This window comes from Psychrobacter sp. W2-37-MNA-CIBAN-0211 (genome assembly GCF_040309405.1).
Taxonomy (GTDB): Bacteria; Pseudomonadota; Gammaproteobacteria; order Pseudomonadales; family Moraxellaceae; genus Psychrobacter; species Psychrobacter glaciei.
Window position 1 is genome coordinate 115,344 of the sequence record NZ_JBEOOU010000004.1, and the last position, 115,343, is coordinate 230,686.

Annotated in this window: 84 protein-coding genes (2 of these 84 cut by a window edge); 35 read left to right on the forward strand and 49 right to left on the reverse strand. The window is 43.6% G+C overall.

What is annotated here, in order from left to right:
- The 3 genes from AAEY72_RS06445 to aspS form a co-directional block, all read right to left on the reverse strand.
- A protein-coding gene (locus tag AAEY72_RS06445; protein ID WP_194620402.1) for a glycosyltransferase crosses the window boundary here: on the reverse strand, positions 1–546 show its 5' portion. 201 nt of this gene lie to the left of the window's left edge; the window shows 546 of its 747 coding nt (coding positions 1–546); its start codon is at positions 544–546; its stop codon lies off the left edge, out of view.
- Between the two features lie 180 nt (positions 547–726).
- The gene (locus AAEY72_RS06450) at positions 727–1,731 is read right to left on the reverse strand and encodes a lysophospholipid acyltransferase family protein (RefSeq protein WP_227669932.1); all 1,005 of its coding nucleotides are present in this window, start codon (positions 1,729–1,731) and stop codon (positions 727–729) included.
- Positions 1,732–1,810: 79 nt separating this feature from the next.
- Complete coding sequence (aspS, locus tag AAEY72_RS06455; protein WP_194619804.1) at positions 1,811–3,625, reverse strand: aspartate--tRNA ligase; 1,815 nt, start codon at positions 3,623–3,625, stop codon at positions 1,811–1,813.
- 377 nt (positions 3,626–4,002) lie between these two features.
- Between aspS and sohB the strand changes: the two genes are divergently transcribed.
- The 5 genes from sohB (at position 4,003) to AAEY72_RS06480 (ending at position 9,730) form a co-directional block, all read left to right on the forward strand.
- Complete coding sequence (gene sohB / locus AAEY72_RS06460) at positions 4,003–4,983, forward strand: protease SohB (protein ID WP_194619802.1); 981 nt, start codon at positions 4,003–4,005, stop codon at positions 4,981–4,983.
- A 260-nt stretch (positions 4,984–5,243) separates the two neighbouring features.
- Positions 5,244–6,494 carry an acyl-CoA dehydrogenase family protein gene (locus tag AAEY72_RS06465; protein ID WP_227669952.1) on the forward strand — a complete coding sequence of 417 codons (1,251 nt, stop codon included), beginning with the start codon at positions 5,244–5,246 and terminating at the stop codon, positions 6,492–6,494.
- 163 nt (positions 6,495–6,657) lie between these two features.
- The gene (locus AAEY72_RS06470) at positions 6,658–7,944 is read left to right on the forward strand and encodes a phosphotransferase family protein (RefSeq protein ID WP_352309910.1); all 1,287 of its coding nucleotides are present in this window, start codon (positions 6,658–6,660) and stop codon (positions 7,942–7,944) included.
- A 48-nt stretch (positions 7,945–7,992) separates the two neighbouring features.
- Positions 7,993–8,751: a histidine phosphatase family protein gene (locus tag AAEY72_RS06475; RefSeq protein WP_352309913.1), complete on the forward strand. Its 759-nt coding sequence runs from the start codon at positions 7,993–7,995 to the stop codon at positions 8,749–8,751.
- 109 nt (positions 8,752–8,860) lie between these two features.
- Positions 8,861–9,730: an SDR family oxidoreductase gene (locus AAEY72_RS06480; RefSeq protein WP_352309914.1), complete on the forward strand. Its 870-nt coding sequence runs from the start codon at positions 8,861–8,863 to the stop codon at positions 9,728–9,730.
- 142 nt (positions 9,731–9,872) lie between these two features.
- Here the strand turns inward: AAEY72_RS06480 and AAEY72_RS06485 are convergent, their stop codons facing one another.
- From AAEY72_RS06485 to AAEY72_RS06505, 5 genes are all read right to left on the reverse strand, one after another.
- Positions 9,873–11,576 (reverse strand): AMP-binding protein, encoded by a 1,704-nt coding sequence (locus AAEY72_RS06485; protein WP_194619794.1) that lies wholly within the window; start codon positions 11,574–11,576, stop codon positions 9,873–9,875.
- A 770-nt stretch (positions 11,577–12,346) separates the two neighbouring features.
- The gene (locus AAEY72_RS06490; protein ID WP_352309915.1) at positions 12,347–14,044 is read right to left on the reverse strand and encodes an AMP-binding protein; all 1,698 of its coding nucleotides are present in this window, start codon (positions 14,042–14,044) and stop codon (positions 12,347–12,349) included.
- 557 nt (positions 14,045–14,601) lie between these two features.
- Entirely contained in the window at positions 14,602–15,393 is a 792-nt protein-coding gene (locus AAEY72_RS06495) for an ABC transporter permease (RefSeq protein ID WP_352309916.1), read from the reverse strand.
- Positions 15,394–15,505: 112 nt separating this feature from the next.
- Positions 15,506–16,348 carry an ABC transporter ATP-binding protein gene (locus tag AAEY72_RS06500; protein ID WP_352309917.1) on the reverse strand — a complete coding sequence of 281 codons (843 nt, stop codon included), beginning with the start codon at positions 16,346–16,348 and terminating at the stop codon, positions 15,506–15,508.
- A gap of 9 nt (positions 16,349–16,357) precedes the next feature.
- A complete protein-coding gene (locus AAEY72_RS06505) occupies positions 16,358–16,954 on the reverse strand; it encodes a hotdog family protein (RefSeq protein ID WP_352309918.1) in 597 nt (198 codons plus the stop codon).
- A gap of 221 nt (positions 16,955–17,175) precedes the next feature.
- Here AAEY72_RS06505 and xthA point away from each other — a divergent pair, with 221 nt between their 5' ends.
- The 3 genes from xthA (at position 17,176) to AAEY72_RS06520 (ending at position 20,050) form a co-directional block, all read left to right on the forward strand.
- Positions 17,176–18,000 carry an exodeoxyribonuclease III gene (gene xthA / locus AAEY72_RS06510; protein ID WP_352309920.1) on the forward strand — a complete coding sequence of 275 codons (825 nt, stop codon included), beginning with the start codon at positions 17,176–17,178 and terminating at the stop codon, positions 17,998–18,000.
- 47 nt (positions 18,001–18,047) lie between these two features.
- Positions 18,048–19,271, forward strand: a complete 1,224-nt coding sequence (gene argJ, locus AAEY72_RS06515; RefSeq protein WP_352309921.1) for a bifunctional glutamate N-acetyltransferase/amino-acid acetyltransferase ArgJ — start codon at positions 18,048–18,050, stop codon at positions 19,269–19,271.
- A gap of 380 nt (positions 19,272–19,651) precedes the next feature.
- Positions 19,652–20,050 (forward strand): DUF4377 domain-containing protein, encoded by a 399-nt coding sequence (locus AAEY72_RS06520; RefSeq protein ID WP_010202007.1) that lies wholly within the window; start codon positions 19,652–19,654, stop codon positions 20,048–20,050.
- A gap of 114 nt (positions 20,051–20,164) precedes the next feature.
- Here the strand turns inward: AAEY72_RS06520 and AAEY72_RS06525 are convergent, their stop codons facing one another.
- Positions 20,165–21,598 carry an L-serine ammonia-lyase gene (locus AAEY72_RS06525; RefSeq protein ID WP_352309922.1) on the reverse strand — a complete coding sequence of 478 codons (1,434 nt, stop codon included), beginning with the start codon at positions 21,596–21,598 and terminating at the stop codon, positions 20,165–20,167.
- A 541-nt stretch (positions 21,599–22,139) separates the two neighbouring features.
- Between AAEY72_RS06525 and AAEY72_RS06530 the strand changes: the two genes are divergently transcribed.
- Positions 22,140–23,558 carry a solute carrier family 23 protein gene (locus tag AAEY72_RS06530; protein WP_352309924.1) on the forward strand — a complete coding sequence of 473 codons (1,419 nt, stop codon included), beginning with the start codon at positions 22,140–22,142 and terminating at the stop codon, positions 23,556–23,558.
- A gap of 135 nt (positions 23,559–23,693) precedes the next feature.
- On the opposite strand, the gene AAEY72_RS06535 is transcribed toward AAEY72_RS06530, so the two are convergent.
- Complete coding sequence (locus tag AAEY72_RS06535; RefSeq protein WP_352309925.1) at positions 23,694–24,626, reverse strand: DMT family transporter; 933 nt, start codon at positions 24,624–24,626, stop codon at positions 23,694–23,696.
- Positions 24,627–25,117: 491 nt separating this feature from the next.
- Between AAEY72_RS06535 and AAEY72_RS06540 the strand changes: the two genes are divergently transcribed.
- The gene (locus AAEY72_RS06540; RefSeq protein ID WP_352309926.1) at positions 25,118–26,158 is read left to right on the forward strand and encodes a WG repeat-containing protein; all 1,041 of its coding nucleotides are present in this window, start codon (positions 25,118–25,120) and stop codon (positions 26,156–26,158) included.
- 105 nt (positions 26,159–26,263) lie between these two features.
- Here the strand turns inward: AAEY72_RS06540 and AAEY72_RS06545 are convergent, their stop codons facing one another.
- Both AAEY72_RS06545 and AAEY72_RS06550 read right to left on the reverse strand, forming a co-directional pair.
- Entirely contained in the window at positions 26,264–27,295 is a 1,032-nt protein-coding gene (locus AAEY72_RS06545; RefSeq protein WP_352309928.1) for an alpha/beta fold hydrolase, read from the reverse strand.
- Positions 27,296–27,322: 27 nt separating this feature from the next.
- Complete coding sequence (locus tag AAEY72_RS06550) at positions 27,323–27,487, reverse strand: rubredoxin (protein WP_010201990.1); 165 nt, start codon at positions 27,485–27,487, stop codon at positions 27,323–27,325.
- 329 nt (positions 27,488–27,816) lie between these two features.
- Here AAEY72_RS06550 and AAEY72_RS06555 point away from each other — a divergent pair, with 329 nt between their 5' ends.
- Complete coding sequence (locus AAEY72_RS06555) at positions 27,817–28,386, forward strand: adenine phosphoribosyltransferase (protein WP_352309929.1); 570 nt, start codon at positions 27,817–27,819, stop codon at positions 28,384–28,386.
- 83 nt (positions 28,387–28,469) lie between these two features.
- Here AAEY72_RS06555 and AAEY72_RS06560 read toward each other — a convergent pair whose 3' ends face one another.
- On the reverse strand, positions 28,470–28,937 hold the full coding sequence (locus AAEY72_RS06560; protein ID WP_352309930.1) for a hypothetical protein: 468 nt from the start codon (positions 28,935–28,937) through the stop codon (positions 28,470–28,472).
- Positions 28,938–29,045: 108 nt separating this feature from the next.
- The gene (locus AAEY72_RS06565) at positions 29,046–29,987 is read right to left on the reverse strand and encodes a transaldolase (RefSeq protein WP_352309932.1); all 942 of its coding nucleotides are present in this window, start codon (positions 29,985–29,987) and stop codon (positions 29,046–29,048) included.
- A gap of 492 nt (positions 29,988–30,479) precedes the next feature.
- On the opposite strand from AAEY72_RS06565, the gene pheA reads away from it, so the two are divergent.
- From pheA to AAEY72_RS06600, 7 genes are all read left to right on the forward strand, one after another.
- Entirely contained in the window at positions 30,480–31,655 is a 1,176-nt protein-coding gene (pheA, locus tag AAEY72_RS06570) for a prephenate dehydratase (RefSeq protein WP_201588433.1), read from the forward strand.
- A gap of 93 nt (positions 31,656–31,748) precedes the next feature.
- Entirely contained in the window at positions 31,749–32,879 is a 1,131-nt protein-coding gene (hisC, locus tag AAEY72_RS06575; protein WP_210540599.1) for a histidinol-phosphate transaminase, read from the forward strand.
- A gap of 157 nt (positions 32,880–33,036) precedes the next feature.
- Positions 33,037–35,328 (forward strand): bifunctional prephenate dehydrogenase/3-phosphoshikimate 1-carboxyvinyltransferase, encoded by a 2,292-nt coding sequence (locus AAEY72_RS06580; RefSeq protein ID WP_352309996.1) that lies wholly within the window; start codon positions 33,037–33,039, stop codon positions 35,326–35,328.
- 261 nt (positions 35,329–35,589) lie between these two features.
- Entirely contained in the window at positions 35,590–36,552 is a 963-nt protein-coding gene (rarD, locus tag AAEY72_RS06585; protein ID WP_210540598.1) for an EamA family transporter RarD, read from the forward strand.
- A 50-nt stretch (positions 36,553–36,602) separates the two neighbouring features.
- Positions 36,603–37,028, forward strand: a complete 426-nt coding sequence (gene folB / locus AAEY72_RS06590; protein WP_352309933.1) for a dihydroneopterin aldolase — start codon at positions 36,603–36,605, stop codon at positions 37,026–37,028.
- Positions 37,029–37,053: 25 nt separating this feature from the next.
- Complete coding sequence (locus AAEY72_RS06595) at positions 37,054–37,551, forward strand: 2-amino-4-hydroxy-6-hydroxymethyldihydropteridine diphosphokinase (RefSeq protein ID WP_352309935.1); 498 nt, start codon at positions 37,054–37,056, stop codon at positions 37,549–37,551.
- 441 nt (positions 37,552–37,992) lie between these two features.
- Positions 37,993–38,523, forward strand: a complete 531-nt coding sequence (locus tag AAEY72_RS06600) for a hypothetical protein (RefSeq protein WP_352309936.1) — start codon at positions 37,993–37,995, stop codon at positions 38,521–38,523.
- 183 nt (positions 38,524–38,706) lie between these two features.
- Here the strand turns inward: AAEY72_RS06600 and AAEY72_RS06605 are convergent, their stop codons facing one another.
- The 12 genes from AAEY72_RS06605 to AAEY72_RS06660 all read right to left on the reverse strand — a co-directional run bounded on the left by AAEY72_RS06605 (position 38,707) and on the right by AAEY72_RS06660 (position 61,470).
- A complete protein-coding gene (locus AAEY72_RS06605) occupies positions 38,707–38,928 on the reverse strand; it encodes a DUF4926 domain-containing protein (protein ID WP_352309937.1) in 222 nt (73 codons plus the stop codon).
- A gap of 11 nt (positions 38,929–38,939) precedes the next feature.
- Positions 38,940–46,019: a two-partner secretion domain-containing protein gene (locus AAEY72_RS06610; protein WP_352309938.1), complete on the reverse strand. Its 7,080-nt coding sequence runs from the start codon at positions 46,017–46,019 to the stop codon at positions 38,940–38,942.
- 356 nt (positions 46,020–46,375) lie between these two features.
- Positions 46,376–48,136 (reverse strand): ShlB/FhaC/HecB family hemolysin secretion/activation protein, encoded by a 1,761-nt coding sequence (locus AAEY72_RS06615; RefSeq protein WP_352309940.1) that lies wholly within the window; start codon positions 48,134–48,136, stop codon positions 46,376–46,378.
- A gap of 380 nt (positions 48,137–48,516) precedes the next feature.
- Positions 48,517–49,419, reverse strand: coding sequence for a serine O-acetyltransferase (cysE, locus tag AAEY72_RS06620; protein WP_210540596.1), 903 nt, complete (start codon positions 49,417–49,419; stop codon positions 48,517–48,519).
- A gap of 189 nt (positions 49,420–49,608) precedes the next feature.
- Positions 49,609–50,493 (reverse strand): RNA methyltransferase, encoded by an 885-nt coding sequence (locus tag AAEY72_RS06625; RefSeq protein ID WP_352309942.1) that lies wholly within the window; start codon positions 50,491–50,493, stop codon positions 49,609–49,611.
- The gene (locus tag AAEY72_RS06630) at positions 50,493–50,873 is read right to left on the reverse strand and encodes an Hpt domain-containing protein (protein ID WP_352309943.1); all 381 of its coding nucleotides are present in this window, start codon (positions 50,871–50,873) and stop codon (positions 50,493–50,495) included. Before AAEY72_RS06630 ends, AAEY72_RS06625 begins: the two co-directional genes overlap by 1 nt.
- 72 nt (positions 50,874–50,945) lie before the next feature.
- Positions 50,946–54,683 carry a DNA polymerase III subunit alpha gene (dnaE, locus tag AAEY72_RS06635; protein ID WP_352309945.1) on the reverse strand — a complete coding sequence of 1,246 codons (3,738 nt, stop codon included), beginning with the start codon at positions 54,681–54,683 and terminating at the stop codon, positions 50,946–50,948.
- Between the two features lie 289 nt (positions 54,684–54,972).
- Positions 54,973–56,421 (reverse strand): alanine/glycine:cation symporter family protein, encoded by a 1,449-nt coding sequence (locus tag AAEY72_RS06640; RefSeq protein ID WP_352309947.1) that lies wholly within the window; start codon positions 56,419–56,421, stop codon positions 54,973–54,975.
- Positions 56,422–56,510: 89 nt separating this feature from the next.
- Positions 56,511–58,007, reverse strand: coding sequence for an aldehyde dehydrogenase (locus tag AAEY72_RS06645; protein WP_352309948.1), 1,497 nt, complete (start codon positions 58,005–58,007; stop codon positions 56,511–56,513).
- 111 nt (positions 58,008–58,118) lie between these two features.
- Entirely contained in the window at positions 58,119–59,000 is an 882-nt protein-coding gene (gene dapA / locus AAEY72_RS06650) for a 4-hydroxy-tetrahydrodipicolinate synthase (RefSeq protein ID WP_352309950.1), read from the reverse strand.
- A gap of 104 nt (positions 59,001–59,104) precedes the next feature.
- Positions 59,105–60,352: an NAD(P)/FAD-dependent oxidoreductase gene (locus AAEY72_RS06655; RefSeq protein ID WP_352309951.1), complete on the reverse strand. Its 1,248-nt coding sequence runs from the start codon at positions 60,350–60,352 to the stop codon at positions 59,105–59,107.
- A 131-nt stretch (positions 60,353–60,483) separates the two neighbouring features.
- Positions 60,484–61,470 (reverse strand): proline racemase family protein, encoded by a 987-nt coding sequence (locus tag AAEY72_RS06660; protein ID WP_352309952.1) that lies wholly within the window; start codon positions 61,468–61,470, stop codon positions 60,484–60,486.
- 302 nt (positions 61,471–61,772) lie between these two features.
- Between AAEY72_RS06660 and AAEY72_RS06665 the strand changes: the two genes are divergently transcribed.
- Entirely contained in the window at positions 61,773–62,588 is an 816-nt protein-coding gene (locus AAEY72_RS06665; protein ID WP_352309953.1) for an AraC family transcriptional regulator, read from the forward strand.
- 10 nt (positions 62,589–62,598) lie between these two features.
- Here AAEY72_RS06665 and ggt read toward each other — a convergent pair whose 3' ends face one another.
- Positions 62,599–64,545: a gamma-glutamyltransferase gene (gene ggt / locus AAEY72_RS06670; RefSeq protein ID WP_352309954.1), complete on the reverse strand. Its 1,947-nt coding sequence runs from the start codon at positions 64,543–64,545 to the stop codon at positions 62,599–62,601.
- Positions 64,546–64,806: 261 nt separating this feature from the next.
- Between ggt and AAEY72_RS06675 the strand changes: the two genes are divergently transcribed.
- The 3 genes from AAEY72_RS06675 to AAEY72_RS06685 are packed head-to-tail and all read left to right on the forward strand — an operon-like array spanning position 64,807 to position 69,481.
- Positions 64,807–66,870: a hypothetical protein gene (locus AAEY72_RS06675; protein WP_352309956.1), complete on the forward strand. Its 2,064-nt coding sequence runs from the start codon at positions 64,807–64,809 to the stop codon at positions 66,868–66,870.
- Positions 66,871–66,914: 44 nt separating this feature from the next.
- Positions 66,915–68,552: a hypothetical protein gene (locus AAEY72_RS06680; RefSeq protein WP_352309957.1), complete on the forward strand. Its 1,638-nt coding sequence runs from the start codon at positions 66,915–66,917 to the stop codon at positions 68,550–68,552.
- A gap of 44 nt (positions 68,553–68,596) precedes the next feature.
- On the forward strand, positions 68,597–69,481 hold the full coding sequence (locus tag AAEY72_RS06685; protein WP_240216012.1) for an exonuclease domain-containing protein: 885 nt from the start codon (positions 68,597–68,599) through the stop codon (positions 69,479–69,481).
- Positions 69,482–69,602: 121 nt separating this feature from the next.
- Here AAEY72_RS06685 and AAEY72_RS06690 read toward each other — a convergent pair whose 3' ends face one another.
- Entirely contained in the window at positions 69,603–70,124 is a 522-nt protein-coding gene (locus AAEY72_RS06690; RefSeq protein WP_352309958.1) for a Spy/CpxP family protein refolding chaperone, read from the reverse strand.
- Between the two features lie 267 nt (positions 70,125–70,391).
- On the opposite strand from AAEY72_RS06690, the gene AAEY72_RS06695 reads away from it, so the two are divergent.
- From AAEY72_RS06695 to AAEY72_RS06720, 6 genes are all read left to right on the forward strand, one after another.
- Positions 70,392–71,090, forward strand: a complete 699-nt coding sequence (locus AAEY72_RS06695; RefSeq protein WP_352309959.1) for a response regulator transcription factor — start codon at positions 70,392–70,394, stop codon at positions 71,088–71,090.
- A 14-nt stretch (positions 71,091–71,104) separates the two neighbouring features.
- Complete coding sequence (locus tag AAEY72_RS06700; RefSeq protein WP_352309960.1) at positions 71,105–72,706, forward strand: sensor histidine kinase; 1,602 nt, start codon at positions 71,105–71,107, stop codon at positions 72,704–72,706.
- 429 nt (positions 72,707–73,135) lie between these two features.
- Positions 73,136–79,162 carry an ESPR-type extended signal peptide-containing protein gene (locus AAEY72_RS06705; RefSeq protein ID WP_352309961.1) on the forward strand — a complete coding sequence of 2,009 codons (6,027 nt, stop codon included), beginning with the start codon at positions 73,136–73,138 and terminating at the stop codon, positions 79,160–79,162.
- Positions 79,163–79,426: 264 nt separating this feature from the next.
- Positions 79,427–80,491 (forward strand): energy transducer TonB, encoded by a 1,065-nt coding sequence (locus AAEY72_RS06710; protein WP_352309962.1) that lies wholly within the window; start codon positions 79,427–79,429, stop codon positions 80,489–80,491.
- 281 nt (positions 80,492–80,772) lie between these two features.
- Positions 80,773–81,363, forward strand: a complete 591-nt coding sequence (locus AAEY72_RS06715; protein WP_352309963.1) for a MotA/TolQ/ExbB proton channel family protein — start codon at positions 80,773–80,775, stop codon at positions 81,361–81,363.
- Positions 81,364–81,401: 38 nt separating this feature from the next.
- Positions 81,402–81,803: an ExbD/TolR family protein gene (locus AAEY72_RS06720; RefSeq protein ID WP_189585118.1), complete on the forward strand. Its 402-nt coding sequence runs from the start codon at positions 81,402–81,404 to the stop codon at positions 81,801–81,803.
- A gap of 269 nt (positions 81,804–82,072) precedes the next feature.
- Here the strand turns inward: AAEY72_RS06720 and AAEY72_RS06725 are convergent, their stop codons facing one another.
- The 5 genes from AAEY72_RS06725 to maiA form a co-directional block, all read right to left on the reverse strand.
- A complete protein-coding gene (locus AAEY72_RS06725; RefSeq protein WP_352309964.1) occupies positions 82,073–83,218 on the reverse strand; it encodes a HupE/UreJ family protein in 1,146 nt (381 codons plus the stop codon).
- A complete protein-coding gene (locus tag AAEY72_RS06730; RefSeq protein WP_352309965.1) occupies positions 83,215–84,459 on the reverse strand; it encodes a tetratricopeptide repeat protein in 1,245 nt (414 codons plus the stop codon). The genes AAEY72_RS06725 and AAEY72_RS06730 overlap by 4 nt, the downstream gene beginning before the upstream one ends.
- 76 nt (positions 84,460–84,535) lie before the next feature.
- Positions 84,536–84,817: a hypothetical protein gene (locus AAEY72_RS06735; RefSeq protein ID WP_210540578.1), complete on the reverse strand. Its 282-nt coding sequence runs from the start codon at positions 84,815–84,817 to the stop codon at positions 84,536–84,538.
- Positions 84,818–84,844: 27 nt separating this feature from the next.
- Complete coding sequence (locus AAEY72_RS06740; protein ID WP_352309966.1) at positions 84,845–86,350, reverse strand: DUF4331 domain-containing protein; 1,506 nt, start codon at positions 86,348–86,350, stop codon at positions 84,845–84,847.
- Between the two features lie 503 nt (positions 86,351–86,853).
- Complete coding sequence (maiA, locus tag AAEY72_RS06745) at positions 86,854–87,501, reverse strand: maleylacetoacetate isomerase (protein WP_502945357.1); 648 nt, start codon at positions 87,499–87,501, stop codon at positions 86,854–86,856.
- Positions 87,502–87,631: 130 nt separating this feature from the next.
- Between maiA and AAEY72_RS06750 the strand changes: the two genes are divergently transcribed.
- The gene (locus AAEY72_RS06750) at positions 87,632–88,489 is read left to right on the forward strand and encodes an IclR family transcriptional regulator (protein WP_352309968.1); all 858 of its coding nucleotides are present in this window, start codon (positions 87,632–87,634) and stop codon (positions 88,487–88,489) included.
- A gap of 79 nt (positions 88,490–88,568) precedes the next feature.
- On the opposite strand, the gene AAEY72_RS06755 is transcribed toward AAEY72_RS06750, so the two are convergent.
- The 5 genes from AAEY72_RS06755 to AAEY72_RS06775 form a co-directional block, all read right to left on the reverse strand.
- Complete coding sequence (locus AAEY72_RS06755) at positions 88,569–89,621, reverse strand: TRAP transporter substrate-binding protein (protein WP_352309969.1); 1,053 nt, start codon at positions 89,619–89,621, stop codon at positions 88,569–88,571.
- Between the two features lie 35 nt (positions 89,622–89,656).
- Positions 89,657–90,232 carry a VOC family protein gene (locus AAEY72_RS06760; RefSeq protein ID WP_010197491.1) on the reverse strand — a complete coding sequence of 192 codons (576 nt, stop codon included), beginning with the start codon at positions 90,230–90,232 and terminating at the stop codon, positions 89,657–89,659.
- 124 nt (positions 90,233–90,356) lie between these two features.
- On the reverse strand, positions 90,357–91,658 hold the full coding sequence (gene fahA, locus AAEY72_RS06765) for a fumarylacetoacetase (RefSeq protein ID WP_352309970.1): 1,302 nt from the start codon (positions 91,656–91,658) through the stop codon (positions 90,357–90,359).
- Between the two features lie 273 nt (positions 91,659–91,931).
- Positions 91,932–93,128 carry an amino acid aminotransferase gene (locus tag AAEY72_RS06770; protein WP_240216023.1) on the reverse strand — a complete coding sequence of 399 codons (1,197 nt, stop codon included), beginning with the start codon at positions 93,126–93,128 and terminating at the stop codon, positions 91,932–91,934.
- A gap of 275 nt (positions 93,129–93,403) precedes the next feature.
- Positions 93,404–94,333, reverse strand: a complete 930-nt coding sequence (locus AAEY72_RS06775; protein WP_352309971.1) for a LysR family transcriptional regulator — start codon at positions 94,331–94,333, stop codon at positions 93,404–93,406.
- A gap of 170 nt (positions 94,334–94,503) precedes the next feature.
- Between AAEY72_RS06775 and hppD the strand changes: the two genes are divergently transcribed.
- The 5 genes from hppD (at position 94,504) to ppc (ending at position 102,084) form a co-directional block, all read left to right on the forward strand.
- Positions 94,504–95,604 carry a 4-hydroxyphenylpyruvate dioxygenase gene (hppD, locus tag AAEY72_RS06780; RefSeq protein WP_194619718.1) on the forward strand — a complete coding sequence of 367 codons (1,101 nt, stop codon included), beginning with the start codon at positions 94,504–94,506 and terminating at the stop codon, positions 95,602–95,604.
- A 173-nt stretch (positions 95,605–95,777) separates the two neighbouring features.
- On the forward strand, positions 95,778–96,740 hold the full coding sequence (phhA, locus tag AAEY72_RS06785) for a phenylalanine 4-monooxygenase (protein WP_352309972.1): 963 nt from the start codon (positions 95,778–95,780) through the stop codon (positions 96,738–96,740).
- A gap of 109 nt (positions 96,741–96,849) precedes the next feature.
- Positions 96,850–97,191, forward strand: coding sequence for a 4a-hydroxytetrahydrobiopterin dehydratase (locus tag AAEY72_RS06790; protein WP_194619716.1), 342 nt, complete (start codon positions 96,850–96,852; stop codon positions 97,189–97,191).
- 92 nt (positions 97,192–97,283) lie between these two features.
- Positions 97,284–98,672 carry a Na+/H+ antiporter NhaC family protein gene (locus tag AAEY72_RS06795; RefSeq protein ID WP_352309973.1) on the forward strand — a complete coding sequence of 463 codons (1,389 nt, stop codon included), beginning with the start codon at positions 97,284–97,286 and terminating at the stop codon, positions 98,670–98,672.
- A gap of 631 nt (positions 98,673–99,303) precedes the next feature.
- A complete protein-coding gene (ppc, locus tag AAEY72_RS06800) occupies positions 99,304–102,084 on the forward strand; it encodes a phosphoenolpyruvate carboxylase (protein WP_352309974.1) in 2,781 nt (926 codons plus the stop codon).
- Between the two features lie 186 nt (positions 102,085–102,270).
- Here ppc and AAEY72_RS06805 read toward each other — a convergent pair whose 3' ends face one another.
- Entirely contained in the window at positions 102,271–102,804 is a 534-nt protein-coding gene (locus AAEY72_RS06805) for a peroxiredoxin-like family protein (protein ID WP_189585172.1), read from the reverse strand.
- A gap of 296 nt (positions 102,805–103,100) precedes the next feature.
- Between AAEY72_RS06805 and AAEY72_RS06810 the strand changes: the two genes are divergently transcribed.
- Positions 103,101–103,709, forward strand: a complete 609-nt coding sequence (locus AAEY72_RS06810; RefSeq protein WP_194619714.1) for a TetR/AcrR family transcriptional regulator — start codon at positions 103,101–103,103, stop codon at positions 103,707–103,709.
- 174 nt (positions 103,710–103,883) lie between these two features.
- Here AAEY72_RS06810 and AAEY72_RS06815 read toward each other — a convergent pair whose 3' ends face one another.
- The 10 genes from AAEY72_RS06815 to nirB form a co-directional block, all read right to left on the reverse strand.
- The gene (locus tag AAEY72_RS06815; RefSeq protein ID WP_352309975.1) at positions 103,884–104,537 is read right to left on the reverse strand and encodes a DsbA family oxidoreductase; all 654 of its coding nucleotides are present in this window, start codon (positions 104,535–104,537) and stop codon (positions 103,884–103,886) included.
- A gap of 320 nt (positions 104,538–104,857) precedes the next feature.
- Entirely contained in the window at positions 104,858–105,694 is an 837-nt protein-coding gene (locus AAEY72_RS06820) for a sterol desaturase family protein (protein WP_352309976.1), read from the reverse strand.
- A 24-nt stretch (positions 105,695–105,718) separates the two neighbouring features.
- Positions 105,719–106,360, reverse strand: a complete 642-nt coding sequence (locus tag AAEY72_RS06825) for a CDP-alcohol phosphatidyltransferase family protein (protein ID WP_352309977.1) — start codon at positions 106,358–106,360, stop codon at positions 105,719–105,721.
- 36 nt (positions 106,361–106,396) lie between these two features.
- Complete coding sequence (locus tag AAEY72_RS06830; RefSeq protein ID WP_352309978.1) at positions 106,397–107,041, reverse strand: ATP-binding cassette domain-containing protein; 645 nt, start codon at positions 107,039–107,041, stop codon at positions 106,397–106,399.
- Positions 107,042–107,127: 86 nt separating this feature from the next.
- Entirely contained in the window at positions 107,128–108,897 is a 1,770-nt protein-coding gene (locus AAEY72_RS06835; RefSeq protein WP_352309979.1) for an ABC transporter permease, read from the reverse strand.
- Complete coding sequence (locus tag AAEY72_RS06840) at positions 108,894–110,201, reverse strand: ABC transporter substrate-binding protein (RefSeq protein ID WP_352309980.1); 1,308 nt, start codon at positions 110,199–110,201, stop codon at positions 108,894–108,896. Before AAEY72_RS06840 ends, AAEY72_RS06835 begins: the two co-directional genes overlap by 4 nt.
- Before the next feature lie 51 nt (positions 110,202–110,252).
- Positions 110,253–112,439 carry a dihydrolipoyl dehydrogenase family protein gene (locus tag AAEY72_RS06845; RefSeq protein WP_352309981.1) on the reverse strand — a complete coding sequence of 729 codons (2,187 nt, stop codon included), beginning with the start codon at positions 112,437–112,439 and terminating at the stop codon, positions 110,253–110,255.
- 178 nt (positions 112,440–112,617) lie between these two features.
- A complete protein-coding gene (locus tag AAEY72_RS06850; RefSeq protein ID WP_352309982.1) occupies positions 112,618–113,028 on the reverse strand; it encodes a hypothetical protein in 411 nt (136 codons plus the stop codon).
- Positions 113,029–113,934: 906 nt separating this feature from the next.
- Positions 113,935–114,294 (reverse strand): nitrite reductase small subunit NirD, encoded by a 360-nt coding sequence (gene nirD, locus AAEY72_RS06855; protein ID WP_352309983.1) that lies wholly within the window; start codon positions 114,292–114,294, stop codon positions 113,935–113,937.
- Positions 114,295–114,462: 168 nt separating this feature from the next.
- Positions 114,463–115,343 carry the 3' portion of a nitrite reductase large subunit NirB gene (gene nirB / locus AAEY72_RS06860; RefSeq protein WP_352309984.1) on the reverse strand. It continues 1,729 nt past the right edge of the window, so the window shows 881 of its 2,610 coding nt (coding positions 1,730–2,610); its start codon lies off the right edge, out of view; it ends in the stop codon at positions 114,463–114,465.

A 115,343-nucleotide genomic window follows, 5' to 3' on the forward strand; every position in this document is an offset into this window, starting at 1 on the left:
ATCCCAATACTCTAAGTGGTGATATTCATGCAAATAGTTGGATAGATAGGCTTGCTCGTGACGAACTTGGGTACGAATGGTCTCAAAGTTACGTTCAAAGTTTGCCAGCAAGTCGGGATAGGTATTCATACCAATATTAAAGCGATAGACCGAGCTGTTACCAATCATCCGCCATGGTTTTTTCCAGTCACGGATAATGACGACGCTATCATTATATTTGGCTTTGTAAGTAAAAAAACTATCAATATTATCAACGATAACGATATCGATATCTAAAAATAGCGCGACCCCTTTTAGATCATATAAATTTGGCTTAAAGGTCGTCAGTTTTTTCCAGCCACGTTCAGGACCATCTGGTAAATCCATTTCAGGTATAGGGTAACAGGCAATAGCAGTGTCGATACCTGTACTATCATCGGTTAGGCAGATCATCTGAAAATCTAATGTTAAATGGCGATTGACCATGTTATACAGACGATTGACGTATTCAGGGCCGTACTTATCGCCCCATTTCATACAAATAATATACCGTTGTCCAGCACGCATGGTGTCTTTTTGCGGGCGATTTGTCGATAAATTTTCGGCTACGTCAGTTACCATAGTGCACTCGTATTGATGTGAATGAAAAAATGTTACTCTCAAAAGCAAAAGGCATAAAAGTATGAGTCAATGTTAGCACAGCTATCATTGACGATATGTTTAAACGTTCAAAAATTTGTATGGTTATTACTGCTGATTCTCGTTTAGTACGTTTTTGTGATTAGCGTCACTATCAGGAGGTAATGATTTGGTCGCTAACGAGGCAGCAGACAAAGATAAATGATCTCGATTGGCACGAATGAAATCTGCCAATACTGTTTCATTAGCACGGTAGGGATTGCCTAAAGTTGGGATGCGTTTAAAACGTCGATAGCCCCACATATAGTGGCTACAGTTGTCTTTAATCATGTGCTCCATAGACTGATTGAGCGCATGAGCTGCTGTTTCGGTATTACGGTCATATAAGGCCGGACTATCGAGTTTATAACAATAAATATCAAAACCACGACCATCGTCACGGCGAATACAAGATAAGCCGACCAACGCACATTTGGTCTTGCTAGCGAGTTTGGAGGCGAGAGTACTGGTTAACGTTTTAACACCAAAGAACGGTACGACAACACCGCCTGAAGGGTCAGGAACATGATCGGGCAATACAATGCTAAAGCCCCCTTGTTTGAGGGTTTTGAATATGGCTTTGACGCCGCTACCATCAGTGGGTACTAGCGTTGCATTGAGGCGTGATCGACCTTGCAGTATAAAGTCATCAGTCATATTGCCCTTAACGGGCTTGTACATGATGGTTGGTGAGCCAAATTGATTGAGCCAAGCATTCATCATCTCCCACGTACCCAAATGCGGTACGATGGCGAGCATACCATTCGGGCTAGCCAGTCCTTCTAAAAGAATGTCTTTATTATGGACATCCCGAATCTGAGCGATACTCCACTCAGGTGGCATTGCCCAGCTTTTGATAGACTCAATACTGGTCATACATTGGTGGTAAATAATATCTTTGACTAAGGATCGTTTTTCATTGTCTGGTAACTCGTGGCGGGTCAGTGCTATATTAATATTGACGGTACGCATGATACTCAGACTGGGTATTTTTATAATCACCCACGCAACAAAACGTGCCAATATCTGCAACACAGATAATGGCACGAATTTGAAAATATGATACGGATTCATGACCATTCGCATGGTGATGAATCATGTAACAAACAATGTAAAACAGATCTGAGCATCATGAGACCAATTATTGAGCAGGTTATTTGGCATCAGCCTGAGCTTTTTCGCGCACACGAATACCAAGATCACGTAGCTGCTTGCTATCAACTTCAGCAGGGGCTTGGGTTAATGGGCACTCAGCAGTTTTAGTTTTTGGGAAGGCAATCACGTCACGAATAGACTCAGCGCCTACCATAAGCATAATTAAGCGATCCAAACCGAAGGCTAAACCGCCATGTGGTGGCGCACCAAATTTTAATGCATCAAGTAAGAAACCAAACTTGTCTTCAGCTTCTTGCTCGCCGATACCTAAAGCTTCAAGTACGGCTTGCTGCATATCAAAGGTATTGATACGTAAGCTACCACCACCAACTTCAGTACCGTTTAATACCATATCATATGCGATAGATAGGGCCGATTCTGGGTTGTTTTTCAACTCTTCAACTGAGCCTTTAGGCTTGGTGAACGGATGATGCATTGACGTCCAACGACCATCGTCAGTCTCTTCAAACATTGGGAAATCAGTGACCCAAAGTGGTGCCCATTCACAAGTCGTCATTTCAAGGTCTAGACCAATTTTTTGACGTAGAGCGCCGATTGCGTCATTGACGACACTGGCTTTATCCGCACCAAAAAAGATAATATCGCCGTCTTCTGCACCAGTACGCTCAATCAAGCTTACTAATACATCATCGGTCATATTTTTGATGATAGGAGATTGTAGACCAGATTCTTGGTCAACGCCATTGTTGACGCTGCTAGCGTCATTGACTTTGATATAAGCCAAACCGCGTGCACCATAAATACCGACAAATTTGGTATAGGCATCGATTTGCTTACGGCTAATCGAAGCGCCACCAGGGATACGTAGAGCAGCAACACGACCTTTAGGATCGTTAGCAGGACCTGCGAACACTTTGAAGTCAACATCTTTCATCAAATCTGCAACGTCGACCAGTTTTAGTGGAATACGTAAATCAGGTTTGTCTGAAGCATAGTCACGCATTGCTTCTGCGTAAGTCATGCGAGGGAACTGCTCAAACTCAACGTCCATCATAGTTTTGAACAAATGCTTGATCAGACCTTCGTTGATGTTCATGATTTCTTCTTCATTCAAGAAAGAAGTCTCAATATCCACCTGAGTAAATTCAGGCTGACGATCGGCACGTAAATCTTCATCGCGGAAGCATTTAGCGATTTGATAATAACGGTCAAAACCTGACACCATTAACAATTGCTTAAACAGCTGTGGCGACTGCGGTAATGCAAAGAAGTTACCTGGACGGGTACGTGAAGGCACAAGATAATCACGAGCACCTTCTGGCGTCGCACGAGTCAAAATAGGCGTCTCAACATCCAAGAAACCATGATCGTCTAAATAACGACGAATCGCTGAGGTCGCTTTGGCGCGGAAAACCATACGCTCTTGCATTTGCGGACGGCGCATATCAAGATAACGATATTTTAGACGCAAGTCTTCTGAAACTGTGGTTTTTTCATCATTCAATGGGAATGGCGGTGTTTCAGATTTCGCCAATACTTCAATTTCTTTAGCCAATAGCTCAATTTGACCACTGGTCATGCTATTGTTTTCAGTACCTTCATAACGGCGACGTACACGGCCAGTAATTTTTAGCACATATTCAGGACGTACGGCATCAGCAATCGCAAAAGCTTCTGGGGTATCAGGGTCAATGACGACCTGCAAGATGCCCGCGCGGTCACGCATGTCTAAGAAAATTACGCCACCGTGATCGCGACGACGATGTACCCAGCCTACGATATTAATGGTTTGCTCAAGTAAGCTTTCGGTTACGGCTCCGCAATATTCGTCTCGGTATTCGCTATGCGTCATAATATAATTATCCAGTTGTCAGCCCAATTCGAAATAAAATAATGCAGCCATTGTTGCACGATTCAAGCGATGCGCAAAAAAAAGCACAAACAACGCGATTAAGACAAATGGTCATCACGTTGGCTGCAGAAAATATGATATAAACGCATATTATGCCTAATCTGCCCTTGTTATACAACCAGCTGAGTCCAATCAAAACGCAGGAATGCTTCGGTATAGAGGGTATTTATCCCGTAACATCTGCATTGGGTTAAATATTGTCATTTTGCTTGAAAACATGAGCCGCTGTGCACATATCAAGCTCACTTATAAAATCCTATTGATCCTATTAAATTTATCTCAATAAAGTTATCTTAATAATGTAAGGAATACTGCTCATGCTTTTTCATCCTGCTAAAAATCCTGTTGAATTGCGAGTCATTCATCTAAATAAAAACCAAGAACAACGCCGTGAAGACTTAATGGAAGCCACGCAAGGTAAAGCGGCGCTTAAGCAGTTCAGAAAAACGATGGCTAAAACAGCCAAACAGGCATTAAAAGCAAAAACCAAAAATAAGAAAAAGAATGCCGATGATAAGTCACAAGTTTTCGTTCTCGACTTTGATGGTGATATCAAAGCAACCGCAGTTAAGCATCTGCGCGAAGAAATTAGCACGTTAATCAGTGCGGCTAACAAAGGTGATGAGGTAGTCGTTCGTCTTGAGTCAGGCGGTGGTTTGGTGCATGGTTATGGGTTAGCGGCAGCGCAATTGGTTCGCTTAAAAGACGCTGGTCTAAAGCTAACTGTCTGTGTCGATAAAGTCGCAGCGAGCGGTGGCTATATGATGGCGTGCGTCGCGGATAAGGTAGTGGCGGCACCATTTGCCATTATTGGCTCAATCGGTGTGGTATCACAATTGCCAAACTTCCATAAATGGCTAAAAAACCATGACGTCGATTATGAGATGTTTACCGCTGGCGACTACAAGCGCACAGTCACTGTCTTTGGAGAAAACGATGCCGAAGATCGTGCCAAATATCAAGAAGAACTAGAGCAGACGCACGAGCTATTCAAACATTTTGTGAATAACTATCGTCCAACATTGGATGTCGCAAAAGTGGCCACTGGAGAGCATTGGTATGGCGAAGATGCATTAAAACTTAATTTGATCGATAGCTTGCAAACGTCAGACAGCTATATTTTAGAGCGTATGGAAGACAATGAAGTATACGCACTGCATTCACGCCAGAAACCAACCCTCGCTGAAAAATTAGGATTGGCTCAAGCGGCAGAAGCGACCGTAAGCTTGGCAATTAATAAGCTGCCGGATGCGTTAGCACGTTTTGATTTTAACAGTCGTTTAAATATCCTAAAATAGCGTTAGATATCATTGTATTAATGGATATATAGTGTTTTAGGGTTTTGATTCTTATTGATGCATTGTTTGTGTTTTGTAAAAGGCGTGTCCTAGCTGGTCGCGCCTTTTTGCTGTTTAATAATAATTGCTGTGTTATAAATGATGCATACAGAAGACAGTATACGTACGTACACTATAAAGATTCCATCAACTTTTTAATCGAAGCTTGATGAAAATATTCAACAAAGAAAAGGATGTCACCTATGTCTGACAATACATTGATGTTTACGGCAACAGAACATGGTCAAGCCATGCACGCCAAAGTCAAAGCATTTATCGAAACCCAAATCGAGCCGATCGAAGCGCAGTTTTGGCAAGAATGCCATGCGCAAAATCCGGATGGCAATTGGAAAAACTGGCAGTGGCCAGAAAAGTATGAAAGCCTACGTAAACAAGCACGCGAAGCGGGTTTGTGGAATCTATTTTTGCCCGATGATACTTTAGGTGCTGGACTTTCAGTGACCGATTACGCACCCATTGCAGAGTTGACCGGTCGCAGTTTACTTGCGCCTTATGTATTTAACTGTAATGCTCCTGATAGCGGCAATATGGAACTATTGTGGCGCTATGGCTCGCAAGAGCAGCAAGAAAAATGGATGATGCCGATTTTAGAGGGCAAAACCCGTTCGGTTTTTTGTATGACAGAACCTGATGTTGCTTCAAGCGATGCGACCAATATGCAAGCCACAGCCGTAGTTGACGGTGATGAGATCATCATCAATGGCAGCAAATGGTGGTCATCTGGTCTTGGCGATCCTGCGGTCGATGTACTGATTGTGATGGCTTACACCCCTGATGAGAGCAAAGGTCGTCATCAGCAGCATTCTATGGTATTGGTGCCAGCGAAAACAGCGGGTGTCAACATCGAACGTATGCTCAAAGTATTTGGCGATTATGATGCACCGCATGGTCATGGCGAAGTCAGCTTTAATGATGTACGCGTGCCGGTCAGTCACTTTATCGGTGGACCAGGTATGGGCTTTGAGATTGCGCAGGGTCGTCTAGGGCCAGGTCGTATTCATCATTGCATGCGTTGTATTGGCGCTGCTGAAAAATCTCTAGAATTGGCAGTTAAGCGTGGCATGTCACGTACGGCCTTTGGCAAACCATTATTACAGTTGGGTGGCAATTTTGAGCGTATCGCTGAAGCGCGTATCAAGATTGACCAAGCACGTCTGCTGACTTTGTATGCCGCGCAAAAAATGGACGCGCAAGGTACAAAAGCAGCATTGACTGAAATTTCTGCTATTAAAGTGGTTGCGCCGACGGTGTTGCAAGAAGTAGTTGATATGGCGATTCAAATTCATGGTGGAATGGGCGTGTGCCAAGATACGATGCTGCCAAGCTTTTATGCGCAAGCACGTGTATTACGTTTAGCGGATGGTCCTGATGAAGTGCATAAAACCATGATTGCTAAGTTAGAGCTCAAGCGTCAAGGTTTTAGCCGTCCGTCTAAACCTGCTAAAGCATAATTGTGCTTGCTAAACAGCGTAGTCATAGGCTTCAATGGCCATTCGTTTAACAATAGGCCTGACATAAAACCCAATGAAAAATTCACTATCAATATTTGATAGTGAATTTTTCATCACTCATATATGTTATAAAAATAAATGACCACATGATAAGGATTGTCTCATGGCAACTGATAACCATGCCAACGATACTGGCATGACAAACAGCGCAACTAATAATAAAGTACTTGATAAAGGCGGTGATGTCCGCGAGGGCGAAGAGCTCGACGCCCACGCAGTCAGCAACTGGCTACGTGAGCAAGGTGTTGATATAAAAGGCGAGCCAACGGTCACGCAATTTTCAGGCGGCGCGTCAAACTGGACGTATCGTCTGCAATATGAGGGTGAAGGCGAGAGCCAAGATTTAATCTTGCGTCGTCCACCAAAAGGCACCAAAGCCAAGTCAGCGCACGATATGGTACGCGAATATACCGTACAAAAAGCATTAAAAGATGCTTATCCCTATGTACCCAAGATGATTGCCTTATGTACCGATGAAACTGTCATTGGTGCCGACTTTTATGTCATGGAGCGCATGGAAGGCATCATTCCTCGTGCCAATTTGCCAAAAGGCATTGATTTAGACGAAGCGCAGACCCGTACATTATGTACCAATGTCGTCGACGCTTTGGTTGAATTGCATCAAGTGGATTATACCGAACATCCTGATTTGGTCACGCTGGGTCGTGGTGACGGTTATTGTGAGCGTCAAGTCACGGGCTGGGATAAACGTTATGTCAAAGCCAAAACGCCTAACGTACCAAGCTTTGCACTGGTACGACAATGGCTTGGCAAGCACACGCCTGCTGATAGCAAAACTTGCGTTATTCACAACGATTGGCGCTTTGATAATGTGATCTTGGCAGCTGATGACCCGACCAAAGTGATTGGCGTACTCGATTGGGAAATGGCAACCCTTGGCGATCCTTTGATGGATTTGGGCAGCGCCTTGGCTTATTGGATTGAAGCAGATGACAACATCGTCATGCAGCAGTCACGCCGTCAGCCAACACATTTGAAAGGCATGATGACCCGTGATGAAGTGGTCGACTATTATCTTGAAAAAACGGGCTTAGAGATAGCCAACTGGACCTTTTATGAAGTGTTTGGTCTATTCCGTCTGGCGGGCATTGTCCAGCAAATTTACTATCGCTACTATAATAAACAAACGACCAATCCAGCCTTTAAGAATTTTTGGCTTATCGTCCATGTATTGCACGCTAAATGTCTTAAGCTGATAGCGCAGTATGAAGGTGAGATGCTGTTCAATACTCATGTACAGCCGCATCTAAAAGACATGGGTGTCGACGCACAAATGATTGAACAGCTACCAAGCCCAGTACAAAAAGTGGTCAAAGGTATTTTACCAAAAGGCTATTTTGCTAAAAGTACGGATGCCTCTGACAATTAATTTTCTTAAAAGCAGCCATTTAGTGAATACAATCAAAAGGGATTATTTATGACAACCATACTTTTGGCACGTCATGGTCAAGCATCATTTGGACAAGAAAATTATGATCAGCTCTCAGAGCTAGGCAGTATTCAAGCGCAAATGCTCGGTCAGCATTATGCGACGACTCAGCGCAGAATCGACGCTATTTTTAGTGGCAGCTTAGTACGGCAACAAGACTCGGCACGACATTTTTGGGAGAGCTACCAGTCCTCTATGGATAACAGCAACGAGGCACCCATTTTAGCCGCGCTCGATATAAATGAGCCTGACAGCTACATCATTCCACAGTTTGATGAGTTTAATCATAAAGATGTATTGGTCAAATCCAATCCTGCTTTTGCTAGTAAAGCAGCCATTGCGATTGAAATTGCAAAGGCAGATATTCCAGCGACACGTCTAGCTGAGCTGTTCGATCGAGCGATGCAGCGCTGGCATGCGGGTGATGATGACCATGACTATCTTGAGAGTTGGTCACAGTTCAGCAGCCGTGCCCAACAAGCAGTTGAGCAAATACGTATGCAAGTGGCGAGCTTAAGCTTAGATCACCATAGTACAGTATTGGTCTTTACCTCAGGCGGCGTGATCGCTGCTATTACCGCGCAGCTATTGCAGCAAGGTAGCCAGACTGCTTATCAGCTCAATAAAAGCTTGGTCAATACAGGGGTGACGTCTATTACGCTAAAAGATCAGAGCACACGTCTAATGTCTCTTAATGAATATAGTCACTTGTTTGCTGACGGAAAACGCTTTGTCACTTGGCGATAGACGAGAAAACTGTTATTTTGGCGACATACAAGGCGCTGAATACATGACCGCGATTTAGTGGTTAGGGCGTGTGAAAGCTATTTCGTTATCGATATACAAAGGATTGTTTATGAAAAACCAATTAATGAGCTTAGTCACAAAAGGTACTAAGCAAAGTCAGCAACAGGTATTGAGTGCGATTCAACCGTCACGCTATCTTAAAAGCTTAAATAAGCAGCAAGTAGGACGTGATAAAACCATTTTAATCACTGGTGCTAGCTCAGGCTTAGGCGAGGGCATGGCTCGACTGTTTGCCAAGCTTGGCTATAACCTCGCTATCTGTGCCCGTCGTACTGAGCGCTTAGAGAGTTTGAAGTCAGAATTAATGGCAGCTTATCCCAATATTCGCGTTGAATATCGAGTATTAGACGTCAGTGACTACGATGCAGTTTTTGAGATTTTCGATGCTTTTGCCGCTGACTTTGGTGGTATTGACCGTGTTGTGGTCAATGCTGGTGTCGGTGAGAGTCGCCGTATCGGTAAAGGTCGTTTTGAGACCAATCGCCGCACTGCTGAGATTAACTTTATTGCAGCGTTGGCACAGTGTGAAGCCGCCATGGGTATTTTTCGAGCACAGAATAGTGGTCATTTGGTGGTGATATCGAGTATGTCAGCGATGCGCGGTCTACCTAGGCATCTGACCACCTACGGTGCGACTAAAGCGGGGCTGGCGCATTTGGCAGAAGGCATTCGAGCTGATATGCTGTTGACCAAATTGCCGATTAACGTTTCTACTATTTATCCTGGCTATATTCGTACTGAAATCAACGAAAATGCCAAGCCGTTACCGTTTGAAGTAGATGTAGATACGGGTACCAAAGCAATGGTTGCTGCAATCGAAGCGGGTGTTCAAGAAGCTTGCGTGCCTAGCTTGCCTTGGTCTATGGTCAGTCATGCAATGAAACATTTACCATTACAAGTACTCAATAAACTGAGTTAATGGTGTTTAGATTGACATAAATTCAGATAATAAAAAGCCCTTTACAGATGATGTAGAGGGCTTTTTTTACTGCGAATTTATTACTGATGCATCCATTTAGCGATACATCAATAATAAACCTTATGGTACGGCTTTATCTTCATTATGAGAAGGTTTGTGGATTGTCTAGCATATGCTGCTCACGTAGCTTTTGACGCAGTACTTTACCCACATTACTCTTAGGCAGCTCACTCACAAATTCAATATGACGCGGACATTTATAGCCAGTCAAATTGTCTAGCGCAAACTCTTTGATATCGCTTTTGCTAACATTATTGTCTACAGGAACGATATAAATTTTAACCGCTTCCCCTTGGTTTTCATCAGGAATACCAATCACTGCACAATCAATAATGCCATCACAATCGAGCATGACAGATTCAATTTCATTCGGAAAGACATTAAAGCCTGAGACCAAAATCATGTCTTTTTTGCGATCTAATAAGGTAATGTAGCCTTTTTCATCCATGCTAATGATATCACCAGTACGGAAATAACCATCGCTAGTAAAGTCATCGCTGTTGTCTTTGTTGAAGTAACCTGACGTGACATTTGGTCCTTTGATACACATCTCACCTGCTTGATGTAGTCCTAAACGTTCACCATTGTCGTCCACAACGATGATGTCGACGCTAGGGACTGGTATGCCGATCGTACCGTTGAACTTACGATCAGTGATGACGTTGGCAGTACCTGCAGCCACACCTTCAGTCATGCCCCAGCCTTCAACCATTGGACAGCCAGTCACTTCTAACCAGCGTTTAGCCGTTTGCTCGGTAGCAGCCATACCACCAGCTTGCGAAATACGCAACGAGCTAAAATTGAGATCTTTGAAGTTTGGTTGATCGAGCAGGCCTTTAAATAGCGTATTAACCGCAGGAAAAATATGGAAGGGTTGTTTTGACAGTGTTTTGACAAAGCCTGGCATATCACGCGGATTTGGTACTAAAATAAAGGTATATCCTGAACGCATACCCAATAGGCTAAGCATAAAAGCAAAAATATGATAGAGCGGCAGGGCCATAACCATATTGATATAAACTTCATTGATGTCTGAAGTCACAGGGCGATACCACGCCTCTGACTGTAGCGCTGCTGCTACTACGTTACGCTGCGACAGCACAGCACCTTTAGACAGCCCTGTGGTACCACCAGTGTACTGTAAAATAGCCTTTTGCTCTAAAGAGGTCTTTTGTGCTTGAAACGGTAAGTTTCTGCCTTTTTTGAGAACGTCAGGGAATTTGGTTACCTCGTGCTTAGGGTCGTCAAGCTTGTACTTGGGTACAAGGCGTTTTACTTGACGAATAACCGTATTGACCAAGATACCTTTGAGACCCATCATATCGCCCATTTTTGAGAGGACAATACGTTTGATGGCAGTCTCATCAATGACTTGCTCAAGTGCTTGGGCAAAGTTATCGACCACAAATATAATCTGAGCGCCCGAATCATTCAGTTGATGACGCAGCTCACGACCAGTGTAGAGCGGATTGATAGGTGTGCAAATATAACCTGCGCGCAAAATACCAATCATCGTTGGCAAGTACTGCGGCACGTTTGGCATCATGAGGGCGACCACGCTGCCTTTGGGAATACCTTGGGCTTGCAACCATGCAGCAACCGCTAGCGAGGCTTTATCAACGTCTCCATAAGTGTGTGTCACACCCATGCAGATAGACATTGGATGCAGACGGAAGCGATCAAAGCATTCCTCATAGAGTTCTATCAGGTTTTCGTACTGATCAGGATCGATTGTCTTGGGTACGCTTGCAGGATATTGAGCAAGCCAAGGTTTATTCACGGTCATATTTAGTGTCCTTAAATATTAATATAAGTTAAGGTCTTATAAGAAAGTAGTCACATCCCTGTCAACAACATAAATCATTGCATGGTAAGCAATGCAGTGCTGAGTGCTATCCTAACTATTAACTGACTGCTAACATACGGTGGCCTTTATACAATTTTGTCCAATCACAAAGAATGATCTGCCTTGTAGATTAAACGGTAAATAAGTACATTTGATGATTAAAATGTCACTTAAAAAATATCGTCATGCCTCAATAACCCTTGTAAGTCACTTTCAATAAAAACCTTATCAATTAAAACTTTAGAACATTGACTGACATATTTTGGCAACACACTAACACAACTACAACTGAATTCGATATTATGATAAGCGTACTTCACAGTCCATATATAAATTTGATAAATGAAGTCATATGTGTTGTAAATCAAAAAGGATGAGTGGTAGATAAGTTGGGATAAGCTGTTCTATATCGCAGAAAAAATAACTAGGTCTTATTTCTTTATGTCTTGTGCCGTTCTAAACGGCAGCGCTCAAGGAGTATGCTTTGAAGTTACTGTTACAATCCGTTGATGTTTTTTCCGAACAGAATCCTATCTTGGTGGTCAGGATAATTTGCTCATTAGAAAAAAATAAGATGCTCAGCAAACTCTAAGCTTAGGGCGTGTCCTCATTTTGAATAGCTGAGCAAAAAAAAGCGCTTCACAATTTATGTGAAGCGCTTTTCATGTCTAAATTGATGTGACTGCTATATATAAATTTATTAAGCTTGTTTATGACTGAGGATGATCTGCATCATGCCTTTCACGCAATTTTTGACGCAATACTTTACCGACGTTACTCTTTGGTAGTTCGCTGACAAATTCGATATGACGTGGACATTTATAGCCGGTCAAATTATCCAGTGCAAACTCTTTGATGACACTTTTGGTGACGTTATTATCCTCTGGCACGATATAAATTTTCACCGCTTCGCCTTGATGTTCGTCAGGAATACCAATGACTGCACAATCAATAATACCGTCACACTCGAGCATCACAGACTCAATCTCATTCGGATATACGTTAAAGCCTGAGACCAAAATCATATCCTTTTTACGATCTAATAAGGTGATATAGCCTTTTTCATCCATGCTGACGATATCACCAGTACGGAAGTAACCATCACTAGTAAAGTCATCACTACTGTCTCTGTTGAGATAACCTGATGTTGTGTTAGGACCTTTGACACACATCTCGCCAGCTTGGTTCAGACCCACACGATTGCCATCATCATCGATCATAATGACATCGACACTCGGAAGTGGTAAGCCGATAGTGCCGTTAAAATTGCGGTCAGTTACTAAGTTATTAGTACCTACTGCCACACCTTCAGTCATACCCCAGCCTTCAATCATTGGACAACCCGTGACCTCCAACCAGCGTGCGGCTGTTTGCGGAGTGGCTGCCATACCACCTGCCTGTGATAGGTGCAGGGTGCTAAAATCTAAATTTTTAAAGTTTGGATTATCAAGCAATCCTTTAAATAAAGTATTAACGGCAGGGAATATATGGAACGGCTGTTTTGATAAGGTTTTGATAAAACCTGGTATATCTCGCGGGTTAGGTATCAAGATAAAAGTGTGGCCCGAGCGCATGCCTAACATACTAAGCATAGAGGCAAAAATATGATATAGCGGTAAAGCCATAACCAGATTGATGTATACCTCGTTAATTTCTGAGGTAATAGGGCGGAACCACGCTTCAGACTGCATAGCAGCGGCTACGATATTACGCTGAGTTAAAATGGTTCCCTTAGACAGACCCGTTGTACCACCAGTATATTGTAAAAAGGCAGTTTTATCCAAAGACAGTTTTGGTTTTTGGAATGGCAGGTTTCTACCTTTTTTAAGGACGTCAGGAAACTTGGTTATCTCATGCTTAGGATCATCAAGCTTGTATTTGGGTACGAGACGTTTTACCTGACGAATGATGGTATTCACTAAGATACCTTTGAGACCCATCATATCGCCCATTTTTGAGAGGACAATACGCTTAATATTGGTCTCGTCGATGACTTGCTCGAGCGCTTGGGCAAAGTTATCAACCACAAAAATAACCTTAGCGCCTGAGTCATTCAATTGATGGCGTAGCTCACGACCCGTATAAAGAGGATTAACAGGCGTACAGACGTAACCGGCACGCAAGATACCAATCATCGTCGGCAAATATTGCGGGACGTTTGGCATCATAAGCGCAACCACCGTGCCTTGAGGTAAGTCTTGGGCTTGTAGCCATCCTGCAACGGCTAGTGACGCCTTATCAATGTCATCATACGTATGGGTAACGCCCATACAGATACTCATTGGATGCATGCGGAAGCGATCAAAGCATTCTTCGTATAGCTCTACTATGCTGTTATATTTATCTGGGTCGATCGACTTCGGTACGCCTGCCGGATATTGGGCAAGCCAAGGTTTATTTAACGTCATAGTCAGCGTCCTTGCGATTTAATATAGGTTAAAGTTTAGTGAGAAAGCAGTCATATCCGCATCAACAAAATAAATCAGTGCTGACGTGGAATGGTGTCCGCTAAGAGCGATAACATCCTTATTTATCAACTGGTTGGTAAAATTTTCGCTATTATATGGTTCTAATTAACTATTTTTGGGGTAAGTAATTAACTAAGATGAAAAAATGGCTGGGTAACAAAAACAGTATTTATTCCGAATATTTTTAATCTGTTATTTACAACCAAAGTATCAAAAGAACGATATATTTAAACAATACATTAGCATGAATATGGTTTAAAACAATACCAGTATGTGATACTGAGTAGTACATAAAATATACTAAGAGATACAGTTGATATGTGGTGTAGGAGAAACAAGTCTAATTATGACGAGGTTGATAATCTATCAAAGCGCTATCTCAAAACTATAGCCGACTTTCAATAAAATAGATACGTCAATAAACATGTGTCACTAAAATTGAGGCTATGAAAATTTGTCACAGCCCACTGTATCAATTCTAAAGTCAGTCACTTATATTACGGTGAAAGGAACTGCTCATGTTTATTAAAAAAACGCCGATAAATAAGCAACGCGCTAATAGTGCATCCTAAAGTGCTGCTAACACAGATTAAAAACATCGTGACAATTTGATAGCGTACCGCTTGAGTAGGATCTGCACCCGCCAGTATTTGCCCTGTCATCATCCCTGGCAAGCTGACAATACCAACTACCAGCATAGAGTTCAGCGTTGGGGTCATACCATTGATGATGGCCGCTCGTATCTGCTCATGCACGGCTTCAAAGGGCCTGGCAGAGAGGCTGAGCATCATTTCAATACGTCCTTGCTGCTCATGAAAAGCTTCAATCAACTGATTACTGGTCAATGAGATGGCGGTTAAAGAGTTGCCTAGTATTAAGCCCAATATAGGGATGACAAATTGCGGCGTATACCACGGCTGCACTCTTAATATCACAAAGATGGCGATACTGGTGACCAATACGGCTGATAGGCTGACAGCGAGGAGGGTATCGATGAATAAACCTTTGTAGCTGCGCTTGACACGATTTTTGGCTGCACCTCCTGCAATCAAGGTCATGATAGTCAGTATGAGGAGGACTTCATACCATTGCTCACGAGCAAAAATCCATGCCAGAATCAAACCGATAAAGCTCAGTTGGACTATAGTACGAACAGCCGCCGTTAATAGTGTTTTGGTTAATGTTAAGCGTAGTCGCCATGATAGGATAAGGACGATAATAATTAAGCTGCTGGCAAGCGCAATATCACCGTAAGTGAGGAATATTTGCATATCATCCGTACCGCTCATAGCTGCTCATTATTAATGTCGTTAAGGTGAGGGAAATAAGTATTAGGGGCGGTCATGATTAAAAGTCGACTTTCGCGATCAGCAGTCCTAATATTTGAATGTTTAACATACCCTAGCGCATTTTGGTTAATACGCCTGCCTGCATGTGCCAATGCCTGTCGGCTAATGGCATGATATCTTGTGTATCATGAGTCACCCACAATATGGTGCGCTGTGCATCGCCGCGCAACCAGTTAACCAGTAGATTCACTAGCTGGGTTGAGGTATCGATGTCTAAAGCCGCTGTGGGCTCATCTAATAACAATACCTGTGGATTTAGTTGCAAAAGACGTAAGGTATTGACCAGTTGGCGCTCGCCACCAGAGAGATGACTTGCCTCTTGTTGTAAAAAGTCAGCACTGCGCTCTAGCTGAACAAGCTGAGCGATATGCCAGTCGATATCAAAGTCAAGATGTTGATGCGCTTGTAGACGATAGGGCATCTGTAAGTTTTCAAGCACACGGCCTTCTAGCAGCTGTGGGTTTTGAGCCAGTAGGGCGATGCGTGTGCGCCACTGGGTCGGCGGTGTATCATGAATGCTTTTATAACTGCCGCTATTTGATGCATCATGACTGCGCAAACAAATCTCACCGCTGCTCATCGGTAATAGTCCTGCAAGCACACGTAGCAGTAAGGACTTGCCACTGCCAGAAGCGCCTGTTAAAACGGTTATTTGCCCTGCTAATAGTGTACCGCTAACGTCATTTATCAATACCTTTTTATGCGTCGGCAACCTCTGATCGGGGGTCGAGATTTTTTTAAATTTGGTCGTCCATTTATCGCAGATGGCAGACACGCTATGGATTTTCGTTTTAACTGCACGTCGTTGATCACCAGTGTTGATTGGCGTGATACGTTTGCTATGTACCCAGAGGTGTTCAAATTCAACGATAGGCGTGTCAGTATCAAGGCTCATAGGTCAGAATCATTGTGCATTTACAGGCTGATTGATCGCTTCTTGTAAAGCATCACGTAGCTTTTTTGGGACACGAATCGGTCGCATGGGCGAGGCGCTAGCCAAGGCAGTATCCGACTCATCATGAGACACAGGCTCTGTCCTGACTTGATTTTGCACACAAGCGATGACGATTTTGGTGCTACTCAATAAACTGTTTTTAGCGTTGGTATTGTCATTCGTATGATCGGTAGAAGAGCTGTCTGAGCCATGACGATGAATGCTCTGATAAAAAATAATGCTGGCAGGTTTTAATTCGACTTTATCGATACGTACATTGATGATTTCGTCTAAAAGAATGGCTCTTTTGTATTGCAAGTCTGCTTGACTCACGACAAAATGCTGTACTTGACCGTCATCGGTCTGCAAGAAATACCCATTTAAACCCAGTTGACCAAACCAGTCACGGCGGCAGTTTTCAAAAAACACCAAGTGATTGGCATGGTAGACTATACCGCCAGCGTCAGTATGATTAATATAGACATTGTAGTCTTTGGCAAATAATGGCGTAGTTTCATTTGCTGTCGTTGATAAGGTGTTGGTAGTTTTGCTAATAGTGGTTGTCATAACAATGCTCAATAATTATTTTAATAAGTGTTCCGTGATAGCCATGATTCGATACACAAGATTTGATAGCAATCATACGAATAACAACTACTCTAGCGTAAGATATCAGGGCGCGCAACAGCTAGGTCAGTCTGCCTCTGTTATGATAGTGTTTTATGTATGGTCACATCCCAGCTCTGTATATTAGCAGCGTATTTTCATCAATTAGTATAGGATAATTTATGACCCGTTTTGTCAGTTTTAATATCAATGGTATTCGTGCTCGTCAACATCAGCTGGAGGCGGTACGTGAGGTAATCGATCCTGATGTGATGGGTCTACAAGAAACCAAAGTACATGATGAGCAGTTTCCACTAGAAAACATAGAAAGCCTTGGTTACCACGTAGAGTATTTTGGGCAAAAAGCCCATTATGGCGTGGCACTCTTGTCCAAGGTTGCACCAATATTTGTGCAAAAAGGTTTTCCTGGCGAAGATGTCGAGGCGCAGAAGCGTTTTATTCACGCACGATATGAGTTTGACGGTCGTGAAATCGACGTACTCAATGGTTATTTTCCACAAGGAGAAAGCCAAGATCATCCGACCAAATTCCCTATGAAGCGTGCTTATTATGCAGATTTGATGGCTTATATTGATGCTCTAAAGGCGGAAGGACGCTCGCTCATTATCATGGGTGATATGAATATTGCCCCAGAAGATATCGACATTGGGATTGGCGAAGTTAATGCAAAGCGCTGGCTTAAGAATAGAAAAACCTCATTTTTACCAGAAGAGCGCGAATGGTATGCAGCCCTGATGTCACGCGAGCTGACTGACACGTACCGTCTGTACTATCCAGAGAGTACAGATTTATACAGTTGGTTTGATTATCGCAGTCGTGGTTTTAACGACGAGCCTAAGCGCGGTCTACGTATCGACCATATCTTGTGCACCTCAGACCTAGTCGATGACTGCGTCGATGCTGGTATCAGCTATGAGCTACGTGCCATGGAAAAACCGTCTGACCATGCACCGATTTGGTCGGCATTTAACTTAAGCAAACCCTAATAGTATTCTGTTTATAACTATGAAAATTGAAAAATAAGGATGTCTCTATGGCTGTTGGAAATATTGCAGTACCGAATACTATTTACCCAATTGACGGTATCAAGTTAAGTGCTACTGCCGCAGGCGTACGCTACAAAGATCGTGATGATTTGGTCGTGATTGAGATTGCTGAGAACGCAACCAGTGCGGTCGTCACCACTAAAAATACCTTTTGTGCCGCGCCAGTGCGAGTATTACGTGAGCATTTTGCTAAGGCTAGCCCACGTTATTTGGTCACCAATACTGGCAATGCCAATGCAGGGACGGGCGCTGATGGCAAGCGCCGCGCTGTTGATATCTGTACAGCGCTGGCTAGTAAAGCTGGCGTGGCTGTCAATTCTGTATTACCGTTTTCTACTGGAGTGATTGGTGAGCCATTAAACAGCGAGGCGGTCATCGCTGGTTTAGATGAGGCGCTTGCCAGTTTAGCTGCTGATAATTGGCTGGCGGCGGCGAATGGTATTCGCACCACAGACACAATTCCTAAGCTTGCTAGCCAAAAAATCGACGTGGCGGGTAGCAGCTATCATATTACGGGCATGTCAAAAGGCTCAGGTATGATACGACCAAATATGGCGACTATGCTGGGCTATGTGGCAACAGATGCCAACATTGCTGCTGATTTATTACAAGAGATGTTGAGCGCCATCAATGAGCAGTCTTTTAACCGCATCACCGTCGATGGAGATACGTCGACCAATGATTGTTGTGTGTTGATTGCCACAGGCGCTGCTAGCTCAAATATTATCGACAGCCCAGAACATCCACATTATCAGCCTGTTTTTGAGGCATTAACCGAAGTATTTGTTCGTCTGGCACAATTAATCGTGCGTGATGGGGAAGGCGCTACCAAGTTTATGACTGTCAAAGTCACTGGCGGTAAGAGGACGCAAGAATGCTGCGATGTGGCATACGCGGTTGCACATTCACCGCTAGTCAAAACCGCATTCTTCGCCAGTGATGCCAATTGGGGTCGTATCCTCGCCGCAGTAGGTTATGCGGGTATCGAAGATTTAGATACCGAGCAAGTCGATGTCTATCTAGATGAAGTCATGATTTGCCAAAATGGTGGTGTTGCGCCTAGCTATACGGAAGCGGCGGGCAAAACGGTCATGAGCCGTCCTGAAATTACCATTCATATTGATTTGGCACGTGGCGACGCTAGCGATACGGTTTATACCTGCGATTTGTCTTACGATTACGTCAAGATAAATGCCGATTACCGTAGCTAATTATCGAAATGGGCGTTAATTAAGGCGTCATCTCAATCTGAACGAAAGCGATCAAATGGTCGGAGTAATGATTACTTCGACCGTTTTTTTGCAATGTCAAATATATATTGTATTGGTCTGCTTTTTAATACGTTTGACTAACATGAGTTGCAAAAGCTGACGTTACTTTACAAACCAGTCATAGAGGATAAGTCGCTTTGCGACATATACTAGTCTCAGTAAACAATAGACGATACTGCTGAGAAATTATCAGCTTTGTTTGGTTGTCTAAATTGACTTTGCCAGTATGGTCACAAATGCCTTACGTTTTGAGCGTCTATAAATGATTAAAACGAGTTCAAACGGGCAATAATGAATATTACTTAACTGAGGATTGAATAATGAAAAAATTAGCACTTGCCGCATTGATGACTACTTTTGCCCTGTCAGGTTGTTCTACTATGGGTATGGACAATGAGCGTACCATGGTCGTTGAAGGTCAGACTATGAATGTTAAAGTTATTAACATTCCAAGCTTTGAAGTAGAGATTGCACCGCGTAAAGCAGTTTGTGATCTTATGACTGCCAATGGCACCAAAGTTGAATCAGAGTGCTTACAGTATCGCCAAACTTATCAGAAAAACTATACAACTCTAAACGGTAACATCCAAGGCTTCACTTATGAGCCAAATTACCGCTATGTTTTGGACGTACGTCAAGAAGCGATGATGAATGAGACCACCAACATGGTTAAACCAGTTTGGATTTTAAACGAAGTGGTTTCAAAAACTGCTGAGTAAATGATGACACGCCCTAGTCAGAATGAAAAAGACCTCTAACGAATTAGAGGTCTTTTTTTGTCATGAGTGTTTATGAAAATCACATCACGACAGTCTATACTGATGTTAATTATATTAGCATTGACTATATTTTACACTGACACCATGACTCGCAGTGGGTATGCGGTTATCAGCATAAACAGCAAGACCCCCACGTGAGGTTTCTTTATACTTATCTAGCATATCAGCCCCAGTTACTTTCATCGTTTCAATCACCTTATCTAAAGAGACAAAGTGCTGACCATTGCCACGGCAGGCGAGACGTGCCGCGTTGATCGCCTTTACCGCGCCCATCGCATTGCGTTCAATACAAGGGACTTGAACCAAGCCGCCAACAGGGTCACAAGTGAGACCTAAGTTATGCTCGATACCAATTTCAGCAGCATTCAAGCATTTGGCAGGATCGCCGCCCATAATCTCAGCCAATGCAGAGGCGGCCATTGCACATGCAGAGCCAACTTCACCTTGACAGCCAACCTCAGCACCAGAGATTGAAGCATTTTGTTTGATAAGGCTACCGATGGCAGTGGCATTTAACAAAAATTTATAGACGCCGCTTTGGCTGTAGCTTGGTAAAAAATCACGATAGTAATGTAGGACTGCCGGTATGATGCCAGCGGCACCATTGGTAGGAGCGGTCACCACTTTACCGCCATTGGCGTTTTCTTCGTTGACGGCGAGCGCATACAAATCAACCCAATCCATCGCGGCTAATTTATCGGTTTTTGTAATGGGTTGGTTCTTCTCCGCACACAGTTGTGAATATAGATCTTGAGCGCGGCGTTTGACATCTAGGCCGCCAGGCAAAATACCGCCATTTTCACAGCCCTGTTTGACGCAGTCTTGCATCACGTCCCAGATACTATCTAAGTAGGCAAAAACCTCTGTTTTCTCGCGGTAATGACATTCATTCGTGAGGACTAAGTCACTGATACTCAGCCCATGCTGGCGACATTGCTCTAATAACTCGGCGGCGCTATTGAAAGGATAGGGAATACTATCAATGGTGGGGCTAGCATGGTCTTCATCTGGATTGGTGGCATTCTCTTCATTAATTACAAAGCCACCTCCAATTGAGTAGTAGGTCTGCTGATAACGAGTACCATCTACCAATAATGCTCGAAGCGTCAGAGCATTAGGATGATAGGGTAGGACGGTATCGTCGTACCAATAGATATCACGCTCTGTGTCAAAAGCAATCGTATGAGCACCTGATATGTTCAGACTTTTTTCTGAAAATATGGGTGCCAAGTAGTTGCTGGTCAGGCGCGTATCGATGGTGCTGGGCGTATGTCCGAGTAACCCTAGTAAAATGGCGGTATCCGTTGCATGCCCTTTACCGGTCGCAGCCAATGAACCATAAAGCTCAATCTCAATACTGTCTATAGCGGTCAGCTCCGCTTGCTTGAGCAAAGACGCCAAAAACAAGTTCGCCGCTACCATCGGACCGACGGTATGTGAGCTTGAGGGTCCAATACCAATTTTAAATAAATCAAAAACACTAATCATAATAAGCTACCAAAAATTTTAAGTGCATCAGCATAGGTTATCGATTGGCTGCAGCACTGGCATGAAAAATATAATAAACCGCCCCAACCAACAAGCACCGATAAGTGTTTAGTTTGGGGTGTTGTCTATGAAAGTATGTAAACATGGAAGTACATGTGACGAATGAATAATAACTTTTATTTATTATTAAACTCCGCTATGATGCTTGGAGCCAACGTTTATGTAACATCCTGTAAGTTGGTGTCGCTGTGAAATACGTCAGGCAAAAATGATTTAGACGGTCGTTCAAGTAGAACATATCCGACCTTATACATCTAGCAAAACATAGCTATCATACCAAATAATACTTTTGGTTTGCTACCTTACAACATAAATGAATGAATTGGATGACATATTATAAGAGGTATGGTGTTGAGTCTCGGTTTTTTTTCGTTATTTTTAGCCAGCTACTTCTATCTATTGACGTTCGACTTTAGCTCAGTTTTTATTCATCCAGTTATTTTAGCCTATTATTAGCTCCGCCCACATAGGACAAGCATGCATGACATCTCCCACTGATAACGCCTCTCAATCAGACAAAAGTGCTGAAGCATTACCTACTCACAACGCATTAGAAGCGGCTGGTATTCCTTCAGCAGCCATGAGCTATCCAAAAAATCCGGATTTTGAAAATGGTCGTTGGTTTCCGACTTGGCAATCTTATAGTGGCGATTTAGATCGTGATCCGGTCGGTATCAATGAATATTTGCCACCGTCAAAAAGCATATTACTGGGTGTGCAGCATACTTTTGCGATGTTTGGTGCGACGGTGCTTGCGCCACTGTTAATGGGTTTTGATCCTAACCTCGCTATTTTGATGTCAGGTATTTGTACTGTGATGTTCTTTATGATCACGGGTGGGCGCATGCCGAGCTATCTGGGCTCCAGCTTTGCCTTTATTGGCCCCGTCATCGCTGTGACTGCATATGCTGGCGTAGGCTTCAATGACAACTTAAATGTCGCCTTGGGCGGTATTATGGCCTGCGGCATCATTTATGCTTTGATTGGGCTGCTGGTGATGAAAACGGGCACAGGCTGGATTGAGCGTCTGATGCCACCTATCGTCACGGGTGCTATCGTGATGATTATTGGTCTAAATTTGGCGCCAGTGACCATTCAGGGAGTGTCTGCGAATCAGTTTGATGCTTGGATGGCCACCTTAACCGTGTTGCTGATTAGTGGTGTGGCTGTGTTTACGCGTGGTATGTTGCGTCGACTTTTATTGCTGGTTGGCTTGATATTGTCATACGTCGCTTATTTTGTGATGACCAATATAATGGGTTTTGGTACGCCCATTGATTTTAGTGGGGTGTCTGCTGCTTCATGGTTTGGGTTACCAAGCATCCATACGCCTCGTTTTGAGATGAGCGCCATTATCTTGATCGCACCAGTGGCGTTTATTTTGGTTGCCGAAAATCTGGGACATTTTAAAGCCGTAGAAGGCATGACTAAGGCTCGTGTTACCCCTTATATGGGTCGAGCATTTTTAGCGGATGGCTTAGCAACGACTTTTTCAGCAGGATTTGGTGGTACAGGTGTCACCACTTATGCAGAAAACATCGGTGTCATGGCAGTAACTAAGGTGTATAGCACCACGATTTTTGTCGTAGCAGGTTTGGTGGCTATCATATTGGGACTTTCACCAAAATTTGGTGCAATCATTCAGACGATACCAGCGGCCTTATTGGGCGGTGCTTCTATCATAGTATTTGGACTTATCACTGTCGCTGGGATAAAAATTTGGATAGACAGCCACATTGATTTTAGCAAAAACAGCAATCTAATCATCGCCGCTGTCACTGTCATCATGGGAACGGGTAACTTTAGCCTGCACTTAGGTGGCTTTGATTTGGGCGGTATCGGCACGGCTACCTTGGCGGCTATCGTACTCAATGCATTATTCAATCGTCAAAAAGACTGATTGATTGTCGTTTAAGCATCACGTTTCAAATGAGGGCGGGTCATTATTTTAATCTTCACGGTATAAATGATGACACGCCCTCATTAAAGCTATACGCCAAATAAAAAGTAAATATAAATAAGCGTACCCGTATAACTATTTATATTTACGCTTATAAAACCGTGAAAAAAACCGATAGCGACGTAGTGCGCGCGGCTTGGGTTTTAATGAACCTAAGTAAATGGCAAACATCGTCAAGAGCGCGCCGCTCCATTGCAAAGTATTAATCGGTTTGTCCAGCCAAGTATAATCAATGACCAATGCGGCAATTGGTTCAGATAGCAGTAGTAATCCAGTCAGCGCCAAAGATAGCTTAGGGATAGAGTAGGCAATCAGACCCCAAGCCAAGCACTGCATGACCGTACCATAAATAAGTACCCAAACAATCTCAGACCAACTGTTGGGTAAGATATTGCCCATATCAAACAAAAACATCGGTACAATCATCGCCAGCACACCGCCGATACTGATTAATTGCATGAGCATAAATATCGGTGTTGGCTCGGTGTCATGTGTCTTACGGATAAATGTCATTGATGCTGCCAGCATCGCTCCTGAGACGATACCCGTCACAAAGCCCCAAGTTGCGGCACTATTATGTGCAAACTCAGGGCTACCTATCATCGCCACTCCAGCCATCGCTAGAAATAGACTGATAAGCTGTAATATAGATTGCCGTTCATTAAAATATAAAAACCCAATCGCTGCCAAAAAGAAAATCTGTAAGCTATTAAGTAAGGTTGAAATACCAGGCCCGACAGCATAGATACTCTCGTGCCAAAGCGCCAAATCGAACCCCAAAAATGCGCCTGACAATAAACCATAAAAAATGGCACGTCTTGAGCGTGGCAAACGTTGTCCCATGATTTTTGCCAAGACAGCAAAGACTACTCCTGAGATGGCGAGTCGCCAAAACGACATGGCCCAACCGCCGATATCAACGTGTGCAACGATTAAACTGCCCAGACCAAAGATGATGCAACCAATAACCAAGCCAATAGGTGCAGAGCGAGAAGCGGCAATAGCCATAGATTGTCCTTAGATTGATCACGTTTAGTGGGTGGCGTTCTTTTTTTAATCTTACTGTGCTCACGGTACAATGCACATACCCCGTATTGTCGAGGTTTTAGACTTAAAATGAAATGGTTGAAACATAATTTATTCTTATGATGATTATATTTTTGAAAGAACCGAGTATGGTAAGCGTATGGGAAAATAGATGCTGATAGTCAGCTAACGTTAACTATAGTGAGTGAAAAGTAATATCGATACATCACGCACTGCTGATATCAATTTTTCTTGCTTGCTGTGCCTGCGCAGGCAGAGGCTACAAAAAATTAATATCAGCAATACCGTCGCGTTTTTAGGATATTTTGACTATATATAATAGTGCTTATATCATCGAGTCGCATCCTTACAGGAATAGCATTGGCGTGAAGGTCGCGATTTGCTAATCTGTCTTTCATTACTCTCTTAAAGTGTTCAACATAGTTTCTACTACTTTTAGCCTAGGTTTATTTATGCATCGACGTACTCAATCAAAAAAGTCGCTTTCTTTAATATTTGGATCGCAACTAAAAATGGCACGATATGGCATTCCTATGGGCTTATTCGTCAGTGCGCTATTTATGATGCCAACTGCACAAGCTGCCAGCTGTAAAATACCCAAGAGCTATTATAAGAATGTCTCTTGTACCGCGAGTAGCGGTTATTTTTTGGCAACCAAGGACTTCGGTGCGCCAGTGGCGCTACTGAATAGTAAAGGCAAAAAAGTCGTTGATTTATCACGCTATCAAAAAGTCGATGCAGATAAGATAGCTGGTGGCTTATTACCCGTGCTGCGCAATAGTCACGTCGGTTATTTCAACATGCAGGGTCGTGAGGTGATACCGGCGACCTACGACATGCTAAAGGAAAGTCAGGGTTGGGCGCGTCCGGTATCTGATGGACGTATCGTGGTCAAAAGAGACGGCAACTATGGGGTTATCGATACAGCAAATAAGACCATCGTGTCGTTTTCTGCGTCAATCAGTGATATTGATGATTATCGTGGCGGTGTGACGCAAGTACGTAAAAATCAAGCGACCAGTTGGGTGGACAAAAACGGCAAAGCGACTAGCAATCCAAATGGTAGTGACAGTAATAATAATGAGCCGTCATCTGCAAAGCAAACCGCCAATAGTAGGTCTGCTACCGCGTCAGCACAATCTAGGCAAGCAGCGCCCAATCGTTTTACGACGTTACAGCCACGTCAGCAAGATGGTCGATGGGGTTTTGTCGATGAAAACAATGTGACGATGATTACTTATTCATTTGATGATGCTCGTCCTTTTTCAGAAGGACTAGCTGGCGTGCGCATTGATGACAACTGGGGCTTTATCAATTTGGGCGGTGAGCTGGTGATTCCTTTTCGCTTTGATAAGGTGGGTGTGTCGAGTGGTGACAGTTATCAAGGCAAGCCTGCCTTTACATTTGCAAATGGTAAAGCGTGGATTGGTAACTTAAAAAACGGTAATAAAATGTGCATTGATAAAGAAGGAGTGAGTGTTGGTTGTGATTAAAGCGCTGACTCATACTAAGATGCAAAAAAAGCGTGCCATGCTTATGAGTAATACATAGCATGGCACGCTTTTTTATCGCTAATGATTGAAGGTGTTAACTGCGTATTAAGCCAATAGGTGATTGCGAATCAAATCAATCATATAAGGCTGATAGTACTCTGGGATATCGTGTGCCATGCCTTCGATTAAATGAAACTTAGCATTGGGAATGGTCTTAGCGACCACGCGTCCTTGTGAAGGCGGCAATAGCCCATCTGCACTGCCATGTAGCACAATCGTCGGTGCTTTGACTTGCTTGCTAAACCGGCTAATAGAGCCCGAGGCCAAGATCGCATTGAGCTGTTGCACGGTACCAAGCGGATGGAAATTGCGCTGATAACGTAACTTGGCAATTTCACGCACCATACGGACGTTGACGTGTCCTGGCGTACCGACTGTTTTCATAAACCAGACGCTATGGCGCACAATATCGCGCTCAGAATGACTCTCAGGGCGATTGATAAGCGTATACAACTGCTTAGGCTTGGGTGGCTTTAAAAAAGCCCGATTGGTGGTGGTAAACATCAAGGCCATACGTTGTACTAAACTTGGATAGCGTGCCGCCACGATTTGAGCAATCATACCGCCCATAGAAGCACCCAGTAGATGTGTCTTACCCAGCTGCAACGCTTTAATCAAACGTGCGGTATCTTCTGCCATATCGGTCAAATTATAAGCAACCTGCGTACTCTTATTAGACAATCCGGTTTGCAAACGCATCATCATTTTTAACTGACTGATACGCGGTAAGCCGTCAATTTGTACTTTGGAAGACAAGCCAATATCGCGATTGTCAAAACGAATCACAAAAAATCCTGCATCAATAAGGCGCTTGATAAAATTGTTTGGCCAAAATATCATCTGCGAGCCAAGTCCCATAATCATCAGCAGTGGGGGATGATTGGGATTACCGCCTGCCTCAACGCACAATTCAATGCCATCACCGATATTTATCATCGCTTGATGGAGGTGTTCGCTAAGGTCTGATTCGCGCCATTGGTGTTGACCAAATCGTTGCCAGTCAGGAGTAGGGTATACCCCAGCATCTCCAGAGGTTTTAAGCAATGCCGAATTATTGATATTATTGGATTTTGTCATGAAGTGTCCTAATTAGAGAGTCGTCTACTAAATCTCAAGCATCTCAAAATCAAGCTTGCCAACACCGCACTCTGGGCAAATCCAGTCTTCTGGGATGTCTTCCCACTTGGTGCCAGGCGCAATCCCTTCTTCAGGACAGCCAAGCGCTTCATCGTATATCCAGCCACAGACGATACATTCATAACGTTTCATAAATAGTCCTATCGATCATTACCAGTGTTACAGGGTGTTTTTAGAGCGTCTACTGAGCATTACCGCTCATATTTGGACGGTAAAAACGCCCGTAGTTTAGCATATAACCGTTGTTTTGATAGTTAAGTTTACACTTGTATGTTGAGATGACTCAGCTTTTATCAAGTCCATGATTGGCATTTTATTGATTCAGGCGATTGTATGATTGTTCGTCTCGCCGCTATATTACACCAAATTATGTTATAGTAATCGCCACTAATTTCACGGTGATGTCTGTCATTTATCACCGTCACTTATTACCATCTAAGCCATATGAGATAAGGGTTATTATGAGCGTTAATGCTGCCGCTACATCTGCTAATACCGAAATTGATCTGTCTAATATACTCAATACTGACCACCCGTTTTGGCAGGTTATCCGCACAGTACCAGACTTTCCAAAAGTCGGCATTGATTTTTATGATATCACCCCGTTACTGCGCAGTCATATTAATGCGGTCATTGATGCACTGCTTGCAACCTTGCCAGAAGGGCTGATGGATGAAGTGGACTGCTTGGGTGCTGTAGAGGCGCGTGGCTTTGTGTTTGCAAGCTTGCTGGCAGGTCGCTTGGGTAAAGGCATGATTTTGTTGCGTAAGCCGGGTAAGTTGCCACCGCCTGTTGCCAACAAATCCTATGCGCTAGAATATGGTAAAGACACGCTTGAGATGCAAAACAACTTGCCACCTGAACGGGTATTGTTGGTCGATGATATTTTGGCGACGGGCGGTACACTAACCACTGCTTATGAGCTGTGCCAGTCAGCAGATCATACGGTCGTCGGTGCTTTGGTACTGCTGGATTTGGTTGAGTTGCATGGTGAATTCCCCGTGCCTGTTTATACGGTATTAAAAGCTTAGAGAAATGGTTTTTAGCATAATAAAAAAGCACGCTGAATGAATTCGGCGCGCTTTTTTGATATCAATATATTTTATTTGGTATTTTATTGGTTTTGTTGATAACGCTCACAAGTTTGCTCTACTACTTTGCGACCGATTGTTTTTGGCATCGTGACCTTAAAATCCTTGCTGGTCAATATGGGTTTGTCGGATTGCCAAGATTTGATTACCTTGTTGTCAGTGCCATAATTGACGTAGGCTCTTTTATAGTAACTGGCATCTTTGCAAGATATCAATAACTGCTGATCGCTATGATGAATATAGCTTTCTTTTTTGTCCTTTTTGCCTTTTTTATCCGTTTGTTGTAACTGCGGTGGATAGGTTCTGCGAATAGATACCGAAATGTTTTCGACGTTATTCTCATCTATGATATTGATGTCAGAGCTTTCAATAGAGTCTGAGTCTAAGGTGAAAATCGAACCAGAATCAGTCTCAGATATCTCTACCCAGCTGACTGCATGTGCACTAATCGCTAGCGCACTACCTGCTAATACCACTGATAGCCGTCTCATAATCAAGCCTTGCTTCTTGTTATTTGAAGTGGGTTATAATAACGAACTTACTATTAGCAGGCAAATTTCTTTTATTGGACAGTGTTTGACCACCTGCTATCGCAACGATTAATTGCGCATCGCTGCCAATGCCTGAGCAAGCTCATCACGTGCATCGATAAAGCCGTCAATACCCTTAGGTAATAAATCCTGAGTGACGGTGTCTTTTTGATAAGCTTGACTAAATTCTTCATGGTTCAAACTCACTCGGGTCATATCATCTAACGCCATCGACATACTTGGTGACAGCTGACGAGGGACTTCTATATTCATCGCTGCCAACTCATCAATGAGGTTGGGGGCAATGGTCAACAGATCACAGCCTGCTAATGCCAATATCTGCTCAGTAGAGCGGAAGCTTGCGCCCATTACTTGCGTATTGTAGCCATGCTGTTTGAAATATTGATAAATAAGCTTGACCGATTGCACGCCCATGTCATCAGAGACTGGTACGTTCTGACGGTTTTGCTGGCGTTTTTGCCAATCCAAAATGCGTCCAACGAAAGGTGATATCAGGGTCACGCCAGCATCGGCACAGGCAATCGCTTGATGTTGTCCGAAAAGTAGCGTTAGATTACAGTGAATACCTTGGGTTTCCAGATAACGTGCGGCCTCGATACCTTGCCACGTTGCTGCCATCTTAATCAATACCCGCTCTGAGTCGATACCTGCTTGTTGATAAGCTTCCATAAAGCTGAGTGCTTTATCGATAGTCGCTTGGGTGTCATAAGACAAACGCGCATCGACTTCAGTTGAGACGCGACCCTCAATCAAAGATAAAATATCGCAGCCAATTTTTATGGTTAACGCATCAATTACCGCATCGATGTCACCGCGATGTCGACTCATGGTTTCTGATAGCATGGCTTGATTGTCAGAGTGAATGAGCGCCTTAGTAATGAGACTGGGGTTGGTGGTCGCATCGACAGGTTTTAGGCGGGCAATAGCGCTAAGGTCGCCAGTATCAGCGACAATGGTGGTCATGGTGCGAAGCTGTTGTAATGCGCTCATCAGGTATCCTTGTGTGAATCAATTAACATAGTTATGTTCTAAAGACTGGATCTGTTGTTAAACGTGTTTATATTTTTAAACATGCTTATTAAAGGTGCTTTTGACCATTAGTTTTGAACTGTAACATAGTTTTAAGGCGGTGTTCTCTCATAGTTTTGCCGCCTATCGCTGCCATATCAGATAACTGTGCTAATATTTATAGCCGTTAGCCAGTTTACAAGCATTTACGAATGGGCACTGAGCATAGTTTTTGCTATAGTAGAGCCGGTCGTGTCCTTGTCTGCTGTATTGGCTGATGAATCCAAGAATCGTATAGACGAGTAGGACATGATATTTTTGATAAACTGTTCTATTGAACAGTGACTAGCAATATGGTCAGAGCTAATCTCAAATAAACTTAAGTATAGATAGACTTAAGTATAGATAAACTTAAAAAGTCACACCAAATAGTTATAAAACTCAGCAATAATATTAGAAAAAGGATGGGCGGTAATGAGTGAGCAGTCACCAGAGCAAAAAATGGACAATCTAAATCAAACTAGCGTAAGCGACCACTCAAACGAAAAAGAGTTTTTAGATCAGCTGCGCCATAGTATTGATAGCGTAGACTGCGAAATCCAGACATTGATTAATAACCGTGCCAAACTGGCTCAGCAAGTGGCGACGGTCAAAAAAGAACACATCGCAAAAAGTCCTACTGCTGAAAAAACCAATCCTATTTTTTATCGCCCAGAACGTGAAGCGCAAGTTCTAAAAGCGGTCATGGCGCGTAATACTGGTCCAATCGCTGATGAAAAAATGGCGCGACTGTTTCGTGAAATTATGTCGGTATGCTTAGATCTAGAAGCACCGCAACGTATTGCCTTTTTGGGTCCAGTGGGTACTTTTACTCACGCCGCTGCTCTCAAGCATTTTGGTAAAGCCGCTGATACAGTACCGATGACCACTATCACTGATGTGTTCCGTGAAGTCGAAGCGGGTACAGCGATGTACGGCGTTGTACCGGTTGAAAACTCTTCAGAAGGCGTGGTCAATCACACGTTAGACGGTTTCTTGTCTTCTACCTTAAAAATAATTGGGGAAGTTGAGTTACCGATTCATCAGAATTTCTTGGTTGCAGAGCATACCAAGCTTGACGGTCTCAGCCGTATTTATTCGCATCAGCAGTCGCTTGCTCAGTGCCGTCATTGGCTCGATGTTAATTATCCCAATGTGGAGCGCGTTGCCGTATCTAGCAATGGTGAAGCTGCACGTCGACTCAAGAATGAATGGCATTCGGCTGCGATTGCAGGGGATGTCGCTGCCGCAGAGTATGATTTGCATAAACTTTACTCAAATATTGAAGACAATCCAAGCAATACCACACGCTTCCTTATCATCGGTCACGAAGCGATTGCGCCGTCAGGACAAGATAAGACCTCTATCGTCGTCTCAGCACATGACAAAGCGGGCGCGCTTATCGAAATCTTAAAACCATTGTCTTATCATGGCGTGTCGATGACCAGTATCGAGACGCGTCCTGAACGTCCTAATAAGTGGGCATACGTGTTCTTTATTGATATGGATGGTCATGTTAATGATCCAAATGTTAGCGCAGCCATTAATGATATTCGCCCATTGGTAAAAGATTTACGTGTACTGGGCTCATATCCCAAAGCGGTACTGTAAGCGTTTTAAAAGCTAGACCATTTATAGCAGATAGCTGTCATAAGCTCTTGTTATTATTAATAATAGATGGTTCATTACATCTAAGGATACAATATGCAGACAACGCCATTGACCGAATCAAGCTTATTACCACTCGTGCCAGCGTACGACAGTATATTAGAGCTGGCTCCTTATCAAACGGGCAAGCCGATTGAAGAGTTGACTCGCGAGTACGGCATCTCAGATGTGGTAAAGCTTGCTAGCAACGAGAATCCAATGGGCTGCTCACCGCGAGTGACGTTGGCAGTGACAGAGCAGCTCGGTCAGCTGGCGCGTTATCCTGATGGCAATGGTTATTATCTAAAGCAAGCACTGGCTGACTTCAATGATGTCAATATCGATCAGATTACATTGGGCAATGGCTCTGACGACTTGCTCGATATCTTGGCGCGTAGTTTTGTGGGTGCCAATGATGCTATCGTTTATAGTCAGTATGCCTTTGTGGTCTATTCGATGCTGGCAAAAATGCAAGGTGCTACAGATATCGAAGTGCCCGCCCATCGATTCGGTCATGATTTAAAGGCCATGAGTCAAGCGGTTCAAGACAACCCTAATACCAAGATTGTCTTTATTGCCAATCCTAACAACCCAACTGGGACACAGCTTGAGCATAAAGAGCTGCGCCAGTTTGTTGCCAGTGTGCCAAGCTCGGTATTGGTGGTATTGGATGAAGCCTATATCGAGTACAGCCCTGAAAGTAATAATAGGGCACTCATAGATGAATTTGACAATGTGATCATCGTCCGTACTTTCTCTAAGGCTTATGGACTAGCAGGTCTGCGGGTTGGCTATGCGTTAAGCTCGGTAGCAGTGGCGGATTTATTAAACCGTATTCGTCAGCCATTTAACGTCAGTCGTATTGGGTTGGCGGCAGCGGCGGCGGCACTTGCTGATCAAGATTTTATCGAAAAAACTCGTCTGATGAATGATGAGCAAATGCGCTGGCTAGAGAAGCAGTTCGATGCATTAGGGTTGGGTTTTATTAAGTCACATGCCAACTTTATCATGGTAGAGATGGATGATGAAGATGCGCTATTGATTAACCAAGCGTTGCTCGAGCAAGGGGTCATCGTACGGCCACTGGTAGGTTACGGCTTACCTACTTGGTTGCGCATCACGGTAGGCGTCGCAGAAGATAACATGCGCTTGATTGATACCTTGCGCTCTATCTTGACCGATGATTAAACGCATCAATAGATGTTTTTTTAGTCAAGTTAATGATCTTAATTAGCCATTAAATTTTATAACGCTAAGATTGGCTTTACCCAAACTGATCCTAGTGTGTTCAACGAGAAAAGCCGTGAGTAGTCAGAAAAAAAATAAAATTCAACCGTCTCCCAATATTCAGCTACCTATGTTTAGACAAGTTTGTGTGATTGGGCTTGGTCTTATTGGCGCCAGTTTTGCGCAAGCCATTAAAGACAGTGGCTTAAGTGAGCGTCTAGTAGCGGCAGACAGGCATGCCCCAAGCATTGCTGAAGCCATTGAACACGGCTTGCTTGACGCTGGTAGTGCTAACTTACAAGACGTCGTTGGTGGCAGTGATTTAATTATCATTGCAGTCCCAGTACAGGCGGTCCAAGCAGTATTTGTTGATATTAAACAGGCAATGGATGACGGACAGCTTGCCACTGATTGCATCATGACGGATGTCTGTAGTACTAAGGTCAATATCATTGATGCTGCTAAAGCGGTGTTCGGCTCGCTGCCGATAGGACTAGTACCCGCGCATCCGATTGCTGGGGCTGAAAATTCAGGGTATCATGCGCGCCGCGCCAATTTATTTGTCAATCATAGCGTGATTATCTGTGAGCTACCTACCACAAGCAATGTAGCCATCACCAAGCTGCGGCTACTATGGGAAGCGGTGGGCGCAAATGTCATATCGATGGATGCTAGTCACCATGATCGCATATTGGCACACACCAGTCATTTGCCGCATTTGCTCGCCTTTAATTTGGTTGAGCAGTTGGCAAGCCATGATGATAATTTAGATATGTTTCGTTATGCTGCTGGTGGATTTCGTGATTTTACGCGTATCGCCGCCAGCGACCCTAAAATGTGGCATGATATATTTTTTGCCAATCAAAGCGCCATTGTGAGCGCCCTTGATGAGTATGGTGTCTACTTACAGACCATGCGCCAGCTTATCATTGATAAAGATTCAACCGCCCTGATGGGACTTTTGGGCCGCGCGCAAGCCGCACGGCGACATTTTGGCCATATGTTAGCCAGCACCCCTTATACGGATACTTCTGCCATGTCAGCTTCTTATAATATTACGCCTAGCAATACTGTCTCTGGCACCATTGCCATTCCTGGTGACAAATCTATCTCGCATCGCAGCATCATGCTTGGCAGTCTTGCCACAGGCGTGACGAATGTTACAGGATTTTTGGAAGGGGAGGATGCGCTTGCCACATTGCAGGCGTTCCGTGATATGGGTGTGAGCATTGAAGGCCCTGATAAAGGAAGATTAACCATTCATGGTGTTGGTATGAATGGCTTAAAGCCAAGCAAAACACCTTTATATATGGGCAATTCAGGCACCAGCATGCGCCTGCTGTCGGGGATTTTGGCGGCACAATCATTTGATAGTGTGTTGACGGGTGATACTAGCTTAAATAAACGCCCGATGGAGCGTGTGGCTGCACCGCTACGTACGATGGGAGCAGTCATTCAAAGCACAGGTCATAGTGGTACGGCACCGCTTAGCATCACTGGTCGTGATACGGTCGGTAAACCATTACAAGGTACTGAATATGACATGCCAGTCGCGTCTGCACAGGTGAAGTCTTGCTTGCTATTAGCAGGTCTATGGGCAAAGGGTACGACAACGGTGACTCAGCCTGAAGCCAGTCGCGACCATACCGAACGTATGCTATCCGCCTTTGGTTATCCGGTGACCGTTGACGGCAACCGTATCAGTGTAATAGGCGGCGGTACATTGACAGGTGGTGATATCGCTGTGCCTGCTGATATATCCTCTGCGGCCTTCTTTATGGTAGCCGCTGCTATCAGTCAAGGTAGTGAGCTGACCTTGACGCAAGTGGGTATCAACCCGACACGTACGGGTATTATTGATATCTTAAAACTCATGCAAGCAGATATTAGCTTGAGCAATGAGACTCATGTCGGTGGCGAACCAGTCGCTGATATTACAATTCGTGGTTCAAACTTGGTCGGTATTGAGATACCAGAGCATCTCGTACCGCTAGCGATTGATGAATTCCCTGTATTGTTCATTGCTGCCAGCTGTGCGCAAGGTCGCACGGTGTTAACTGGTGCTAAAGAGCTGCGCGTTAAAGAGTCTGATCGTATTGCGGTGATGGCAGAAGGGCTACATACGCTCGGCATTGATTGTACCGTTACGGATGATGGACTAATCATCGAAGGTCAAGGTATTGGAAGTGAGACTGGTGATGTCAATAATAGCCAGCCTGTATTCGGTGGCGGTCACATTACGTCTCACCATGACCATCGTATTGCCATGAGTTTTTCTGTTGCCAGTCTGCGTGCCTCTAAGCAAATCACCATCGAAGGGGTTGAGACGGTCAATACCAGCTTCCCAGGATTTGCTGAACTTGCCAATCAAATTGGTATGTCTATCGAAGTGGATGCTGGCGCTGAATAAATCATTGAGTGCTGATCAATATCCTTCTATGATTTGCACTGTAAAACATAAACAGATGGTGGCTAGCTGATCAAATAGCCACATTAGCCTAAAAACTTAATCTAACATCGTTAGCAATGTACTCATGTCATTATTGGCATGAGTACATTGCTTTTTAATTTATAATCTCACTGTAGTAACCCTGCGTTCTCGCCACTAAATCGATAATAATACTCAGAATTAGGTGAGGGCGCGCTTTGCTCTAAAAAGTTGTCCTATATTATGACTACCCAAAATGTCATCAAAAAACCCGTTGCCCCGATAACCACAACCAGACGCGGCATTATCACTGCGCTTATTGCGTTTTTTATCTGGGGCGGATTTCCGTTATACTTCAAACAATTATCCGATTATGATGCGACTGAGATCATTGGTCATCGCATCATATGGACATTCTTGTGTCTATTGATTGTGCTAGTAGTCACTAAGCGCTGGCAATGGATTGAAACGCTCAAACAAAACCCAAGATGGATAGCGCTGTCATTGATATCTGGTTTGATTATCGCAACCAACTGGCTGACCTATGTATGGGCGGTCAATCATGACCGTATTCTTGAGGCCAGTTTGGGATACTTTATAGGGCCATTGGTAGGTGTTGCGCTATCGATGATTCTATTCAAAGAGCGCTTACGACCTTTGCAATGGGTGGCTATTGGATTTGCACTCTTGTCTGTCGTGATCCAAGTGGTGATGATTGGCAGTCTGCCGTGGATATCATTGATTTTGGCATTTAGCTTTAGTACTTATGGCACTATTCAACGGCAAACCCCGTTGACAGCTGTCGATGCGATGTTTGTCGAAACAGCGATGCTAGTACCTTTATGTCTTTGGTGGTTTTGGCAGTCCGATGTGGTCAGTCATCAGCTGAGCTTTTGGTTTAGCTCAAACATTTGGCTACTTATGATCGCAGGGCCGATTACTTTGATACCGCTATTATTGTTTAATAAATCTACCAAGCTCGTCGCTTATAGTATTCTAAGCTTTATGAATTACCTGACGCCGACCTTTATTTTCTTCTTGGCAGTGTTTTATTATAACGAGCCATTTGATTTAAAACGCTTGGCAGTCTTTGGCTTGATTTGGCTAGGTTTGCTGTTATTCAGCATTGACTTATGGCGTCATCGTCCAAGCAAAGTGTTAAAAGCCGCGCGTCTGCGTGAAGAGGCTTTGAAGCAAGTTAAATAAAGTTTGAATTGAATCTCTGAATTAAAAACGTAGCAAACAAGGATGGAAGCATGTTTCATACTGAATCTGATGTGGTATTTGTAAAAGGTTTAAAAGTCGAAGCCGTCATCGGTGTTTACGCGTGGGAGCGGGCGATCACGCAGCCGCTGCTGATTGATATTGCGCTTGAAACCGACATTAGCCGTGCTGCTGTATCAGATGATGTCAAGGATGCGCTAAATTATAAAGCGGTCTGCGATGATGTCAGCGCGTGGTGCAAAGAGATTCAAGCAAAACTGCTTGAGCATTTGGCTGGGCAAATTTCTGATAAGCTGCTTGCAAAATATGCTTGTCATAAAATAACGTTAAGCGTTGCCAAGCCTACTGCCATTACACAAGCGGATGCAGTTGGCGTTCAAATCACGCGCTATGCGCCAACGTTAACAGATGAGCTAGCTATTAAAGAAGCTAATAATAGCCAATCTGATGATGCATAAAACGTCAATGGACTTGAATTTAGCAATGCTAACACAATGCCCACCTGAGACTTTGCAGGCGCAGCCCGTGGTAGAGATAATAGTAGCGCTGGGTAGTAACTATCAAGCCGAAAAATATCTGCCACTTGCTCTAGAGTGTTTGGCAACGCTAGGTCAGATACGGCTATCTACTGCTTTTCAAAACCCTGATTTCACCGCAACCTTGAAACAACCAAAACCTGATTACACCAATCAATGTGTACATCTCATACTAGCAACACCGATGAGTCTGCAGCAACTACAGCAAACCTTTAAAAATCTTGAAGGAGATTGCGATAGGTGTCGACAGACTGATTCGAACCAAGTACGGCGAGTGACAATGGATATTGATATTTTGCTAATCAAGTTGGCTGAAGAAAAAAATAGCCTAAGCAATAAATCGATATCTAAACCAACGTCTAATTGGATGGTAATGGCAGATCGCTATCCATTTAAAGCACATGAGGCAGCAGGGATTGAGGAGCTGGCAGTGACTGGTGTTTGAAGCGGCTGAGATGCTATTCACGTATGAGACCTGCTTGCCAATGTAAAATGACTGGCGCTTTTAAGATGTGATGCTTCTTTTTTCCACTGTAGTAGTCGCTTTGGTTTTGTGGTTGTTCAATGCCTACTCATGCATCATCAAATATGCCCTAATATAGGTGGTTCCATTATGGCAGTCTATTTTAGGTGGTCTGTTAATAGGCTTAGAGGGGCGAATTAGTTGGTATCACTGGGATATACCCAAAAATTTCAATAACGATAGTGATTAGACAGGCTCAACACCTCGTCACGTCCTAGCTATTGCGATAATCCTTAATAAAAATATCGCTGATTGAAAGATAAAGAGATAAACTATAAACGTTGCAATTTCGCCAACGAATGTTTTTTAACAGTGATAAAAGATGAAGACTATTAATTGAGTTGATTCTATAGAGGATAAGCGATGAAGTGGACTGTATTGGTGTGTGCGTTACCGTTGTTGACCGCTTGTATGAGCATGAAGAATGTAAAGGAGTTACCAAGCGAGCTGATCTATCAGCCACCCATATCAGGGGCGAGCGCAACAATTATGGGTAAAATGGAGCCACGACATACCAAGCTCGTTGGTGATCGTATCGCTTATATCATGGAGATTGATGGTAAGCGCGTCCCTAAAGATAAAAAAGAGACTTACAGTGATACTTGGGATAATGTCTATCCGATTACGACGGGTGAGCATACATTGACAATCACTTATCGTATGGCAGGACACAATACGCAGCCGACTAAGATTACCTTTGATGCCAAAGCCAACACTAACTATCAGCTGGACTTCGCTACTGATATTGGTACGGCATGGTTTAGTAAAGACAGCTATGTCGACTTTTGGATCAAAGACAAAGCGACAGATAAGCCCGTGACCGAGGTATTGCGAACTGCGCCACCGCCTGAACCGAGGGTTATTTCTTATCCGATTATTATTAATAATAGGTGATTGGTATAAGGACATTACTTATTCGAAAGCAGTTTTAGTAGATGGCTAAAACTGCTTTCAAAATGGATGATTTTTCTAGTACAGAATTGTCCTCAGAACTTTAGCTAAATATCGCAAGCTCTACGCAATCTACGTGCTAATTAATCAATCAACCTTTCTTAAATAGATATATTTATATGATTATTAATTATCAACATAGGTTTCAGTACTCGCAATCCAATAAAGACTTATGTCTTCTTCTTTCAAAGAAACCATTTTAGTTGTACGGCCTTCATCATCAATAAACTCAATTAAGTATACAGGAGGGGTCATATCGAAAATATGTACTATAGTTCCTACTTCGCCTACTTCAATGTTATCTTGGACTTTTTTTTTGACTTTAATTACATCGTTTATATCTAACATACTATAAATCCTTATTTAACAAAAACTGTAGTTATTCTAGGAGTAGTTTTACCAGTATCTATAATCCAACCTGTTCTAACAACAGTAGTTTTACCATTGGGTCCTTTGATTGGCATATCAACAGTATAATGCTTTCCATAACTGTCAGTAGCTTTTAACACTGCGGGGTTTTCTTTAAGCCCTTGTCTGATTTTTAAAACTAAATCATCAGCATTAGTTTTATTGTATCCTAAAGCAGATTCAAAAACTTTTGCTTTATGGCCTCCAACAGCGTGAGATGAATTCAAGGCATATCCAGTAATCTTGTCCATATTTATTATTGCAGAACCCAAACTAGGTAAACAAGCATTATGAACCCAAGTTCCAAAATTACCAATATGATATGTATGAAACTCTGCTACTTCAAAGTTATAAACAGTATCAGCTTTATCGAGTTTGGTTTGACTAATTACTGTCAATACGGCTTGATCGTCGCGATTTACAAGCGTCATGCCTGTTTGCAATAGTGATGCTGGTAGCCATCCAGTATCTACTACCCAGAACGGATGCTCTTTAGTCGTTTGATAAGTTTCTAGCTTACCATGATTGTCTCGGACTACTACTTCATAGATTTCTTTGTCATCAAAACTAAAGGTATCAACAACAGGGCGATATCCATATTCTAATGTGTCTTCATGACGTGACCATACCATATCACCTTTTTTAATGGTTTCGATAGCTCTTAGACCATTAATAGTTTCAATAAGGGTTCCAGCTACGAAGCAAGCTCTAACTTTAGTAAATTTACTAGCAAGAGTCTTTGAAACGACCATTGAAAGTCCCGCTTCAACTAGTATCTTTTCCCTTTGAGCATTAGTGGTAGCGCTGTTGTACTTACTATAGAACTCTGCTCCAATGACAGGACGAAGAACGAGACCAGTCAATGCTGCATAAGCCTTTAGAAAACCTTCATCAAGCTCTAGATCTTGCAAAGGTTTACCATTATAGTTATTCTTTACAGCTAAAGTAGCACTACTTGCCGCTGTATCAACATTAATATTTAAAAGAAGAGCTATAGTACCTGCTGTTAGCGTTGCTATATTCTCAATTCTAAGCTCTTCTTTAGGAGATAAAAGCCCATATTTATGAAGTAATTTAGTTTCTTCGTCAGTGATAGCTTCTGCCATTATCTCACCAACAGCCGCACCAATAGCACCCGCATTGCAATCCTGCTTTTTGGCACTAGCGGTAGCACAGCCGACACCAGCAGCGACTAATTTGTGAGCCAAATTGCTCGCAAAGTCATCACCTTCGAAATCTTTTACAAACTTCCCAAACGTTTCAGCGGCAAACACATCAACCAACGCACCACGCAAACTATTTTTTAGAGCTTCTTCGAAGCTTGCACCATTAAGTGCCGCGTCAGCAACGGCTTGAGTAAGTCCAGTACCGACACCATTTGCTAATTTCTGACCAAAGCTATCAGTGACACTACTACCCAAACCTAACTTAGCACCTACACCTGCTGTTAACGCTGCTGTAGCCATGCCACGTATGGTATCGCTACTGGCCATATCTTTTAACGTTTTACTAATATCACCTTTGTTATTAATCAGTGTAATAACCGCTTGCGTCTGTAAAGCAATACCAGCAGCATTAGTAGCTATCATGGATGCGGTAAGGCCGCTACCTGCTGGACCTGCTGCGATAGTGATAGCAATAGCGATTAAAGCTGCAGCCCCTGGCGTTAGTCCTTCTTGGGTATAGTTCCAATTCTTTTGAATTAGTTCTACTTGTGCCCAGTTGATGTCATTGGTTTTATCAAGTGCTGCTAAATACTCATAGCCCGGTTGCTTAGACAGATTAAGGGCGATTTTCCCTAGTTCTTCTTGACTTTTTTGTATGTTTGTCTTGGCTTTATTATTAGCGTCGACAGTAATATCAACGGGCACCGCTACTGTCACACCACCTGGTGAAGTGATGGTTGGTACTTGATTAAATTTAGGTAACGAGGCTGTAGTGACTACGCTGCCTTGGTCTACCGTCTTCATCCAAACGGTGTTTTCTTTTTCTTGGTTATGCGTCGTTATGATTTGATTGGTAATCACACCTAATATGACTTTAGCGTCTGCCTCTGCATACTGACCAATTCTAACTTGAATTTTGGCTGGATTCGCAGTGTTAACGATGGTCCCATCTAGTAAAGTATTGCCCCCTGACTGAGACTTAAAGTTAGAAGCAACTAAATCTGTCGGTAGCTGAGTGATCTCTTGTCTAGTATCGTTGGTATGATCTTTGTTATAACGAACACCTAAAAAGCTGGATTTCTTCTTAATGTCAACTGCATTTTCGTCTATGTTTTTAATAGCATATAGCTTGATCTCTCTACCTGCTTTTAATCTGATATCACCCGTGGTACCCGCATTAAGCTCTGATCCATAAACGGCAATATCGCTTTCTGCATTCAAAATAATATTCTTGGCGACAATGTCGGTCGTTACCGCATTGCTGTTTAGAGAAGTTGTCGTTGTCGTTTTAGTTTTTTTCTTACCATACCATTTACGTGAGGTACTGGTGGTTTGAGAACCATCCATAAAGGCAACTTGCGCAGCTTCAAGATTAATATCACCACGAGCGGCATCAATACGAACGTCACCACTGGTTGATTGAATGTCAGCACTATTTATATTCACGGCATTATTATCAATGAACACTTTCGAAGCCGTATTTACAGGGCGTCCACCTTGTGCAAGTATCTTTATGTCTTTATCTGAAGTAAGTGTAGGCTGATTAATGAGCTGATGATAAGAATAATTGGATCCTGCTACTTTACCTTCTTTATCTATATCACCTTGTTGATAAATGTCTGCAAGTCCTGTAATACGTATACTGTCGTAATTAACACCAACGGTCTTATCATCGCCATCTTTCACGTCTACAGATGCAAGATTCCCTTCTGCTAAAATAATGATCCCACCTGTGCTACTGGTGATATCACCACCTTCAATCAATACGCCTTGCTTGGCAGTGATATTGATGTCTTTGCCACCTGTCAACGAGACAGCTTTATGCTCAAAGCCTGTAGATGCTTTTTTAGAAGTTATTAGTATTTGATTAAGATCCGTTACTAAATTCTCTAAGTCTTTTTTCTGTGATAAATATGACACATACTCTTCATATTTATCACTTTTCTTAATTTCAAAATAATCTGGCCTATATTTCGCTATAACATTCATATCGTTGCCACGAACCTGCACACACTGCCCAATACCACCTGGGAAAGGAGAGTTATCACACGTTGATACTATAAAATCTACCCATTCTTTCGTTGCTTTGTTATAACTTTCAAGCCATTTAGAATCATAAAATGGCTGACTTAGTTCTACTTTAGCGTTACTAATTTCAGCGTTAATGCTGTTAATCTTATAAGGCGACACATAGTTACTAAAACTATTTTTAATAGCCTTTAACTCGACACTGCCATCAGTAGCAGTGATACTGATACCAGCTGTAGGTACTGACTTGCCATCGACTAAAACGACATTACTTCCACTAAATCCTTTCTTCGAAATTAGATCACTACCTTCAATGACTACCTCTTTACCACTCAGATTGATATCACCACTAGCAGTTAACTTAACCACTTTTTCAGAACCGAGTCCTTGCGTACCTTTATAGCCTTTTAGATAAAGCTGACCGCCGCGCGCCGCTAAAGTTGCATCACCTGCAGCAGCTAAAGTTACTTTGTTTGGATCAATAGTTAAGTCACCAGCAGTGCTATTAATAACTAAATCACCGTTCAAAGTATTTGCAATTTTACCATCGCTTAGCTTGGTCGTATTCTTTGCAAGTTTTGTACTGCCTATAGCTTTGACATTTGTATTATTACTAAAAGCTACAGCATTACTTGAATTAATAATAACAGCGCCACCAATAATATCTGTATTCTGGTGTGACTGAGCCAAACGACTGTCTATAGAGACAATCTCATCTGCATGTAGTATTGTATCGCCTGCAGTGTGTCTCCAGCTATTACTCCACTTCGGTGCTTCCGAAGTACCTGAGTTTTTGGCATAGCGTTCGCCATTGGTAATTAATTGATTATTGCTATCAATTGTGAGATGTTGGCCAGAACGGATGTCACTATTATTTAACCGCATCAAATTGCCAGACTTTAGAGTGGTACTGTCTGTAGAATTTGTTTTACTATTAATGATATTGAGATGATTAGCCGACTCAATGATCAGTCGTCCGCTACCAACTTTACCATTTGTCATCAGCTCGGTATTTGATATATTGATATCACCATCACCAAATGCATTATCGATAAGTTTATCGCTCTTATTGGTTTTAGCCGTAACCGTTCTTAGACCAATACTTTGTGCTATGATTTTAGGTGTGCCATTGATGTGAATCCCTCTATCAGCTTGAGCTATAAAGTCTTTGTTAGCATTAATGCTGTGGGTATGATTGAGATAAATGCTATCCTTATTGACTATCTGAATATCGCCGTTCCGTTCTTCTTCGACTTTTTTACTAGCGCCCGTAGCGGTAAAGTTGAGATTAGGTGCTAATGCATGACCCCAGCCATCTAGAGAAATGGCACTACCTGTAAAGTCGGTATTACTCAAGTATTGCGAAGACCGGCTATTTAGAGCCAATATCTCTCCGGCTACAAAGCTATTCTTTTTACTACCGGCATCGTAATTGTAGGATTCTTTACCATTTTTATCTACAGTGGAGGTCGTATTGCTGTAGATGCGTTCATCACTGCTCAGCTTAAGATTTTTTGACGCGTTTACAGTTGTATCTATAATTGAAAAGCGACCCTTACTGTCGATCATCACGTTTCCGCCGCTATTAAGAGTGGCATAGTTCATATCAGTGTTGCCCTGAGAGCTGATGACCATATCACCAGTGCTTGTCGCTTTGAGCTGATTCGACAGTGTAGCATTGTTTATTCTAGTGCTATTACCAGATGAGATATTTACTTGAGCACCTGATAGCCACTGATCAGAGATCTCCACATTATTCGCTGCGGCGACTATGAGAGTCTCTGAATTAGTGCCTCCTATTTTTCCGAAAGTGACGTCACCTTTTTGTGCAATTGCTGCAATGTACCCTTCATTACTAGTTAGTCGACTACCATTGATATCAATATTTCCTCTAAGGCTTTGTGCTGATATCCCTTCACCTGCTTGTAGATTACTGTCTATAATGTCAGTCTTATCAGCCTGAATATCTAATCTTTTAGTAACATAAAAATTGGAGCCTTGATTAGCATCTTTTCTAACATCGCTTACTTTGACTTTACCATTGGAACGTATTAACGCATCTCCGTTGATAGAAATAGCACCTGTTTTCTCTAATTGAGTAGAGGACTTGGAGTCGACAGTCATATTTTTTGCAGTAATAATTGTGCCTGAACTAATATTTGTATAATTATCTGAGTTGATAATTAGGTTGCCAGAAGCTTTTATGTTGCTATTGATAATCGAAGTTGTATGAAACCCCGTATCATTACCTATTTGTTGCTCCTCAATATATATATCCCCTTTACTACTCAAATTACCGCCGTTTATAAAAGTCAAATTGTTGGAATTGATTTTTATTGGAGCGTATCTAGAAAAAATCTGTGCATCTGAACTAATTGAACTTATAATTTTAGAGTCTATTTCTACACCACCATTTGATCCAACTATACTGCCTTCAGTTACTAAGGTAGATTGGTCTGCATTTATAAAAATGTTTGCCTTATCATCAATAGTGAAGTTACGAACATCAGATTTAGCATTGAGTTTTATATCCCCTTTCGCATTTATTCTTAGGACATCAGGCATCAATTGGGTATTCGTACCAGGGTTTTCCTTTCTAATAATTCCGCCATTTAGCAGAATGTCTTTATCGGCTTGCATATCAATCATGCCATAGCTGCCAATAGTACCGCTATGCTCAATACTACCTGTAGTGCCTGTAGCATTGATACTCAATAAGCTAGTTTGTGCTACGTCGGTCAGTATGCTACCGCTATTTTCAATTCTCCCTGAATTAGTTAGTACAATCTGCTGACCCGCTGTGATTCTCCCTGCATTTCTAACGCCTAGGCCATTCTCTGTACCGACAAGGTTAATAGAATTTGCATAGATACCACCAAGGGTACTCACATCGACTGCTAAGGTTGGGGCAGTCCCTGTTCCTGCAATTTTTGTAGCTTCACCAGTATCGTAGTCGACAGTATTACTACCAGTAACGATACTAACCTCTTGATTAGCAAAAATCTTACCATTGATAATCACAGCCCTTGCTAGGACATCCACATAGTTGGATTGGTTTTTGTTTTTACCGTTATATAGTTCCCCGCCTAGTGCATTTACTGTATCCAAAGCTTTATCAAATTGAATTTGACCTTGCTTGACATCAAAACCTGTCAGATTCCCTGCACTATCAATGGTAGGTGTACCAGTTGTCAGGGTCGCTCGGTTGGCATTGATAAAGCCGCCACCTTGTATTTGCAAACCTGAAGGGCTGGCAATAATGACATCAGCTCGTTGTCCTGCAACCTCAAGGTTGCCTTGGAACTTGGCTGGCGCATTGCTACGCACTTCGTTCAAGATAGTATTGGCAGCGCTTTGTGCCAGATACTGGTTACCTGTAATAGCGCCTGCTAATTGGGTATTCGCCCCGCCTATACTGTTGTTCAAGATGGCACCATTACTACCAATATCAAATTGGTTGTAGGTATTGTGGGACAAACCGTTGCTGTTAGGCGTGCGGATATTGACAATAGGCGTGCGGATATTGACAATAGGCGTGCCATTGGTCGCTTTTAAGAGCGCCGCTCGTTGGGCAGCTGGAACATTACTGGCTGTATTTTGTATTGCAGATGTCGCTGCTTGAACCTGAGTGTAGATCATGCTTTGACAGCATAGAATTGCGAGCGCTAAGCGATGATAGGATAAGTTTGCACTCGATGGCGATTCTGATTTTGCGGCTACAGATTTTTTACTGCTGCCATTACCCGCTGTCTTATTTTGGCTCTTCGTGATTTCACTCACGACCATCATCATGCCACGGGCTTTGTTAAACACTACTCTATAGCATTGCTTATTCATCTCAGGAATCGCTCTTCAAAGTTGATAAATGTCAAAAAATGTAAGCAATTGTATCTATAAACTATTGTAAAGACTAGCGTTTTTTTCCACAAATTCAAAGTTTTTTTAGATTTACTTAAAGTCTGTTATTTTGCTAATAAAAGTAGCCATCCAAATACTTATTAAAAAACCTTATATCTTATAAAGCATTGATTTTTATATTCTTTTATTGTTGATGTTATAAGTTGAAATGTGACTAGAGGGTTGTGCAAAAACTGTAGACAATACTAAAAAACTGGCCACTATTATTATAGTGACCAGTCTTTTAGCTTGATTAGAACAATGATACGATCTACGAATATTTACCTAGCAAAATTCTAGTTATATATCGTGACTCTAAAACCACCAGTGGTGTCTTTATCAACTGATCGAGGCGTCTGAAGTCCTCTACCAATAAAACCGTCTACGCTTATATTACTTGCGTATAGACGCGCGCCGAGACTGGTGCTCATCAGATACTTTCCTGCTAGATACTGAGCACTGTCGCCACTAACCCAGCCTTGATCTAAGGTTACATAGGGCATCAGGGTTACTTGACCCGTTAACGGTACGATACGAGCGACTTCTTGTTGCAATAACATGCCATTTTCGCCCGATAGGCTCTGATCGTCGCCAAGTCCTTTAGTCGTGTACCGCCCACCAATACTAAATCTATCCTGAGGAATAAGGGACTGCGGACTATATTGTCCACGCCATTGAAATGTGTATTGGTAAGAAGATTGGTCCACGTTAAATGGATGGCTTAAACTTACTTGGGCGTTCCAAATACTGGGCTGAGAGGTGGCCTCACTAATATAGCTTTCAGGCGCATCTATAGCTGATAGCGCACCCGTACCCTTCTGGTATTGCAAGCTTGCTGTCATATCTCCTAAAGGGGTTTGCCGCTGGTGATCAATACCTGCTTTCCAGCCAGAGGTGCGACGTCTTTGTACTTCAATTTCTTGGTCATCAAAATAGTTTTTTGAATTTTTATGATATCCCTCTAAGCTGGCACTGGTTTTGGAATAACGGTCTCTATGGATCAGTCTTTGTAGTCCAACCGAGCTTTGGTTAGATTTGCCCTTATAAACAATGTCTTGGTTAAGGCCTGCTAAGGTTTGATTGAAATCGTAGTCACTGTAGAGCAGTTGCAATTGCCATTTTTTATAGGGATAACGATAATTGACATAGAGACTGTTATTATTAGAAAGCTGGTCTGTATTATTCCAAGGGTCAATAGAATGCGTATAAGACAAACTTAACGCATCATTGGCACTCAAAGGATTATCGATACTGGTGGTCACTGTGCCTTGATACTTTCCAGTATCCGCGCTTCCTGAGTCATCTATACTAAGTTGCCATTGTATGGGCGTGGTGCGCTTTTGCGCGACGACCAAATCACTACTACCGTATTGTTCATTATCAATGGCGCTAACACTCGGTATGATGTCAATGTTGGTGATCGCCGATTGAGGCAAGCGAAAGTTTTCTAAGCTGGTTTCAACGTCTCTTAGATTGATGAGGTCGCCTTCTGAAAGCGTGAGCGCATTGCTGATGTTCGTTTTTGGGTGCCCATCTTCAGATCTCCATACCTTATGGAGTCGCCCTGGTATGATCGTGATATTAAGGGTACCACTCGTCAAGTCTTGAGGCTCAATAGTCGCTTGAGTGGTGATAAATCCTTGCTCGATTAGCTCATTCTGTACATTACGCATCGCATAATTTAAGCCTTGCTGACCGATACATTTGCCTAGTATAGATCCTTGCCCATATTTTATAGGGCCTAAAATAGTAGCGAACTGTCTTTTTAGTGCAGGTTCGTCAGGCAGTTGCAGGTTGACCTGATAAATATTAAAGCAAGGACTTTCACCAAGTGGTGGCTGTTCCAAGCTAGTATCTGGCGCTGGTTCGCTAAGATTCACAAAGGGCTTTAAGGTTTTGCCCTCAAAATTTTCAAGTCGCTGTTGATATTGGTTGTATTGTTGCTGCTCTATTTGAGTCAGATCAGATTGAGCGTAGACGTGAGAGGTAAGACCGCCTAGGCTACATAATTGAATACTGGTTAGCAGAACAGGTTTTAGATGATTGGCTAGTGACATATTTGTATCTATGCTAGGAGAGTAAACAATAATTGTATATTATTTATGCTGTATTTTTACCTTCTTCTGCGAGGTTTTTTAAATAAATTGAAATTGTCTTCTAGAATTAAGTAGGTCATGTTGTGATCGTGCCGATTATAGTGGTCATGGAAAGTGATACTGCTTGTTGCTTCCATAACAGACGTTATGTCCCTTAGCCACTACCTTCTGCTTTTTAGCATGAATTTTGTCCATTACGCCAAAATATCTCAAAATAAAAGCTGGGCAATATAAATGCCCAGCCTACATCATATCAGTTAATACAACTTTAGCGCCTTTCTTGATGTATGACGCGCATGAACACACGCCCGTACCTTTTATGTTTTCAGCTACTGTCTCAGCTATTTTTTCTCATCATTAATATCATCTACATCAGCACGATCAATCACATCTAAATCTTCTAAGCACAGTTTATCGTATTGTTTTTTGCAAAAATCAGGATCGATCTGGCACATTGCTGATTGTAATTGGTCTAGGCGGTTCTCTGATTGTTGAATATGTTCGAGCATTTTAGCAAAGGCTTCAGCGACAGGGTCTTGTGAAGAAGGGTCGATACCATAAGCTTGAAAGGCTGTGGCACGTGCGGCACTGGTTGTATTGCTTTCAATATTGTCTTGATTTATTTGAGCCGCTTTTTCTTGTTGTTTGGCATCTTGCACTTTGGTCGCAATAGGATTGCCTTTTTCATCATGATAGTCTGAAATCATACGAGCCGCACTACCGACCATCGTGGCGTTTGCTGGTACGGGTTTGACGACCACGGCATTGGAGCCAATTTTAGCATTTTTGCCAACAGTAAATGGCCCCAATACTTTTGCCCCAGCACCGACCGTTACGCCATCTTCTAGGGTCGGGTGACGTTTGCCGTTATTTTGTGAGACGCCGCCGAGGGTGACGCCATGATAAAGCGTGACATCATTGCCGATTTCTGCCGTTTCACCAATGACCACACCAACGCCATGATCGATAAAGAAGCGCTTACCAATTTTGGCAGCCGGATGGATTTCAATACCGGTGATGATACGCGAGCCGTAAGAGATAACGCGAGCTGCCAGCTTTTGGTCATGTTGCCACAGATAATGCGCACCGCGATGCAAAATAAGTGCATGGATGCCAGGGTAAGTCAGTAATACTTCTACGCTATTACGCGCTGCAGGATCACGGGTAAATACCGCATCAATATCTTCTGTTAGGTCTTTTTTGATGCTGGCAAGAGATTTGAACAGTTTGGCTGGCAATGACATAGAGCGTCCTATCTATTCGTCGGTAGAGTGTCGTTGCTAAAACAGCGATGCCTCTAATCTGTGGTCGTAAAGTTCGGATAATAAGGAATACGTGTTTTCGCTAAGCTTCTGCAAGTTATAACAGCTTTATACTGCAAAATATAGTAAAAAGCTGTCAAATGAAGGCGAGCTGATAAACAATAACTTGTTTTAGTCTTTTGAGAGTTTGGCAATCAAAGCGCTCAATAGCTGATACTCTTTTTGATCAAGCTGTAAACGTGAGCCAAGTCTAGACAGTCGTGAGGGCAACGATTTTAAATGCTCGCTATTTGCTAGACCACGGTGCACCATCAGGTCAGTGGTACGCTGAGTAAGCTGTTGCAACTGCTGCTGAGTAATAGCAGGCTCATCCCACTGCTGACGTAAATGCACATCAAGCGTTGGCTGAGCAGTAGCACTCAAATTATTATCTAAATCATCTGCTGTCTGAATGTGCGTTTGGGCATAAGCAAAAATAAAGCTGGCAATCACTTGGACGGCTGAGGCGACATTTAAAACAGGATAAGCAGGATTGGCATCGATTTGGATATGATAATCAGCACAAGCCAACTCTTCGTTGGTTAGACCACGATCTTCACGTCCAAACAAGATAGCGATGTTTGATTTACCGTTGCTATGAGCGCTTTGGTTATCGTCAGTATGGTTGCTTGTAGTAAAAGTGGATTGTTTATCAAGAAAATCGAACATGATTTTGGCGGCTTGCGTGGGTGTCACCACAGGGCGCGGCAAGTGACGGCTGCGACTGCTGGCCGCGAATACCAACTGGCAGTCTCCAATAGCAGACTCTAGTGTGGGCGCTATCAAAGCTGATGACAATACATCACTGCCGCCTGCTGAATGAGAAACACTGGTTTCATCGATTGGCAGTTTGGGATCTACAACGGTTAAACGCGACAGACCCATAGTATGCATTGCCCGTGCTGCCGAGCCAATATTGGCAGGCAAAGTCGTATTGACCATAACTACTTGTAGGCAATCAAGGTAGTCATTTACTGTATGGGCGGATGCTACTGCTCGTGCAGAGTCGTTACTCATTATTGTCCCAATCTCTGATTGATTTCTTGTTCAGCACGGTGTAATGCAATGGCAATCTCTTCAATAAGCACAGCTTGCTCACCGACACGGCGCTCACGGCAGCGCTCTTGCAATTGACAGCTCAAGTTTATCAGTTGAGTGGTACCTAAGTTAGCACTAGCTCCTTTTAGAGCGTGAGCTATCTCAAAGCCAGCGACATCATCGTTTTGTTGTTGAGCCGTTCGCAAGTTTGTGATGCGCTGTTTACTATCAGTGATATAAACCTGTATCAAATCGGCAAAATCTTCTTCTAGCAAGTCACGCATGTCTTCGAACTGTTCGTGATTGATAATCTCTTCGTCAGTTTGCCCAATCATATTATTATTTGTGGTTTTGTCCATGGTTACTGTCCAATTTTTAAAAGTTAAAGCAATAAGATTACTATAATGAAGTTTTGAAAAGTAAGGTACGTCTTAGCTGTAATGGAAATGTAAGTTGTCTTCGCTTAGCATGTTCTTTAACTGCTGCAAATTATCATCGTTAGGGTAGACGCGCCAATGCTCGGATAGCCCCACATTAGCGATGCCAAATTCCTCATAAATGCTCAGTCCCAGTGGCAGACAATTATCATTAATGGAGGCGTCAGTATTGCTCAAAGCATTATTGGCATAACTTTGACCAGTATGGTTTTGATTGATACCGTTTTGAAGCACATCTTGGTTCATATCATTTTCTAGCGCCAATAAATCATTGCCATTTTCATCAAACAGACTTCCGCCCATTGCAGCATCGTAACCACCATTGCCATTGAAGCTGCCACTTGGCTCGTCTTGCTCGTTGTCATAAGACATTTTTGGTGCTGGAATAATACTGGCTTGTGCAGACTTAAGTAACGGTTGCAGACGTGTCAGCAAATTAATATCGCTACCATGAATCTTAATACTGATTTTCTTCATCCATCTTAGACGGGCATCTACCATACTCATCGCATTATCAAGGCGCGCAAACAGGCGTCCATCACGCTCACGGATACTGCCTTTAATGATGACGACTTCATCGATTTTCAACTGTTCTTTGACACGATTAAAGCGCTCTGCATAACAGCTGACTTCCAGTCTTGAGGTTCCATCATCTAAGATAATTACATTACGATTGCCAAAGTTGGCGATATCGATAATTAAGCCTGCAAAATAACAGCTGCCGTTATAGCCGGTATCCGTTAGCTTATCGAGACGTGCACCTGAGGTATAGCGTTTAATTTCCTCTAAGTATTCATTGATTGGGTGTCCAGTTAAGTACAATCCTAACGTGTTCTTTTCCGCTTTTAGACGGTGCTTGTCACCCCAGATCAGCTCTGGGGTCATCACCAACGGTGGCGCGGCGACGACACCATCCATTTCACCAAACAAATCCATCATACCAATTTCACGGTTTTGACGGTCTTGTTCCGCAGCTTGCACGGCACTTGGCAACTGACTCATTAACGCGCCGCGAATCTCGTAAGCTTCATCGGCTGGCAAGTCAGGTCGCAAAGTTGCCGCGAAATCATCAAAACAGCCAGCGTTTATCAGTCCTTCAAGGGTGCGCTTGTTGACCTTTTTGATGTCGACGCGGCGGCAAAAGTCATACAAGTCTTTGAAAGGGCCTTCACGTCTTCGTGCATCAACGATAGATTCGACCGCCCCTTCGCCCACACCTTTAATCGCCCCCAAACCATAAATGATATTGGTCGGGGTATCAGCGACGAAATGCCACTCACTGCGATTCACCGACGGATTAACGACGGTTAACTCAAAGTTTTCACGGCAATCGTTGATAAAGAACACAACGTTATCGGTGTTGTTCATATCTGAGGTCAATACCGCCGCCATAAATTCGGCAGGGTAGTACTGTTTTAGATACGCGGTCTGATAAGCAAGCACGCCATATGCCGCAGAATGCGAGCGGTTGAAACCATAACCGGCGAACTTTTCCATCAAGTCAAACACGCCGCCTGATGTGACTTCATCAATACCTTGTGCGGTGGCACCAGTAATGAAAATATCGCGCTGTTTGGCCATCTCTTCAGGTTTCTTTTTACCCATGGCGCGGCGTAACATATCTGCACCGCCCAAGCTATAGCCTGCCATCACCTGTGAGATTTGCATGACCTGTTCTTGGTAGACAATAACGCCATTGGTGTTTTCTAAAATTGGCTCAAGGTTGGGATGGTCATAAATGACTTCTTCGCGACCATGCTTACGGTCGATATACATCTCTACCATACCTGCATCGAGCGGACCCGGACGATAGAGCGCACACATGGCGATCACATCTTCGATGTTGGTCGGTTGTAATTTCGCCAGATACTTTTTCATACCCATACTTTCTAACTGAAAGACAGCAGTGGTCTTGGCATCTTGCAAGAGCTTGTAGGCTTTAGCATCATCTAACGGCAGGTCTTCTAACACCAACGCATCTTTGCCTTCTTTTGCACGGCGCAGGTTGATATTTCTGACAGCAGCATCAATCACGGTCAAGTTACGCAGACCCAAAAAGTCAAACTTTACCAGCCCAACGGCTTCAACGTCATCTTTATCAAATTGGCTGACGCGGTGACCTTCATCATCACAATAAATGGCGCTAAAATCCGTGATTCTGTGCGGTGCAATCAATACGCCGCCGGCATGTTTACCCACGTTCCGGCAAATACCTTCAAGCTTGATAGCCATCTCCCATACTTCGATGGCATCTTCATAATCCATATTATCAGGGTTGGAGATTAAGTCTTTCAGCTGCGGCTCTTGCTCAAGCGCTTGACTGAGTGTGATCCCCGGTGTTTTGGGAATAAGTTTAGACATTTTACTGGCAAGAAAATAGGATTTACTTTGCGCACGCGCCACATCTCGTACCACTGCTTTTGCCGCCATGGTACCAAAAGTGATAATCTGCGAAACCGCTTCACGGCCATAAGTTTGCGCGACATAATCAATAACGCGGTCACGACCTTCAATACAAAAGTCAATATCGAAATCGGGCATTGAGACACGTTCAGGATTTAAGAAGCGCTCAAATAGTAGATCGTAATGGATAGGGTCGAGGTCGGTAATGTTTAACGCGTAAGCGACTAGTGAGCCAGCACCAGAACCACGACCGGGTCCAACGGGTACGCCATTGGCTTTTGCCCAGCGGATAAAGTCCATGACGATGAGGAAGTAACCGGGGAAGCCCATCGATAAGATAACTTCCAGCTCATATTCTAAGCGTTCATCATACTTTTGGCGGAAGTCGCTCCAATGTTCAGTACGCTCGGCGACAGGGAAGAGCTTATTTAATCGATTATTAAGGCCACGTACTGACTCCGCGCGGAAAAATGTTTCAATCGTCTCACCTTCAGGCACAGGAAAATCGGGTAGTACGTTAATACCCAGCGTCAAGGTCACATTACAGCGGGTTGCTAAGCGTAAGGTATTATCAATTACCTGTGGAATATCAGCAAATAACTGCTGCATCTGCGCTTGGGTTTTTAGGTACTGTGCATCGGAATAAGTTTGCGGACGATTTTGGTCGGCAAGCACGTAGGAGCCTGCGATACAGACACGTGCTTCGTGGGCATCAAAATCATCTTGCTTTAAGAAGCGCACGTCATTATGGGCAATAATGGGGATATTGTGCTTAGCACTTGAGTGAATAGCCGCCTGAATAAAAGTGTCTTCGCCTGAGCGATTGGTGCGCTTGATGGCAAAATATAAGCGATTACCAAACTGCGCTTGCCATTCTGTCAGCAGCTCGTCGGCTTTTTCTGGCATGGAGCCGACCAGTGCTTGACCCACATCTGACTTTTCGGTGAGGAGCACGATCACGCCAGCGGCATGCTCTAGAATATGACTACGCTTGACGACCGGCACCCCATGATTGGCATCGTCGGCGCGCCCTTCGGTAAAGCCGAGCGAGACGATACGAGTGATGTTTTGGTAGCCCTCGTTGTCCATTGCGAGCAGGGTGAGCCGTGTGTCTTCATTTTCCATGATGACTTCGCTGCCGATAATTGGCTTGATACCAGCACCTAGGCAGGCACGATAGAACTTTACCGTGGCATATAGGTTGGACAAATCAGTTAATGCGAGCGCGCGCTGATTATCAGCCGCAGCGGCTTTCACTAGCGGCTTGATGCGCACGATAGAATCGGTAATCGAATATTCGCTGTGAATGCCAAGGTGTACAAATGCCATAGAGGACTCTTACTAGTACGATCAAAGGGGAATTAGCTACTAAGAAAATAAATTTATTATTATCAATGCGTTATGTTGACTTTTGGAAGAGAATAAGACGTCGATAGCCATATTTATTCATTTTAGATTTAGCTGTTAATAATAGCATTATTTGGCGCAGACAACCACTGATTCAGGGGTATCAAATTGAATTGAGTGTTTTTGACAAGGGGTTGCATCATACAAAAAACCCTTCTATATCATGGCGATATAGAAGGGTTTTTTGTATAAGATAGCACTGATAGTTTAATTAACGCTTATCATATTTATCACTATAGGCTATCCAGAAGTCTGCGTTTTCAACGCCTGCTTTTCTAGGGTCAAAGACAGGGTCAAGTCCCAGCTTCATTTGCTCGTCGTAGTCTTTTAGCACTTTTAGCGCCGTTTTACTGAGTAATACGATGGCGATGAAGTTAAGGTAACACATACTGCCAAAACCAATATCACCTAGCGCCCACATCACGCCAACAGACTGCATGCTACCGGTAAAGCAAACTATTAAGAATATTATTTTTAATAATGGTTTTAAAACAGGGTAGCGCAGTTTACTGTCTAAGTATACTAGCGTGGTCTCAGCAATATAGTAATAAGCAATCAAGCAGGTAAAGGCAAACAAGAAGATGGCGATAGCGACAAAGCCACTTCCATATTGGCTAAACACCGTCGAGACAGCGGCTTGGGTAAATGCCGTGCCCGCTTCGATACCTGGCATATTTTCGACCAGAGTCAAGCCCTCTTCTGGAATGACATTATACATACCAGTAGATAAAATCATCAATGCAGTAGCAGTACAGACGACAACCGTATCGATATAGATAGAAAAACTTTGCACTAAACCTTGCTTGGCAGGATGAGAAACCTCTGCAGCAGCGGAGCTGAAAGTTGCTTCGCCTGCACCAGCAACGTTAGAGAATACCGCACGGCGAACACCCCAAGATATGGCTAGACCGACGATACCGCCAAACACAGCATCCATACCAAACGCACTTTTGAAAATAAGAGCGAACATAGCAGGTAGGTTTGAGGCATTGAAGGCTAAGACGATAACCATCATCAAGATGTAACCAATGGCCATGAAAGGCACAACTTTACCAGCAAAACTGGCGATTCGTTTCACACCACCAAAGATAATAACAGCTAACATAGCGACGATAATTAACCCTGTCACAGCAGGTGAGATGTTAAAGGCGGTATCGAAAGAATCAGCGATGGTATTGGCTTGTACGCCGGGCACCAAAACGCCATAAGAAAGACAAGTCACCGTAGCTACTAAAATAGCAAAGGGTTTCATCTTGAGTCCGCGCTCGATATAAAAGGGTGAGCCGCCGCGGTATTGATCATCAACCGTATGCTTATAAACCTGTGCAAGGGTAGACTCAATAAAAGCACTGGCACCACCCAGCAGTCCCATGACGATCATCCAAAAAACGGCACCAGGACCACCCGCTGCGATAGCGGTGGCTACCCCTGCAATATTACCAACACCAATGCGACCTGATAACGCCATACAAAAAGCCTGAAATGAGCTAATGCCTTGGGTTGAGGTTTGTTTGTCAAACAACAGCCTAACCATCTCTTTGAGATAGCGAAACTGGACACCGCGAGTCATCACGGTAAAATAAATGCCGACACCGAGTGCCAAATAAACTAACGCATCGCTCCATATATAGCCGACGATGGTATTAATAATCGCTTCCATGGCCTTACTTCCCTGTAAATATGTGACTAAAGGCTTAAATCATTTAAGCTGTTGTTTTAATCGATGACTGTGCTGACTGAATACGTTTGCTAATTGACCAGCCAAATGGTTTTGGTCTGCGCGTATTGTGCTAAGGCTTCTAAACCATTGTCACGACCGCCAAACCCTGATTGCTTATAGCCGCCAAATGGCGTGGTGATATCACCTTCTGAAAAACCATTAATAGAGACCGTGCCTGCTTTGATAGACGACGCCACACGATAAGCGCGCTTGATGTTCTGTGTATAAAAAGAAGCGGCGAGTCCATAATTGGTTTCATTGGCTAATTTGATGGCTTCTTCTTCCGTCTCAAAGCTCGTCACCGCCAGCAAAGGGCCAAAGACTTCTTCTTTGAATAAAGTCATATCGGCTGTAACATCATCAAAAATAGTCGGCTCGATGTACCAGCCACTGCCCATGTCGTCATGAATGTTGCCACCTGCAACGATCGTTGCACCTTCCTCTTTTGCGGTCTTAAGATAATGACAAACCTTGTCAAAATGCGCTTTTTCAATCATAGGACCAATAGCCGTGTCGACATCGTAAGGTGAGCCGACTTTCCAACCTTTCAGACCGTTTTTTAGTTGCTCAAGTAACGCTCGTTTTTGACTGCTGTGGACTAATAAGCGTGAGCCGCAGCTACAGTTTTCACTCATATTCCAAAACGCGGCCGATAAGATATCGTTAATCGCAGCATCATCAAGTACGGCATCATCAAAGACGATTTGTGGGCTTTTACCACCGCATTCTAAGACGATTTCTTTTAGATTGCTTTGTGCCGAATACTGTAAGAACAAACGTCCGACCTCAGTCGAGCCAGTGAATGACACCATATCGACATCCATATGCTGGCCGAGTGCGGCACCGACATTTTCACCAAGACCGCAGACCATTTGCAGCGCTTCTCTGGGCACGCCAGCTTCATAGGCAAGCTCAGTTAAACGATAAGCCGATAAAGAGGTTAGTTCAGCCGGTTTAACAATGACAGAGTTGCCCATAATAAGAGCAGGGGCGACTTTCCATGCGTACATTTGGGCTGGGAAGTTCCAAGGTAATACTGCACCAACGACACCAATGGGCTCTTGCACGATAAGTCCTAGAGCCGCGCTACCTGTCGGAGCGACTTTGCCAAATACCTTATCAGCGGCCTCGGCATACCATTCAAAAGTCTCAATAGTCGCTGGCATGTCAGTGTTTAAGCATTCGGTAATCGGCTTGCCCGCATCCACACAATCTAATGCTGCCAGCTCCTCGAAGTGTTCATGCATGAGTGCACACCAGCGCTGCATAATAGCCTTGCGCTCAGCAGGAGCCAGACGACGCCATTCACCGTTTTCAAAAGCATCGCGAGCGACTTGCACGGCAGTACCGACATCATCGCTAGTACCTGAAGCAATCTGACCGATAATACTGTTATCAATCGGCGTGTAATTGTCCAAAGTAGCTTCTGATAAGCCATCTGCTGCTATTAAGTGACCCGCCCATAATTGCTGCTGTTTTGCTTTCTCAAATACTTGCTCTTTAGTGGCTTGTTCTTTAGTGCTCATTTTTCTAATCCTTGTCTGCTAAATTTGATGCCATCGATTCGAGATTTGAATACGGCATCAAATTTAGCGTGGGTTATCCTTGACATTATTTCTACTAAGCTGAGGTGAGTGCTATTTAGATAGTAAGGCTAAAAACTCTGCTTTTTCATCTTCTGGCATGTCAGTTAATGGCACACGAACTGAGCCAACATCCATACTGCCTTTTAAGCAGCCCGCTTTGGCTTTTTGGTTGTAGTTGCCAGATTCCATAGAATGAATAGCAGGATAAATCTCACTCATGATTTGCTTGGCTTTATCCCAGTCCCCTTGCTGAGTGGCATTAAATAATGAAACTTGCTCTGCTGGGAAAACGTTGGCTGCGCCTGCAATCCAGCTTTTTGCACCCCAAAAGAAGAAATCAACCGGCTGATCATCACAGCCACAAACCACCTCAAAGTCATCAAAATTAGCTTGCAGCATGCGTAGCGCATGACTAAAGTCGCCGCTGCTTTCTTTTACACCGACGATGTTAGGATGCTGAGCTAGATGAGCAACAGTGTCAAATTCGATGGCAACGCCAACACGATCAGGAAAGTTGTACATAATAATCGGCAGCTCACTAGCATCCGCAACTTTTTCAAAATGCGCGATGATGCCATCTTGCTCAGGTAAGCTATAAGGGGTGGCAGACAGCATAAGGCCGTCATAACCTAGTGCTTTGGCTTGTGCGGCAAGCTCAATAGAGTGATCAGTCGATAAGCTGTTGATACCAGCAATCAGAGTGACTTTATTTTCAGCGCCTTTATTTTTTGCGGCTTCGGCGATAGTGGTTAATACGAGCTCGCGCTCTGCCGCCGAAAACGTATAGTACTCACCTGTAGTACCGCAAGCGACGATACCGGCTACGCCTTTTTCGATAAAGGCTTCGACCAGTGTCGTTAATTTTTGCGCATCAATGTCACCGTTATTGTCAAAAGGGGTGACGATTGGGACTAAAATTCCATTTATGTTCATGAGACTATCCTTATTGAGGTTGATATTGTTGGTGGTTTAATGGGTAATGATTCAATGATGAATCGGTTGATTTTTGCTTGGTTCATAAATTTTTAATAAGCTGCTTATTTAAAGCGGGCCAGTTGATACGGTTTTGGATCGATAGTATGGTCTTCATCAAAATAGTATTCGGCAATCATTTGCGCACTAACGACAGCTTGCGTTAAACCTAAATGCTGATGCCCAAAGCTTAAAAATACACGCTCGATTTTGTCGATGACTGGTAAGGAGTCTGCGGTCGATGGACGAAACCCCATCCATGACAAGCTATCGCTAGCATCTAACGGCGCTTTTAACATAGGCTGCGCTTGTTGTAATAGCATATGTGCACGCTGCATATTGGCAGGCGCGTCCAGTCCTGCGTACTCCACCGTACCCGCCAAACGTAGGCCGTCTTGCATCGGGGTCATGACAAAGCGCCGATCCAAACTCGATACAGGAATCTGTAAGCGCGCGCTTTCATGAGGTAGCATTAAGTGGTAACCACGTTCGGTATCTAAAGGGATGTTGACGCCCGTTAATTGCTTGGCCAAGGCTTTAGAGTGAGCGCCTGCTGCTAGCAGCACTTTGGACGCTGTCATGTCACCTTGACTGGTGGTCAAATGAATACCATCTGCATCATTGGTCGCTGCAAGGACGCGACAATGTTCAATGACATGACCGCCCAATTGTCTAAAGGTATCGTGAAGCTGATTAATAACGGCTTTTAAATTGGTGATATGTCCTGTATTTGGGAAAAATAACGCTGCTAACTGGTTGTCTTGTAAGGCAGGCTCACGCTCTAATAGCGCTTCTTCGCTCAGCAGCTCATTGCTCACATCAATGTCATTGAGACGCTTACCGTGTGCTGTTAGTAGCTCAAGACTACTAGGCTTTTCAACCGTTAATAACGAACCCTTTACTTGTATCCAATCACCCAATTGCCACTGATCAGCAAAACCTTGCCATGCTTGCAGGCTGTTTTTATTTAAGCTTAACAACGCTTGATGAATCCGCTCAAATGGCTCAGGGCGCATATTCATGAGCAATTGCATTGCCCAAGGCATCAAGCGTGGCAGATAGCGCCAGTCTATGCGCAGCGGTCCAGTCGGATTCAATAACATGGCGGGTACATGACGAAGCATGCTGGCATCAGCAATGGGGAATACTTGCTCGGTAGCGATATGACCGGCGTTACCTAATGATGCACCTTGACCCACTTCATTGGCGTCCAGCAGTGCGACCTTTACGCCTCGCGCTTGCAACGTCACCGCAGCCGCTAGGCCGATAATGCCGCCACCAATGATATGTAAGTCGACGTTTGAGGTAGTCATAATTTTTCTCGTTTACGTTCTGCCGATTAAGCACTCTTGATAGTGTTTACGCGTTTATCAATACATATGTCATTTCATAAATTAGGCCACTTAATAAATCAAGTCATTTCATAAACAATGCTACGACCTTATTAAGACGGGATGCCCCATTTAAAAGGATCGTTTTCTTGCACAATGAGTGTGGTCTCGGCACAAACATAAGCATGACCACGAATCGTTGGGATGATCGTGTGCTCAGGGTAGGTTGTAGACTCTGTATTGTTGAGATCAGTGGCATGCTGATAGCTGCCAGTAAATACGCTGCCGACTATGCCTTGTTGCTGCCAGAGTTGTTCAGGCGCTAGACGGTTGTCGGCCGCTAAGCAGGCAAGTTTGGCACTGGTGCCCGTACCACAAGGAGAGCGATCGTAAGCTGAACCTGGACACAAAACGAAGTTTTTACTATCGACTTGGTCATCATCGCTATCGGCAAATAACTCGATGTGGTCAATCTCGCCGCCGTTTTCGCCAGTGATATTAGCAGCGACCAATGCTTGCTTAATTTGCATGGTTATTTGAGTCAATTTTTCGACATTATTTGCTTGAATGTCTTGTCCATGCTCGCTGACTAAAAAAAACCAATTGCCACCCCAAGCGATGTCGCCACGGATAACCCCTAATTCAGAAACGTGAACGTCAACTTGCTTTTTATAACGGTAAGAAGGGACGTTTTGTACACTACAGCTACCATCATCATGTAAGGTTGCTTTAACCAGACCGACGGGAGTCTCTAGCCAGTGCACGCCTGCCGATATCTTTCGTTGATAAGCCAATGAGACGATAACGCCAATCGTGCCATGTCCGCACATGCCCAAATAACCAGCATTGTTAAAGAAAATAACGCCCGCTGTGGCTTTAGGATTGGTAGCAGGGAAGAGTAACGCACCGACAAGGACATCATTGCCGCGTGGCTCTAGGATGATACTTTGGCGCAGATGATCGAAGTTTCGTTTGAAGTATTGCAGTTTATCTTGAAGAGTGTCGCCGACGAGTTCAGGAAAGCCGTCATAGACCATACGAGTGGGTTCACCGCCCGTATGCGAGTCAATAATTTTAAAATTAAATAATATAGAAGACATGACCGACGCCCTAATTCATCCGTGAAAAAGTTATATTCCGTTTTTATGTACTAGACCTAATGGTTTTAATTTAACAGCCAATAGTTGGTCGTTATTTGCTGAGGTCTGTATATAGAGTGGACTTTTTTACAGAGAGCGTCTTGCTGTTTTTTCATGGATAAATGCGTATTTCTGCATAGTGGCTCGGTGTACACTAGAGAAGTCTTTGCCTAAAAATTGGTAATAATAGATATACGCGACATAGCCTGCGAGTTACGGATGTTTGGCTGAATGTAAAATTGATATGATAAGGATGAGATGCGATGACTGAGGTAATAACAGAGGTAATAGAAGACACAGCGCTTGCTATGCTTACCACGTCATTGCAGCAGAATATGACGGTCTATCGTCCTGACAGTAGTGAAGATTTTATCGGTAATGTCTCATTATTACTGCCGCTGCTGAATACTTTGACCAATGTGGTATTTTTTGTGAAAGATGAGCAGGCGCGTTATCAGCTGGCAAACAAAACCTTGTTAAAACGCTGTCAGTTGAGTCAGCACGAAGATATCGTAGGGTTTACCACAGAAGAGGTGTTTTCTCATCGACAGAGTAGGGATTATATTTTGCAAGATATGAAGGTATTGCGAGAGGGGAAGTCTATCGTTGATAACTTAGAGCTGCACAGTTATGCGTCTGGTCAGTTAGGATGGTGTATTACCAATAAATTGCCTATCTATAATAAGAGCCAACAAGTGGTCGCCATGGTTGGGATTTCAGTCGATATTGATGAAGATAACGAGCGCGTTTTACGTAAACACGCGCGCTTGGCAGAAGTTGCTCAGTTTGTACGAGCGCATCTTGATCAAAAAATAAATATCGCCCAATTGGCTGACTTGGCTAATTTGAGCGTATCGCAGCTAGAGCGCACCTTTAAGGCCGTACTGAATATGTCGCCATTACAGTTTGTGCAAAAGCTGCGCTTGGAGTATGCGGTGAAGTTATTGGCTAGTCATGAGGTGTCAGTGACTCAGATATCGTTGAACTGCGGCTACAGCGATCACAGTGCTTTTAGCCGTCAGTTCAAACAATTCACGGGTTTGTCGCCCAGCCAATTTCGCCAAACGCATTTATCATAAAAAAATCAAATCAATACCCAACCACTGCCGCATCGACGATACGTGGATCAGAAGAACCGTAAACACCATTTGGAGTCAACATAATCGACTGAGTCGAACCCATGGCTGCTTTTGGACTGACCGTATGACCCATTGATTCAAGCTTTTTAACTGTATCAACATTCAGTGCCTTTTCCACTCGAATTTCATCAGGCAGCCATTGATCATGAATGCGCGGTGCATGTGTGGCCTCAGCGATATTCATATCATGATCGATGACGTTTGAGATAATCTGAGTGACAGTGGTGATGATGCGACTACCACCGGGGCTACCCGTGACGATATAAGGTTTATTGTCTTTAAAGACTAGCGTTGGGCTCATCGAAGATAGCGGGCGCTTATTGGCTTCAACGGCATTTGCTTCACCGCCTAATAAGCCATAACCATTCGGCACACCGGGCTTGGCAGAGAAATCATCCATTTCATTATTGAGCAATATCCCCGTACCTTCAGCGACGAGACCTGTGCCATAAGAGAAGTTGAGTGTATAAGTATTGGCTATCGCATTGCCGTCTTTATCAACGATAGAGAAGTGCGTGGTCTGATCGCTCTCGTAGGGCAGAGGGTTGTTGGCTTTGATGGTAGATGCTGGTGTGGCCTTGTCTGGATTGATTAAGGTGCGCAGTTTATCCGCATAAGCCTCTGAGGTTAAGCCGCTGGCAGGCACATCGATAAAGTCAGAATCACCTAAATACTCTGCGCGATCCGCATAAGCCAACTGCATGGCTTCCGCCATTAGGTGAATGGTTTGCGCGCTGTTTTGACCGTAGTCTTTTAAAGGGTAGCCTTCTAAGATATTTAAGATTTGCACGATATGGATACCACCAGAAGACGGTGGCGGCATCGAGACAATCTCATAACCACGATAGTTGCCTTTAACTGGCTCGCGAGCGATGGCTTCATAGTTGGCTAAATCGCTTAAGCTCATGCTACCGCCAGCCTCATTGACCGCTTTGACCAACTTACTCGCGGTTTCCCCTTTATAAAATCCATCTGCGCCTTTTGCAGCAATAAGCTTAAGTGATTTTGCCAGTTCAGGCTGCTTTAAGCGCTCACCTGGTTGATAGGCGCTACCGTCAGGTTTAAAGAATATCTTTTTGGTGCTTGGCCATTTTTGTAAACGATCGCTCAAGGCGGTGAGCGACTCGGACAAGCCAGCCGTGACTTCTATACCGTCCTCAGCCAGTGCAATCGCAGGTGCCATCACTTGCCCGCGACTCATGGTGCCGTGATCTTCTAACGCTTTAAGCAATCCTGCGACCGTCCCTGGCACACCGATGGCTAAACCATGATAACGAGACAAGTCGCTGACTGCATTACCATCTTCATCAAGATACATATCACGCGAGGCGCTACTCGGCGCTTTTTCACGGTAATCGAGAGCCACTGTTTTGCCTTGCTTGGCATCATAAATCATCATAAAACCACCACCGCCGATATTCCCAGCACGCGGCAAAGTCACTGCTAAGGCAAAGCCAACCGCGACCCCAGCATCAACCGCATTACCGCCGTCTTTTAAAATCTTGAGTCCAATATTAGAGGCGAGCGCTTCTTGGGTGGCGACCATACCGTTCTTTGCCCAAACCGGATGATGAATCGCATCTTCAGAATAGATGGCTTGATCGGCATTGGCGTTGTTAATCGTGGAGGTAAGCGTGTTGGTTTTGGCTCGTGTAACACGTTTGGTTTCAGACAACACAGTAGGATTATCAGCCATAATAGCGAGATTGATGGCGCTGGTATTAATAGATGTTGGGTTGATGGTAGTTGATTGATTGGTGGTTGGTTCAGCCGCATGAGCAGATAGCGATACTAAAAACGTACTGCTGATTAATAGAATAGCGGTTTTGATTTTTGCTCTGTTTTTAAGGTTATTTTGAGAAGCGTTAATTCCATCTTTTGATATTGGATTTTGCATTGTAAATTCCTTTTTGAGCAAGTGATGACACGTTTGGTCTGTAAAAATAAGACTGTAAAAATAAAGAGGCTTGAATGTTAAGGCGTGTCCTAATTGACATAATGATTAGTGCCACGTTTTTTAGATAAACAGTCCTATCAAAAATGCTGAAAATTTTTAAGAAATAGGTTCTAATCTTACTAAATTGTAACGCATTGTGATATAAATAATAGTGCTAGAATTTATTCATTATTGTCTGTCTATTTATAAGAAGAAATTACTATGTCATCCAACCATACTCATAAACGCGACCAACAGCGTCACTCTGGCATGGCTCATCATCAGTCATCTGCCCATAACCCTAACAATCATAACAAGCATTCATATCAGTCGCGCAAATTAACTTCTATTGCAGGCTGCGCATTACTGCTTGGCAGTGCATTTGGGTTGGCAGGCTGTCAATCAAGCCCAGCGGTATCATCGTCTACGGCATCAAAAAGTATGATTGATTTTAGTACCGCTGATAGCGCGCAGAGCCAAGCACAAGGACGCGCGTTTAATGCCAGCCTTACTACCAAATCTGAGCGTTATCAACAATTATTTGACCAAGAAAAATATCCCAATACTGACAATCAAGCCAAATCACATTTACTGGCGGCTATTCGTCAGCATCTAGCAACAGAACATGTGGCAGTCGCGCAAGCCAATTATCAAGCCGCACCTTTTATTGATCCAGATAGCATTGATGCAGGCTCTAGTAGCTTACTTAGAACGATTATAGAAGCCTATGCTTATGAGCCTGACAGCGATTATGGTGAAAGTAACTATGATGACAGTAACTATAATGAAAGTGATCATGAGGACAGGCAAACTGAGGCTATGGCAGAGTTAGCAGTGGTAAGTATAGAGTCGAACAAATGCAATAAAAATGATGACGATGATGCTTATGAAGTCTGTGTTGTAGAGGATATTAACTACGATGAAGACGGCTATGATCAAGACGGTTACAACGAACATGGCTACAATCGAGAGGGTTACGACAGAGATGGCTATAATGAATATGGCAATGCAGAGGGTGGCATTCTCTCAGGGGTTTCAAACCTAAAGTCTAAAAACCTATTAAAAAACTATGAAGCCATACAAATGGCAAAACAGCAATCAGAGGCTGTAGAAGGTAGCCAATCATCAATGCCATTTACGGGCGTCATTGGCCAAATGCTGAGTATGTTCCATCGCACGCCGGAACAGATAGCCGCGTCAAATGCTTATCAATATCAAAATTTAACGTTTAATAGTGTCAGTCAGTACAAACCTAAACAGCGACAGCTGCAAAGCGTCTATAGCTATGATTATATGACGCCGACGATTGCCTCATCCGTACAGATACCGTTAGCATTCGATTTTAACCATAGTACAGTTACGGTAGACCCATCGGCAATCATGCCTATCGTGGCATTGGTTAATCCTGAAAACACCCCTTTACCTAACCAAATGACCTCGCATACCGTTAGCTTTGGGTTGCCAGAGAGTATTACGACGCAGCTACCGCCAGCAGTTCTGTATGATGCCGCCATCGCTGCCATACAGAGCAGCATGGCAGAGCTTGCGTCCGAGCACTTTAGCGCGGTAGATATTCGCAGTGATGCCTTTGCCAAAGAAGTTGGGGCGAGCCGTGCGGTAAAAGTCTATTTTGGCAGTAAGCAAAGCGGTGAGATGATTGGCAAGACTTTAAAATACATGACAAAGTCGCTACAGGATTATGTTGATGCCAATCCACAGAAATATCCTGATGGCGCTATGCTAAAAACCGCGCTGGCGAAAGTGCAGCTATACAATAAAGGCTACCAAAGTGCGGATGTAGGTTCGCTTTTGCAGCTAATTGAAGCCATTGGTCCGATCTCTTTTAATCAGATAAATTACTATTATTTAGACAGTGCCGATCGCCTGCTTGCCAAGCAGCAGCGGATAAATATCGGTGGCGATTTGATGGGCTCTACGACCAGCGTGCTAAACCAAATACGCTATGATAAAAGCAGCTTTAATAACCATGCACTGACACCTTTATTGGCTGAGTCTTTTGGTGCAAATGCTAAAGCAGCTATCGATGGCAATGCATGGATGGCAGAGCAACGCCAACAAAAAGACAGGCTGCAAGCGGCACGTTATGCTCGCTATGATTATAGTGGTCGCAGTGGTGATTACGATGATGACGACTATGGCAGCGATTATGCGGATGGTGATAGCAGCTATGAGGCAGCAGAATATGACAGTGTTGATCGTCAAGATGATAATGATATCGAAGACGATGCCGCAGATGATGCTGACAACAGGGTAGACGATCAATAACGCTATCTTGTCATGTTCAAGCCAATATTTATTAAGGATAAAAAATGAAAACAGTACATCAAATCATTGCAAATCATCTTCCGTCAGCGAGCACTGAGTCAGTTTTTAATGGCAATCATTTATTTGTTGGTGCATTGGTAACAGGGGCGTTATTATTAACGGGTTGCCAATCTACCAGTCTTGATCAATCTAACGCGATGACTGCCAAGCAAACGCCAGTGGCAGCCAAGACAGCATTGGCAACGGCGTTACAAAAACAGCGCCGCCAGTCTTTTAGCTACTATAGTAATCTTGAAATTAGTAACGAGCAGCAGTTTAGTGATATAAATACTGAAATAAATGCCAAAGCGCCAGTCGCTTCAGGCTATATCGATGAATACTGCGAAGACACACACGATCAAGCATATGCCGCCTTACTTACTCAAGCAGAAGCGCAAAATAAAGATATTTTGGTGGCAGATTATGACGCTGAGCGAACGACGCTGAAAGACCGCTACCTTGAGTGTACAGATGCCTATGAGGCATGGGTAGATAGCAATTATGATAGTGAGATCACTGTGCCAGTGTCTTACCAACAGTTATTTGACAATTATGATGACCGAACGACAGCGCAAGATATCAAAAAGGCAAAGCTGCTAGATGCTTATGTGCTAAAGCCATTGTCTCTCAATGCACAAGGCGTCTATCAGCCAATGGCTGGCAAGGCGACGATGTTGGCGATCGTTCAGTATCACGCGCGCAATCATCAAAGCAGCGTTAATCAGCCTATTTATTTAGATTTGAAAAACGGTAATATTTATCTGTGGGCAGATAATTTTGCGATGTTTAATTCAGAAATGTTAGACGATAAGCTCGGTACAAAATGGCGCAACAAATGGCTAAAGCTAGCCATTAATGATGGCACCTTACCCAAAGGCTTTGGCAGTGAGCTGATTAAAAGTCATTTTGCAGCGTTAGATGCCACATTTGATGCGGCACCTGTTAGCCAGTTTGATTATGTTGCCCCTAATACGCTAGCTTCGATCTCTCCCAAGTTACCCGCGCATCAGCTACCAGCAATGCTGGCAAGTAACCAAGTTATTCGCCGTGTACAAAATGCTGAGAGTTATGAGCAGTTTTATCAAGACTACATGCGCATCGTCTACGAGCGAATCAGTCAGCGATATCCAGAGCTGGTCAAAGAAAGCGAATCTGACGAAGTAAGCAATACAAATATGGATAAATTTACCAGTAAAGCATTAGTACAGCAAATCTTAGCAATGATGAAAAGTAGTATCGATAGTGGCAGTGAGACAATAGAGGAAACAACAGCAGAGGCAGAAGAAAAGACGGCAGAAGACGCAATGCTAGTGAAAGCAGAGACGCAGCAGTTGTATGGATTTGATAAGCGTGGTCAGCTCAAATGGCAGCATCTGCGTAGTGAGCTTCCGAGCGAGACTGCTTCCAATAAAAACATGGTCATAGATGTTTTGCAGCAGTATTCTGCTATAAGCGCTACAGACATGGCATTTCCGAACTTACCAAGTAATATGCAAGTGCCCAATGCCAGTAATAGTATTGATATGCGCGAGTATGGTAGCGAGTTGATGCAGTATTATCGTGATGGCAATGGTACTGCGATAGGAAAGATGATGTTTAGTGTCATGCCGATGGCTAAAGAGAAGTTCGGGACGATTGATTAAATAAAATTAAATCAGACTAAATCTACGACATTGAGGACGAGATAGTGAATTTTGTGACCATTGATGTTGAAACTGCAAACAGCGACGTAGGGTCTATTTGTCAAATAGGCTTGGCTAAATATTTGAACGGTAAGTTAATTGATACCTACTGTACGTTAGTATGTCCTCAGACTTCTTTTAGTCGTCAAAATATAGAAGTGCATGGTATTACCAGTAATATGGTAAAAGATGCGCCGTCTATGTATGACATTTATGGGCAAATATTAAAATTTGTCGGTGAAAATGTTGTCGTTAGCTATACTGACTTTGATCAAAGGGCGTTGACAAAAAGTCTAGAGCTTCACAAATTACCAATACCAGAGCTACAGTGGGTCGATGCCACGGTGTTGGTACGTAAGACGTGTCAGCGTTTTGCGGTCAAAGGTTATAATCTGGCGAATGTCTGTAGAGAATGGAGTTATCAGTTTGACCATCATGACGCGCTAGAAGATGCTAAAGCGTGTGGCTTTATAGTTGTAACCATTCTTAGAGAAAATGGTTTATCAATTCATGATTGGGTAGAAGATAGTAAATACAGTCGCAATTATCCTCAGCAACAACGTGCAAATAGTAGAAACTACCCCAGTAATATCACAAAAGTTGGAGATGAGTCTGGGCAATATGCCGGACTCAATATTTGCTTTACAGGTAACCTTAGTATCAGTCGAGGAGATATTGCTGAGATAGCAGCTAAAAATGGTTTTAATGTCAAAGCGGGTGCTTCGAAGAAATTAGATTATCTCGTGGTTGGTGCTCAAGATTTAACGTTGCTTGCTGGTCATGAAAAAAGCAGTAAGCATCGCAAAGTAGAAGAACTGATTCAGAGTGGTTTAGATATCAAAATTCTTGAAGAAAGCGCCTTCTTACAGTTAATTAAAATATCAAAGTAATGTAAGACTGATTATGAACACATAAAAAAGCGCACCGTTTATACGATGCGCTTTTTTATGTGTTCATAATCAGTCTTATAGAACATTCAGCATGAATGCAAAATAGCCTATTAATGACGAATTACATGCCTTGATGTGGTTTGCCATGCATTTTACCGTGCTCTGAGCCTTTATGACCTTTCGCCATTTTTTCAGCTTTTAATGTAGCAAGTTTGGCGCGTTGCTCAGCGGTCAATACCTGAGAGATAGCATGTTGAGTCTGTACGCGCTCAATAAAGCGTTGCTTGGTTTTAGCCGCTTGTTGGTCAGCTAAGCGGTTGACTGCTGCTGTATTTAGAGTGTTGGCATTGGTCAATGCTTGCATTTGTTGATGCATCTGCGCCCGTTCTGCTTTGTTTTTTGTGCGGTCAGCTTTACGGTCACCGTGTTGTGCTTGCATGATGGCTTTGATTTGCGCTTGTTGCGTTGCTGTTAGATCTAGCTGCGACATTGGACCTCTCATGCCGCCTTTTTTCATGCCATCTTTATGCTGCATTTTACTGGTCGTTAGTGTGGTATCAGTAGTCGCATTAACACTGGTACAAGCCGTTACGGTGAAAATGCTAGACATTGCTAATACTGAGCCCATTAATAATTTTTTCATCATCATTACCTTAATTTATGGTGCATACGTTATTGGTTGCGAAAAAGTCAGTTTTTATCTGATCAGCTTATGAATGGCAAGTGTCCCGGATAGCCACTATCCATCCCTGCTTATTGTCAGTATTTGTCGCTGATAGACGCTATATTACGACAGTTAAAGGTTACGAACATTTATGAAGTATTAAGAAAGGTAACGTTTATAGCGAATCGATAAGCAATTGACTGATAATATGGCTAATAAAGCGATCCAACGCTCAAGGAGAAAGATGTGCCACACATATTACTAGGTGATGATGACGAAGAGTTGACCCAGTTATTACAAGAATACTTGCACAATCATGGGGTGACATGCGACTGCGTTCACGATGGCGAGGCTGTCATACAAAAACTCAAAACCGTGAGCAATAATGTGCTTAATGGCACTGCTGCTTATGACTTGCTGGTGCTAGATATTATGATGCCAAAAATCGATGGATTGAGTGTCTTGCGTCAATTGCCCAATATCAGTGATATCCCTGTCATTATGCTGACGGCAAAAGGGGAGGAGATTGATCGTATTATTGGTCTGGAGCTTGGCGCTGATGATTATATTACCAAACCCTGCAATCCTCGAGAGCTGCTGGCACGTATCAATGCCGTCATCAAGCGCACCAATGCGGCGGCATCAGAGCATACGCCGTTACCAGAGAGTCGTTTGCATCTGGATCAAAACCAGCGGCTTTGTCAGATAGATGGCATAGAGCTACAAGTTACTGGCACAGAATTTGATTTGTTGGTTGCGCTACTGAAACAAAAAGGCGAGGTGGTAAGCAAAGCGTGGCTGTCAGAGCATGTCTTACAACGCGAATTACAGCCGTTCGATCGTAGCCTTGATGTGCATGTCTCGCGACTGCGCAAAAAACTCCAACCTTTTCACGAAGAGCCGATCAAGGCGGTTCGTGGTAAAGGTTATCAGCTGGTGTTGTAATGACGGAATCATCGATGAAGCCTCCAATATTTAAGATACGTATGACCCTGTTTTGGCGTCTGTTTTTAAGCTTATTAGTGACGATTCTGATAACCTCAGTTTTATCTATTATGGTGGAACGTTGGCTGGTCGAAAAAGCACTAACTGCTCGTATGGATGTGCAAATTGATAGCTTGTTGGTTAAGCGCCAAGAAATGACTGAGGCGCTACAAGTGGGTGATTTAACCACTGTCAGGGAGATGTACCGTCAAGATCGGCGGCTTATGAATCAGATCAGAGTCTATGATGAGCAAGGTGCCATTATATTTCCACGTTATCGTGATAGAGATGGGCGTAGGCAAAAACCTATGAATAGCGATCGACAGGTCATGGGGTATTCATCAATGCTACCAATACAGTCAATGCCTAATGCAGATAATAAAAAACCTGATAATAAAATGTCTGGTAATCACGATGATAGAGTATCAAATAATGAACCGTCACTTTTAAATCATATCCTGTCACCGATGACCCTGAATCGCGCGAAGATGGCTGATCCTGATAGTCGTCCTGAACTGGCGGACATGACAGTCGTCTTACCAGATGAGCAGGCTGTGATCATACAATTGCGTCCGCATCTACGATTTTCAGACGTCGTAGCGCTGCAACGTGGCAATTTTCCCATACGTTTACTGTTGATTATTATCTTTAGCGTCTTGGTTTGTGTTTGGCTGAGTCGTACATTGACCCAGCGTATTCGCCTTGTGCAAAACACCGTACATCGTATGATTGACGGCGACTATCAAGCCCATCCAAATCTATCAAAAATGGGCGATGATGAATTGGGTTTGCTGGCTAAAGATGTGGCCAAACTCTCAACGCGGTTGGCTGAGAGTGAGCTGGCACGCAAACAGATGCTCAGTGATATCTCGCACGAGCTACGATCGCCATTGGCGCGTCTTGACGTTGCGACTGAGCTGACTCGTGACTTTGCACCGAATGCCAGTCGTTACCTAGACCGTATCGATAAAGAGTCGGCGCGGATGAATGAGTTGATTGAGCAAATCATTCATATTCAATCTCTACAAATGCAGCAATATACGATCGATAATATAGAAAACGAAGCGGTTGATCTCTCTGATATTATCAGTGAAATTGGTCAAGACGTTTGCTTTGAGTTTCAGCATAAAAACGTGCGCTGGCAATGGCAGCCGAGTCATACACGCGTGACAGATTCTTTATCAACGGCTTACTCAGCCACTCCTTGGACTGTGCTTGGTAACCAAGAGCAGCTACATAGCGCGCTTGAAAATGTCATCCGTAATGCTTTTATGCATACTGCCTCTGATTCAACAGTGATTGCTGATATTAAAGAAGTGGAGATGGAGGATAAGAAACCTGCGATTCAAATTAGCATAATAGACGAGGGCGGCGGCGTCGCGGATAAAGATGTAGAGCGTATTTTTCAGCCCTTTGTACGGCTTGATTCGGCTCGTCATCGTGAAACAGGTGGCTATGGTTTGGGATTGGCAATTGTCCATGCGGTTGTGATGGCGCATAAAGGTCAGATTCATGTCTACAATCGCCAAGATGGCTTACAAGGGCTGGTGGTGCAGATAATTTTGCCTAGCAGATAAGAATATAAATGGTTAAGAAACATTTTATGGGAAATTTATGTGCTTATCATGTGTTTACAATACAAATAAGCGCATATCCTACCTATACTAAAAGCTAAATTTTTTCAAAAAATGGTCCTAATTTAATGTGAATACTCAAAAATTAAAAGTTTATATTCGTTTTTATGAATATAACCGACAAATGGTAATAAATGCCAGACGGACGACATTGTCACTCTCTATATATTCGGTAATACTAATATATAGAGAGTGCTAAAGATTTTACGAGACAAAACGTATTATTCCTTAAACATTCATACAAATAGTTTTCTAAAAAAGCTTCGTGATTATCAGTTTATATCCCGTTTTATTTTGTGATATCGACTCTCTGCGACATAGATTTTATCTCTGATTTTTTAAATCTGACAAGTCTGTAAGGGAGTACATATCATGAACCGCATCTATAAAGTCATCTGGAATGAAGCCTTAAATTGCTTTACCGCAGTCGGTGAATATGCAAAGGGGCGTGGCAAATCTTCCAAATCTAGTGTTAGCTCTAACACTGCTATCAACACAACATCTAACCTATCTACAATCAAGACATTACGATTAAGTGCCATAGGCCTTGGACTATTGGCTGCTGGTTTTGGTATGCAGACGAATGCTACGGGTACAGAAAATCACCATGATGGCGATTATACTCATAGCCATGGCAGTCACGGCGTACATGCCCATACCTCTGGTAACAATAGCCACAACAATAACTCTGATCAAAACAATCCTGAAGGTTCAATAACACTAAACTTCGAAGGTGATAATCCTACAACTATCACACGCAGTAATGGCGAGACACTTAATATTTTAGGTGGTGCAACTGGACCACTGACGGATGGTAATATAGGTGTATTCGGTATTGGTAACACCTTAACTATCCAGTTAGCTGAAAACATCGATCTTGGTGCTGATGGCAGCCTCAAAACTGGTGATACTTTGCTCGATAGCTCTGGGGTCAAGATCACGGCTATCAATGCAGCCAATAACGTTACGCTTAGTAATAACGGTCTTAATAATGGTGGCAATCAAATTACAAACGTCGCCAGTGGTGTTGGTAATAATAGCAATGCTGCAAACATCGGTGATCTGAACAATGCAGTCGCAGCTAACAAAACCAAGTACTATAGTGTCAATTCAACAGCTACTGGTAATGCCAATAACGATGGCGCAACCGGACCAAATGCTATGGCTATGGGCGGTAATGCTAGTGCTACTGGTGGACAAGCCATTGCAATTGGTAGCGGTCAAAGTGGACAGCACACGACTGCAAGTGGACAACAGTCTATCGCGATTGGTGCAAACGTTGTATCGAAAGGACATTCATCTATTGCTATAGGCGGTGATGATTTAGATGCTGCCTCAAAAGCAAATATCAATGGTACCTCAGCCTTTACTATCAATGGTGGCGATGTTAATGCTACCTTCGTTTCCTATACGGGTCGAGATCTTGTTGAGACACCTCCTTATATGGTGAACACCGATTCAGGTGGTGCCGCTTCCATAGCCATTGGAGTAAAATCGCTATCTGAAGGCGCACTATCTACCGCTATTGGCGTACAGTCCTCTTCATCTGGTGTTGCGTCTTCTGCCTTTGGTATAGGTGCCTCAGCAAGTGAAAAAGGATCAGTCGCACTTGGTGCGGGTGCCCAGTCTAATACTCAAGAGGGAGTGGCTCTAGGGTCACAATCTGTTGCGAATGTTGCAGGTGGTGCAATTGGCTTTGCTCCCACAAGTGCCAGTATCGCAGACAAAGCAGCTATCACAGCCACTAACAGTACCAGCCTTGGTGCAGTCTCTATAGGTAATGCCAAAGACGGTACTCGTCAGATTGTCAATGTCGCTGCAGGTATAAATAACAGCGATGCAGTGAACGTATCTCAGCTAAAAGCATTAGACACTATCGTTGCTGATATTGATTTTCCTATCCGCTCCAGCAGTTCACAGCCATACACCACGTCAGTAACAGGGACTAACGCTCTTGCTGTTGGCTCGAATGCCAATGCAAACGGTAATAATTCAACCGTTGTTGGAGAGAATGCATTTGGGAACTCAAATTCAACCGTCATCGGTGAAGGCGCAAGATCTTCATTCAACGGCTTTGCTGGTGGTCAAGATGCAAAAGCAGGTGTTAATTCAATTGCGATAGGTCAAAGAGCCACAAACGGAACCAGCGCAAGTCGTGCGGTTGCGATAGGCTACGAAGCCAAAGCAACTGCCAATGACACCGTTGCACTTGGTCTTGATGCGCAAGCTCAGGCTGTAGGTGGTGTTGCGCTAGGTAAAGGTTCTAGAGCAAATGTTTTAAACAGTGTCGCTTTAGGTCAAAACTCTGTTGCAACAGTACAAAGTGGTGCTTCTTTCTTAACCAACGTTGCTGCTGATGCAAATAATGGCACAGTCTCGGTAGGAGCTGTTGGAAGCGAACGTCGTATCGTTAACGTTGCAGGTGGCTCAGCAGATACTGATGCAGTGAATGTATCTCAGCTAAAAGCTGTCACAGACATTGCAAATGAGGGCTGGAACATCAGTGCACAAGGTAACAGTGCTACTGCAAGCAATGTAGGACCTGGCGATTCAGTTGACTTCAATAGTAAAAATAACAACATCACTGTCTCTAAAGACTCAACGAGCAATGATGTGTCATTTGAGCTCAATAATAACCTCGATCTAGGTAATAACGGCAGCGTCAGCATAGGCAATATCTTTGGTGGCACTCAAGTCAATCGCTTGGGCATGGTTACAGGTGGTCTGGCAATGGGTGGCGTCACTACAGTCAGTGGCGCTGGTGTGACCGTAACAGGTATAAACCCTTTTAATCCGTCTAATGCCACGTTGACCAGTGATGGTCTAACCATTCTGAATGGTCCAAGCATGACCAGATCTGGTGGTATCAATGCTGGCAATAAAAAGATCACAAACGTCAAAGCTGGTACAACTACCACTGACGCGGTGAACTATGGTCAGCTAGAAAGTGTATCAAACGTGTCTGACAGCGCTATGCAGACGGTTATCACTCAAATAAATGGCAATGAGGTTAAAACACTGGATAAAACGAACAATACGGCCAACTTCCTCACAGGAGACAACATCGTTCTTAGTGCTGAAGATGGTGGTATTAAAGTGGCGACAGCAGAGAATGTTACCTTTACCAGTGTCACCGCAGGGGATACCTTGTTGAACACAGGTGGCGTCAGCTTCTTGGGTAGCAATACGGTTAGACTAAGCAGCATGGGTCTCAACAATGGCGGCAACAGAATCACTGAAGTAGCTGATGCTACTGAATTAGATGACGCCGTCAACCTCAGTCAGCTAAATGGTGTGACAGACACGGCTAATAGAGGCTGGGATATCAGTGCACAAGGTAACAGTGCTACTGCAAGCAATGTTGGACCTGGTGAAGCAGTTGACTTCAATAGCAAAAACAGCAACATCATCGTCTCTAAAGACTCAACGAGTAATGATGTCTCATTCGAACTCAACAACGATCTTGATCTAGGCAATAACGGCAGCGTCAGCACAGGTAATATCTTTGGTGGCACTCAAGTTAATCGTTTGGGCATAGTCACTGGTGGTCTGGCAATGGGCGGTGTGACTACGGTCAGCGGCATTGGTGTGACAGTAACAGGTACAAACCCACTGTCTAATGCAACGTTGACCAGTGACGGTCTAAGCATGGTCAATGGCCCCAGTATCACTAAGTCTAATGGTATCAACGCTGGTAATAAGAAAGTGACAAACGTCAAGGCGGGTGTCTTAGATAAAGACGCGGTCAATGTTGGTCAGCTCAACAGTTCAGCTGCCGCTGCTAAAACAGAAGTCGCCGCAGGTACTAACGTGGCTGATGTTGTGAAATCTACGGGTCAGAACGGTCAAGACGTCTATACCGTCAATGCAGATGGTGTCACCGCTTCAGCAGGCTCTTCTGCCGTCACGGTCACAGCAGGTGACAAAGACGAGTTGACCAACATGACCGACTATGCCGTTGACTTAAGTGAAACTAGCAAAGCCAGCTTGGTAAAAGCTGATAGCGCTATGCAGACGGTTATCACTCAAATAAATGGCAATGAGGTTAAAACACTGGATAAAACGGACAATACGGCTAACTTCCTCACAGGAGACAACATCGTTCTTAGTGCTGAAGATGGTGGTATTAAAGTGGCGACAGCAGAGAATGTTACCTTTACCAGTGTCACCGCAGGGGATACCTTGTTGAACACAGGTGGCGTCAGCTTCTTGGGTGGCAGTACGGTTAGACTAAGCAGCATGGGTCTTAATAATGGTGGCAATAGAATCACTGAGGTGAATGATGGGGAGGCAGATACGGATGCCGTCAATGTTAGACAGTTAAATGCAACCAATAGCACCGTTGACTTGGGACTGAACTTCACAGGAGATGATACTGCCGCTATCGTCAATCGCAAATTAGGTCAAACCTTAACAATCCAAGGAGGCGCGACAGAGTTAACTGATAACAACATCGGTGTAATCGCTGATGAAGACGGCAATCTAAATGTTAGATTGGCTGAAGATGTGGTGCTTGGTACAAACGGTAGTGTGAGAATGGAAAACACAGTTCTCAACAATGCAGGCATCACCATTACTGATGGCCCTAAACAGACCGTTACGTTAAGCAACGAAGGTCTGGATAATGGTAATAATAGAATTATCAAGGTTGGTGAAGGGATTGCCCCAAGTGATGCTGTCAACTTTGCACAGCTTACAACCACTAATAACGAGATTGCTAAAGGTATCAGAATTGGTGACGGCAATAGTGCCAATGATCAGCAATTTGCATTAGGCGATACGATCAATGTGACCGGTGATAGAAACCTTACTACGGTTGCTTCGGCGACTGGTGTTCAGGTGAAACTCAATAACCAATTGGATCTGGGAGATGATGGTAGTATACAAATAGGCAATAGCATCATGAGTAATGCAGGCTTTACCTTCGTTGATAATGGCTTTGGTAGAATGCTCTCACAGGCATCACAGGTCTCATTGACTAGCCGTGGTCTAGATAATGGTGGCAACACAATTACGAATATTGGTGCAGGTACACTGGACAGTGATGCGGTCAACGTTGGTCAATTAAAAGAAGTGGCAATCGCATTAGACCAAGGCTGGGGAATTACCGCTCAAGGTGATATTGCTACAATGGTCAAGCAAGGAGATGCGCTCGATTTAAACAGCACAGATGGCAACATCAAAGTCTCTAGAACATTAGTCAACAATGTAGTGACTACTGATGCGAATGCTCGCGTACAAGCATCGGCCATACCTGCTGGTGTCAATGATATCAGCTTTGATTTAAACCCAGATATAACTCTGAATAGTGTAACTACCGGTGATACCACCATCAATGATAACGGCCTCACCATTACAGGCGGCCCTAGTGTCACCAAAAGTGGCATCAATGCCGCTGGAAACAAGGTCACTAATATCCAAAATGGTGAGGTTACTGTAGGCAGTCAAGACGCCATTAACGGCAGTCAATTGTATGCCCAAGGCAGCGGTATCAGTAGTATTATCGGTGGCGCCACTGTTTACAATGCTGCTGATGGTACTTTCACCAATAGCAATATCGGTGGGACAGGTGAGGGTAGTATCGACGGTGCCATTGCGTCTATCCGGCAGGGTACTATCGAAATCAATGAAACCGTACAGATCAATACCACCGCGATTTCAACGAATACCAGCAATATTGCGACCAATACAACCAACATCGCCACTAATGCGACCAATATTGCGACCAACACCAGTAATATCACGACTAATACGACAAATATTCAGTCCAATACGGATAAAATTGATGCGGGTCTTAATTTCGGTGCTGACAATGGTGCTGATATCAACAAGCCAGTCGGAGATGATAGTGTTCTAAGCTTCACAGGTGGTAATAACATCACCACAACAGCAGAGGGCAGTAGCATCAAGTTTGATCTCAACGGCAACATCAACGTTGATAGTGTCACGACTGGCACGACAGTCATCAATAGTAATGGTATCAGTATGCAAGGCGGCCCAAGTATGACCGCTCAAGGAATAAATGCAGGCAGTCAACGTATCACTGGTGTCGCTGATGGTATCGAGGCAACCGATGCCGTCAACTACAGTCAGCTCAGTGCACTTGATAGTCGACTCAATAGTAATATGAATGACCTTGGCTACAGAATCGATGAAGTGGAAGACGATGCAAATGCAGGTATCTCAGCTGCAATGGCAATGTCTGCACTACCTCAGGCCTACATCGCAGGTAAGTCACTGATCGGTGGTGGTGTCAGTACCTATAACGGCGAAAGCGCTGTAGCCATTGGCTTCTCTAAACTCTCTAACGACGGTCGCTGGGTTATCAAAGTGAACGGTACGGCAGATACTCAAGGCAATGTAGGCGGCGCAGTAGGTGCAGGTTTCCATTTTGACTAAAGAGGCTGCTCAATTATAAATTTTGATGAGATAAAAAAAGCAAGACATCAGATGTCTTGTTTTTTTATGGATGAAAAATAAATATTTAATGCAATGAAGATAATAATCGTATAAATCTTGATTATCATAAAATCACTTTTTGATCAACCTGCCAAGTTTAAGAAGGTAAGTATATCAATCGTGTAGAGAGTGAAAAGTGTTAGATCATTCGCTTTCAACTATCTAAGAACTTATTAAAGAAATCGATATACAGGTTTGTTTTTAATGAGTATTCTAATCATCATGATACTACCGAATCCATTTACTCGTCCTCTCAATGCTTGGGTCACCATTTTTGTGGTTGCCTTGCACGGTGCCACGGTATGGGCAATGATATCTATCGATACCCCAAAACCTCCCGAAATAAAAAATAAACCAGAGACCATTCAACTAGAGCTAATCACATTAGCGTCACCTCCTACCAATAGGCCAAGTACAGAACCTCGATCCAAACCTGTCTCAGAAAAACAACCCGTCTCTGAGACTCAACCAATCAAACCATTAGAAAAAGTAGTAGCATCTGCTCAGACGTCATCAGCTGCAACATTAAAAGCTGAAACAAAAGAAGCGCCAATGCCTTCAACAACAAACACTGACGTGGCTAAAAAACCACCCAATTTAGAAAGTAATCCTGAAAATTCTCTCGAAAACCCCTCATCAGGGTCACCATTGACGACAGTAGAATCAAGAAAAATATCGAATGTATCAGACGACACAGAGCAAGATCTATCGGCGATGATTCGAGCTGTGACAGCGCAGTTCAACCGTGATCAAGCCAGACAGAAACGTGCACTAGGAAAACAAACCAACCGAAAGCTCGCCGAACAAGAGCAATGGCGCATACAAGCAACCAATGAAGCAATTGCCAACATGCTGAAGTTAGCTGCTGCCCAAGCCGAAAAGCAAGTCACTGATCAGACCGCTATAGATGAGAAGGCTGATAAAAATAGTAAGGTTAATAAAAGTGACGAGACTGCCCCGTTTTTGGCAGATTATGGCAGCTGGCTCGATAAGCACGAACCGACGACTAGCTTACCATTGCTAATATGGCGTAGCATTGATACTGAGCTCGGTGATGTATTTATCGTCATGCTAGAGTTGCATGTCAATAAAGAAGGCTATATTACTGAGGTGCAACTGCTTGAACCCTCAGGCAGTCCAATAATCGATGCAATGGCAACCACGCAAGTTAGGACAGGGCAACTCAATCCACTGCAAAAAAACGGTAAGACAGTTGATGCGATTGTGCCGATGTCATTGGTATATGAGAGACCGACATTTAACAATTAACATAGAATTTGTAAGGTCTTTCACCGATGCTAATGATAGCAGCTGTTTTTAAATGAACAACACGGTCTATCATCAGATCAATATAAAAAAGATACGGCAAGTCTAGGTATTATCAACTTCCTTGCTTGCTGTGTGCTTGGCACTTCAGAGCCTTAGAAAAAATCATCCCAGCAGTATGGTATTTTTTTAAAGTGAATCTACTATAATTACGTCAAGATAGTTACGTTAAGATAGTCAAGTCAAGTCAAGTCAAGTCAAGATAGTTACGTTAAGGAAGATGTATGGATCTTATGGATTATTGGCAATACACAGATATTATTACCAAGGCTTTATTTTTTGCGCTTTTGGCGTTATCGGTTGCCTCTTGGGTCACAGGGATTTTGCGGCTGTATTATAGTCGACAACTGGCCAAAACTGTCGCGGCTGATTTAGCACAGCAATTACAAAAACAAGTACCGCCTAGTTTGCAAGCCAGTGCAGAGGAGCGCAGATTGATGACCGAGCAGACTTTATTGCAACTAATTGGTCGCTATCGACATCGCAGTGAGCAAGGATTGCCGCTACTAGGTACGACTGCCGCTATTGCGCCCTTTATTGGATTATTTGGTACGGTATGGGGCATATTTCATGCGCTACGCAGTATCGGCATGAGCGGGCAGGCAGGGCTTGCGCAAGTGGCAGGTCCAGTAGGTGAGGCGCTCATCATGACGGGGCTTGGTCTTGCCGTTGCGATTCCCGCTGTGATTTTTTATAACATTATTGCGCGTATGAATCGTCGAACGTTATTCTTAGCCAATGATATCGCTCACGGTCTCTTAGGTGCATCGATGCGTCCAGCAGTGACGACAGATAAAACGAATACAAACGTTTAGATCCTTGCAATTTATTGGCTATAAAAAAGGAGACACGCATGGCGTTTCATCTAGGAGATGATGACACTCAAGGTTTGAGCGAAATGAACCTGATACCGCTCATCGATATCATGCTGGTGCTGATGATTATCTTTTTAGTGACAGCGACAGTGATGAACCCAACTGTGCCATTGGATCTGCCCAAGACCAGTGCTACGATTAATGATTTGCCTGATGACATATTACAAATCAGTATTAATCAAGATAATGAGCTGTTTTGGGATGAAGAGTCGCTGTCATTACCGCAACTACAGACACGGTTTGCGCAAGCAGCAAGTGATGGGCTAGATCCTAGTATTCATCTGCGCGCAGACAAAGACACTCGTTACGATATGGTGGCGCAAGTCTTGGCTGCTGCGAGTAATGCAGGTCTTACTAAAGTTGCTTTCGTCAATGAGTAAGCTTTTGGAATATCACCGTAAAAAATACGTCCTACCATCAAGAAGATGCTAGGGCGTGTCATCAATTAGCACATGAATACATTTAGTGGTCTTAAAATGGCTAAATTTAGCCAAAAGTCGTCAGAAATCTTGTCAATATGTTCATATTTACGGCAATTTATTCCTTGTTTGGCTGCAATTTTCCTCAGTTTAAGTCTCACAATCTAAATGATGACACGCTCTAGGGTTTATTTTTTGAATCAGCTTAAAAGGAAGAAAACGGCAATTATCTAAAATGCCCGTTCAAAAAACCACCACAGTGCCACTAAAATACTAATCAGCGAACCGATATAAAATATAATCCATTTATAAAATTGTGTGTGACGTAATAGTAGCGCTATGGGAAATACCAAAGCGATAAATACTAACTGTCCCATCTCAATGCCTACGTTGAAACTCAACAACGCTAATACACGTGCACTGGTAGCAAGTGGCAAATCTACCAATACATTGGCAAAACCAAAACCGTGAATCAGTCCAAAAACAAAGGCCAGATAGACCGCTCGTACCCGTAGTAATGGCACGACATTATTGAGCGCGGCAAAGGCAATAGACAATGCAATCAAAGATTCGATAAAGCGTGGTGGTATGCTAACGATTTGCAGTGCGGCTAAGCTAAGTGTAATGGAGTGAGCGAGTGTGAACGAAGTCGCAATCCAAAACACTTCAAGCAGCGCCGCTTTTGGTTTAGTGACAGCAATCAATTGTTTCTGTTTGCGCACGTACACCGCAGGAATGAGCAGTACAAATAAGAATAACAGATGATCCCAACCAATCAGCAAGTGGTGTATACCGCTTTTGAGAAAATTAGTCGCGGTAGACATCCAGCCAGTATTTGCCTGCGACCCTAATGGGCTTTGGCCTACTGCCAGCACTTGTAGGGCGGTGTCATCATTAGCCTGAGTCAGAATCAATCGGTGGTTGGCATCAATACCTGCCAATATCTGGTAATCAAGATTATCGATAGGCTGAGTACAGCTTAAGGCAAAATTGCTATATAAGTAATTAAATCCGCCACGTGTATTAATGGCCAATGGCGCAAATTTTGTAATTTGACACGCTTGTGCGTTACTTTCTAGTTTTATTTTGGATTGAATCAATTGCTCTATCAGCGATGTCTGTGACTTTATTTCTGCCCAACTGACTTGACTGTCTTTGTTTGGATCTATATCAATCAGCAACGCTAAGTCGCGCAGTGAAAGCTCATATTCAGCATCATATTTACTCTCTGCCGTACTCTCAGAGTCGCTCAGATTGAGGTTTAAGTAGGCGGTACTAGACTCATGCGCTTGTGCCACTGAACACGTAAGCACCAATAACAGCAGCGTCAGGTAACGATAAGTATGATTTCCAATAAGTCTGCGAAGCGCATTCATAAAAGCTTCTCCTTATTCATACCTTGCATGCTTACGGTTTGCGTGCTTTTGGCTTGAGTGTTGGACGTTTGCGTAGTGGCAACTTGGCAATTTAGACAATCACTGATTTTACCTGAGCGTAGCGCTTGCTCCAGTGCAGGATATTCGAATTGCGTGTCTGTCATGAATTGGCGTATTAGCTTGATGTCTGCTTGGCTGCCAGCTTTGATAGCTGCGCTCGCATAGAGCACGATATCAGCCGTTTCACGCTGCTGTTGCCAATTATCTTGAGCCAATTTTAGTGCTGAGTCTACTTGATTGGCCAGCAAAGCATAAGTCGCTTGTTCGCGCATATGAGCATTTTCTTTGCGTATCTGCCATACCTCAATGCGCTCTTTCATCAAGGCCAAGTTTTTCTGTGCTTGAGGGTCGCCTAATTCCATTTGAGCAGTGATAAGGCGTAGTAGCAAGGCGTCTTTATCCGTATGCTCTCGGAGCATATCGCGCACCTTTTCATACTCACCGATACTCAATAGCCAGTCAGCGCGAGCCATCAGCGCCGGTACGGTTTGATCGTCCATCACACTAAAAATCTGATTGGTAAGCGAAGTATCTTGGCTACGTAATGCGGCATCTGCTTGCATCAAGTATATCCAGCGAGCAGTTGATGCATCTAACCCAGGTGCGATCGCCGCCAGCCCACTGAGTGTTTGTTTTGCCTGTTCAAGCTGCCCAGTCATGCTCTGTATCTGAGCCTGACAAGCCAACTCATAAACACGCAATTCAGGATCATCAAGTTTGTTGCAGTAGCTCAAAGCGTCTTTAAACTGACCTTGGACGACCAGTAAAGAAGAAAGAGTCAATAGAGCATCTGGATGAGTCGCTTCTTGTTCTAATATCTGCGTTAGTAACTCTTTTGCTTGAGCAAATTTATGATCTGACTGCAATGCTCGTGCTCGTAGCATTAGTGTATCTATACTCTGATCTGTGCTCTGATCTAACTGCGCACGTGCCTGACCCAATGCTCGAGGATCGCCTTGTAGATAGGCACGCTCTAACAATTGACTGGTTTGTGCTGGGGTATTTGTGTGTGTGTCAGTTCGAAAGTCAGCAGCGTTTAGATAGCGCGGCGCTGGGGAATCTGTAGGCAGGGTCGCTAGAATTTGTTGATCGTCTTTTGGTATAAAGGGGGCAGCGTGAAGCAGTTGGCTGCTGAGAGGTAATAACAGTAATAATCCGATAGGGAATTTAATCCAATGCATAAAATATCTCGGCTCAAAACATAAAGAAACACCCAATCAGTAAACTGATTAGGTGCTTGGATAACTTCAGGTCAAACTACAGCGAGGCATTGGCGCCTGATACTGCGACAGGTTCTGCCAAATTGGCTTCAGGCAGCATCACCCGATCAATATCTTGAGGCTCATCAGTGTCGACATTATTACTAGCATCAATCACAGCAGAGGTATTATTAACAGCTAACTTCGCTTTCGCTTGGTCTGCCGCAACAGCATTATCAACCTGATTTGACGAGTCAAAGTCATTGTTGTCATTATCATTGAAACAACCAGAAAGTGCAGCTGATCCAGTGATCAATACGGCTAACATTATATAGCGCATAGTATTTCTCCTTGGGTTAGATTCAGCTTATCGGCTACCTGGGGTTGGGGTGGTTAGATAAGGGAATACTGAGTCAAATTCGGTCGCAGGTTTTAGCGCACCATCAGTGAATAGACCTTTACCGGCTTTAGCATCCTCAGGCACACAAGTGACGTCTGCAGGCAATCCAGCATGACATAAAGCACCCATAGACACTCTCAACGCAATGTCAGTGACATCATCACCAGGACGTCTACCGTTTGGAAAACCTGCAACATCTTTAGCATTAGCACTTGGGCGACCATCGTTCTGACCTGGAATAATACTAATCACACCCAAATCGTTTTGATTGGCAGCTGCAACAGCAGGCGTGCTAGTGTTAAGTCGTAACATATCTGCGGGCACTTGTTTTGGATTAGCAGGTTTGTTGATAGTAGGAACACCCGTTAAAAAGGCAGTGATTAAATCTTGACGAGGGAAGTTCGTTGGCGCTACTGCACCCGCATCTCCATACAAAGTTTCAATCAATGCTGGAAGCGTGGGGTACTGGACGTAGGGAGCAAATTTCGCTAAATCGTCTTTTGGCTCTGATGCATTGAATTTATCTTTATCTTTAAGTCCAATAACCACTTCATTGACCAATGGCATACCTAGTCTTGAAACCTGAGTCCATGCACCGCCTTTTTTGGCTGTTGTACTGATGCCTGAAGCAGGATTGCCATTTACCAAGGTCGCTTGACGCACGCTCGCCGTTGTCCAAGCACCGATGACAGGATCGTCACCAGTCGCGTTGACTAAGCAAGCTTTAGGGACTTCCATGGCAATAGAGGTAATGTTTTTATCTGCCAAGATGTTAGTACCACCATTACGTGCACCTAATGGGTTTAGGTTGATTAAATCAAACACTCTACCCAAGTCAATTGCAAAGCTCTCAGCACGTTGACCAACAAATACTCGACCTTGACCACAGCTACCCAAGTTTAACGGCTTAATAAAGCTGCGTGCATAGGTAGGGTAGTCAGCAAACGATTTGGTACCGATATAGTCAAATGGTTTTTTGAAATTGCCCAAATCAGTGCGTGAGCCACTACGGCGATCGCCTTTGACCATCGTGACGTCATAGCTCTCACTGGTTTGTACGTTAGCAGCAACCGAAGCATCACCAGCGTTGGACAAAGGAATGGCGACATTTGCTGTCGATGGGTTGCCATCTGAGTCGATTTCGATACTGTTTAAGTTTTGGGTAAAGTCAAACTGGAAGGTAATATCTTCGACAGCATCGCCGTTGTTATCGATATGGATTTCATACAAGGCATCGTCGTCTAATGCGAAGTAATTAGGTCCACCGTAAGCGTCTTGTAGCGGTAGATAGTTGGCAATAATCGTGACGTAATCGGCTCGATTATTTTCATAACTATTAAACATATAAAAGTCAGTGGCATCGACTTTAGGGGTTTTGGTAATGGAAGGGGCTTCACGGTGACTAGAGGCGACGGCGCTTGCGCTAACGCATAGAGTCATGGCGGCTATTAGAGCCTTTGTGGTGTGTTTCATACGGATCCTTGTAGAAAAACTTAAGTGATAGAGGCTGTGAAAATTTTATAGCATATGAACTTTGATGAATTCAATTAAATTCTAAAGTTTGATTAATTAAATTAAATAGTGTCCTTACCAAGTTCATTTAAACTATACACTGAATTAGCTCAAATTATTAGAACTTTTATCGGTTTTATCATACCAGTCGTCGGTTTTTTACAAAAAACTGCTTTGAAAACAATATCAAAGCAGTTGTACTAAAGTCAGTAACTATCGCCTATAATCAGTTCAAAATCAAGAGGGTGTATTAAAATAAGAAGGTTTAATCAGTGAAAAATAATATCGATACATCACGCACTGCTGATGTCAATTTTTCTTGCTTACTGTGCCTGCGCAGACAGAGGCTTCGAAAATCAATCCCAGCAATGCTATGTTCTTTTTAAGCTGTGTTCTTTTTACATTGAGTCGACTATAGAACCTATTTTGCAACGTGCTTATCCTTTCAATAACGGGTTCGTGATTTATTGAGGCTTAGGGGCATCGGGTTGCATCATAGGGTCAGCATCTGCAAAGGCTTTTAGCGTGCGGCAGTGGGCATCAATAGCGACGACGTTGGGATAAGCGCTGAGGTCTACTTTAAAACGGCGAGCAGAAGAAACCTGCGGAATCAAATAGCAATCTGCAAACGTAGGGCTGTCACCATAGCAGAATTGTCCGCGATGATTATCCGCTGCCAAACGTGTTTCTAAAGCGGCAAATCCTTCACTGATCCAGCGATTGCACCATGCAATGACATTTTTTTCGTCTACTGATAACTCATTACGTAAATATTGTAAGATACGGCGATTGTTAAGCGGATGAATGTCGCAACCAATCATGGCGCTCAACGCGCGCACATGCATACGTCCAGCCGCATCTTTAGGCAACAGCGCGTGCTCAGGATAGACGTCTTCTAACCACTCCAAGATAGCTGGACTTTGGTATAATAGTAAGTCATCGGCTTGTAATACTGGCACCAATCCTTGCGGGTTAATCGCTTTAAAGGCAGTCTCTAACTGCTCATCTTGTGCCAAATTGATTGCGATATCATCGTAATCTAAACCTTTTAGGTTCATGGCGATACGGGTACGATAAGAGGTGCTGCTACGAAAGTAGCCATAAAGTGTCATCATTATTAATTCCTTTTATTATGATATGTTGTGAATGTTCAACACGGCCTAAAACAAGCGTGATGATGTTAAATCTTTATCCCGACTTTAAATTGACATTTAACTAAGTAAATTATTCATTGAGCAAATCATGCCAGCAGCCAAAACCCTTTTAGATAGTTCTGTCACCAGTAAAAACCAAAGTGGCGTCCAGTCGCTTGAGATTGGGCTATCGATTCTAGATGTGCTGATCGACCGCAATGAGCCTATGATGCTAAAGGATATCGCTGAAGCCATGCAAATGCACCCAGCAAAATCCCATCGTTACTTGGTCAGCCTCATTCGTAAAGACTATGCTCGTAAGCTCGATGATGGTCGCTATGGTCTTGGCGATAGAGTCAATGCACTGGCGTCATTAGGACATACTGGAGTCAACCAAAACAATTTTTTGGCGCGTCTCACGCAGGTGGCTAATGAGATTAAAGACACCCTAAATTGCGGGGTACAAATCGCCAAATGGTTTAGTGAAGGCCCTATTATCATTCAGTCGGTTGAGCCAGACAGTCCAATCAGTATCATTACTCGCATCGGTTCTCGTATGCCACTGACGACATCGGCGACAGGGCAGTTATTTGCCAGTTATCAACCTGATGTTGTCATTCAGCCATTGGTTGAGGCCGAATGGCACACGAGTGCTGCAGCAGCAGAGATGTCAGAGAAGTGGCAACATTTTACTCAACTGCAAGCCAAAATTCGTACTCAAGGCTATGCAACAGTGACGGGCGATATGCTCATGGGCATTAATGCCATTACGATTCCTGTTATCTTACCGCAGCTTGCCAGTAGTGCTGCTAAACCATCCACGAGTAGTGATAAAACTGTTAACGAAGCGCTACCGTTAGAATACGCCATTACTATCATTGGAACCACAGAGCAGTTACCGATGAGTGAGCAACATAACGTGGTCGAACAAATACTCGCAATAGCGCAGCGTTATCAAATAGCGTAGCCAGTATGTGATTCTATAAGCTAACTGGCTATCGCATCAAAAGATTTATTTTCGAAAATCATCTAATGATATTCATCCTCTAAACCATACAGACGCTACTGGCCGCTTTTGCTTTTTCGTATACGTTGTCAGCGTCTAGACCAGTGGCATTCACTTCATCAAGGTAATGCTGAGAGCCTTCCATTAATGGGCCCCTCCAATCTGGGTCATTGAGTGGATCAGGGATATCAATCATGATATCGCCTTTTGCTTTGGCGGCGGCCATCGCTTTGGCATTGCTGACGTCAAATACTTTAGAGATATGCGCTGCCAGCTCTGCGCCAGAATTGTCATCAATCACTTTTTTGAGGTCATCAGGCAAGCTGTTATATTTATCTTTGTTCATACTGATCACAAAGGTAGAGTTATAAAAAGGAATGTTGGTGTGCGTATTGATCAGCTCATCAAGGCGAAACGCTTGAATGGGCTGCCAAGTAAAGCTGAGCCCGTCAATGACACCGCGCTGAAGCGAGGTATAAGTATCACTGGCAGGCATGCCGACAGGTGCAGCGCCCGTCGCCTCAATAATGTGGCTCGCAACCGCAGAAGGTTGGCGAATACGCAGCCCTTTCATGTCGGCTGGTGTGCGAATAGGCTTGTCAACGGTATGAAGTGCGCCTTGACCAGTGCCTATCAGCGCTAGCAAGTGAGTGTCTTCGTATTCGTCTTTAATGACACCCTCATCATATAACTTATGAAGTATACAGCTCTGCTGCTCTGCAGTATTTGTGATACCTGGCAACTCTACGATTTGAGTCAAAGGGAATCGTCCTGCTGTATATCCTTGCGCTTGCATACCAATATCCACACTGCCTTTCGCCGTAGCGTCATAGGTAGCACCTGGTTTGCTGAGCGTCGCAGAAGGGTATATCTCAACCTTTAAGCGGCCTTTTGAATCTGCTTCAATTTTCTTCGCCCATGGCTCTAATGCTTCGGTGTTTATATTGTCAGTGGCAGTCATAAAGTGCGAGAATCGCAACGTTGTCACTTCACCTGCATCCGTAGATGCGCTGACCGCTTGATCGTTATTGGAGCAACCAGTCATCGCAATAGAGGCAGCCAAGAGTATTCCTAAAGGGGTTTTTACTTTCATCATCGAATCCTTTCATGATGGTTAGATATGGTTTGCTATTCACCGACAGGGGCGACTTCACGCGCTTCAGCCAGCTCTTCACTATGCAAAAACTGCGTATGTGCTGGGGCGCGTTTGGTACGAGACCACTCATCTAGCATGTCTTGCTTGATGGCGTCTGTAATCATCGAGACTTTGTCTTCTGAGGTTGGATCGTCATAAGTCAGCTCAAGGCGATGACCATTAGGATCAAAGAAGTAAATAGAATGGAATATACCGTGATTGGTGACGCCAATGACATCAATGCCGCCTTGTTCCAAATGCTCTTTGGCAATCAATAGCTCATTACGGTCTTTGACCTTTAGCGCCAAGTGTTGCACCCAATTCGGGGTATTTGGATCAAAGCCCATTTCAGGTTGGTTGGGTACTTCAAAGAAGGCCAAGACATTGCCACTGCCAGCATTTAAGAAGACGTGCATGTATGGGTCAAAGGCTTTGGTTGAAGGCACGTGATCTTCTGCGAATGCCAAAATAAAATCCATATTTAGGTGTTTTTGATACCATTCAACGGTTTCTTTGGCATCTTTGCAGCGATAAGCCACATGATGGATTTTCTCAATTTGAAAGCTCATATCAAACTCCTTTTGATAGGGCGTAAATTTCATATTAATAGACAAACTGTCAGTACTTATAGACGGTACATCATTGTTGTCTGACAGTTTGAATCTACTTTTACGCCTTTTTTATATGCGGTTATTATTTATCAAAATCAAAGCTAAGTGCGGGTAGTACTTTGCCGCGTACTTCGCCAAAGCCAACACGGATGCCGTCTTTCTCGCTATAGCCTTTCATGATCACTGTGTCGCCATCTTCGATGAAGCTGCGCGTCTCGCCACCTTCAAGCGTGACAGGTTTAGTCGCATTCCAAGCAATCTCTAGCATCGAGCCATAAGAGTCAGGCGTTGGCCCTGAAATCGTACCTGAGCCCATCATGTCGCCGACTTCGACTTTGCAGCCAGTGATAGTGTGGTGTGTCAATTGCTGTGCCATTGACCAGTACATATATTTAAAATTGGTCTCACAAAGAACAGTAGCCGTCTCCGCATTTTCAGGCAGTAATTCAACCGATAGATGGATATCAAAGCTGTTATCGCTCACTTTTTCATTTAAATAAGCAAGTGGCTTAGGTTCTTGTGTTGGGCAAGCTGTTTTGAACGGGGCCAGTGCATCCATGGTGACAATCCAAGGGGAAACCTCAGAAGCAAACGTCTTAGCATTGAATGGCCCTAAAGGTACGTATTCCCACTTTTGGATATCTCGGGCTGACCAGTCGTTGAGCAGCACCATGCCAAAGATATGATCAGAGGCCTCATCTACTGCGATTGGTTGACCGATATGATTGCCTTTACCAACGACAAATGCAGTCTCTAACTCAAAATCTAAACGCTTACAGGCAGAAAAAATAGGACGGTCATCAGGGTTGGGCTTTAGCTGGCCTGATGGACGTACGATATCCGTCCCGCTAACGATGACGGTGCTGGCGCGTCCGTTATAGCCAACAGGCATTTCAGTCCAGTTGGGTAATAGAGCGTTGTTTGGATCACGGAACATGGTGCCGACGTTGGTCGCGTGCTCTTTAGAAGAATAAAAATCTGTAAAGCCGGGCACTTGAACCGGCATATGCATAGTGACATCTGCTTGCTTAAACAGCGCCTTTTTTTGCAAGTCTGCATTGTCACGTAAGGTGTCATTGTCGCTAGACAGCAGTGTTTGAATAGTTGTGCGCGCCTGCGTCCAATTGTCTCGACCAGAATCAATAAAAGCATTCAGAGTAGATTGGTCAAAGTAAGGGCCACCGTCCAAATTTAATAACCCTTCTGTCTCCAGTACGGACAAATCCAGTACATGCTCACCGATGGCAACACCAGCGCGGCGCTTGTTATTACCAGCAGCGTCTTCGATATCGCTAAAAATACCGTAGGGGAGATTGTGGATTGAAAAGTCAGAATCAGCGGCGATATCGATAAATGAGGTGAGGCTTGCGTCAATCGTTGACATGATTTGCTCCTTGCTAATATAAATTTATGATTACGTTATAATTAACTACTTACGTATAATGTAATTTATTGATATGTGGATTGCAAGTTTTTTGTGCAATGGCTTGGCGTTATACCTGCTATAAAATTGATATCAGCAGTGCGTGATGTATCGATATTACTTTTCACTGACTGTAGTATTATTTTTACTAATTAGACCAAAATGGAACATAAAAAAAGGCTGAGCAAGTGCTCAGCCTTTTTATCAAACCACATTTTTAGCCGTGTGATTTAATCAGTCTTTTAAAACCTTTACCATGGCATTGGCCACGTAATCAATGTTGTTGACATTTAAGCCTGCCACACACATACGTGAGTTAGATACCATGTAAATACCAAATTCGGTTTGTAATTGCTCGATTTGCTCAACTGTCAATCCGGTAAAGCTAAACATACCGTTTTGACGAGTAATATAATCAAAACTACGCTCAGGAAGCTTAGACTCTAATACCGACTTGAGCTTTAAGCGCATGGCTTTTATACGGTCGCGCATGCCATAAACCTCACTAACCCACTGCTGGTATAGTGCGTCATCATTCATGACGATATCGACCACACGTCCGCCATGCGATGGGGGACTGGTATAAATACGGCGAACGATGAAATTTAACTGACCAAAGACGCGTTCGGTTTCCTCTACGGTAGGGCAAACGACGGACAGACCGCCGACACGCTCTCCATACAGAGACAAGTTTTTCGAGTAGGAATTGCTCACGAATAATATGAGATCCATATCAACCGCTTTACGGATAGCATAAGCATCACTGTCCATATCCTCGCCAAACCCTTGATAGGCAATGTCCATAAAAGGAATCAACTCACGCTGTTTTATCACCTCTAAGACTTTATCCCATTGCGCTTTGGTCAAATCCATGCCTGTTGGATTATGGCAGCAAGGGTGCAATAACACGATATCCTGCTTATTCAAAGTTTCAAAAAAACCGATCATCTCATCGAATTTGATGCTGCTGCTGGCTTTATCGTAGTAAGGATAAGTGCCAACTTCTACATCGCAGCCTTCAAAAATAGCGATATGGTTGCTCCATGTCGGGTCGCTGACATAGCACTTCGACTGCGGGAACCATTGATGAATAAACTCAGCGCCAACTTTTAACGCACCTGAGCCACCGAGGGTCGCTATCGTAGCCACACGACCATCAGTTAGCACTTGAGCGTTTTTACCAAACAGTAAGTTTTGGCAAGCGCTACGATGACCAGGCAATCCTGCCATTGGTAGATATGGACGCGCAGAGATAGGATCTGCGATGCGTTCTTCGGCTGTTTTTACACAGTCCAGTACGGGCAGTACCCCTTCTTCATCGTAATAGATACCGATGCCCAAATTGACTTTATTGGGATTGGGATCAGCAGAAAACTTGTCCATAAGCCCTAGGATAGGGTCACCAGCATAATATTCTACACTTCTAAACATTCTGTATCCTTACAAAAAATATGAGTCGCGAAGCCAAAAAGCATAAATCAAATGGATAATTAACTCAACGTAAGATTTAGTCACATTGACTGACGACAAGCCAAATAATCTATAAAACGCTTAAAAAACACCAACATGCCCTATTTATTTTTTAACTATATTTATGGTTTGCGTCAAGGATTGAATAAACTTGGCTTACGTACTATGAAAATTAAATGCTATGAAAATTAAGTGCTATGAAAATCAAATACCGTACAAACTAAGTATTATGCAAATTAAGTATTGTGCAAGCCATCAAAGTGATCGTTAAAATATGTCTGTAAAAATTGCTTGAAAGCAATAGTGGCAGGCGATAACGCGCGTGAGGAGCGTTGATAAATAAAGAACTGTCGCATCTTAACAGGCTGGGACAAAGGTCGCATTTGCAAGCCGTTGGCACTGACCCAGTCGATAACTTCAGGCATGTAGGGCAAGCAAAGCGTAATGCCAAATCCTTGACGGGTCATCTCAAGGGCGGTAGACATAAAATTCACTTTATATCGTGCCTGCTGGATATGGCTGGCGATCTGATCGTCCAGTTCTGCTGTCACTTGTTCAATAAAAGGACCTTGCAGTGTGATGAGCGGAATGTCTAATAAATCCTGCCACGTTATCTCACGTTTTTGTGCCAGCGCATGGCTGTCAGGCATGACCACACAAAATGGCAGCTGATATAACAAATCAGCGTTGACATCGTCATCAGTCTCCATAAAGCCAAGCTCAGTACCGACACCCAAATCGACTTCGATGTCTTGAATATGTCTAAGTAAGTTTTCTGCTGAACAGTCCAATAACGACACGCCAATCTCAGGGTGCTGTTTGGAAAACTGAGCGATAACTGCTGGCATGGACGAGGCTGCGAACTGCGAAACGGCTAGCCGTACTTGACCTTGCGCCAAGCTAGTCAAACTACTCGCCTCATTTTCGAAAAGCTGCATCTCATTCAAAATACGCCGTGCTTGCGGCAACAAATGCCGTCCAACTACCGACAAAGACAGCTGACGGGTAGTACGGTCAAATAACACAATACCGAGGCCAGATTCTAATTCTTTAATCAATCCACTAACGGCTGATTGGGTCAAGTGCATCTGATCGCTGGCACGAGTAAAGCTACCGTTGTCAGCGACTTGGATGAAAGCGGTGAGTTGGCGAATGCTGATATTCATAAGTAAACCTGATAAATAAATCATAAAAAACAATTAGTCTTATAAATAAACCTAATCTAATATAAATGCATCGTCAATAAGAATTATTGATTGAGAGTATTTTCTCATATTGCTTTCTCGTATTGTTTTTATGATTTTTAGACCACCAATTGAAATTAAGGATGATTACAATGGCAGATTTATTTGAAAATCCAATGGGCTTAAATGGGTTTGATTTTGTTGAATTCGCATCACCTAAACCAGATGCTGTCGAGGCATTGTTTAAACAGCTTGGCTTTGCACACGTGGCCAATCATCGCTCAAAAGACGTTGCGCTATACCGTCAAGGTGACATCAACCTTATCCTGAATCGTGAGCCAAAAAGCCAAGCCAGTTACTTTGTAGAAGAGCATGGCGCGGGCGCTTGTAGTATGGGTTTTCGGGTGCAAGATTCCAAACAAGCTTACGAGCGTGCCATCGAGATGGGCGCGCAGCCAGTAGACGTGCCAACGGGTGTAATGGAGCTGCGCCTTCCTGCTATCAAAGGTATTGGCGGTTCATTGATATATCTGATTGACCGTTATAAAGATGGTGAATCTATCTATGACGTCGACTTTGAATTTTTTGCTGATGTAGACAGAAACCCTATCGGACATGGCTTTAAAGTCATCGATCATTTAACCCATAACGTTTACCGTGGTCGTATGGCCTATTGGGCAAACTTTTATGAGCGTGTCTTTAACTTCCGCGAAATTCGATTTTTTGACATCAAAGGTGAATACACTGGTCTGACCAGTAAAGCCATGACCGCACCTGACGGTAAAATTCGTATCCCGCTAAATGAAGAAGCGAAGCAGGGCGGTGGTCAGATCGAAGAGTATTTGATGCACTTTAACGGTGAAGGTATTCAGCATATTGCTTTGGCTAGCGATGACTTGTTTGCCAGTATCGATAAGCTAAAAGCGGCTGGTATTCCACTAATGACCGCACCAAATGATACTTATTACCAAATGCTGGGTGAGCGTCTACCGGGTCATGGCGAGACTGTGTCTGAGCTACAGATGCGCGGTATTTTGCTCGATGGCACGACTGAGGGTTCTGTCCCACGTCTGCTATTACAGATTTTCTCTGAAACTATCTTGGGCAGCCCAGTGTTCTTTGAATTCATCCAACGTAAAGGCGATTACGAAGATGGTTTTGGCGAAGGTAACTTCAAAGCCTTGTTTGAATCTATCGAGCGTGACCAAGTGCGCCGCGGCGCGGTTGGTCAGCCACAGACTGAAACGCCATAATTTACGCTACATTTAGAAAAGCTCATAAAAAAACGGGCAGGATGAAAGTAATTTTTCTTGCCCATAATGAGCTCTGCACTTTGTAATGTCGTGAAGCCAATGTGATGGTTCAATCATAATTGAAAGCGACTAACAACATTTAAAGCGCTAACTGCAATAAAAGGAACGCAGGCATGGAACGCCTATCACATATAGATTCTCTTAATACCACCATCGGTGCCAATAGTGTCGCTTCTAAAACACCAAGCAATGATGCTGCTAGCCACGATGACACTGCGCATAGAAAGAGTGATTCTACTCCGAAAAAACAACCTTACGTGTCGCATCAGCCAGACAGTCATGGTCATATTCACTATAGTGACGATGAAAATGGCATGTGGCAATCGTTACTTGAGCGGCAAGCCGAGCAAATACCCAATCGTGCCTGCCCAGCCTATCTAGACGGTTTGAAAAAACTGGATTTGCCCGCCACCCGTATTCCACAACTACATGATATCGACGAGGTACTGCAAGCAACCACTGGTTGGCAAACTGCTGCTGTCCCCGCGTTAATAAGCTTTGGTAAGTTTTTCAAATTGCTTGCCAATAAATCCTTTCCCGTTGCAACTTTTATCCGTCGATTTGATGATATGGACTATATTGAAGAGCCTGATATTTTCCACGAAATCGTTGGACATTGTCCGCTACTGACACACCCTGCATTTGCGACTTTTAATGAGACTTATGGCAAGCTGGGTCTCAATGCCAGTAAAGAAGAAAGATGGTTTTTGGCACGGCTTTATTGGTTTACCATCGAGTTTGGTTTGGTGGGGAAAACCCAAGATAACCGTCGAATCTATGGCGGTGGCATCTTAAGCTCACCATCTGAGACCATTTATGCGCTCAATGCTAGTTCTGAGCAGCAAGCAGAACCTCGTTCTCAACATAAGCCCCAGCCTCAACCAGAGCATCGAGCGTTTGACTTGCTTGATGTGTTACGTACCCCTTATCGTATCGATCATATTCAGCCGATTTATTATGTCATTGATGATTTGGATACGTTATTCGATATCGTTAATAGCGACATCATGGGAATGGTCAAACAAGCCATGTCACTGGGATTGTTTGAGCCAGCTTATACGGCAAAAAATGCTTAATACATGATTGGGAAGCACAGTATTATTTAAATCATATAGCAATAAGAACAGCGTCAACACGGACGTATATTTACTAAAAAAACAACGATCAACATAAAAGGAAATTATAATGACGACATTATCACAAGCCAGCTGTGAAGCCTGCCGTATTGGTGCACCAACAGTTGAGGATACTGAGGCAAGCGAGCTATTACAGCAAATTCCAGATTGGTCATTGATTGACGTCGATGGCATCAAGCAATTACAACGTCAATATAAATTTAAAAATTTCGTCAAGGCGATGGAGTTTGCCAATCAATTGGCAGACATCGCTGAAGCAGAAGGGCATCATCCTGGCATCTTGGTAGAGTGGGGCAAAGCCACCGTGACGTGGTGGTCGCATAGTATTAAAGGGTTGCATCGCAATGACTTTGTTATGGCTGCAAAGACCGATAGCCTATTTGGTAAGTGATGAGGGTAGCAATAAGCATTGCAACTCATTAAACTTGCCACACTCAAAGCCAACCTCTATGCCAGATACAGCTGGCAAGCTAAGGACGTGTGATGCCGCCAAAGATATTAACCCAAATTTCGCCTCAACTTGCTTTTATGATTTCTGCCATTGTCATCGCCATCATGGGTGTCACCATGATTGGCTTTGGCTGGGTACCACATTTATCATTGATTCTCGCTATCTGTGTCTTGCTGGGCATAGGTCTGTTCAAAGGATTAAGCTTTGATGATATGCAGTCGCAAATGGCATCAGGTGTCATGCGTGGTATCGGTGCCATTTATCTGTTTTTCTTTATCGGTTTAATGGTCGCCGCCTTGATGATGTCTGGTGCCATTCCAACGCTGATGTATTTTGGCTTTCAGCTGATTTCACCTGAGTATTACTATATCTCTGCCTTTGTGCTGACTTCTATTATCGGTATTGCCTTAGGCAGTAGTTTGACCACTGCCGCGACATTGGGCGTGGCTTTTATTGGGATGAGTAATGCGTTTGATGCCAACGTGGCGATTGCGGCGGGTGCTGTGGTATCAGGCGCATTTTTTGGTGATAAAATGTCGCCATTATCGGATACCTGTACCATTGCTTCATCGGTGGTGGGTATTGATTTGTTTGAGCATATTCGCAATATGATGTACACCACGGTACCAGCGTGGATACTGACGGTCATCATTTTTTGGTTTTTCTCGGGTCAGACTGCTGGCTCTGATTTGAGTCAGGTGACTATCTTGCAAGGGCAGTTGATTGAAAGTGGACTGGTACAAGGCTATGCGGTATTGCCTTTTGTCGTGCTGGTTGGATTGGCTATCTTTCGCGTGAATGCTATCTATACGATTATCTGTACCATTGTTGCGGCATTGATTATTACTTATTTGCACAGCTCACCGAGCTTTGGACAATTAGGTGGTTATCTATTTGCAGGGTATGCGCCCGCTGAATCATTAGAGCTGGGTGAAGTAGGGGGCATGCTATCGCGCGGCGGTGTGCAGAGTATGTTCTTTACCCAAGCGATTGTGATATTGGCACTCAGTCTTGGTGGACTACTAACGGCATTGGGTATTTTACCAGCACTGTTATTGGGGATCAAAGACACATTAACGACATCAGGACGCGCCATATTTGCCGCTGCCATGTCTGCTCTAAGCATCAACGTACTGATTGGTGAGCAGTATTTGAGTATCTTACTATCAGGTACTGCCTTTCGTCCGACGTTCGAGCGTTTGAATTTACATCCTAAGAATCTGTCTCGTACGATTGAAGATGCCGGTACGGTTATTAATCCGCTAGTGCCTTGGAGTGTGTGCGGTGTGTTCATCAGTCAGGCGTTAGGTGTGCCCGTGCTTGATTATCTGCCTTATGCGTTCTTCTGTTATTTGTCGCTACTGTTGACGATATTATTTGGCTTTACAGGGGTGACTATCAGTCGAATAGAGAAGCACTAAATCGAGAAAAAGATAATGATGTTAGACTCTATTTTTATGAGCTGACTGCTTATGACTATCTCGACATTACATCATAATATCATTGATGACACGCCTCAAATATAGCCTCGTAGTGCAAGCTCACGAGGCTTTTTGCTAAGTTTTGGGCTGGCGTAGTCAGTGAACAGTAATATAGATACATCACGCACTGCTGATATCAATTTTTCTTGCTTGCTGTGCCTACGCAGACAGAGGCTACAAAAAATTGATATCAGCAGTATCGTAGCTTTTCTGGGGTATTTTGACTATATATCGTGTTTGAATGCAATGATGAATAACTCATAAAATCGCTGTGTTAGTGACAATAATATGCATACAAAGGGATGCAGGTTTTTTGATCTTATATCGAGTTCACTTTTTGTCGTATTTTATATTTTTCGTCTATTAGGGTGAGTCTACAATTTTAGAGCTTGGTTATGTTATCGAGGTTCGATAGTTTTGCTATGGTTAATGTGGTAAATTGCTTGGGCAGCTAAAATAATAAAAGTGAATTATTTATATCAATAAACAGCCATAGGTTAAGCAACTAAAATCATAAATTTACTATGTTACTCATTCATTGGTACTCACTCATTTAATAAGAAGGTTGAAGATGACACTAGATAATAACGTACTACGTAAACGCACCAGCTTGTTGGGTTCATTGCTTGGCAATGCCATCTCTCGCCAATCTGGTGAGCAGACGCTAGATACGATTGAGACGCTGCGTAAAGGCTTTATTCAGCAGCGCCGTGAGCCTAACGAAGCCCATAAACAGCAGCTCATCGATTTTATCGCTTCTTTGGACAATCAAACCTTAAAAAACGTCATACGTGGGTTTTCTATCTATTTTTTCTTAGCCAATTTAAGCGAAGAGAATTACTTGCGAGAGCAACGTCACGCGCAGCGCATGCAGTCTGAGCAAAGCTGGGAAGGCTCGTTTCGTCGTACGTTGCTTGAGTGTCGTGAGCGTAATATTGAGCCCGCTCAAATGCAAGAGCTGATTGATCAGCTAAAGTTTACGCCTGTATTCACCGCGCATCCTACTGAAGCTCGTCGCCGTACCACGATGAACATCTTACAAAGTCTATTCACGCATAGCGATGCCTTAAATAATTTGACCGAAAACAGTTTTGCTTACGAGCAGGCCAAAGAGCAAACGGCGCAAACGATTGACTTGTTATGGTCATCTGATGAAGTGCGAACGCGTAAGCCACTGGTATATGACGAAATCAATAATGGCTTACATTATTTTAACGCCAGCTTGTTTAATGCCATCCCAAAGGTATATCGTAATATCAAAAAAGCCATTGTTGATATCTATCCAGAGCTGACAGACTATCCGTTACCTGCATTTATGAGCTTTGGTTCGTGGATCGGCGGCGATAGAGATGGCAATCCTTTCGTGACTTTTGAGACCACAGAGCTTGCCGTATTAATGCATGCGGATACTGTGTTGCGTCACTACCAAGTGCTACTAAAAAAACTGCGTCGCCAGCTCATCCATAGTGATACGACTGTCACCGTTTCACCTGACGTATATGCCAAAATCACCAGTTACGGTGAGCTTGATCAGCGTGTGTTTGATTATAATCTCGATGACTATGGTAATGAGCCTTATCGTCGATTGCTCTCTGTCATTCTTACTAAAGTCAAAGCGACCAATCGCCGCATTCAGAGCAAAGGCACTGATATTGAGGCCGAGAAGGATGCTTATCGCAATCCAGAAGAGTTACTAGAGGACTTGCGCATTATCCGTCATAGCGTGAATACACACGATACGGCACATGCAGACGGGTTATTGCTCGATATGATTCGTTTGGTCAAAACCTGCGGCTTTCATTTAGCAGCGCTCGATATCCGTCAAGAGTCCTCATACCATAGCGAGGTTATTGCTGATATTTTTGCCAGTGCCTCCAACCTACCAGATTATCAAGCGCTAAGCGAAACCGAACGTCAAGAGTGGCTGACACGCTTACTAGAAAAACCCGGTACGCCACTTATCTATACCGATAACTTGACAGACAAAACACGTGAGCAATTGTCACTGATGAATTCAGTCGCAATGTTACGAAAACTTGTTGGCGCTGACACCTTTGGCAGTTATGTAATTTCGATGACCAATAACGCCAGTCAGCTATTAGAAGTATTACTATTAATGCGGTTTGCAGGCCTATGCAGGCTCGATGATGAAGGTCAATTGTCTGCTGACTTACCAGTGGCACCGTTGTTTGAAACCATTGAAGATCTTAAAAATATCGATAAAATCTTGCCTGCCGTGCTAGACAACCCACTGTATCGCGGGTTGCTGCAACACTCAGATAACACCCAAGAAATCATGTTGGGTTATTCAGACTCATCGAAAGATGGTGGTATTATTACTTCTGCGTGGCAGCTTTATAGCGCACAGCAAACCATTAATAGCATTGCTGAAAAGTATGGCATCAAAACCCGCTTATTCCATGGTCGTGGCGGTTCAGTGAGCCGTGGTGGTGGGTCAACGCACAAAGCCATTGCTGCGCAACCAGCGGGTACACTGCATGGTCAGATTAAAGTGACTGAGCAAGGTGAAGTTCTCTACGCTAAGTATGCCAATACCGATACCGCAGTATTTGAGCTGACCATGGCGATCACGGGCACACTCAAAGCCTGCTCCTCAAGGTTCGTGGTGCAACCCACTGAGCTGCCAAATTATGAAGACTTGTTTGCACGCTTAGCAGACGCGGGCGAGCAACGTTATCGTGAGCTGACCGACAATACTGAAGGGTTTTATAAATTCTACTCGCAGGTAACCCCAGTACAAGAAATCTCTTTATTAAATATTGGCTCACGCCCAGCCCATCGTAAAAAAGGTCTACCAAGTAAGACGACTTTGCGAGCCATTCCTTGGGTGTTCGGTTGGTCATTGGCGCGCTTCACTTTACCTGCTTGGTATGGCGTAGGTAGTGCGCTGCATAGTGTCAAAGCTGACGAAGCATTAATGAAAGAGATGAATAAACACTGGCCGTTTTTCAGCGTATTTATCAGTAATATCGAAATGGCTTTTACCAAAGCCAATATGAATATTGCACAGGCCTATAGCCAACTATGTGATGATGAACCGTTACGCCAAAAAATCATGACAGCTGTCACTGATGAATACACGCTGACCAATTCAGGCTTAAACTCCTTGCTTGAGCAAGACTCTTTATTATCCAATCAACAAAACCTTGCGGCATCCCTGCAATGGCGAGACGCTTATCTAGACCCTATTAACTATATACAGATTGAGCTGTTAAAGCGTGCCAGACAACAAGATACGGTGGAATATGCCGACCATGATGATATCAACGTAGAAGACCCATTAATCCGCAGTATTAATGCACTGGCAGCGGGCTTACGCAATACCGGTTAGCGCTGCTAAGCATTGATTAAGTTTAGAGTCTGTTGCGTTGGTCTATATCAAAAGCCCCTCAAACTATACAGTTTGAGGGGCTTTTGATATTTTAAGATATTATCTTTTTCGATATCACGTTTAGGGCGTGTCCCTATTTTAAAATGAGGATATGCCCTAGTAGTAGCCGTGGTATTAATACGGCTATTAATGCGTGCCGCGAATCGGGTAGTCGTTTCCTCGAATATAAGACAATCCACTGGCAAGCGATTCAAGCTCAGGTCGAGCAAAAGGCGCGTTAGAGATGTCAATAATGTGGATGTCTCCTTTGGCATTGATAACGAATACACCAGGCTCTGCAAAAGGATGATCGGTCTCTTTTTCTGAGCGTGGATCAGAGATATAAAGCCCTAGCGTGTTCATCTGCTCAACTGTCAAACCGTAAGCGATCGGGAAGTTAATGTTTAATTCTTCTAGATGGGTTTCTAACTGCTGCTTACTATCAGCTGATACGGCAATGATATCGACACCAGCGTCGGCAAATGACGTTTTGACCGTTTCTAACTGGTTAAGATATTTAGTACAAATCGGGCAGTGCTTGCCTCGATAAACAACCACTAATTTCCAATCGTGACCATTTTCAGGCTTACCCAACGATTGCATTTCGCCATCTCGCATTTGTACCTGTAGATCAGGGAATTGAGAACCGGCGCGAAGTTTTTGAGAGTCATTTGATTGCATGTTTTTATCCTTTGAATTTTTATAATAATGTGAATAACGAAAGCTAAAAGATTCGATTATTAAATCAAGCTTCTTTTAAATCAAGCTTCTTATAGTCAGTCAATTATGATTTGTTTAGTGTTTATGAACGAGCTTTACATAAACCCCCACCTAACGCTCCATTGGAGGCTAGTTGACCTTACTTTAACTGGACTTGAGCAATCATTCAAGTTAAAATTGAATAATTACTCAAACGATACGATACAGCTATACTGACTTCATATAGGAGTCATGGCTTTGAGAAATTGGAAAATATTATGTCACGTACTACGCTATATAATCGTCAAGAAGCCTTAGAGCGCGCTATACAGCTGTTCTGGCAAAAGGGCTTTCATGCCACCTCTCTAAAAGATATCGAACAAGTCCTCGATATGCGCCCGGGTAGTATCTATGCTGCATTTGGCAATAAGAATGGCCTGTTTCAAGAAGCGCTAGAGCATTACGCCCATGCCGCACTGATGGAGCTTGAACGCGTACTAGCTAGCCATGAGTCACCTTTATTAGGTTTGGCAGCTTATATGCGTCAACTGGGTGGTATCCGCGACCAAAAAATACCAAGTCGGGCCTGTATGTTGGTCAAAAGCTTACTGGAGCTTGGGGCTCGAGAGCAATCAGCATTAGATAAAGTCGAAAAATTACTGGCGGGCTTGGAGACACGCTTTACGGAATGCTTCGTTGAGGCGCAGCGGCTGGGGGAGATTGATAGTGAGCTTGATGCGGTTAGGCTAGGACGTCGTTTGCAGGCAGAAGTTATGGGACTGCGTGCCTTTGCTCAGCGTGATGTCGATAGTGCTGCGGTGCATGCGCTGGCGGAAGACATGGCATCTTCTATAGAAGAAATGCGCAATGACTCTTTTGCTAGCTGAGTATGGTTGCTAGGCTAAAAGTCAATCAGCATTGTCCATTCATTTTATAAATGGATAAAACCTAAAAAGGGCTACTCGAAGTTTAAAGCTTCAAGTAGCCCTTTTATTTTAAATGAGGGCACGCCCTAGTAGCTGCGCTTCAAAAAAGACTTTAGCCCTAACGAGAAATACCAATTAATCTTGAAGTTCTGCTAATTGCTGCAAGATGTTTTTGAAATTCTCAACGCCTTGCGCGCCACTCACCAAATGTTTTTGATTAAAGATAACAGAGGGTACGCTTTGAATGCCTTGCTGACGCCACTGCTGCTGGGATTGACGTATGTCTTCAGCAAAGCGTTGATCTGTTAGCACTGCTAAGGCTTCGCTACGATCCAAGCCAATCTCCGCTGCAATATCTGCCAGCACTTCTGTGTCAGCGATATTTCTAGCATTGGTAAAGTGAGCGACAAATAGGGCTTGCTTTAAATCATGCATTCGACCTTGTTGATTAGCCCAATGCAATAACTGATGCAAATCAAAGGTATTATAAGTGCGAGTTTCTTCGGTGAAGTTAAACTCAAAACCCACTTCTGCACCAGCCTTAGTCATCATTGCGCGGCTAGCATCAGACTCTTCCTTGCTTGAGCCGTACTTCTTAGCGATATGCTCACGCAAGTTCTGGCCTTCAGGTGGAGTGTCAGGATTCAGATCAAACGGATGCCAATGAATTTCATGGGCGGTGTTCGTTTGCTTGAGTGCTTCAGCCAATTGTCGATAACCGATGACACACCAAGGGCAAACCACGTCCGATACGATATCTATTCGTAATGGTTTTTCTGAATTATTCATAGTGATTCCTTATCTTTTTAGTTTTCAATTAGGGTCTGTTGAGTATTCAAATGTGGAACTGGCAGTGGCTATTTTTTAGACAATACGCAGTGAAATTTTTGACGCCTAGTCGTTCTAGGTTAGACAATTTCGCCATGCATATGTTTGAAAGATACTATTTATTGGCATGTTAGCCAAATAGTTGGTGTATTTTCCGTGACTTTTTGAGCGGCAACAAAGACCGCTTCTAAAATTTGACGTCTGATAAGTACGGTATTAAAGACTGCTTGTATTGCCTCGTCATTGACGTTACCACGATCACTAGCGACCGATAAAGTAAATCATTTACTTTTAAGTGGCTTACTTTTAAGTGAATTACTTTTAAGTGATTTACCTCTGAAAGGCATCGCTAACAATCCCCATAGCGAGGCGTTTTGTTTGGGTGATGGATATTCTTTTAGCCCAATATCGAGCTCATTATCCGGCTTCTGAGCGTCGCTCTTGTAGCTACCGAAGATCTTATCCCACCAAATCACGCTAAACCCATAGTTTGAATTGGTTTCAGACACGCGTTGGCTATGATGGATACGATGTAAAATTTGCGTCATTAATATTAAACGCGCAGGCTTTTCAATGGCAGGCGGCAGACGAATATTGGCATGATTAAACATCGCCAAGCCATTTAAGGCGATTTCAAATATTAGTATGGCTACGGCAGGCACACCCAATGCACTGACGATGAAGAGTTTAACCAATATACTTAAGACAATTTCAATAGGATGAAACCTAAGCCCTGTGCTGGTATCTACGTGAGCATCAGCATGATGGACTTTGTGCAAGCGCCATAGAATGGGCACTCGGTGGAACAATCGATGCTGCCAATAAATAATGATGTCGAGCACGAGCAAGCTCAATACGATAGACACTAAAATGGATAAATCGAGCATATTGAACAAGCCAATTCCGTGCTGCTGATTATACAGCGCAACCGCCGTTAGACCTATCGGTACGGCCAAACGCGCCACAATTGATGATGCTAGCACCAAGCCAAAGTTAGCCAACCAGCGCTTGTTACTTTTGATCGGGGCTTTACGTGCTGGCATGCGCCATTCAATCAGCATCATGATCATTAATATGCTGAAAAAGAAGCCCAGTCGCCACCATATCTCATTCGTCATTGGCTACCTCTTTGCTTATTCTGTTTATATGCTGTTTGAATGGCTGTCTGCTTCTAAACGTTTGAGGGTCTGGTAACCGCCATATATACGGGTAAAAATAGTAATGGCGCAGGCAGCCGCAAAAATACTGGCCAGTAAGACAAACTGCTGTGGCCAAATACAAAAGGCGACAAACAATGCGATGGTTTCAGTGCCTTCTGTGAGACCATTCAAATAATAAAAGCTTTTGTATTTAAACTGCGGCTTGTCTAATGCAAATTTTTCAGCAGCGATGGCAAAGGCCAAAAAGCTCGAACCTGTACCGATGAATGCCGCCAGTAGTAATGCACCTGCAATAGCGTTTTGTGTAGGATTGGCCAAGATAAAGCCAAGCGGCACGGCAGCATAAAATAAAAAGTCGAGGGTAATGTCTAAGTAGCCTCCTGCGCTTGAGCTTTGATTGGCATGACGTGCGAGTGCGCCATCTAAGCCATCAAAAATACGATTCAGAGCAATAGCGATAAGGGCACCAAACCAGAGCTGATTAGCCAGTAGTGGTAAAGCTAGCATGCCGATAATAAAACCGACCACTGTCAATTGATCAGCAGTAACGCCGCGCTTATGTAACATGATGACTATGGGCGTTAATATAGGCTTGATGACGGGTGTGATAAACTTATCTAGCATGTAATCACCTTTTTATGTTACCGCTAAAAACTAAAGTTAATAACTAAGATTAATGACTTTACCTTCTGCTGCTTCAGCATCACTATGATCGTGGGTGACCATGATAGCCGGAAGTTTATGGGTACGGATTTGATTGAATACTAACTGTTGGGTCTCGGCTCTAAGCTGGGTGTCGAGCTTGCTAAAAGGTTCATCGAGTAGGATGGCTTTGGGCTCACTCAATAGAGTGCGTAGTAGGGCAACACGTGCTTGCTGACCGCCAGACAGATTGTCAGGATGGCGATTGCTCATACCTGCTAAACCCACTTGCTCAAGGGCGTGTTCTATTTTTTCGAGGCGCTGTCTTTTATCACGCTGCTTATTGTCTTTGGGCATCGCAAAGGCAATATTACCTGCGACTGATAAATGCGAAAACAGTAGCGCATCTTGATAGAGCACGCCGATATGACGTAAGTGCGTCGGTAGATGGCTCACGTTTTGCTCATTTAACCAAACCTCACCAGTCGCGGTAAAGCCGTGTGGTAATGTGCCTGTCAGCCAGTTTAATAAGCTTGATTTACCACTGCCAGATGGGCCCATAATAGTAAGTATCTCACCGCCTGCAATCTGCTCATCTAAGCTCAGTAATAGCGCGTCTTTTCGATACAATTGTAAGTTTTTTATCTGTAAAGATGATGGCATCAAAAACCCTTTATCTGCGTTTTTATAGTGAGTTGTTGTTCAAAACCAGCGTTTTTTGAAACTGTTTTTATTCAAAATAAACCATTTTAACGACTGCTATTTCTACCACTTTTAAAGAAATATTTCGGCAATACCCACGCCAATATAAAGCCAATTAACGGTAACGCCATTTGAATGGTGGCATACACCGCACTGGTGCGCCTACTGGCACCATTGGCGAGAGTCACAGCTTCTGTGGTGATAGTGGCGATACGTCCGCCGCCCGCTAATAACGTCGGTAAGTATTGTCCAAAGCTAATCGCTAGACCAAGCGCGATAGCAATTAAAAGAGGCGCAAACAGCTGCGGTAATTTGACCTGCAAAAATACTTTGGCTGGCGTCGCGCCAAGATTGGCTGCCACATGAGCAAAACGAGGGTCTAGACGTCGATAGCTGCTAGCAAGCGATAAAAACACATAGGGCAGCACGAACAATAAATGCGTAAACGCCACATTAAAAAATGCCGTTTGATTATTGACCAATTGTTGCAACCACACCAAGCCAAATAAAAAGGCAATGCTGGGTACTAACAGCGGCAAATAAATGATTAAACTGGTAAATTTTGAAAGAGGCTTGCTACTTAGTTGTTCGGCTTCTAAGCACAATAAAGCAAGGACGATAGCAAATAAGGTACTCACAATACCGATCGTAAGGGTATTAAATAATGGCGTGCCCATTTGCATAAAGGCGCTTTGAAAATGTAACAACACAAACTGCTCTGGCAATACGGCTGGAAAGCGCCAAAAGCCTGCCACTGACCACATGAACAGACCCATGAGTGCCAGTAATATAAAACCAATGACCACAGTGGTCAAAACTGCGGTCATTTTTTGCATTAAGGCATCGGCATAGTTGCGCTTGCCATTAATCAATGACGGATTACAGCAAATTTTTATGGCTCTCTCAGCAGCAAGCCACAAAGCGATTAATCCGCCCGTCAAAGCCAGTTGCAATAACGCGCCTGCCGAAGCCCGTATACGTAGGTTTAGATCAACATCATTAAACCATTGCATAATTGTGACCGCGAGTGTGGGCGGTGTGTTTGGACCCAATATCAATGGCATCTCAACACTGGCACTGGCATAGGCAAGGACGGCTAAAATAGGCAGACGTAATACGGGGTAGAGGATAGGGAGGACGGCTTTAAAAAAAGCAGTGATGGGGTAATAGCCGAGATTGAGCGCGACTTTATATTGCTGATGCAGCTTTTTACCCAGCTCAGGTTGTGCCAAAGCACCTAGTGCCATTAATAATAAAAATGGCAGCTCTTTTAAGGTCAAACCCAAAATGATACTAATACCATAAGGGTCATGTGGAAACATACCGTCCGGTGCCAACTCCCAACCGCTTAGCCACGGTGAGATGAGCCGTGAAAACATGCCAGAAGGCGCAATTAAAAACCCCACCGCAATGGCTGCCGCTGCATGAGGAATAACCAAAATTGGACTCAGCAAACGCTCAATACGAGTGAGCCAAATGCTATTAAAAAATGCCGCCAATATCATTAAAGTCATGACGAAAGCGAGTAGCGTGCTTAGCAATCCAGTAGCGATGCTTAGCGCAGCCATTTGAGTAAGACCAGGCGTCTGCCAAAGATCGTTAAAGCCTTGTAGGCTAAAAGTCGTTTGCTCAAGTGCAGGTAGCCAACTAAACGCAGGCAGCAGTACGCTGACCAAACCACCGAGTACCGGCAATATCAGCAGCAGCAACAAAAATTTTGGACTAAAAGATACGATACGCGTAAAGAGGTCTGTCTTATAAGATGCAGGCATTCTAGCGCTTGCATCAGTGGTTTTATCGTTAGAAACGTCACTCATGGGCTGACCCCATAACGTGTCTGCCAGCCTTGCATAATGGCATCAACCCAGCTTGGATGTGGTTCACTGACAGTGCGTTTGATACTATCAAAGGGCAGGGCACTAGGGTGTGGTCGGTTGTTCTTAAATAAAGCTTGTTGTTCAGGGTCGAGTGTAGACTGGACGAGTACCGTTTTATCACCCCATATAGAAGGCGTTTGTTTTTTGGCCTGTGCTTCTGGGCTCATCAAGAAATTTGCGACTAACTGCGCCGCTTGCGGATGGCTGGCATTATAAGGAATGGCCACAAAATGCGTGTTACTTAAGCTGCCATCACTCATTGCGTAGCTACGAATACTCTCGGGTAAATCATAACGCTGCACGGCCGCTGGCACTTCAGGTGCAGAAAAAGTAAAGGCCAAACTCAGCTCGGTATCATCGACCAAACGCCGCATCTGCGCGCCCGTTTGTACAAATTGCTCGCCTTTGCGCCATAGTGTTGGATGCAAGTCATCCAAAAATGTCCATAGCGGATCTAATACCAGATCGGTATTTTGCTCAGTGGCTGGCAGGTTGAGCTGTGCCTTGGTATTTTCACCTGTTTGAGCATCATGTTGTTCGTGCAGCATGACTAAGGCGTATTTTAAAAAGCTCATTCCTAAAAAGTCTGGTGGCTTTGGGTAGCTAAAACGTCCAGGATTTTGTGCTGTCCAATCGACCAGCTCATTCAGCGTCGTTGGTGGCTTATCAGTCGATAAATGGTCGTAATAAAAAGTCAGCGAGGCTTGTCCCCATGGCGCTTCCATGCCATTGGTGGGTACACCAAAATCAAAGTTCACCGTAGGGTTGTTTTCTGGATCGGTAAGGGCAAAGTTAGGTAACTTATTCGCCCATTGCTTGAGCAATAATGAGTTTTCACTCATGGTGGCAAAGTTTGCGCCATTAATCCAGATGAGATCTACGCTGCCTTTATCATGGTTATTGGCTGATTTTTCCGCCAGCACGCGACTGACCGCTTCACTGGTGTCGCTTAGTTTCACATGGACTAAATTGATATTATATTTATCATCTACTTGCTCAGCTGCCCACTGTAGATAGGCGTTGATTTGTGGGTCGCCGCCCCACGCATAAAAATAAACATCTTGGTTTTTGCCAGTCTCTTGCACCTGTTGCCAGTGCGACAGACTCTTATCATCTGATACATTGGTAGTAGAAGCGGTACTGGCAGAAATACCCATACAAATGCCAAGCGCCATAGCATAGATGCTATAGCGGCTTAGGTTTTTTAAGGTCGATGAGGCTTGCAAGGATTTGATAACGTGCATTTAAGTTTCCGTTATGATGATATATTCTCAGCACAGTTGATAAAAATCCAACTAACCTCGACGCCATGTATGGTACTTTTCAAGCAAGTTTAATACTTTTTCAGGCGCATGATTGCGTTTCCATTCACCAGCCGCGTATTTATTACCTTCTGCCCATGTCGGGTACATGTGAATGGTGCCGAGTATTTTATTCAGCCCTAAACCATGTTTCATGGCCAGTATAAACTCAGGCATTATATCACCAGCATGCTCAGCGACGATGGTCACGCCAAGTATTTTGTCTTTACCTTTAGGTGTGATGATTTTGATAAAGCCGACATTGGCGCTTTCAGTCACCGCACGATCTAAGTCTTTAAAGTCGTAGCGGGTAATCTCAAAATCGATGCCTTTTTCGATAGCTTCTTGCTCATTTAAGCCAACACGTGCGACTTCTGGATCGATAAAGGTTGTCCACGGAATCACGCGATAATCGACCTTGAATTTCTTTAGATGTCCAAACAAACCGTTTACCGCGGCGAACCATGCCTGATGGGAAGCCACATGGGTAAATTGATAAGGGCCGACGACATCACCTGCGGCGTAGATATTAGGATAAAGAGTTTCTAGGTAATCATCGGTATTGATAGTACGATCCGTTTCGATGCCCAACGCTTCTAGGCCGTAGCCTTCGAGGCGAGCACTACGCCCAACGGCACAAAGCAACTCATCATATTCAATAGCAATCTCTTGCTTATTTTGACTGTCTTGCTTATCTGTATCGTCGTCTAATTGCTCAACGATAATGAATTTTTTACCATCGCGAGTCTCACAGCGAATCGCTTGATACGAGGTCAAGACATTCACGCCACTCTCGACGAGCACTTGCTGCGCAAATTCTGAAACTTCCACGTCTTCTTTTTTCATCAGACGCGCGCCTCTTTCGATTTGAGTCACATTGGAACCCAAGCGCGCAAAGGCTTGTGCGAGCTCAGAGCCGATAGGCCCGCCGCCAAGTACGACGAGATTTTTCGGTGCTTCTTCCAATTCAGTAAACTTATTCCATAGCGTATCGCTCGTCACATAACCGGTCTCTTCCAAACCTGGTAAGTCTGGGATAAATGGACGGGCACCAGTGGCGACAACAATGGAACGTGCGGTGAGTCGCTGCGTGCCGCCATCGTTTAGCGCAATTTCTACCGTCCATGGGTCGATAAATTTAGCATAACCTTTTAACACTTCGACACCCAATTCCGTATAACGCTCGACGCTGTCATTTGGCGCGATGTCAGCGATGACTTTATGGATGCGTGTCATGACATTTTTGAATGAAAATTCTGGTTGAATATTATTGAGACCATAGCGTTCGCCATTGCGCATCTGTTCTGCGACTTTCGCGCTTTTGATAAGGGCTTTACTGGGTACGCAGCCGTAGTTTAAGCAGTCGCCGCCCATCTCACCCGCTTCAATCAGCGTGACTTTTGCTTTGACGGTGGCCGCGATATAACTGGTGACTAGACCGCCAGCACCCGCACCAATGACAATCATATTGCGATCGAATTTCTTTGGTTTGGTGTAATTTTTATAGACGCGGCGTTTTTTTATCGTATTTAAGATGCTTTTAGCTATCAACGGAAAAAACCCTAGTAGCGCGAATGAGGCAATCAAATTGAAAGATAAGATGCCTGACAAGCTCTCGATTTGTGCCAACTGCGTACCTGCATTGACATAAACAAAGGTGCCAGCGAGCATACCTACTTGGCTGACCCAATAGAAGGTTCTTGCCTTAATCGCGGTGACACCCATCAATAGGTTGATTAAGAAAAATGGGAATATTGGAACGAGGCGTAAGGTAAATAGATAAAAGGCCCCTTCTTTTTTTACGCCTGCGTCAATAGAGTCGAGACGTTCGGGGAACCGCTGCTTGATAGAATCGCGCAGTAAATAGCGTGAGGTCAAAAAGGCCAGTGTGGCACCAATACTTGAGGCAAACGAGGCGACCAATAAGCCTTGAACCAAGCCAAACAACGCCCCAGCTGCCAAAGTCATAATGGCAGCGCCAGGTAAAGATAATGCCGTGACTAATATATAGACTAAAAAGAAGCCACCAATAACCAACCATGGTGACTGCGCTTTATATTGGTCGAATTGATCCATCGAGCCCTTCAAACCCTCAAGTGTCAATAATTGGTTGAGGTCAAAGTAAAAAAAGCCAATGACTAACATCAATACGGCTAATATTAAAACTATTTTCTTAATCATGGATTATCCAGCTAAATAATAATGCAAAGGGGTGTGTGAGAAATAGGGTCTAAAAAAGTCTTATATACAAACACATAGCGATGTCATCAGTCCTACTATAATCTACTTTTTCGTTGTTCGTAGCGATATATTCGTTTTTAGTAAACTATAGTGATATTCAGACTGGTTATCAACTTTCTTAGGATAAAGTCGGTGACGTCTTTTTGCCTAAGCTTAAAGTATCCCAATCTCTCATTAAGAAAAGCGCTATACAAGCCGCCAACATCGGCCAAGCAGCAAAGAACAATAGATTGTCGAAAGGAGTGAGATAGAGACCGAAAGTGGCAAAAGTAGAAACCGCGTGTAGCAATAAGACAATGCCGTATGTCCATTTTTTGAATAAACCCATTACGAACGAGAAGATCAGTATGATTTGTAAGCTACCAATAACGTATACGATACTAGTGCCTAAGTTCTCTAATGCATAAAATTTAGAAAACACATTGGCGGTGTGGTCAGGATTGACAAATTTGTCGAGCGTCCAAAATAAGAAGACAATGAAAATACCTATTCGAAGCAACAGTAAAGACAAAGGGAGATATTTTGGCATAAGTTATTTCTTTTTAATAAAGTTTGAAAGCGAGTTCAAAATAGGGTGGATTGAAGTGAGGTTTTACGCCTGTTATTAGAAGGTTTTTATGTGACAGACATGAGTAAGAAGTGTTTGCTTTATGTTGAGTGATTGCTCAATTATAGCTGTCAGATGTTACAAAATAATGCAAGGGCGTATTGTGATGATTTTTGAACGCTTGTTTTAATTTATCTATATTATATAGTCGGTTCAATTTAAAAGTGGTACAAGGCAACCGAGTGTAGATGTATATTTAATACCTCAAGCGAGGTTAACGCTGTAACGCTTTTATAGTGGATTGACTATATAGGGCGTGTCCTCAATTCAATTGATCATATCTAAACTAGGGCGTGTCTTCAATTCACTCGATAGTCATCTAAATGGGCTAAAAATGGCTAAATCTTGCCAAACATCGTCAAATAGCTGGTTAATATCCCGATATTATCTGCGCTATTTTTCTTGTTTGACGGCAATTTATCTCATTTTTATCACCATTTTTGAAATGAAGACACGGCCTAGCTAAAAATGGCTAAATTTTACCAAACATCGTCAAACAGCTGGTTGATATCCCGATATTATCGGCGCTATTTTCCTCGTTTGACGGCAATTTATCTCATTTTAAGACCACTAAGTGTATCCATGTGCTAATTGATGACACGCCCTAGTTAAGGTCTCTACATTATCGTCGGTTTACGCCTGATTCGATAAAATGTTTGATGTGATTTTAGCGATCAGCAGTCCTAATATTTGAATCATCAAACAGACCCGAAACATAACAAACAACAAAACAGCCTTTAAATCTAAGATTTAAAGGCTGTTTAAGACTATCGAGAGAACGATAAAATATAGCTGGCTCACCATAAAAGTGCTACGGCATTAACCTAGCTAACCCTGAAAATTATATTTGACCATCACATCGCTCCCATCATGATCAACCTTATAAGTGTTGAGTATGATACTTTCATCATCTAAACATTGGCCTGTTACCAGATTAAAGCGCTGCTTATAAATAGGCGAGGCTACATACAGTACTGCTTCACTAAGGCCAGCTGCGTTGGTAATGGTAGTGCCACCGATTAAACCTCTAGACAATACATTGGCCTGACTAAAAGGGTCATAATTATCAAGCGCGAACAGCTTAGTTTCTTTGGTGCGAAAGATAGCCACTTGTTTGCCATCTATGAGCGCACAAACACCAGTCTCAGGGAGAATGTCTTCTAATCTACAAACCGTATATTGAGTCATTGGGTTATCCTTATCCTTATTCGTATATTATCGGAGAGTATAGGCAGTCCTAGATAAATCAGAGACGGTGTTAGGCTAGCTCGATCGACTATTGATAGTGCTGTCATTCGCCTTCCTAGTTTATTAATTGTCTCTTCATTATCTTAAACCGACTATCTTGGGCGTTGATTAAGCCAGCTCAGTCACTAGGATTTGAGTTTTTTCAGTATCGGTTGCGGGGCGAATTTGCTCGCGCTCGGTTACAAAGACCACATTGTCATCTCCTTGCTCACTATTGACGAAATGACGGAAACGTTTGAGCTTTTCGCTATCGGTGATGGTGGCTTTCCACTCACACACATAGTTGTCGATCAGCAGCTGCATCTGCGCTTCTAGCTCGTCAGCGATGCCTAAGCTGTCTTCAATAATGACTGCTTGTAGATATTCCAATCCACCTTCTAAGCTCTCGCGCCATTTTGAAGTTCGTTGGAGTTTATCTGCTGTTTTTATATAAAACATAATAATGCGATCGATGTATTTGATGACTGTATCGCTATCAAGATCAGTGGCAAACAACTCGCCATGACGCGGGGTCATACCGCCATTACCACAGACAAATAAATTCCAACCATTTTCGGTAGCGATAATGCCAAAGTCCTTGCTTTGTGCCTCTGCACACTCGCGTGTACATCCGGACACGCCCATCTTTATTTTATGCGGTGAACGTACTCCTTTATAACGATCCTCTAAGGTGAGCGCTAAGCCGACACTGTCATCGACACCGTAGCGACACCAATTATTACCCACACACGATTTAACAGTTCGCAGTGACTTACCATAAGCGTGACCAGTCTCAAAGCCAGCTTGCACCAATTGTGTCCAGATATCAGGCAATTGGTCTAAACGTGCCCCAAATAGATCCACGCGTTGACCACCTGTGATTTTGGTATACAAATTAAACTCTTTGGCGACTTGTCCGAGGATGATCAGTTTATCGGCGGTGATTTCACCACCCGGCACACGAGGTACGACAGAATAGGTGCCGTCTTTTTGTATGTTGCCCAGATAAT

Excerpts from the sequence above, each read along its gene's own strand:
- AAEY72_RS06450 (WP_227669932.1), bottom strand. The coding sequence starts at position 1,731 with ATGAATCCGTATCATATTTTCAAATTCGTGCCATTATCTGTGTTGCAG.
- aspS (WP_194619804.1), bottom strand. The coding sequence starts at position 3,625 with ATGACGCATAGCGAATACCGAGACGAATATTGCGGAGCCGTAACCGAA.
- sohB (WP_194619802.1), top strand. The coding sequence starts at position 4,003 with ATGCTTTTTCATCCTGCTAAAAATCCTGTTGAATTGCGAGTCATTCAT.
- AAEY72_RS06465 (WP_227669952.1), top strand. The coding sequence starts at position 5,244 with ATGTTTACGGCAACAGAACATGGTCAAGCCATGCACGCCAAAGTCAAA.
- AAEY72_RS06470 (WP_352309910.1), top strand. The coding sequence starts at position 6,658 with ATGGCAACTGATAACCATGCCAACGATACTGGCATGACAAACAGCGCA.
- AAEY72_RS06475 (WP_352309913.1), top strand. The coding sequence starts at position 7,993 with ATGACAACCATACTTTTGGCACGTCATGGTCAAGCATCATTTGGACAA.
- AAEY72_RS06480 (WP_352309914.1), top strand. The coding sequence starts at position 8,861 with ATGAAAAACCAATTAATGAGCTTAGTCACAAAAGGTACTAAGCAAAGT.
- AAEY72_RS06485 (WP_194619794.1), bottom strand. The coding sequence starts at position 11,576 with ATGACCGTGAATAAACCTTGGCTTGCTCAATATCCTGCAAGCGTACCC.
- AAEY72_RS06490 (WP_352309915.1), bottom strand. The coding sequence starts at position 14,044 with ATGACGTTAAATAAACCTTGGCTTGCCCAATATCCGGCAGGCGTACCG.
- AAEY72_RS06495 (WP_352309916.1), bottom strand. The coding sequence starts at position 15,393 with ATGAGCGGTACGGATGATATGCAAATATTCCTCACTTACGGTGATATT.
- AAEY72_RS06500 (WP_352309917.1), bottom strand. The coding sequence starts at position 16,348 with ATGAGCCTTGATACTGACACGCCTATCGTTGAATTTGAACACCTCTGG.
- AAEY72_RS06505 (WP_352309918.1), bottom strand. The coding sequence starts at position 16,954 with ATGACAACCACTATTAGCAAAACTACCAACACCTTATCAACGACAGCA.
- xthA (WP_352309920.1), top strand. The coding sequence starts at position 17,176 with ATGACCCGTTTTGTCAGTTTTAATATCAATGGTATTCGTGCTCGTCAA.
- argJ (WP_352309921.1), top strand. The coding sequence starts at position 18,048 with ATGGCTGTTGGAAATATTGCAGTACCGAATACTATTTACCCAATTGAC.
- AAEY72_RS06520 (WP_010202007.1), top strand. The coding sequence starts at position 19,652 with ATGAAAAAATTAGCACTTGCCGCATTGATGACTACTTTTGCCCTGTCA.
- AAEY72_RS06525 (WP_352309922.1), bottom strand. The coding sequence starts at position 21,598 with ATGATTAGTGTTTTTGATTTATTTAAAATTGGTATTGGACCCTCAAGC.
- AAEY72_RS06530 (WP_352309924.1), top strand. The coding sequence starts at position 22,140 with ATGACATCTCCCACTGATAACGCCTCTCAATCAGACAAAAGTGCTGAA.
- AAEY72_RS06535 (WP_352309925.1), bottom strand. The coding sequence starts at position 24,626 with ATGGCTATTGCCGCTTCTCGCTCTGCACCTATTGGCTTGGTTATTGGT.
- AAEY72_RS06540 (WP_352309926.1), top strand. The coding sequence starts at position 25,118 with ATGCATCGACGTACTCAATCAAAAAAGTCGCTTTCTTTAATATTTGGA.
- AAEY72_RS06545 (WP_352309928.1), bottom strand. The coding sequence starts at position 27,295 with ATGACAAAATCCAATAATATCAATAATTCGGCATTGCTTAAAACCTCT.
- AAEY72_RS06550 (WP_010201990.1), bottom strand. The coding sequence starts at position 27,487 with ATGAAACGTTATGAATGTATCGTCTGTGGCTGGATATACGATGAAGCG.
- AAEY72_RS06555 (WP_352309929.1), top strand. The coding sequence starts at position 27,817 with ATGAGCGTTAATGCTGCCGCTACATCTGCTAATACCGAAATTGATCTG.
- AAEY72_RS06560 (WP_352309930.1), bottom strand. The coding sequence starts at position 28,937 with ATGAGACGGCTATCAGTGGTATTAGCAGGTAGTGCGCTAGCGATTAGT.
- AAEY72_RS06565 (WP_352309932.1), bottom strand. The coding sequence starts at position 29,987 with ATGAGCGCATTACAACAGCTTCGCACCATGACCACCATTGTCGCTGAT.
- pheA (WP_201588433.1), top strand. The coding sequence starts at position 30,480 with ATGAGTGAGCAGTCACCAGAGCAAAAAATGGACAATCTAAATCAAACT.
- hisC (WP_210540599.1), top strand. The coding sequence starts at position 31,749 with ATGCAGACAACGCCATTGACCGAATCAAGCTTATTACCACTCGTGCCA.
- rarD (WP_210540598.1), top strand. The coding sequence starts at position 35,590 with ATGACTACCCAAAATGTCATCAAAAAACCCGTTGCCCCGATAACCACA.
- folB (WP_352309933.1), top strand. The coding sequence starts at position 36,603 with ATGTTTCATACTGAATCTGATGTGGTATTTGTAAAAGGTTTAAAAGTC.
- AAEY72_RS06595 (WP_352309935.1), top strand. The coding sequence starts at position 37,054 with ATGCTAACACAATGCCCACCTGAGACTTTGCAGGCGCAGCCCGTGGTA.
- AAEY72_RS06600 (WP_352309936.1), top strand. The coding sequence starts at position 37,993 with ATGAAGTGGACTGTATTGGTGTGTGCGTTACCGTTGTTGACCGCTTGT.
- AAEY72_RS06605 (WP_352309937.1), bottom strand. The coding sequence starts at position 38,928 with ATGTTAGATATAAACGATGTAATTAAAGTCAAAAAAAAAGTCCAAGAT.
- AAEY72_RS06610 (WP_352309938.1), bottom strand. The coding sequence starts at position 46,019 with ATGAATAAGCAATGCTATAGAGTAGTGTTTAACAAAGCCCGTGGCATG.
- AAEY72_RS06615 (WP_352309940.1), bottom strand. The coding sequence starts at position 48,136 with ATGTCACTAGCCAATCATCTAAAACCTGTTCTGCTAACCAGTATTCAA.
- cysE (WP_210540596.1), bottom strand. The coding sequence starts at position 49,419 with ATGTCATTGCCAGCCAAACTGTTCAAATCTCTTGCCAGCATCAAAAAA.
- AAEY72_RS06625 (WP_352309942.1), bottom strand. The coding sequence starts at position 50,493 with ATGAGTAACGACTCTGCACGAGCAGTAGCATCCGCCCATACAGTAAAT.
- AAEY72_RS06630 (WP_352309943.1), bottom strand. The coding sequence starts at position 50,873 with ATGGACAAAACCACAAATAATAATATGATTGGGCAAACTGACGAAGAG.
- dnaE (WP_352309945.1), bottom strand. The coding sequence starts at position 54,683 with ATGGCATTTGTACACCTTGGCATTCACAGCGAATATTCGATTACCGAT.
- AAEY72_RS06640 (WP_352309947.1), bottom strand. The coding sequence starts at position 56,421 with ATGGAAGCGATTATTAATACCATCGTCGGCTATATATGGAGCGATGCG.
- AAEY72_RS06645 (WP_352309948.1), bottom strand. The coding sequence starts at position 58,007 with ATGAGCACTAAAGAACAAGCCACTAAAGAGCAAGTATTTGAGAAAGCA.
- dapA (WP_352309950.1), bottom strand. The coding sequence starts at position 59,000 with ATGAACATAAATGGAATTTTAGTCCCAATCGTCACCCCTTTTGACAAT.
- AAEY72_RS06655 (WP_352309951.1), bottom strand. The coding sequence starts at position 60,352 with ATGACTACCTCAAACGTCGACTTACATATCATTGGTGGCGGCATTATC.
- AAEY72_RS06660 (WP_352309952.1), bottom strand. The coding sequence starts at position 61,470 with ATGTCTTCTATATTATTTAATTTTAAAATTATTGACTCGCATACGGGC.
- AAEY72_RS06665 (WP_352309953.1), top strand. The coding sequence starts at position 61,773 with ATGACTGAGGTAATAACAGAGGTAATAGAAGACACAGCGCTTGCTATG.
- ggt (WP_352309954.1), bottom strand. The coding sequence starts at position 64,545 with ATGCAAAATCCAATATCAAAAGATGGAATTAACGCTTCTCAAAATAAC.
- AAEY72_RS06675 (WP_352309956.1), top strand. The coding sequence starts at position 64,807 with ATGTCATCCAACCATACTCATAAACGCGACCAACAGCGTCACTCTGGC.
- AAEY72_RS06680 (WP_352309957.1), top strand. The coding sequence starts at position 66,915 with ATGAAAACAGTACATCAAATCATTGCAAATCATCTTCCGTCAGCGAGC.
- AAEY72_RS06690 (WP_352309958.1), bottom strand. The coding sequence starts at position 70,124 with ATGAAAAAATTATTAATGGGCTCAGTATTAGCAATGTCTAGCATTTTC.
- AAEY72_RS06700 (WP_352309960.1), top strand. The coding sequence starts at position 71,105 with ATGAAGCCTCCAATATTTAAGATACGTATGACCCTGTTTTGGCGTCTG.
- AAEY72_RS06705 (WP_352309961.1), top strand. The coding sequence starts at position 73,136 with ATGAACCGCATCTATAAAGTCATCTGGAATGAAGCCTTAAATTGCTTT.
- AAEY72_RS06710 (WP_352309962.1), top strand. The coding sequence starts at position 79,427 with ATGAGTATTCTAATCATCATGATACTACCGAATCCATTTACTCGTCCT.
- AAEY72_RS06715 (WP_352309963.1), top strand. The coding sequence starts at position 80,773 with ATGGATCTTATGGATTATTGGCAATACACAGATATTATTACCAAGGCT.
- AAEY72_RS06720 (WP_189585118.1), top strand. The coding sequence starts at position 81,402 with ATGGCGTTTCATCTAGGAGATGATGACACTCAAGGTTTGAGCGAAATG.
- AAEY72_RS06725 (WP_352309964.1), bottom strand. The coding sequence starts at position 83,218 with ATGAATGCGCTTCGCAGACTTATTGGAAATCATACTTATCGTTACCTG.
- AAEY72_RS06730 (WP_352309965.1), bottom strand. The coding sequence starts at position 84,459 with ATGCATTGGATTAAATTCCCTATCGGATTATTACTGTTATTACCTCTC.
- AAEY72_RS06735 (WP_210540578.1), bottom strand. The coding sequence starts at position 84,817 with ATGCGCTATATAATGTTAGCCGTATTGATCACTGGATCAGCTGCACTT.
- AAEY72_RS06740 (WP_352309966.1), bottom strand. The coding sequence starts at position 86,350 with ATGAAACACACCACAAAGGCTCTAATAGCCGCCATGACTCTATGCGTT.
- maiA (WP_502945357.1), bottom strand. The coding sequence starts at position 87,501 with ATGACACTTTATGGCTACTTTCGTAGCAGCACCTCTTATCGTACCCGT.
- AAEY72_RS06750 (WP_352309968.1), top strand. The coding sequence starts at position 87,632 with ATGCCAGCAGCCAAAACCCTTTTAGATAGTTCTGTCACCAGTAAAAAC.
- AAEY72_RS06755 (WP_352309969.1), bottom strand. The coding sequence starts at position 89,621 with ATGAAAGTAAAAACCCCTTTAGGAATACTCTTGGCTGCCTCTATTGCG.
- AAEY72_RS06760 (WP_010197491.1), bottom strand. The coding sequence starts at position 90,232 with ATGAGCTTTCAAATTGAGAAAATCCATCATGTGGCTTATCGCTGCAAA.
- fahA (WP_352309970.1), bottom strand. The coding sequence starts at position 91,658 with ATGTCAACGATTGACGCAAGCCTCACCTCATTTATCGATATCGCCGCT.
- AAEY72_RS06770 (WP_240216023.1), bottom strand. The coding sequence starts at position 93,128 with ATGTTTAGAAGTGTAGAATATTATGCTGGTGACCCTATCCTAGGGCTT.
- AAEY72_RS06775 (WP_352309971.1), bottom strand. The coding sequence starts at position 94,333 with ATGAATATCAGCATTCGCCAACTCACCGCTTTCATCCAAGTCGCTGAC.
- hppD (WP_194619718.1), top strand. The coding sequence starts at position 94,504 with ATGGCAGATTTATTTGAAAATCCAATGGGCTTAAATGGGTTTGATTTT.
- phhA (WP_352309972.1), top strand. The coding sequence starts at position 95,778 with ATGGAACGCCTATCACATATAGATTCTCTTAATACCACCATCGGTGCC.
- AAEY72_RS06790 (WP_194619716.1), top strand. The coding sequence starts at position 96,850 with ATGACGACATTATCACAAGCCAGCTGTGAAGCCTGCCGTATTGGTGCA.
- AAEY72_RS06795 (WP_352309973.1), top strand. The coding sequence starts at position 97,284 with ATGCCGCCAAAGATATTAACCCAAATTTCGCCTCAACTTGCTTTTATG.
- ppc (WP_352309974.1), top strand. The coding sequence starts at position 99,304 with ATGACACTAGATAATAACGTACTACGTAAACGCACCAGCTTGTTGGGT.
- AAEY72_RS06805 (WP_189585172.1), bottom strand. The coding sequence starts at position 102,804 with ATGCAATCAAATGACTCTCAAAAACTTCGCGCCGGTTCTCAATTCCCT.
- AAEY72_RS06810 (WP_194619714.1), top strand. The coding sequence starts at position 103,101 with ATGTCACGTACTACGCTATATAATCGTCAAGAAGCCTTAGAGCGCGCT.
- AAEY72_RS06815 (WP_352309975.1), bottom strand. The coding sequence starts at position 104,537 with ATGAATAATTCAGAAAAACCATTACGAATAGATATCGTATCGGACGTG.
- AAEY72_RS06820 (WP_352309976.1), bottom strand. The coding sequence starts at position 105,694 with ATGACGAATGAGATATGGTGGCGACTGGGCTTCTTTTTCAGCATATTA.
- AAEY72_RS06825 (WP_352309977.1), bottom strand. The coding sequence starts at position 106,360 with ATGCTAGATAAGTTTATCACACCCGTCATCAAGCCTATATTAACGCCC.
- AAEY72_RS06830 (WP_352309978.1), bottom strand. The coding sequence starts at position 107,041 with ATGCCATCATCTTTACAGATAAAAAACTTACAATTGTATCGAAAAGAC.
- AAEY72_RS06835 (WP_352309979.1), bottom strand. The coding sequence starts at position 108,897 with ATGAGTGACGTTTCTAACGATAAAACCACTGATGCAAGCGCTAGAATG.
- AAEY72_RS06840 (WP_352309980.1), bottom strand. The coding sequence starts at position 110,201 with ATGCACGTTATCAAATCCTTGCAAGCCTCATCGACCTTAAAAAACCTA.
- AAEY72_RS06845 (WP_352309981.1), bottom strand. The coding sequence starts at position 112,439 with ATGATTAAGAAAATAGTTTTAATATTAGCCGTATTGATGTTAGTCATT.
- AAEY72_RS06850 (WP_352309982.1), bottom strand. The coding sequence starts at position 113,028 with ATGCCAAAATATCTCCCTTTGTCTTTACTGTTGCTTCGAATAGGTATT.
- nirD (WP_352309983.1), bottom strand. The coding sequence starts at position 114,294 with ATGACTCAATATACGGTTTGTAGATTAGAAGACATTCTCCCTGAGACT.